This window comes from Idiomarina sp. MD25a (assembly GCF_001870515.1).
Lineage (GTDB): Bacteria > Pseudomonadota > Gammaproteobacteria > Enterobacterales > Alteromonadaceae > Idiomarina.
In genome coordinates this window covers 692,058-807,400 of sequence record NZ_MDGT01000003.1, presented here as the reverse complement: position 1 = coordinate 807,400, position 115,343 = coordinate 692,058, and the positions used below count along the sequence as shown (strand labels likewise).

Genomic DNA, 115,343 nt, shown 5'->3' with positions numbered 1-115,343 from the left:
TTTTTAAAGTTGTTCAAAAAAAAATCGAACAATAAGAAGCGCTTTAACTGAGTATAACAAGATGGCAAAACTAACCTCTTCCTCTATCGTAGATATTCTCGGTGCCATTATCGCCGATGAACTTGGACGTCTGCGCATGGGCGATGAACAGCTCTGGAAAGGTCGCCAGTGGCAACCTAACACCCAAATAGTCTTTGCCAGCAAAGCAACCGGTGATGCACAGGAAGTCATCGTAGACTCGTTTGAATGGATGTCCATTGCCAGCCGTGTGGTCGAATTTTTTCAGCTCGACAGCAGTGGGTTAGAAGATTATCTGTTGCGTTTTTCAACCTTGCAACAATGGGCAGAAGTGATAGAAACGAGTCGGGAAGATCATCGACTCGATATTACGTTTTGCTCCTCAGGTTCGGTAGCACAGGTGTCACATCACCGCCATGATTGGATGGCGCTGCTCGCCGAAGCACAATTTTTTATTGATTTTATTAAGCGTCATGATGTCGAAATTCAGCGCGTCGTTAGTTTTGTCCCACCTCACCATATCTACGGCTTTATTTTTTCAGTACTCGTACCCGAGCTACTCGAAATTCCGGTCGTGAGAGGCCTAAAGGCGTTCTCAATAACCCAAGCCCAGCAGCTAAAAAACAATGATCTGCTGATTGGATTTCCCGCCGCTTTTGAACAGTTTGTACAGATGGACACGGTCTTTCCTCAGGCCGCCAATGCCATCTGCTCAACAGGGCCCTGTGCACCTGCAGTACTGAACGCACTGACTCGTAATGGACTCAACAGTGTATTTGAGGTGTATGGTAGTACCGAAACCGCTGGCGTTGGTATTCGCAATGCTCCTAATCAGCCTTACCAACTATTGCCGCGTTGGATCAAGCAAGGCAAAGAACAATTAATGGATAATCTCTCGCGCGAACTCATTGACTTACCTGATAGCATCCAGTGGCATGGTCCTGGTCTATTTGAGCCGCTAAAACGCAATGACGATACGCTTTCAATCTGCGGTAAGTCAGTCCACCCGGAAACTATCGCTGGAGTAATCCGCCAACATCCCAATATCAGTGATGCACGCGTGCGCCTTAATCATGCTGAAGAAAGCCACTCCCTAAAAGCACTGCTGATAGCCGACCCAGAACAACGCTCAGGTCAGTCAGAAACCTTGATCGCACAAGTACGCACGTGGCTTGCCGATAAGCTTGAACCGCATGAGCTACCTAAACGTTTCGCTGTGCGTGACTCTATTCCAACCAACGAGCTCGGTAAGGAAATCGACTGGGACTCGCAGCCTGATTTAATGCGCCGTTAATAGGCACTGATGGCTTGTTGCGATTGACACAGTTCGACAAGCCAATCTCTCAAAACTTGAATAGAACTGCGATTGGAAAGCGTACTCGGCACCACGAAATAGAAGCTATCGCCCGTTTTAAGTCCATGCATCGGTAACCTGACTAACTCTTGCTCACGCTCCCGCTGGGTCGTCATAAACTCATTCAATAGCGCGATACCGTGGCTATGTTTAGCAGCTTCAGCTGCCAGTAATAAATGACTAAAATGATGCACCTTGGCATTGTTAGGTAAGCGCTTCCCGCCTTGTTTAAACCACATTTTCCAATCATAGCCAGGCGTTGCATGGGCAAACGTATAAGTGGCTGAGAGTAATGGAAAGGCGAGTAAAGCACTTGGATCGCGCAGTTCGTCTAGCCGCGCCCGAATGTCGTAAGAGCAATACGGATATAAATATTCGTCGTATAAATGGGTCACTTCAAAACCGCTCTTAGGGGGCTGGGTGGTTATAAAGCAATCCGCTAACGCGCGTTCGAATCCACCATCTTCGGTGAGCATGGTGAGTGTTAAATCAACATTTGGGTAGCGTTGCCGGAAACGATCAACCGCTGGGATTAACCACTTAACCGCTAATGAACCATAAGAAGCAAGACGCACAAATCCTGCATCACCGTGCTGAAGTTGCGAAAACTCACGCTCTATTTGCGCGAGCGGCTCCTCGATATTTTGGTAAAAAGCTTCACCCGCTGCGGTGAGCAATAATTGCCGCCCTTTACGAATAAACAAAGCTTGCCCTAACCGCTCCTCTAACAGTTTAATTTGGTGACTCACGGCGCTTTGCGATACGAATAACTCTTCAGCGGCTTTAGAAAAGCTGCCACGGCGAGCTACCATGGCAAAATAATGGATCGCTCTAAAAGGTACACTCATACATTAGTATCTAAATTACTCATAGTTATTAGATTTTAATATCATTTTTAATAATATCAAACAGGTTTTATCCTAACCCCATCTTCAACAAATCATCAGGGGGTTCATCATGGATAAAGCGTTAATTGCTGCAGTGTTATGGTTAGTGTTAGGCAATAATGTGGCGATTCTATCGGACTCACTGATTAAGATGTTGGACAGCTTCGATGCGCCATTTCAATTTGTCTTATTACGGCAAGTCAGTGCAGTGCTCATCCTTCTGCCATTTATCAAACTGCGTGGCGAAAGCTTGGCACCCAAAGGTTTGCGTTGGCATGCAGCGCGCGCGCACATTTGGCTGTTCGGCACCGCTTTGATGGTACTGTCACTCACCACTCTGCCGCTTGCTACTGCCAATGCGTTATTTTACGCAGCGCCCATGCTGACGGTCGTCATCGCACGCATGGCATTTAAAGAGCGCGTTACATGGCACAGTACAGTCACTGTCGGGCTGGGCATGCTAGGCGTGCTCATTATTGTGAACCCAACTGAATTTAACCCATTTGCCGTCGCGGCGTTACTGGTGGCGGGTAGCTTGGCCGTTAATAACCTACTGATCAAGAAGCTGCCGCGCGAGCACGGTATTTTACAGACCTTGTTCCTAACCAACCTGCTGGGACTTCCAGTTGGCATTGCGATGGCAATTTGGGAAGGTGCAGTGTTTGAATGGCAACGTATGTTATTTGCCACTGGCTCAACACTGTTTATTATGATTTATGCTGCTACCTGTATTTACGCTTATCGGGCGGTCGATAGCGCAAAAGTCACCAGCGCCGAATATACAGGTCTGATTGGCGCCGTTGCGATTGGTATGGTGTTTTTTGCTGAACAGCCGGGGCTTAACTTTTATATCGGCTCAGCGATGATTGTTGCGCCACTGATATGGCAAAGCTGGGCGTTACAGAAAAAACCAGCGACTTCTTAACCGAAGTCGCCGGTACACCTGCTATTCATAAAGCTTGGCGACCACCGTCATGTTCCATTCGCCCAACTGTTGCTCTTGCGCCTCATTAAACACCGTGCGTGCTGCTGAGGTCATGGGCGCGACTTGGTCGGCTGCTTGCAAACAGTAGCCCAGATCTTTTTCAATCAAATCAACTGGAAACTGAGGATCATACGCTTCGCTTACCATGGATTTGCGCACGATACCTGCGGTTTTGCTCCATACCGGTGTCGTCGAAACCGCCTCGAGGATCGCATCCGGGTCTTGCCCTTGGCGGTTGAGCATGCCAATCAACTCTGCAATCGTCGTTACCTGAATACCCATTAAGGTATTAGTCACTAATTTGGCAAGCGCGCCGGAGCCCATCTCACCGGTGTGGTTCACTTTTTTACCCATCAGTGATAACACCGGCTCGGCACGTTTTACCAAATGGACATCACCGCCCACTAAATAAACTAACTCTGCATTCTGTGCCTGCGGACGCGAGCCTGATACGGGCGCCTCAATTAGCTGTTTACCGCGTTGTTGAGCGTGCTGTGCCAGCTCTTTTACCCAATCCACTGACAAGGTCGAGCTCTCAATCGCAATCGCATCGTTGTCCATGCCCTTAAAAGCGCCGGTTTGCTCATCCAACCAAACCGCTGCCGATGCATCATCATCGCGCACCATCGCAATCACGAGTTCGGCACCTTGTGCTGCCTCAGCCGGTGTATTAGCCCATTGCGCGCCTTGTTCAAGCAACGGCTCAGCTCGGGATTCAGTGCGGTTCCAAACCGTCAGAGAATGTCCGGCATCAATGAGATGCTGCGCCATGCGAATACCCATCGCACCCAAACCTAAAAATGCAATCTGTGTCATATTTACACCTTAATATTTGCCAAAACGAGCTAAGTAGTGTCAGTGTACTACGTATAATGAACAATTTTGATTAGCCATTAGTATCGAATGGTCTACAAATTAAGGAAGTCACCCAGTTATGAAACGTATTTTCCAGTTCCTCCTCAAAGGGTTAGCCATTCTGCTACCGATTATCGTGACCATCATGTTAGCGCGTTGGTTGCTGGTCACAGTAGAGACCTGGTTGAGCCCGATTTGGAAAGCATTGTTAGGCGAGAGCTATTACTTTCCGGGGCTCGCGTTTGCTAGCTTTCTATTACTTGCAGTGCTCATTGGTTTCACCTCACAGTGGTCGTTTTTGCAGTCCATTTGGCAATTACCAGGTAAGTTGATGAACAAGTTGCCCCTCCTGCGCAACCTATACGGCACCATTAACGATGTGTTCGATATGATGCAGGGCAAAGACTTTGCCGATGAGTCCGTCGTGCTAGTGACGATGCCGGGCAGTAAAATGCAACTGATCGGTATCGTCACCAAACGCAGTGATAAAAAAGCAAAAGACAAAAACGATAAGTTAGTGAATATCATGCCAGACGACCATGTCGCCGTATTCCTGCCAATGGCCTACAACGTCGGTGGTTACATGATTATGGTGCCAAAAGATTGCGTTCAATCGATCGATATGAAGCCGGCTGATGCTCTGCAATTGACAATCAGCGCAGGACTTGGCAAGAGCCAAGGCAACTTCAAATCAGATGACAATGACTAAACGGGCCGTTGATTGGCTTTGTCTCGGTACATCGCCTGATCGGCGCGAATAAGGATATCCTTAACGCTACTTTCAGGCGCATTGAAGACCGCGACGCCAATACTGAGCGACGGACGGATACTTGCTTTGCCCCATATTAACGTGCGCTGTTCGATTTTCTGTCGTAACGACTCAGCTAACCGTTGCGCGCTTTCCTCGCTTTTAATGCGATGCATAATGACAACAAACTCATCGCCACCTAACCGTGCGACGATATCAGTCATTCGCACGCCGCTGAGGATTTCATTAGCGACCAATCTCAGTAATTGATCACCTGCCTCGTGCCCATAAGTATCATTGACTTCTTTAAAGCCATTGAGATCAATATTTACAACAGCAAAGGCTTGTCGCCCCTGATTAAGCTCCGTTAACTTATCTAAATGAGCCATAATAAAACGGCGGTTATATAAGCCAGTTAGCTCATCTTCATGAGCAAACCTACGCACCACACGATAAGATCGCCAGAGCGCGAAAACGGCCGCAAATATTAGAAAGCCAATCACTAGCAAACCAATACGCAGTGCCATTAATTGCCGAGACAAAGTGACCGGAATCTCTGTATCAAACTGAGCACCAACGACCCACTCACCATTGGGGATATTAATGACCGAAGTGAAGTCGGTGCCTTCAAAAATCTGCTGGTCACCGAAAAACACCGCGCCCTCCATCCCTTCGGCATCAACACCTCGAATGGCTACAGGTTCATCACTCAAGTCGGCAAACCCTGAAACCTCCATCAGCGAAGGATAATCGATAACTATACTGATACTCCCCCAGTAATCGTTGTTCACCGGATAGTCATTAAAAACAGGAAAACGCGCTATTACAGCCTTACCACCCTGAACAAGCTCGAGTGGACCAGATAAGAACACGTCTTGTAATTCACGTGCTTTTAAGACGGTGCGATATTGGTTGGGGGTTGACCTGAAATCAAGACCTATTGCACGCTCATTACCTTGTGGAGGGTAGTTCAGTAAAATAACATCATTAGGTGCAATACCCACGTTACGCACATGAGTTGACTTGCTCATCAACTTTTCACCTAACTCTGTCCAATTCTGTATGGCAAGTTGCGGGTCGATTGTGATCACAGTGGCTAAGCTGTCAGCCAAAAAGACGTCGCGAAATAACTCGGCCTCTAACTTTGACTTTGCCAAAGACACGACTTCGCGAAGTCGTTCGTTCTGCTTGGTAAGTTCGCGTTCTTTAAGCAAACCAACCACTGTACTCGTGGCTTGATAGATGACCACAGAGTAAATTAGAAAAACAATAACACCGATTACATACTGCTTTTTCTTCACATCGACACCCATCGCTGGATTTAAAACAATTTAATATTTTTGAATCATACGTTCAAAAATAGCGAAAGGTCACCGTTATAACAAAAATTATGGTGTGTAGTAAAATGTTGCTTTATTGTTAACAAAGTGGCATCTGTCAGTTTTTACGACTCACGCACGGTATTTTCCTTTGAACGTTATTGACTGACCGACTTGTTCTTAAACACGATATAGCCTATTAACGTCAGCAACTGCACAATGATATAGCCAGCCATTGTGGGAAACGAGCCATCTGCAAGCACCACCATGCCAAAAATGATTAGAGGGAAACAGACAATAAATAGTTCAAATAAAGCGCGTTTTACCCATGTGCTCTTTTCCTGTTCAGACATAAAACCTCCAGTACGCTAAGCGCTTCAATAACCTTTAAAAAAGCCCGCAATCTCTTTTCCTTTTGCGTGCTCACTTTGCGCTAAAAACAGTTGGTAGAGATTATGTTTGATGAGCTTGCGTCGAAGCAAGAATAAATTGACAGAAATATAAGCGGTCAGCGTGAATAAGGTGAGACCAACGAGCAACGTTGCTAATGTAAGCAGAGGAAGATGATAAGCGCTTAACAACAGCGTAAAAAACACCGCGCCGGATACTAAGCTAATTTCCCATTTAATGGCGCTGAGCGCTACTATTAAAACTTTTAAGTTCAACATACGACATTATTGTTGTTTTTATTTAACGATTTAAATTTGTAAGCACTGAGCAAATGTCTGAACGATCACTTCAAACAGTGTTTACATTAAAATAACAATCATCCATATTGTAGGAATCAGATTACAAAATCAAGGATGTCCAATGAATAAAATCATGTTTGTATTGGCACTGATCGCCAGTCTATCAGCGTGTGAGAATCATCAAGCTGAACCCTATCAAAAAGACCGCTCGGTCGAATCTCGGGATGAATACAACGGCCTTGAAGGTATGGAGCAGTATCAGAAAGATGAAATTGAGCGGATGAAAACCGATAAGTCCGAGGCCTGCCAACAAGCACAAATCGATCTCGCCAAAGCAGAAAGTGAAGGCGATACAAAACGCATCAAGCGTTTAAAAGCACTGGTAGAGGACGTGTGCAACTAACAATTGGCGCTTGCTTCGCGTTAATCCGGCTGATACAACAAGGCTCTACTCAGTCAATAGTGGAGCCATTGTGAATTTAACTCGTCTCGTCGCCCGATTAAAAGCTGACCGTCCGTATTCTCGCAATGCCGGAGATTGGATCATTGCCGCCGAAAGCGACCGTGGCCGGATTATAAATTCTGCGGCGGTAAGGCGTCTACAACAAAAAACACAAGTATTCCCACTTGAGCGCAATGCCGCGGTGCGGAGTCGTTTAACGCACTCTCTCGAAGTACAACAAAACGGCCGCTATATAACACGTGAGATCGGCGAGCGGCTTAAACAAGCGCGCCACTTTGAGACGTTAGAAGAACAAGGCACCTCTCCCCATGAACTGTTTCGGGTCATGGAGAGCTGTGTCGAAATGGCGTGCATCATGCATGACATTGGCAACCCACCTTTTGGTCATTTTGGCGAGGCGGCAATTAGTAGCTGGTTTGCGACGCATAATAATGAACTATTTGCCGGTTTCAATGAGCCGGATGCCGCCGATATTAAAAGTGAATTGCAGAGTTTCGAAGGCAACGCGCAAGCGATTCGTTTAATTCACTCATTGATGAGTCTCAACCTAACCTACACACAGGTCGCGGCGGTATTAAAATACACGCGATTAGCGAGTCGCCCTAAGCCCAGTAAAAGCGACCCATTAAGTTATTTGGGTAAAAAGCCAGGCTATTATCTGGCCGAGCAATCACTGATCAACGATCTCTATCAAGTACTGGATCTCCCACATGGGCACCGTCACTTCCTAAGCTACATTATGGAGGCGGCTGACGATATTTCTTACGGCATCGCGGATCTCGAAGATGCCGTCGAAAAACACGTTCTTAACCGCGAACAAGTTGCCGAAGGCATTCGAGAGCAGTTTAGCCGCTTAGGCGGCGACCCCGACAAAGCCGAACTTCTGTACAGCGGTAAAGCGATTTCAGTGAACGATATTTTAGCCAAAGCAAGCTACTACGCGGCAAAAGATAGCATTGATACAGACAATCAGTTTTTTATCTGGCTACGCGTCTATGTTCACCATATTTTGGTCAATCACGCTGCACAGCGCTTTATCGACAATTTTGATGCTGTGGTTGATGGTCACTTTAATGAAGCCTTACTCGAAGATGACAGCCCTGCCCACCGACTTAGCGAAGCGCTGCAAAACCTCGCCTTCAAACGAGTATTTAATCAACCCGAAGTCGAGCAACAGGAGCTGCGCGGTCACACCATTATTCTCGGCTTACTCGATATCTATGCCCCGTTACTCAAACTCTCTACTAAAGACTTTCGAGGACTGGTACGTGAAGAGGCTAAAATACAACGCGCTTATCCACTAGCAAGCCGTTTATGTCATAAACTATCAGGTAAACACGTGCGCGCTTATCTCAAAGCAACCGATGCCAACATTTCGCCACTTTGGGAACGCTACTATCGCTGTCGCTTAATTCAAGATTATATTAGCGGAATGACCGACCAGTTTGCTTATGATGAATATCGCTCACTGCGCGTTATCGATTAGATGGAGAAAGAAAATGAAACCCCTCATTAAGTCAGCACTTATCGCGCTACCATTATTCCTCGCCTCTGTTGCAGCACATGCAGATTACCGAGTCGATACCAAACTTTACCAAGCGGGCCAGCTTGTCGGAGCGCCCTCAATGGTGGTCAAGGCGAACCAGCCCGCTACCGTCAGCGTCAATTCCACTTACGATATTGAACTGATGCTCGAACCTTATGACAGCCAACAAGTCCGCGTGACAGCGACTGTTAACTTGCACGGTATTCCGATGCGCCCCACCCTGTTGGTCGAATTGGGTAAACCCAATACGCTCACTATTGGTGATAGACGCATGGAAGTAGTGGTCAACAAATCCCAGTAGCTGCAAACGTTGGCGTCGCGCATAACGCGCGACCTACCATGAGCCGTACATCGGATTAGGTAAAATAACGACATCCTTGCCAAAGCGAGGCAATAAGGCGCTCGGATCCGCAGACGCTTGTGTAGTTTTCGCAATATCTTCAATATTGTCGCCTACTTGCATCACGATGTTATGCGGCTGTGACCATTCGGTCGCAGGCGTCACAGAGGGGCTATAACAGTCGACATCGCCGCTAGATAGTTGCTGGCGACGTAAATCTTTGTCATTCACAATCGCTTGCCCATCAACCGCCTCTTTATCCGCTTGGCTGCGCCCCATCAAGCACGTATTGTCGGCATTAATGGGCAGGCCCACAGCCATTAAATTTTGCCAAGTGTAACTATCTAACTGCTTATCTCGGTTAGTCACTAGGGCTACTTTACCACCCGCACTCACCACTGACGTAATAAAGTCACTCGCTCCTGGCACCAGTTTCGCCTGTTTACTTTTGACCCACTGATTCCAGCTCGCTGTCGAATACGATTGTCCCGTTTGACTCAGCATGGCCTGATAACCGCTGTTATCCAATACTGTCTCATCGACATCCATCACCACAACCCAGTTTGTCGGTAGCTCACGCTGCATAAGCTGTAACGCTGCATCTCGGTATATAGCTTGAGTGATGAGTGGGTATTCTTTACTTTGCGTTTGCCACTTTACTGAAGGAGGCAAAACGGTCGATGCCGAGCTTTCCTCGTGGTTTGGTTTTGTACTACAGGCACCCAATAAAGTTAGACTTAAAGTGGTTACCAAGGCCGTTACAGTTAGTCGCACAACATTCTCCTTTTAGAAAAGCGAGGTCGCATTATCCACCGAGCAAAAATCTAGCGCAATACAACACGGTTACGTCCAGCCTTCTTGGCGCTGTAAAGATTTTCGTCAGCACGCTTTAATATCGCCTCAGCGGTATCGTTTTTCGCCCGCACTGTGGCACCCAAGCTGATGGTGACTTTAACGTGTTTATTCTGGACTTTACTTTGACCTCGTTGTTGCTTGCCTTCATTGCCACGCTTGGGGCGGCTGGCATCACGTATCGACAGCGGATAACTCGCCACTGCCTTGCGTACCTCTTCGAGCTGCGTCTTTAACCGCGCCTGCTCGTTATGGGCAAAGACTAAGGTGAACTCTTCCCCACCATAGCGATAAGCTTTTAGTCCTTTTTGCTCAGCAAGAATTCGCCCGAGCAGACGCAACACCTGGTCACCAACATCATGACCATACTTATCATTAAATTTTTTAAAATGATCAACATCGAGCATACATACTGCACTGCGTCGCTTAAGGTGTTGCAGTTGACTCATTAAGGCTCTTCTCTGCGGTAGGCCAGTTAATTCGTCAATATAAGCTAAACGCAACAGTTGGTCTGCTAAAGCGACAATCAATCCCGTCGCTGCCACAATCACAGTCCAACTCAACGCATCTGGCGCAGAGCCAGTTAACAACAGCGCCATCATGACCAACCACGCTGCCCATTGCGCCCACCGATAGGCGGCTGATACTTGATACATCAGGAACGTTGCCCAAGTTCCCGCAATCGCCAAGACAAACAACCCGTAGGCTAACTGCGGGTAGTCATCACGCAAAGTAGCGGTCATTAACCAATGCGAAGGATTCAAAGCAGCGATGCCCGCCCCTAACGGTGGCCATAACAGACCGAGTGGCAAACCAAGTAATAAAATGAATAGGCCTTTACCTGACCATGTTCTTAACGACGGTACCGGGGCGAAACTCAACCACAAGCTCGATAATACCCACCAAATGGGCAGAGCATTGACTGTGTCACTTTGCTCGGCTAGATAAAAAGCGCCGGCATTACCCGCCAGCCACGGTGCCCAGTGCGTCCATCGCCACTGTCGAAAAAACAAAGTAAGTAGTAAAAACACACCAATAGCACCGCTCACAACTTGAACGGTGGAGAGGGGCAACGCAGGTAACCAGTGCGGAAATAAACAACCAACAAATAACCAAACTAATGCGGGTAAAACGGCCAGCAACGCCAATGTGCACTCCCCTCAGCGGCTTGTTATGAGTTTTTCAATTATTGTACGTTTATTCAGGAGTTATTACCAACACACGCGACCCTGCTTAGTGGTGTAAACTTCTTTCAATATGGCGCATCACGCGCGAAATACGACTAGGCAGCTGCGGGCCTTTACGCGTCACACAGTAGATGGGTTCAGCCACAGGCTGTGGTAATCGATGAATATTGAAAGACTCGCCGCCTTGCGATTGCTCCACCGCAAACTCCGGTAACACAGTAAAACCCAAACCTCGTTTAACTGGCTCAAGAATTAAATTAATTTGATTTGAGAAACCGCGTTTTTTAAATTCACTCATATGAGAGAACTCATTAAAATTTTGGCTCAGTAACAAGTTTCCATGATGATAACCGTCGGGGTGATCAATAAAACCTAAACCTTGCAATGTTGAGAAATCAATATCGTGAGTGATTGGCGGCGTAATTAACAGCAATTGCTCTTGACTCAGTTGCGTAAATTGGAGTCCCTCAGTTACCGGAGCTTGGGTCATCAGTCCTATATCCACTTGTTTGTCAGTAACACGAGCCTCAATGTCCGCATTAGGCGCAAAGCGATAATCGATGACTAAATCTGGAACATCCATTTGTAACGTCAGCAAAGCATCGTATAACTTCAACCCCACACTCCCAGGCGACATAACCCTGACCTCTCCACGGTCATCGGGGTCCTCTGATATCCACTGTGGCAAAGATTCCAGTTGCTCTACCAAGTCCGACGCCGTCAGTAGTAAACGCTGCCCTGCCTCCGTTAACTCAAATGCGTGATGATGCCGCACAATAAGCGAGATCTCTAGCTGCTGCTCGAGCTTCTTGATGTGTTGGCTCACCCCCGACTGCGTCATAAACAATAGTTCAGCAGTGCGCGTGAAGTGTTGTGTATTCGCCAAGGTCACAAACGTACGTAACCAAATTGGATTAACCATAACAATATGTAATCAACTTAATGAAAAACAATAATTTCACATAATGACAGGTTGTTTTGTAACCTACAAGCGTCAAAAACACAGGAGGTAGCAATGAGCAACGTATTTCCCAGAACTTTCTCGCACATTGGATTATCTGTTCCGGATCTCGATAAAGCGGTAAAGTTTTACACTGAAGTACTCGGCTGGTATCTAATAATGAAGCCCACGGAAATTACCGAAGACCAGAGTCCGATTGGTGAAATGTGTACCGACGTATTTGGAAAAGGATGGCAGCGATTCCGTATTGCCCACCTATCAACGGGTGATCGTATAGGCGTAGAGATTTTTGAGTTTGATAACCAGCAAAACCCAGAGGACAACTTCGAGTACTGGAAAACCGGTATTTTTCACTTCTGCGTACAAGATCCCAATTTAGAGGAGCTTGCAGAACGTATCGTTGAGGCTGGCGGTAAAAAACGGATGGAGAAGCCCCGCTACTATTATCCAGGCGAAAAGCCTTACCGTATGATTTATATGGAAGACCCGTTTGGCAACATCTTAGAAATTTATAGTCACAGCTATGAATTAACCTACAGCGATGGCGCTTACTAAGGCGCCAAGCTGGCTAATTGACTGTCCGCGGATTTAAGTTGTGCCAGTTGTTGTTTAAACCCCTCGAGCGCAGCGCCTTGCAGCCGCGCTTGAGCGGGTGCTTTTATATCTAACGGATTAATCGCACGACCATTATGGTGTACTTCGTAATGCAAATGTCGACCTGCTGACAAACCCGTCTTACCCAAATAGCCGATGACATCGCCCTGCTTTACATGATTACCCGGCTTCAGATCATCAGCGAAATCATTCAGATGCGCGTATAAGGTCTCATAACCATCACCATGATCGATGACCACCGCATTACCAAAGCTACCATAGCGGTTCGCACGCTTAACCACACCGCGACCAGCTGCCATTATCGGGGTGCCTATCGGTGCGCTAAAATCAATTCCTTTATGCATGCGATCATAGCCCAGTACAGGATGATGACGGTTACCATAATAAGATGAAAGTCGCGCGCCATTGAGCGGCGTTTTCAACAAAAAGCTTTGTGCCAAACGCCCATCGGGAAAATAGAATGCACCTTTGTAGCGCACCAAGCGATAATCTTCGCCCGAGTTGGTAAAGCGTAAATAGGTTAACAGAAGCGGGTTTTGCAAATGACTGAACAATGACTTAAATGAAGTCACTTCAGTTCGCTCAAAGCGCACTTCCATCAGATCGCCGGGCTGCACCTGACGCTGAAAATCAACGAAATGCGAGAGTGCCATCACCGAACTATTGATCACTCCGTTAGGGATACCATTGTGCTCAGCATCTTGATAAAGACTATTGTGAATAACCAAGTCGTGTTCTTCGGCGAGTTGCTCGGTGGGCACATGCAATAGCTCAACGTGCCAATCACCCTCAACGTAAGTCGCTTGCACCAACTCACCATATTCCCGTGCTAAGCGAATGCGGTGCTGACCCGGTTTGGGATGACTGATCTCAATGTTCACTCCGGTTTGCAACTGACCCAGATCGATAATAGGTTCAGCGCTCATCGCTAATAAAGCAACCTGACGTTGAGAAAGACCTTGGCCACCCAGTAATGTGGTTAGGTTTTGTCCGTTCTGTAACTTTACGATACGCCCGGTGCGCGAAGAGCGAATATAACGGCGCTCTAAACCGCTCAGCTCACCGTGGTCGGCTTCAAGCTCTGCACTGAAAGGCGTGAGTGGTTGGGGCACCAATGCGGTATTCTGTGTTGGGCTATCGAGTAACCAAACGCCAATAATCGTAACGAGTAGTACCGTTAGAATCAGTCTAATATTCAACGGTCACCCTCTCCAAACGGCGCAAATCCACATTGTGGGTATAAAAATCAACCACGTGTTACAACTCTCATCAGCTTGATGGGCGCAACAAAATAGCATTATTAGTAGAGAGGTACAAGGCGCACACGCCTTGCCATACAACGCTTACATAGTTTTACACGGTTAGTTAACCACATCGATTTATTATATTTAATTTCATTAGCAGTACTATTTATGACGTTAACTGACACGACAATCACTTTCAGAACAGTTATTCATCATACTTTGTTGAGTTTTTGCTTATAGTAGTGGCTCATAATTAAACATGAGACTAGGACGACCATGCTAATTTTAAGTAGACGCGCCGGGGAAACACTTATTATTAACGAAAATGTTAAAATTACCGTTGTGAGTTCCACCGACACGCAAGTCAGTCTAGGTATCGAAGCGCCCCGTGAGATCGATATTCACCGCGAGGAAGTTTATCAACGGATTCAAGCTGAAAAGCAAAAAGAGTCATAGCTTGACTTGCTATTCGTGGCATCTAGTCGCTAGAGGAGCAATCACGTGATGAGCTCACCAACCTTGTCAACCTCTTCAGATCTAGAAAACATTCTTAACCACTTAGATGCTGTAGTTTATGTATCTGATATAGATACATACGAACTTCTCTACATGAACCGATATGCGATCGCGAGTATTGCGGGTGAGACGGACTTTACTGCGATCAAAGGTAAACGCTGTTATCAAGTATTGCAAAAAGACCAGTCTGGTCCTTGTAGCTTTTGCACCAGCGGGCAGTTGCCAAGCAATGGCGAAAGCTATGTTTGGGAGTTTAAAAACACCCGAAACAATCGTTGGTATCAATGCCATGATCGACTGATAAATTGGCATGATAATCGTCTAGTTCGGCTCGAAGTAGCAGCCGACATCACTGAAAGAAAAGAAGCCGAAGAAGCACTCCAACAAGCCCTGAAACAGCTCAAATGGCTAGCAGACACCGACGGGTTAACGCACCTATATAATCGTCGTGCCTTCTACAAAAATGCAGAAAAGCTGCGTTTAAGTCTACCTACCAACACGTTATTAAGCTTAGTATTACTGGATATCGATTACTTTAAACGAGTGAACGATACATACGGCCATGAAGCAGGTGATAAAGTCCTCAAGCATCATCGCTCATGCGTGATGCCGATCGCGCGTTATACCGGGCCAAAGCCTCTGGCCGCGACACCCTATGTGAAGGCTAACAAGGTCAATTAGTAAAATACGCGACCCACACAAAAATGTCTGTTATGTTGTTATCTGAATGTTAGATACAATTGGGCATATATGACTGAATACGAACTTTCACACGCGTTGCATCGCATCGCGCTGGGCGACAGCTCTGCGTTTGAGCGATTTTATCAAGCTACGTCTCCCAAGCTAATGAGCGTGAGCTACGCGATCCTTCGGGAACGCTCGCTCGCTGAAGAAGCGCTTCAAGATACTTACTTAAAAATCTGGCATGCCGCCTCGGATTATCGCAGTGATGCGGGTTCGGTCATGTGCTGGATAACCAGTATGGTGCGCTACCGCGCAATCGATATGCTGCGGCACGCACATCGTCAACCATTAACCAGCAAGGATATCGAGCAATTACTCGATCAGCGCGCTAGCGAGAACTTACCAACAGCAGCACCCGATGCCGATAAGCTGGAAAATTGCATGTCGGATCTAGACGGCTCACAGCGACAGTCTATTCACCTCGCCTTTTTATATGGCTTGAGCCACCGCGAAGTCAGCGATTATCTAGGTGAAGCCCTAGGCTCAATCAAAAGTTGGATACGCCGAGGCTTGGATAGTTTGAAGAGGTGTTTGCAATCATGAATTACCAAAACGATACACTTATCGATACCCTCGCTCACCGCTATGTTATCGGTCTCATGCGAGGCCAAGCACGGGTTCGCTTTCGTTATCTCATTAGCCAGCAACCACGTATTGCTCAGCAAGTGACGCTTTGGGAACAGCATCTTAACGGACTTACCGAGCAACTGAGCCCGATGAGACCCCGACCTCAAGTTTGGCGAAAAATACAGCAAACATTATTTAAGCCATCTCAAAATAGCGCTCCTTTTTGGCGTCTATTTGGCGGTTTAGCGGCAGTCACCGCCGCGGTATTGATGATCGTGGTTGTGCAACTGCAAACTCAAACGCCCGAGGCGCCTCCGAGTGAACGTATCGCGCTGATTCAAAGCGAACAGCAACGTACGTTGTGGGTACTCAATGTGAAGCCCGACAAAATTCAAGCCACTGCTCAAGCCAATGTTGAATCGCGTGATGATAGAGACTATGAACTTTGGATGTTGCCGAAGGATGGAAGCGCCCCTGTGTCACTCGGTTTGTTACCCGAGTCAACACAACCAACGGCATTGAATCCACCGGCTGAATTTCAGTTAGCTCGCGTCGGAGCGCTTGCAGTCAGCCTAGAGCCGACAGGCGGTTCCACGACCGGAGCGCCTACGGGGCCGGTACTCTACACAACAGATATTATAACTTTGTAAAAAAAATTTAGATTTTTTGCATCCAAAACCCGCTCTGGTTCGGATAGGTGATGAATACCTATAAAAACCAGAGAGGGTTGTTATGAAAAACACAGCATTTAAACACTCAGCGCTTGCCGGCGCTGTCGCTCTAACCGTATCGGCCGTAGGTGTGGTAACCACCCTAGATGCGAATGCGTCGAGCCACCGCGAGGCACCGAATATTTCGCGCTTTCCTGCGCTTGATTCCACTGACTTTTATCTGTTTAACAGTTATGAACCAGGGCGCGAAGATTACATCACTGCCATAGCCAACTATGTACCCTTACAGGATGCTTATGGCGGTCCAAACTACTTTGCCATGGATCCAGCCGCCGTCTACGCGATCCACTTTGATAGTGACGGTGATGCCCAAGAGGATCTGACCTTTGAGTTCCGCTTCGACCATACCCTGCCTAATGGGGGCGTTAAGCTGCCAGTGGGCGATAAAAATGTCAGCGTACCGCTTAAGTTCATCGGACAAGTTTCGGCAATGGACCAAAGCGCACTCAACTTTAACGAGCAGTACAGCGTTAATGTCGTTAGCGGTGGCCAAATGTCTGGGATGTCCTCGCCAGTAACCACGACGGGCGGCGCTGAAGCGTTCACCAAGCCCATCGCGTTTGTCGGTGAAAAAACCTTTGGCAGTACTTCTGGCTACGCTGATTATGCCAACCAATATGTTTACGAGATCAATATCCCCAATTGTTCTGCGCCCGGTCGTTTATTTGTTGGTCAACGTAAAGACCCATTCGTAGTCAACCTGGGCGAAACCTTTGACTTGGTCAACTATGTACCCATCGAAGCCGACGCCTTTCCGGGCGGTATCGAACAAAGTGATGCCAATGATGACCTCGCAGACAAAAATGTGAATACTATCGCACTTGAGCTACCGAAAAGTTGTGTGACTGGCGATGGTAACGGCGTTGTAGGAGCGTGGACAACCGCCCATGTACCCCAAGCGCGTCTACAGAACCCGAATGCGAACTTCGAAAAACCCGAAGTGAACGGCGGTGCGTTAGTGCAAGTCTCACGTTTAAGTGCACCTCTGGTAAATGAGCTCGTTATTGGGATAGACGATAAAGACACCTTTAACTCAGCGCACCCCAGTGAAGATGGTCAGTTTGCCGACTATGTGACACACCCGACGTTACCCGTCATTTTAGATGTATTGTTCAACGAGCCGGTGAACGCCACTTTAGGTACCAACATCGATTCACTTGCACCGAGCAATTATCCGCGTACCGATCTCGTGGCCGCGTTCTTGACTGGTTTTGAAGGGGTTAACCAACAGTCCACCGTCACCGCTTCCGAGATGTTGCGTTTGAATACTGCTATTCCAGCGACACCGGCCGACCAACAGTCCGCCTTTGGCGTAGCTGGTGATGATTTAGCAGGTTTCCCGAACGGACGTCGCCCAGGTGATGATGTAGTTGATATTGCTTTGCGTGTCGTCATGGGAGCGCTTTGCCACGACATCCCAGTCAACGGTGAGCCCACCAACCTCGGATTCTGTACGCCCGATCAGGCACCCGTGGGTAACGTACCGTTTACCGATGGCGCGCCAATCGACGCGAGCTACGTGGATACGCAATTCCCTTACTTGAAAACCCCCATTGCAGGTTCGCCGAACCAGTAAGCTAAGGAGGGATACATGATGAAAAAATTACATACACTCTCGATCGCAGCCGCAACGGTGCTTCTCGCCAGTTGCGGTGGCGACAGTGACGAAAACTTGCCGCCAGCAGCGCGTGACGCTAACTACATGGTCGAGGCGGATACCACTTTAATGGAGCAGTTAAAGGGCTTCGACGGCAACGGCGACGAATTGACCTATTCGTTGGCTTCAGAAGTCGACGTCGGTGAGCTTTCTGTCAGCCCAGATGGTTCTTTTAACTACACGCCGCCAATGGAGTATACCGGCACCGCGATGTTCAGTTACAGCGTCTCCGACGGTGAGTTCAGTGATACCGGTGATGTCATGATTACGGTTGAAGCACAAACCGTGTCGACTGCAGCGTATGTGCGCGATGCATTTAATCAAGATGAGCGCGCACAGCCACTATCGGTCAATGGCCGTGAGTTTACTGGCGATGTGGCAGACACAGCAGAGTTCGCCGATCTGGTATCGGAGGGACAACAATGATGTTAGGCGCATTGATTTTGATGTCGGGCCTTTTCAGCGCACCATCGGATCAAAGCGACGTACTGTGGCAGCCTCAGGCTGCCACAGTACCTACCGATATCACACAAGCTGAAACGGCTTACCAACAGCATCCTAATGAACTCCGTTTAGCTGCTGAATTATTAAGTAAATACCTAAGAGAAGCGCGTGTTGAACAGGGACACTATTATCTTAATCAGGCGAATGAATTTATCACTAAGGTAGGCGCTAATCACCGCCAGCGCGACTGGCTTATCGCGGTAGCGGATACGCTTCAATACCAACATGACTTTGCCCAAGCTCGTACGATCCTCAACCGAGTACTTGAGCAATCGCCTCGCGATGCGCAAGCTCAGCTGATGTTGGCGCGCATTGCACTCACCTTAAACGAAACAGACAATGCCAAACAGCATTGCACCGACTTAATGGGCAGCGCCGCGTTGGGCGTTGTTTCAACCTGCCTACTTGAAGTCCAAGGGCGAGCGGGAAACCTGCAAAGCGCTTACACACGGCTAAAACAATTACACGAACAACAACCCATGCAGGCACAATCTGCGATAGCGCATTGGCGGTTACAAATCTTAACCGAACAAGCTTTGTTGCTAGATGATTTTCAAGCGGCACAACGATGGACCGCAGCCATGCCAACGCCACTCAATGTGGTTGATAAGAAGAGGCGCTTAGACAGCTACTTATGGGATACCGATACGCAAGTGCCCGCAGCGCTCATGCTTGACTGTCAGCAAACTCCTGTCGACAGCATCACTATCCGCCTCGCTTGGGCCGAAAAGCGTAATCAACAAGGTCATTGCTGGCAAGACTACGCACGCGAGCGCATGCAGCTGCGCGTCATGCGTGGAGAAAAGCTGCACAGCGCCGACATTGCCTACTACTTTACCTATGTTGAGCCCGATGCCGAGCAAGCTATTTATTGGGCGCAACAAAACATTGAGGTTGCACAGGAGCCCTTCGATTACCGTTTACTCTCTGCAGCTAAAGCACTTCAACCTCATCAGGAGTCAGCACCATGAATACACTTCGCTTAGCTTTGTTTTGCCTTGTTCTATTAGTGGGTGTGACGCCAGCGAGTCAGGCACATACGTTTAGCACTTCATTTATTAATCTTAAAGCCCGAGCTGACGGCATACAGGTTCGATGGCAATTGACTTTCCATGATCTGCTCGCATTGAATCAGAGCTGGATGCCTGAAGACCGCATCAGTGGAGAGTTGCTTAATCAAAACCTAGACAAGCTTCAGCACTTCGCTCAGCGCATGGTGTTAGTCAGTAGTGGAGAAGCAACTTGTGAGTTGAAGCTAAATAATGGCTCGCCGTGGTCAACCATCACCTTTGCACGCGAACAATACATCGTGCTGTCGATGACCAGTGACTGCCAACCAGATAGTTTCTCGAAACTTGTCGTTGACGGTGTCTGGCAAGAGCTTCCTGATCACAAAATCATCGTTGAAGGTGACGTGCTCGGTAACGTCCCGCGCCACGTGCTCGACCAAAACACCCCACAATTCACACCGTAGCGTGCGCATTTTGCGCACGAACAGATCCATATGTCGCGCCCAAGGCGCGACCTACCACACGGGGTGATGCCCCCACGCGACGTAGCGTGCGCATTTTGCGCACGATCAGATCCATATGTCGCGCCCAAGGCGCGACCTACCACACGGGGGTGATGCCCCACACGCGACGTAGCGTGCGCATTTTGCGCACGACCAGATCCATATGTCGCGCCCAAGGCGCGACCTACCACACGGGGTGTGTACATGATTAACAATTGTATAGTCATATCAACTGAAATCGATTAGCATTTAGCTTTGACGTAAATTTAAAAGTGACTATGCAAATAAAACGGACGATTTCAGCTTCGGTCATTATCAACGTCGCGGTGGCAACGTTATTTGGCGCAATAGCAACGCTGGTACAGCCACACTTTCTGCCACCGAGCCAACTCCCACTACTGTCCGCTACATGTGTTATTGCCGGCTTCCTTGTCAGTGCGATCTACTTTGGTTACGTACTACAAAAGTATTGGATAACTCGAACAGCCGGTTTTGTGCTCTTCGGCTTCGGCATCATCTTATTATTCTCAGAATCAATTACACTGGCCCTGTCGAACGGCATGCCCCCCCTCACCATGCGGCTATTTATCCTAATGGCGGGGGCGACATTTTGTGTATTCAAAGTGGCTGGGCTTTATCGTATATTGGGTTTAGCCACCAGCCTGTTTGGGCTTGTGGTCGGCTTATTCGACCTCTATTGCTTGTTCACCATGAACGCCAGCTTAGCGAGCCAATCCAATGTATTCGAAATCTCTCTGTGTGCTTTTGTTATCACCGTCGTATCCGCAACCCTATTAGCCATGGAATGGTCTGACGAATACAACTACACGATGCTATCGCCAACCAGTTGGTTGACGCTTTCACTCACGCAGTTTTTCCTAGCCTGCTTATGGACCTATGTATCAACGCGTCAAATTAACAAAATTCTTGAGATGGGCGACTTTGTTACCATGAGCGACCCGATTCTCATTGCGGCGCAAACCAGTCTCATGGTGTACTTCGCAGGGTTTGTATTCGCAGTAGTTCTGACCTTCGCTTTCTTTACCAATACTCGCTTACGTGCAGAAAAAGACAAACTCAGTTATATCGCTCAACACGACGGTACCACTGACTTGTATAGGCGCTCGTACCTTGAATGTTACATCCAAAATCACCTAAACAATCACGGTCACTCTGGTTGGGTTATTTTTATCGACCTTGATGGCTTTAAGCCGATTAACGATAGTTTAGGTCAAAGCACGGGGAACCTCGTACTCAAAACCATTGCACGTCGATTACTCGATAACAAGCCCGAGTTTGTCAAAGTGGCGCGTTTTAGTAGTGACGAATTCATTGTGTTTATAAAGACAGTAAAAGACTTTGATATCGAAGATTATTGCCGCCAGATACTGGCAACGGTCCGTGAAAAGATCGGTGTCGACGAGTTCTCTCTGCATGTGACAGCCAGTTTAGGCGTTTACCGCATCGAAAATCGTCAAACCAATGCCGAGGATGCCATCCAACGAGCCGACGTCGCGATGAGCTTTGCCAAGCAGCTCGGTGGTAATCATTATGTGCTGTATCAAGAAGCGATGGCGCGACACTATCACGAGGCACTGTGCCTTCGTAATCGCTTACAAATTGCGCTCGATAATAATCAACTCGATGTTCATTATCAGCCGATTGTTGATGCTAAGACAGGTGCGATAAAAGGTGTTGAAGCGCTCGCTCGTTGGCCCCAGTCAGATGGTAGTTTTATTTCACCCGGCCAGTTTATTCCAGTGGCCGAGCAAACCGGGCAAATAACTCAACTCAGTCAGTTTGTTATGACAAAAGCGATTCGTGATATGGCACCACTATGCAAAAAGTATGAAATTAACTTGTCGCTCAACCTCTCGGTACAGCAGTTTCATCAAACCGATATCGCACAAGACCTTATTCAGCTTTGCCAAACGTATCACTTTGCTCCCGCTGACTTATGTGCAGAACTCACCGAGAGTGTCGTTGCAAAAGATATTAAGCTCGTAAAACAAAAACTCACCACGTTGAATGAGGCCGGCATCCAGGTCGCTATCGATGACTTTGGTACAGGCTATAGTAGCTTGTCTTACTTGAGCGATTTGCCTATCGACATTCTAAAAATCGATAAGTCCTTTACCGATCAAGTTTCGCAAGACAATACAGAGTACCCGTTGGTTGATTCAATTATCTTTATGGCGCAACAGCTTGATAAAACCATTGTGGTAGAAGGTATTGAAGACGAAATCCAACATCACTACTTCAGCACGCGTGGTTGTCATTACTTACAAGGTTTCAAGTTTTATAAACCGATGCCGTTGGTAAATTTAGCGTGCGCGCTTGGCGAACGGAGCGCGTGACTTGAAAGTCCTGATTATTGCTATCGCACAATTATTGGGTACGTCGCTGTGGTTTAGCGCCAACAGCGCCGCACCTGATTTAATGAGTGCCTGGCAGTTAACGCCGAGTGATATTGGTTGGTTGACCAATGCGGTTCAATTCGGGTTTATTATCGGCACCCTCATGCTCGCCTTTTCAGGTCTCGCCGATCGTTTTCATGCCAGTCACATATTTGTCGTCGGTGCACTCGCAGGTGCCTGTTTTAACGCCTTGTTTGCGTGGTCAAGCGATGGACTCGCTATTGCAATTATATTCCGGTTTTTCGTGGGATTATCACTCGCTTGTATTTACCCCATGGGAATGAAGCTAATCGTTGGCTGGGCGCCAGAGCGCACCGGCGCAGCCCTTGCTTTATTAGTTGCAATGCTAACCTTAGGTACCGCATTACCGCATGGGTTAAAGGCGCTGGGTGCAAGTTTTAACTGGCAATGGATAGTCAGTACCTCATCTCTACTTGCTGTAGTCGCAGCAATACTCATTGCGCTTTTAGGCGATGGGCCACACGCTATCTCCGGTAAGCCCGTGAGTAAAAAACGGCTGGCGATACTGGGCATTTTTGGGCGACCTCGGTTTAGGGCCGCGGCACTTGGCTACTTTGGGCACATGTGGGAGCTTTATGCGTTTTGGACGATAATTCCTTTGCTAGTGAGTGAAACGCTGTTAGGAGCGCAATCAACCTCGGCAACCATTTCATCTATCAGTTTTTTTATCATTGCTGCCGGTGCGGTCGGCTGTATAGTCGGCGGTTGGGCATCCAATAAAGTAGGTAGTCAGGCCGTGGCGCTTACTACGTTGGGCATATCAGGAATATCGATCGTTGCCTTTGTAGTGCTTGCCGAGCAGCTGGGCTCATACGCGCTGTGGGCTTTACTGCTTATCTGGGGCGCCAGCGTTATTGCCGATTCGCCACAATTTTCAGCATTATCTGCAAAAAGTTGCCCAGCGGATCAAGTGGGGGGCGCATTGGCTATTCAAAACGCCATTGGCTTTGCAATCACCATCGTATCGATTGCCTTTATTACTCGGCTATTTGAAAGCATTCAGCTCAACGCTGTCTGGCTTCTCCTGCCGGGCCCCATTCTCGGCATAATCGGCTATCTCTGGAGCATACGCCATGGGCGCACGGGACACACCTGATGTCGCGCCAAGGCGCGGTCTATGCCATAGCGTGGGAAATAGGACGGGACAGCTGTCGATAAAGGGCTGGGGCGCAGCTCAACAAAAGCAATACCGAAAAACCTAAAAGACTCCAACCCAGCGATTGAGCGGTCACCAAGGGGGCATAAAATTCGTCAGCGAACCAACTGTTCAAACTCATCAGCGCCGCACCGCCTAACAGCAGTCCCAATAGGGCTTTAGGCAGCAGCGATTGGACAATGCTAACAAGTACATCATTTATCTGCGCGCCGACCGCTTGCATAATCGCATAGCGACGGCTGCGCTCAATCAAATAAGCCATCAAATGCTGATACACCCCTGTTGCTGCTAAGCCACAGACTAGCACGGTCAACACAAGCACTAGCTTAGCCAGTTTAAACCACTGTTCATCTTGCATTTGCAATAACTCACCTACAGAAGCTTGTTGACTCACCTTAAAGACGCCCTCACTGGCGTCTGACTTGCCATCTAACCAAGCCCGTAACAGCGCAACATTATCACCACGCGCAATAAAACTAAGCTGATAAGGGGCAATAACGCTACTCACCGCCAAGTTGTAGACCACGGGTGAGGCTCTCTGATTCAAGCTTTCGTGGGGTAAATCTTCGATAACGCCCCGAATAATAATGGGTGCTCCTTCAGACAACCGAAAACTATGGGCGTTTTTAATATAAATACGCTGGCCAACGGCTTCGTTAGGGTTGTCGAACCCCAAAGCCAGCGCTGCCGATCGATTAATGACCACTCGGTTACCTTGCTCAGGATCCCGGTAGCCTGTTAAAACGTTCGCGCCTAGCAGCGACAAATAGCTTTTAGATACCGCCATGATTTGCATAGTGCTCGCACTCGGAGAGTTGGGGTTTTCTAAGTCAACTTTAATAGCACTCAAATCGGACTCAACCACCGACTTCATTGAAAATGCCGTTTCAAAATCTAAACTCGCTGTATCTTTAAGCCACTCATCAAGCACAATAACCTGAGACGACTCTGTCACCGCCTTAGCATAAGTAATTTGCTGTACTTCGCTATCCATTGGCACCGATGATAAACGCGCATCTTGAGTCAACCACAACGCGACCGTTGCTGTAATCGCAATGAACGAGAATCCGACCTGAACAACCATATTGCCGTTATCAAGCAACTGCTGAAAGCGGCTCTTGCCGTGACCTCTGGCGCGCGAGAATGCCGCCTTTTTATTCATAATCGCAAACGGCACACTACCCAACAACGTGACAACCAATATAATCAATACTGCACTGAGTGCTGCCGCAGCTATACTCATGGTCGCTGATACCTCGCCTACCAACGCCATTTGATCAGCTAACCACGCAATTAACCAGTGACTGCCAGCCACGCCCAATACGGCGGCAACACTGCCTAAAATAGAGTTCTCGACTAATATCAGTTTGAATAAATCCTGATGGCTTGCGCCAACCGCCTGACGCGTCTGAAACTCATTCAGGCGTTGCAAATAAAGCGAGAAATTAGAGGTCATCAGGTTAAACAGCGTGAGGACAAAAAATGCGATGGCCAAACCGAATAGCATCCACCATTGTCGTTGTACCTCATTGCGTTGATGAGGAAAAAACTGCACTCCTGCAACCACTTTAGGAAGCCAACTGCCCGAACTTGAGTGCGAAACAAACGAGTATTTGTCACTTTGTTCATCAGTTTCTGGACGAACAGGCTTCACTTGGTCAATCGTGTAACCAGGTTTCAGTTCCGCGATGCCGAACGAGCTATTTGCAGTTTTTATCAGTTCTTTAGTAAAAAATGCCCGCTGTTCATCACTTACTCGGTCGTCGTTACCAAATTTAACGACGAAAGTTTGCTTAATTTGAGGAATAAGCATGATCGCATCGAATTGACGTCCAGAGAACAACGAGAAGTCCTTGGGCAAAACACCCACCACGGGATAACTTACACCCGTATCGGGAAAGCTCATCACCAGATCATCAATCGCTCGAGATGAATTCTCGTCAGCCCAAAACTCATGTGAAATAATCATTTCCGAGCCTTGAAGCTTGGTAAAGGACGTTGGTAAATGGTCGGCAAAGGTGTCGATGAAATTACGCGAGACAAATAATAACCGAGGTGAGTCAAAGCGTTCACCCTCCGGGCTCACCATTACATGGTGAACACCGGTAGAAATGTGCATCAATTTCTCAATTGCCGGTGAGTGCTCAAATAACGCGAGCTGTTCAGACGTCATCGGTTTAAACGTTTGCGTCTGAGTTTCTAAACCGAGGGTTACTAAATTCGGCTCATCGGGCATCCACGGCTCACGGTCAGCGAATAAAGTGGGTGCGGTCGCAATCAAACCGATGAGAAAAGCGCAGCATAAGCTAAACCCGGTTATTAACACCGCACTTTGCATCAGGTGCAAACGCCATTGCCTTAGCGTGTATTTTATCAGAAATGGGGTCATAGGTATTCGATTCCGCAGGAGCGTGCGCCTTAGGCGCACGCGACACACCTGATGTCGCGCCCAAAGCGAGCTACAGTTGAATTATCGACGCGCGCTCCCAGTTGGCTGGATCGCTGAGCACAAATTCGGTACCCACAGCGACGCTGTCGGCGAGTTGAATATAGTCTTTGGAAGCCTCTAACACGGGCACCTCAACCACACTGTATTGGTCTCCCTGTTGGTGCTGATAAAGCATCAGCGGATCACCTTCTCGGTAGTGCGCAGGGCGAGGAAGCACGTGCGCGTTATCGCGTCGAACAATAGCAATATCGCCACGCACATCAATGTTACTGCGCGCTACTTTGGGAAGTTCATTTTGTAACGCAACATCCACTTGAACTTGATTTTGGCTCGCATTCGGCGCCACACGCATGACCTCACCAGTGACTCGGTGTCCACGCACACTCAGCGTCACCGGCATACCCAACTGCACGCTCGATGCATCTGCAGCGTTTACATTAAGTTCCGCAAATAAACTATCGTTACTCGAAACAATCCCCAGCGAGGTTCCTTGGGCAATCCACTGACCCAAAGCAAGACTACTCTCCTGACTTTCCAATACGCCTTGCATACCCGCACGCACGTTGAGTGCATCTTGCTTTTCACGACTAATCTCTAATAAATAACGTGCTTGTTGGACTTGTAACTCGCCAGACGAGAGTTTCGCTGCCAAGGCAGTCTCTGCGCTTTCAACTCGTTTAGTGGCTAATTCCAGTTTAATTTCGAGTTGCCGTAACTGCATTTGCGCCTTACGCAAATCTAACTTAGATACGATGGCGTTTCGGGCAAGCTCTTCTTGTGCTTCGAGCTCCGCGCGCTTAGTCGAGATCTCAGCCTCAAGTAGACGCCGCTCATTATCTAAAGATAAACGCTGGTCTAATAAATCCGAACGCAACGCGGCAAGTTCTGCTTCAGCCTTTTGTAAATCAAGCTGTGCTTTTTGCACCGCACTATCCACCTCTGGGTTAGACAATACCAGTACAATAGAATCAGTATTTACCTGCTCACCAGGACGCTTGCGAATCTCCATCACGGTACCCGCCGAACGACCAATCAATGTGCGTTGTTGTTGCGGTCGTAGTTCACCATAGGCTGAGATGACTTTACTAAAAGGTTGCGCCTTGACCTTTGCGATAGTTACACCAGAAGATTGCTGACGACTCGGCATCAACATGTCCGACATCGCAAACGCCGTAGCAGCGAGCACGCCAAATAACACGACAATTATTAATAGCCAACGATGTTTAACCCACAGCGATTGATCTTGAGGTATATCCACTATCTATCCAGTTTGTTGTTTTATTGTTATTCTACATTTTAATCTTTAATTAACAAGACACGGTATACCGATTTTGTTAGCCAGTTCATTGGAGAATAAAGTGAAGAAGCATTTTTACGTTGCACTCTTTGCCTTGCTACTTGGGACGCTCTCAAGCGCTAGCACTCACCTCAGTATCGATTCCGCATGGCATCCTTTTATCGCTGATTTCGCAACTAAAATGACGGGAAAAGTTCAACTTACAGTACCTACAGACTGGGAGCTTTTTAGCCCAGGTCAGCAGCGAAGACTTGCATCGGATAGCCGATGATGGTAGTCAGTGCCTGACTGCGCTTAATGCGAATATGAGTTCGGATAATCAACTTGCTCGAGCACACCTGATCTGATCGTTTTGGATCGAAGCGGTCCGAGTTTCGCTCGAGGTCATTATATTTCAATGAGTAAAACGAGTCTCTCAAGTCATCAGGCTGACTATCAGTATATCTGTCATGAGTTAGCACATCATTGGACACCCTTTGCCAATGCGATGTCTCACGACTATTGGATGATGGAATCCTTTGCTGAGTACATCTCGGCACAACAACTCAAACGCCGCTTTGGCGAGCAGCTCCTCAATAAAATAGGTGAGATCACGTCTGCTACCACACAAGCCTGGTTCACAAAGCAATTAGGTCAAGGGGAAAGAAAATAATGAATACCAAGTTCTGCGCGACTCCCTGCCACTAAATATTCCCCCCTAACCATTACAAAAATCAAAAAAAACTATTGAACAATCTTTACGGAATATTTACATTAGCAAAAAACTCAAATAACAACTTGTTAATAAATACCTATAGCTCGTTTCAATAACCCCGAGGGATGAACAATGAACAAATGGATCTTGGCGCCTACGCTCGCCGCAATTCTTGCTACTTCTGGTTGTATGTCTAACGGTTCTGGCGATGAGCAAGCCGCTACGATGAACCGTGTTGATGCCATTGCTGCTTTATCTACAAACATTGAAGAAGTTGGCTTTAATCGTGTCGAAATCAGCCCAGGCGTCGATGAAGTGTTAAATATCTGTGCGTCAATTTTAGAGCGCCAATACAGCGTCATGGATGAATACCGCACGCAAGCGGAAAATCATGCCGATGTGCAGGCCTTCTTATTTGCTCACCAAGGTAAAACGCCCGAACAATTACAATTGGCGATTACCGAGTTTGACGCGGGTGCAACCACCGAAGACGAGAAAATCGGTCCCAAAATCACCGCGTATCAAGCAGCGATTGATGAAGTTTCCGAGCAAAATACGCAACTCGGTATTGAACTCGCCGCACAACTTATTAAGTTAGGTTACCTGACAACCCAATACAGCGGAGAAATTGCCAAAGCTACAGCCGCTAATTGGTTAGGCGGTATGATGATGGCCGATGAGGAGCGCACCGCAGACAACGATGTTGCACTTGCATTGCTACGCGCCAAAGATCAGCTCAGTCTCGCATCCGATGCCAATGAATTGATTTCTCTTGAACAAGAGACCATCGAAGCCATCGATGGTTTGCAAGCAGAACTCGAAGCAAAAGGCTAGGCGTGCGTTTTTCTGCGCCAGCGCTAGCGGTCGTTTCACTGCTAGCGCTCAATCCGTCGGTTTACGCGCAAGAGCAACCGCAATGGGTCAATGAACTGCCCCACTCTGATAATCAAAATTATCGCGCGGTCGCAACAGCCGAGACACAAACAAAAGCGATGCAAGCCGCTTTAGCGGCTATTGCACAGCAAGTCGCGGTGTCCGTTCGTAGTGAATCGCTGAGTCTCTATAAGAAACAGTCAACCGAACAGTCCACACAAACCCAAACCCGTTTTACCCTTAACGTGGCCGGACAGTCGGTTCCTTTGCAGTTTAACGATATCAGTCCCGAGCAAAGCTATCGCCATGCCGATGGCTCAGTCAGCGTAAAAGTGGCTGTGAGCAAACAGGCCGTTAGTAACTTCTTACAAAACCAAATTGCACAGTATCGCTCGTTGCGTTTTCCTTCAGACGCCAGTGCATCTCAGCAATTGCTTTGGAGCCTGCGGTATAAAGAACCATTAAAAACGGCTAACGCATACGCGCTCGCACTTGAACAGATTGATCCGACACAATCGAATAACCCCTTCACGAATCAGTTGAGCTTGTTGACTCAAGCAGAACAATCTCTCGGACTCCGTATTGTTGCCAGTCGCAACTTAAACGCGTTGGTTGGCGTCATTCAACGACACACACCGACGCATAGTGAGCCTAACCTATGGTTGCAACTGGAACAAAAGTCGCAACAACGCGCTCAGGGCAGCCTTTATTTGCACCGCCAGCAACTTATCGCATCGGTGACCGAGCCGAGCTCGCCGTTTCGGCAATTGCACCAGCAAGTGATCGAAGTGATTGGCAAAGGCGCAACGCCAGATGCGGCGGCCGCGGATGCACAGAACCAACTTAAATCAAAAGTCGAACAGCCTGTTTCAAATTGGCTGTTTGACGCTAGCTCAGAATAGGAATAACCATGAAGAACACCTTTAAAATCGCTTTATCACTGGCTGCCGCCGCCGTACTATCAGCCTGCCAAACCACTCAACCGGCGCAGCAGACACAGTCAGGTCAAGTGAGCAATCGCGCCTCTAACGCAGTCATAGCTAAGAGTGCCTATCGCTTTGAAGATAAAGACATCAAAGTCCCTGCTTACTTTGATACGCAAGGACTCGCAAACTGCAGCTTCGACCGAAGCAATGAAAACGACAGTTGCCCACTGAAAAAGCCCATCGTGCGTATGTACTTTAGCGGTACCGACGTCGGTGGCGAGGGTCAAGGCGTCGACGCGCTACGCCAGTACGACGATAGCCAATTACTGAAAATGCTGGAGAACCAGTTTGCGGGGATTAATCGCTTCCGCATCGTTACCCGCGACGACAGTGTCATCGCCGAAGAGAAGCAGCTACAACTCGAACAACAAGGCGCCAGTACTGTGGCACGGACCGCCGCCAACCGCCGTGTTTTACAACCCGACTATGTCGTTAAACTCGATACACTGCGTACCGTTAAAAACGAAGGCAGTATCACAGGCTGGATGGACTACACCTTAGAGCTGACTGCCGCGACCATCGACCCCTATACCCGCGAGATGTTGTCATACCCTAACCTCGGCAAAATTCGAGTCAAATCCGAAGATGTGCGTGATCGCAGCGAGCTGAAATACGTCATGGCCAACAACCGTTATGTGAGTGGTTACCGCTACTTTGATAGTGCCCATGTCAACGCCGTGATCAACGATATGGCATCGCGTGGTATTGATATCTTACTTACACGCATGCTGTCGGAAATGCCCGCGACTGCGCAGGTGTTAGGCATTAAAGGTAACCAGATCAGCCTTGACCGCGGTCAGAACGCGGGCGTTTTACCAAATGAAACCATGGTTATTTTCCAATACAGCGCAGGCTTTGTCGAACCTATCGGGGTGGCGAATGTGAACCCATCGCGCAGTAGCGCCATGGGTGAAATGACGCTATGGAAAGATTCGTCATTAGCGGACACTATCTCAGCACAGGCGCAAGCAGGCATATACCGTCCAACCAATAGCGCTAAGATTTTTGCTGTATCGGTCGGTACCCCAGCTAACTTCTTGGAGAACCGTACATGATCAAAGCGTTTGGAGTTAAACCTGCGCTGCTCTCTGTCATGCTGGGGCTAACTTCTACGAGCGCCCTAGCGCAAGATCTAAACATCTTGTTAAGCGGTGAGATTCAAGCAGATCGCTGCGCATACGGGCGCGGCGCCAGCGCCATCGAACAAGCAAAAACTGAAGCACTATCAGACATCGCACGGGCACTGCAATCGGGCAAAGTACTGAGTATCGCCGATACCTATGAGGAAATGGACACCACCAGCACCACGTGGTTACAACAACTCAGTGATATGGCGCAATCGGGCTACGACCTGCGCGGCCTAAAAACCAACACGTCAAAGCCCCGCCTAGAAGGTACAGATACCTGTGTAACGGTCAGCGTCGCTCAACAAGCACTCGGCACAGCAACGACTGACGAAGGTAGCTGGAACGATGCGCAGACCACCGTATCGGTCACGGTCGTTGGTGAGGGCTGGCCTGATAGCCAACAAGGCTTGAGTGCTCGCGAAGCGGCTGAACTCGACGCCTTACGTCGTGCTATTTCTCAAGTCGTCGGCGTTTGGCTTACCGAACAACGCACGCAATACTCCAATACCGTAAGTCATACCAACGACACCAGCGATAACTTTGCGATCAACGACTTTGTGGCTCGCCAGTTGCAAACCAAATCCTCAGGCGTGGTCAAGCAATGGCAGCTGATCGACTCAAAAGCTATCGCCAATGAGGGGGTGGAAGTCACACTCCGTGCCGATGTTGAAAAGCAGAAACTAGAAATCGCTACGTCGCACATCATGCAACAAATCGGCTCGCCACGTGTTGCCGTCAATGCACCGGCCCCACTTGATAGTGAGTTAAAACGCTGGCTCTCAAGTCAGGGCGTTGAACTCAGCGATAATGCCAACCTTATCCTTAATGCTAAACCTCGCATGATAGAACGTGACGGTACAGCGCGCCTCGATTTGCGTGTGGAAGTCACAGATCAGGCAGGTAACATCTACGGCGAATGGCAAAACGATCCCACACTGATTGCATTGCCCAACGGCCAAGATGCTCTATACGACTTAATTGACGTGCACCTATCACTCGATGCTCAACAACAAGCATTACGCCAACAGCTGGGCGATGCATTCATGCGTGTCGTACAAGAAGGCGGGCTCGTGCATGATGTGTATATCAACAGCCGCTATCTAGCCAAACCCGAACGCCTATCAAGCGTCATTTCTACGCTGGGTGGCGCGCAAGATGTCAGCATCTCCAACGACGGCAAATTTTATAAAGCCCAACTGCGCTTTAGTGGCAAAACCGGCGACCTGGTTGCCGCGCTACAACAATCTTTGCAGCCTATTACGGCCGCTGAATTACCGAAGGCGGTTATCGCCAATGAATTTACCATTCGATTTAACTAGTAAGACGATAAAGGACAGATTATGAAACGCACCTTACTTGGCCTAGCTATTGTTGCAGGCATCAGCGGCGCCGCCCAAGCACAAGATTTTGACTTAACCGATATGACTCCTGCACGCCCAGGACAGGAAGTAGAGAGTACATCCACAGTCACTGAGGGCAATATCGTCGTCGGTAATAATGAGAAAGAAGCAGTCGCTGTTGCGCACCAACAACTGGTTGATAACAGCGAAGACGGCATTCGCTTAATTCAGGTCGGCAGTGGCACAGGCATTCTGTCGATTGGTAGCGCGTTCTACCAAACTTACGACAACATGAACGCCACCTTGCTATCGAAACGCGCGGCATACAACCAAGCTGCACTCATCGCTAAACGTCAGTTGGTTTCAAACGGCAAAGGTGTCGATGTTACCTGTAACAATCTCGCTGAACTGACAATTGATACCATCGATACAGGCACCGATTCAGTGGCTAACGAAACCTCAGGCATGAAAGAGCGCTGTATCGAATCAGTCAACGGTTCGCTCGCCGGCTACGTAACCTACGACGTTTACGACGACGTAGATAGTAACCAAGTCCGGATCAGCCTAATCTCAACACCTAAAACGCGCTCTCAAGTGCGTGAAAATGCCGGTGCAGCGATTGTTACCAGCGATCCTAACGCGCTTTTCAAACAAATCGTTACCGATATCAACACCGGTGTTTTACCACCGATGGGCGCTAAGATCCTCACTCATGCCGATACAGGCGAAGTCATTCTGATGGGTTATGGCTCAGCGATTGTTCGTGATAACGATAATCCTCGTGTCGCAAAACGTCTGAAAGATGTCGCTAAACGTCAGTCAGAAACACGTGCGCGAGCAGCATTATTGGGCACCATGAAAGGTGAGGAAGTATATTGGCAAGGCGGCTTTGACGAAGAGCAGTTAGAAAGCACACAACAGTTTGAGTACACCGATCCCAATCTACAAGATCCGACACGGGTGAAAAAGTTAGATAATGATCGCACTCAGTTCATGAATCAACTTAAAGCAAGCGATGAGTATCAGGCAATCGCACGCGGTACATTACCGGCAGGCGTGCAAACCCGTAACTTTGTTAGCGCTGATGGTCACTGGCAATATACCGTAGCCGTTCACTCGCCTACTTTCGAAGCTATCGCGAAAGAGGCACAACGTGAAATGCAGGGTCGCGGTAGCGCTCAAAAAGACAGTTCGGGTCGCGCGATTAACATCTACGGCGGTGACAACGACAAAGCAGCCAACCCACAAGGCGCATCAGGTAAGGTATCTGAGGACGATAACTTATAATGGCGCGCTGCTTGGTTAAAACCACACTATTCGCATTTTGCGGATGGGTTGCCTTGGGCAGCTCATCCGTGACTGCGAATGAGCTCACTTTGCTAAACCGTTATCAGCAGCAAACCACTGAACAAGGTGTCGCTGTCAAGGCGGAGTCTGACCTACCAGCACAAGTCGATCAGAAAGCCTGTCGTTTACTGTTGAGCAAACCGCAACGGTTGGCATTAAGAACGGAACTGAGCGATACACTCGGATTTGAGATTACCGACGGCGTGAGCTTTTTTGCCGGACGCATCGATAATGAAAAGCTCTGGACGGCAGAAGGCTGGCAGCACTGTAGTGGCGAAGTCATCATCGAAAATAAGTCACTTAATCTTGCAGCTCTGGCTGTACGCGCAGCTTGGCAAATGCGCGGCGAACTAGAGCAAGCACAGTTAAAACAGCTGCTGCAACTGAGCTTAAGTGAGCCCTATAGTAGTGCCGATGCGGTGACCCTTATCGCACACCTAGCGCCTGAGCCACGTCAATTTGCCTATTTACAACAAAACTTACAGGCTGACCAACTTACGCTTGATGTCGCTAAGCAATCCGCCGCACAACTGTATTTTAAGCAACAAGATTACGCACAAACCATTGCTATCGCATCCACATGTAAAAGTATCGACTGTCAGCGTTTGCGCTTACAAGCCGAGCAACAGAAGGAAAAGCAAGATGCCGAAAAGGCCTTTGACTTGGACAGCTACTTTAATCCTTAGTAGTTTTGCGTTTTCCGCATTGGCACAAGATGCAAACACTGAAGACGAAGCCTTCGCGCAGTTCGCTGCACAACAGCGAGCCGAATTTGAGCAGTTTGAGCGTGAGCATTGGCAAGCTTTTGAACAGTTTGCCAAACAATGGCGCGAAGCGGAGTCTGCTTACAAAAAACAATTGGCGCAGGTGTGGGAAGAACCACAACTCACCGACAAAACACGCTTTATTCAATACAATGAGGATGCCTCAGAGCGAACCGTCGTTGACTATGAGCGCAACACTGTCACCGTTGAAGTGCAAGGTCGTTTGACTAAGGCACAACTCCAGCAAAGACTACAACAGCGACTTAACCAACTCAGCACGACCACTGTAACTAACGCATTAAAATCGGATCCCGTTATCAAGCAGTTACCGCAGGCGGTGCAACAAACAATAGAAGTTGAGGACAGAACGCCCATTTTAGACGCTCAGCCAAACGTTGATAGCACCGCCCAAACCACTCAAGAAGCGACAGCCAAGACCAGTAAAATAACCGTTAAGTTACCGCCTAACAGTCAACAGTCACGTATCAAGCGCGTGTTACCAACAGTTGAGGTTTATGCACAAAAACATGGCTTATCGCCCGCTTTGATATTAGCGATCATTCACACAGAATCCAGCTTTAACCCAATGGCACGATCGCATATTCCGGCCTTTGGTTTGATGCAAATTGTGCCAACATCCGCGGGCAAGGATATCAGTGATTTTTTGTACGGTGAGCAGCAACTCTTCAGCCCCGCCTACCTATTCGATCCCGATAATAATATTCAGGCGGGCAGTGTCTACTATTACCTGCTTAATCGCCGCTATTTTAAAGCGGTTCGCAACAATGAAGTACGCGAGCTTTTATCAATCGCGGCCTATAACACCGGGCCGGGTAACGTAGCCCGCACCTTTGGTAACGACTACTCCCTAACCCAAGCCAGTGCAGCAGCAAATAAAATGAGCCGCGAGCAAGCTTATCAACACTTAATGACTTACTTGCCCGCACAAGAAACGAAAAACTACCTGCGCAAAATTACGCAGCGTCAAACTAATTACCAACAAATGATGGAAGCTTTCTAATGAAAAAAACTCTACTTGTACTTAGCTTATCAGCGCTATTGGCCGCCTGCTCATCACAGCCGCAACAACCCACTGCGCAACAAATGCAACAGCAAGCACAGCAACAAACAAATAGCGATATGCAAAAAGTGACCGGCAACCCAAACGATACCGCGCCCAGCTGGGTATTTAACCCGAAATCAGACAAGGGCTTGGCGGCTTCATCATGCGTCGATTGGTCAGGTAATATGGCGGTCGATAAACCACAAGCGATTGCAGCAGCACGCGCCGACCTGACCCAGCAGATCCAGGTTAAAGCCAGCGTATTGGATAAACTCTACAACCGCAAAGTACAGGCCGAGGGCGGCAGTTCAGTAGGCGCTACGTTTGAGCAAGTGTCTAAGCAGGTGGCGAGCGAAACGTTAGTGGGCAGCACGCCAGAAGAGATGGCAATGGCACGTATTGATGGCAAAAAATACCTGTGTGCTTTGGTTGTTCTGGACGAAACTCGCGACACCTTTGATGCGATTATCGACGCCTCAAAACGCACCATCGATCCACAATCAAAAGAAGCACTCTACGAAGAGTTCCGCGCCCAAAAAGCCATGAAAGAACTCGAAGCAGAACTGTAAGTCGCGCCTTTGGCGCGACAACCCATGCATCGCATCAACGACCGACGTAAGTCGCGCCTTTGGCGCGACAACCCGTCATCCGCGCGACAACCCATGCTTTCTTTTTTCGCAAAAAAATGCACAATACTGGGCATCTGCTCAAAATAACGGATGCCCATCATGGCAAAGCAACAAAGCATCGTGCTCGAAGCCCCCACCGAGTCCAATAAAGTACTACTGCACTCTTGCTGCGCCCCGTGCGCTGGAGACGTCATGCAGCGCATGGTTGATGCGGGCATCGACATCACAATCTTCTTTTACAACCCCAATATTCATCCCGAAAAAGAATATTTAATTCGTAAAGAAGAAAACATCCGCTTCGCCGAGAAATTGGGCATCCCGTTTATCGACGCCGACTACGACAGCCAAAATTGGTTCGAGCGCGTGCGAGGGTTAGAGTGGGAGCCCGAGCGTGGAGAGCGTTGCACTGTCTGCTTTGATATGCGGTTTGAACGCACCGCCCTGTATGCTCATGAGCATGGCTTTGACGTGATCACCAGTTGCTTAGGTATCTCACGCTGGAAAAATATGCAGCAAATTAATGATTGTGGCGAGCGCGCAGCGGCCCGTTATGATGATGTTACCTACTGGACTTTCAATTGGCGCAAACAAGGCGGCTCGAGTCGGATGGTAGAGCTGGCAAAGCGCGAGCGCTTTTACCAGCAAGAATACTGCGGCTGCATTTATTCACTTCGCGATACTAACCGCTGGCGAGTGAAAAACGACCGTAAACGCATCGAAATCGGCGTCCAGTATTACGGGTAGGTCGCGCCGCCCGTCGACGTAAGTCGCGCCTTTGGCGCGACAACAAATGTCACCCCGTGCGCAAAATGCGCACGCTACGTTACCGCTTCAACTCGCCCGAAGACGATTCGATGTGGGCACGTACAAACCATTGGAACTGCTCTAAATCACCCAACTGGCCTGTCAGCATATCTTCCGATACCGGATCAATCTCGCTCAGCTCATCGATTGCTTTACGATGGTCACCGTTGACGCCATTGTAGACTTTATCAAGCTCAGATAAATGCTCAGCGACTAAGCCCTTACCAATCGAATAATCTTTCCATGAGCGCTTTCTCACAACCGCTTCTGGCGTTCCTTCTGGCACACCGCCTAAGGTCGCGATTCGCTCTGCAATGGTGTCTGTCATTTCACGTACCGCATCAACCTGCGGATCAAGCATCTCATGCACACCGATGAAATTTGGACCCACCACGTTCCAATGAACATGCTTTAAAGTAAGCTGAAGGTCGATAAGCGCAACCAAGCGGTCATCGAGCAAAGCGATAGCCTTTTGAGCGGCATCCTCTTTTAAACCAGGTGCAGTAAATCCAGCGACTTTTGCATTCTCAGTATTGCTCATTATTCCTCCTTCCTTTAAATTCCATTCACCTATACCTACGACACCATCCGCTCATTGGATCGGTCGCGTAGCGTGCGCCTTTGGCGCACGGGCGATATCTGACTCGACGTTGCACACAATTATTGCTTTTAATTAATCTCACTTTAGATAATAATCACAGGGAAACGTTATAAATATATTAAAAAAATAAACAAGGTTTGGTAAAACATGAAGTATGCACTCATATGTCTATCGCTTTTTATAAGCTCCGCAATCAGCGCAAACGAACTAATTATTGTTAACTCAGTCCACCAAGCGTCAGCAAAGTACAAAGCCGTCGATCTCTATAACTATATAAAATCTGTTGAGCCCGATGCGTTGCTCACTGAGGGTAGTGAATCAATGTTTAATGACGATGGAAGTATTTCTGAAGATACATCGGGACTTGAAGTTGAGGCATACCGGCTTTTAGAAAATAACGGCAACACACCCATCATCAACGTATCAATGGAAAACCGCAACGAGAGAATGAGAGAAATAGACTACGGCAACACCTTAACCCAAACATTTCAGTTGCTACAAAAAAAATTTCAGGCTGATGAGTTAAAAAATCCGGCCTTGTTTAACGAGATAATGAATTCGTTTTTTGGTCGACGGAGCTGCATGATGGACTCATCATTGGCAGAGATAAATTCCGAAACCTGCGTCACTGCATTCGAAAAAAATAATGATGCAATCTTTAATAAAATGACATCGCTATTAGAACAAACACCGTCGCTATCAAGCGAATTAAACCAATGGAAAAAAATCGTCGACTTTCATAATGAAAGACACACAGCGCTTGTGAAAAATGTGAACGAACATGTGTGCAAAGATACGCAAAAGACATATGTACTCGTTTTAGGAGCCATGCATTTTTCCGAAGTGAAACGCATGTTGAGCGAATCAAGCTGTGATTTTTCAATTGCTACATATTCAGAAGCATAATGTAGCGTGCGCCTTTGGCGCACGGGGCGATATCGAACACCGGCGTAACGTGCGCATCTTGCGCACGGGCGGTATCGACCACCGGCGTAACGTGCGCCTTGGGCGCACGGGCGCATCTGACGTCGCGCCAAAGGCGCGACCTACTTCTTCTCCATTTCTTGGATCTTTTTCCACAGTTCATCGGCTTGTTGGCTAATATGCGAGCTATCTCGGATATTGCCATTACGCTGCATTTCCATCGCCTTTTGCTGTAACTGCTGGAGCTCTTTGCGCATTTTTTTAGTTGGATTTGATTTAAATAGACCGAACATCGCACACCTCGAATCAAGAACCTCACCTAACTACGTATGCCGATCATAAAAAGTTCGACACGCCGTGCGATATCGGTCGTCGCGCACAATGCGCGACCTACGGAATGACGAAGGTGTCAACCACCGGCGTAACGTGCGCCTTTGGCGCACGGGGCGATATCTAATGTCGCGCACAATGCGCGACCTACGGGGTGGCGGTGGTATCGACCACCGGCGTAACGTGCGCCTTTGGCGCACGGGCCAACCACATCGTCGCGCACAATGCGCGACCTTCGTACACGATTATAAAATGCTGTAATGCGGTTTTTGGTCTTAAATAGCCGGTATGAAAAATGTTCGCCGCTATTTCGAAGACGGTTATTATTTTTTTATTACCGTCGCTACTCAAGGTCGTAAGCCCCACCTGACGCGCCAGCCCGTCATTCAAGCGCTGCGTAATGCTGTGCGCACGACCATGGTATCCCACCCTTTTGATATTCAGGCGTGGGTTGTATTGCCCGATCATATGCATCTATTGATTGGTGTTGCCGACCAAAAAGTCGATCTGCGCGTTAGAAAGATTAAAGCGCTCACCACTCGCGCTCTACCCGAATTTTCTTATAAAAATTCACAAAAAAATTTTTCCAAACGACGCCGACGGCAAGGAAGCCTTTGGCACAATCGATTCTACGATCGCATCATTCGTAATGAACAAGAGCTCTACATGTATACGCTGTATTGCTGCTTTAATCCTGTCAAACATGGCTACGTTAACAATGCATTGGAATGGCCGTACTCCACCCTCAATGCCTATTTAAAACAAGGTCGCTACCCAGCATCATGGCGACACATCACCGATGCATGGGTAGACGACAATTTCGCCGATTACGACATGTGGTAGCGTGCGCCTTGGGCGCACGGCGCGGTACCCAGCGTCGCGCTAAAGGCGCGACCTACTTCACTGATTCGATGAAATCGATATTACCCGTAACAACGCCAACACCCTGTTTAATGATATTTGCCTGTTCTGGCGGAACAATGTCGTGCTTATTCCATAAGTAAATCTGTGTGTTATGTTGGGCCAGTCGAGCTGCAAGCCGATCGGGGTAACCCCAAATAAACTTAGCCATGTTAGGAGGCACCAATACAACCGTATTTTTACATGAATCAGGGATAACGCCCGCCCATCCAACCAGCAAGTAATCTGTGCCACAGTTTTTCACTGTATTCACTGAAAATGTTTGCAGCGACGGAGTCTCGTTAGCAAACCACTCATTACCCTTGGCAGACGTAATGACAACTGTTTTGTTATTTTTTTCGCTTATAAAACGACTTAACGCTAGAAACGCCTCCTCGTTATTAGTCTTTAGATTCAACCAAAACGTTTGGTTAGGAAACCGTTCATAAAACGCATCAAGCCGATCGATACGAAAACCTTTTCCACGAAAGGGAAATGTTCGACCATAATCCGCCGTATAGCCGTAACCCGCATCAATCGATTCTAATTGATCAACGTTTAAATCACTTACAAGACGATTCCCGTTCGTTGCACAACTAAGATTCCAATCGTGAAATACAACCAATTCATTATCATTTATCAGGTGAACGTTTAAATGAATAATATCCGCACCAGCAGCAACCGATGCCGACGCTGCTTGCAGAGTATTTTCCACCGTTGTCAGACCCGCTTCAGATAGCGACTTTGCTGTGCACAACGCGTCGCTTAATTTTTCGTAATCAACCTGACTACCACCGCCACGATATGCAACCACCTGACCGTCGCCGTTTACTTGGGGCGCTAAAAAATAGGCGTTACCAATACCTAACAACACAAGCGCAACGAGACTTAATAAAATTATTTTTAGTTTCAAACTATTATTTCCATTTGTTATTAGAATTTTTTAATAGTATCCCATGTCGCGCACAATGCGCGACCTACGGACGAAATAAAAACTTTTATTTAAATACGAATCGTTTTCATTTATTATTCGCTCATGAATACACATTCAGGAGTGGACAGGGATATGACGATTCAAAAAACAGTATTGGCATCAAGCATTCTCGTTGCATTAGCAAGCAACTATGCTGTAGCTGAAGAGCAGCAAACGAAAAAAGAAAAAGAAGACATGATGGAGACAATTGAAGTGAGCTCACGTGGGCTGATTTCATACGTCAGTGCGACCGGATCCAAGTCCGATACACCTATCATCGAAACTCCCCTCTCAGTTTCCGTATTGACGGAGGCGCGTATTGAAGACTTAGGCGCCGTCACCGTTCAGGACGCCATTGGTTATGTGGCAGGACTTTACAATGGCCCATACGGCGTTGATACGCGAGGCGACTGGGCACAAATACGTGGGGTCTCGCCGGTCCAGTACTTAGATGGCTTAAAGTCACTCTTTGGCTACTACAACAACGTCCGCATTAATCCTTATTCACTCAGCCAAATTGAAATTTTAAAAGGCCCGAGCTCTGTACTCTACGGTCAGGGCTCAACCGGTGGTATTATCAACCTGGTAAGTAAACGTCCCCAAGCCGAGACTCAAGGCGAGCTTTGGGGTCAACTCGGTAATTACTCTCGCAAGCAAGTCGCTGGAGACATTACAGGCGCACTTAATTCCGATGCCTCACTCACAGGCCGTTTAGTTGGACTTTATCGTGACAGCGACACACAAACCGATTATGTTCCGGATAATAGCCTCGTATTAAATCCATCCCTCACTTGGCACGCATCAGACGAAACTAAAGTCACTTTAATTGCCAATATTCAACGAAATGAATCAGGCTCAAGCACGCAGTTCTTCCCTTGGCAAGGCACCCTGTTTCCCAATGAGTTTGGTCAAATTGATAGCTCAACCTTTGTTTCAGAGCCGGGCTTCGATAAATACGACACCGAACAAGACGCATTGACTGCAATCATCGAACATGACATCAACTTGAACTGGCATATTCGATTAGCCAGTCGTTACAGCGAGAGCAACGCCGAATACAACACAATGTACGGCTGGCCCCCCAAATTTGCAGAAGATAACCGTACTGTCGACCGAGTCTCGTACCTCTCACGAGCCAATGCGCGTGCCTGGACATCGGATCTTCAACTTCACGGATCCATCACAACAGGCCTCATCGAGCACGATTTAGTGTTTGGTCTCGATTTCCAAGATGCCTACACCGATAACGACTACGCTTACGGTGCTAATAACACACTTGACGTGTACGACCCGGTCTACGGTGAAGCCACGGGCTTACCCACCGAGGCGGATATCACTGATTTTGCGTCAACTAAGAATTACCAACTTGGTTTATACGTACAAGATAACATGCGCATTGACGACAAATGGCTCGTTTCAGCCGCGTTACGTCGTGATCGCGCAACCACCAATCCTGAAAACAGCGCCGCCAATGAGCAATATGCTACGACGGGTCGTTTAGGATTAATGTACCTGTTTGACGGTGGTATTTCGCCTTACGTAAGCTACAGCGAATCGTTCCAACCAGTGTTCGGTCGCGATGCGTATAACAACCCATTCGTACCTATCGAAGGTAAGCAATGGGAGGCGGGAGTGAAATACCAGCCGCAAGGCACGGAGCATTTAATTACCGCATCGGTCTATCGTATCAAGCAAGAAAACCTACAGGTACAAGTCAACGATCCCGAGGCACCTAATCCAAGTGGTCAAGTGCAAATGGGTGAAGTGGAAATTGAAGGTGTCGAACTCGAAGCGCAGTTAGCCTGGGACTTTATGGATGTTTATGCGAGCTACGCCTACAACGATGCCGCCGATATTCTAACAGCCACACCCGATCATCAGGCATCTGTTTGGGCAACATACCGCCCAGATAGCTGGGGTGGCTTTAAAATCGGTGCAGGCGCACGATATGTGGGTCATACCTCGGGGGGTTTTGGCGTTTATAACGGCAACAACGTGTTGCTCGAAACCCCAACTTACACGCTTGTTGATGCGATGATCGGCTACGACTGGGACCAATACTCGGTCAGTGTCGATATCGACAACCTGACCGACAAAACGGTACTCACATCATGCCTAAGTCGTGGCGACTGTTTCTACGGTCAACAACGTACCATCATGGCCAATTTCCGGTATAAATTTTAACAATCGCGCGATGCCGTGCGCATTGTGCGCACGGTCCGGATCTGATGTCGCGCCAAAGGCGCGACCTACGAACAGCTAATCCCATCTAAAGGGAGTTTATAACCTCTGGTAACACTGCCATAGCGATAGACGGAACTCATAATCAGGTTGTGGTTTTGTACCTCTAGATTAAAGTCTTTCAACGGTTCAATTTCGCCTATCTTTTTTAACTCATAACGATTTAATGCAAGCGCGCACTTTAAGTAAATAACTTGTTTAGCGTCGGGGTCTGGTTTTCCATAAGGCGTAAATACGTAATAAGAGTGCTTATCTATGACTTTTTCGTAATGGTGGGGCTCATTATCAGTCGCCACTCCATAGTATAAATTACCACCAAAAAGCACTAAGAACAGCCCAATCGCCAGTATGTAAGCACTAACGATAAACTTAAAGCCGCGGTATCTAGCCGGCGAACACTGAAGAATTGTCTTACCTTTCGTGGCCAATATATAAATACCAAAGCCAACAATTATCAACTTAATGATGCGTACTACATCCCCTACATATGCCATGAACAGCGGCGAATCGTAATTCATCCCCCAAAGGGGTCCGCTGTCTTCGATGGTTTCGAAGAGGGGAAGAAAAATGCAGATCAAGACAATAATCATGTAAAGCAAAACAGAACCTTTTGAGTAGCGTGCGCCTTGCCCGCACGATCTTATCTACGTGTCGCACTCAAGGCGCGATCTACAGCTCTATAATGCCTTGTTCGATATAGACAACTGTTGCGGCCTTACTGCCTACATGAAAATTAGAGTAGCTAACCTGTCCAGTCTCCTGCATCAACGCATAATTTTCAGACTCATGAATAACTGAATAATTCTCTGTGTCGTCTTTAATCTTTTTAAATGCTTTTAGGGCAGCGTCCTTTTCGCCGTAGCGAATTTGCTTGGAAGTAACCAAAATTTGGTTCACCTGCTTGTCATACATAAAACTGATGATAAAAGTGCCTAAATCACTCGTGTTTACATATTGCTCAACAAATGACACGTTTGGACTTTTGATTTTAGATGAGGCTAAGTCATTGTAGCCTAACCAGTATGAATTCCAATTTTCGGTTTTAAAAATATAATCGATTCGACCATAAATCTTCTTCTCGACTTCTACACTCGGTTCAATTTCCAAGACTTTTACAATTTGCTTGATCAACTTTTTTTCCGCCTCAGATGCAGTCGAGTATTCATCAATAGCGAATGCACGAGGAGTGATAAGCAAGGCTGAAATAATTAAAAACCAACGAAACATGTCAGATCCCCCAAAATAAAAACCACAATCTTAACATAGTTTTAATATTTTTATCACCCCTTACACCGCAGTAGCGTGCGCATCTTGCGCACGGGCGATATCCATTATCGTGCAGAATGCGCGACCTACCGCAGCCTCTGGCGCAAGCTTCAAAACGCCGGTTTGTTTTTTAATACCAGAACAATTACCGTAATAAAAACAACTATAAAAAATAAGGACTTTCTCAGTGTCTTTTGTTAAAGAGTCGTACCTTCTTTTATTCGCTATTCTCGCCTCAATAGTTTGCTTGATAAATATTGTGGACATTACGCTTTTCTTGTTTTGGTCAAACACCGATTTTGACTGGGTCTATTTAGGTAAGAAACTAGTTTTCGCCCTCGTCACAGGTTATGCCGCATGGCAGCTTTTGGTCATGCGTAGCAAGCAAAAGAGGTAACGTGCGCATCTTGCGCACGGGGAAATCCATTGTCGCGCCAAAGGCGCGACCTACGTCGGGTTAAACGTTCAACATCACCGTAGCGTGCGCATTATGCGCACGGGCGGTATCGACCGTCGCGCCAAAGGCGCGACCTACCGGGGTAATCGGTCGAACACGGGGATTTCGAAGTTGGGCTTATCCCAATGCGCGCGGCTGGATGAGAAAATATGTGCGGTCGGACGGATATCGAGATCTGTGTCTAGGCTACCGGCTGGAACCACGAGCAAACCCGCGATTTGTGTGTTCGGCACGGCCGATCCGCAGTGCTTACAAAAGCTTTTATGATGCCGCGTACCGGTTAATGTGAAAGAGGTGACTGCGTCGGCGCCAGAATGCCAAAAAAGACGAGCCGATTGAGAGAACAAATTAGCAGCATGCGCCGAGCCACTATCTTTTTGGCAGTGCTGACAATGGCACAAGTAAAAGCTATCAAACGCGCCTTGGACCTCGAATTTCACGGCCCCACATAAACAAGAACCTTGATGTTTATCCATTTATATCTCCCACATCAACGTAACGTGCGCATTGTGCGCACGGGTGCATCCATCGTCGCGCAGAATGCGCGACCTACCGCACCGACGTAGCGTGCGCATCGTGCGCACGGACAGATCCATTGTCGCGCAGAATGCGCGACCTACCGCACCGACGTAGCGTGCGCATTGTGCGCACGGACAGATCCATTGTCGCGCAGAATGCGCGACCTACCGCACGGGCGATATCCCACGTCGCGCAGGATGCGCGACTTACCGCAGGATGCGCTACTTACCGCACGATGCGCCGCCTATTGGCAGTTTGTAAACTTGCTCGACGCCGTCAGGGGTGTCACTCGAACTGAGCACCACAGTGTTGTCGACGACCGTCAGATCAAAGTTTTTGAGCCACTCCACCGATCCTATTGGCTCTAATTTATAGCGGTTCAGTGCTAATGGGCACTTCAAATAAACATGTAACTCGCCGCCCAATGCGCCGGAGTCAGCGTTGTGAACGTAAAATGTTTGATCATCTATCGTTTTTTCGTAATGAAAAAAATCATTCGAGGGTGATATTAAAAATGACACTAGCCCCCAAAATAAAACCACTAATTGCAGCGCCGCGAGTATATAAAACGTACTAAAGAAGGTGACTTTAAAAGTGCTACGGTTAAACGCATCAGCAATAGCTCGCTGTTGATAAAACAACAAATAGGCGGCCGTAGCAACGCTCACAATTTTAAGAACGAGAATAATATTCCCGAGATTTGCCATCACCAACGGTGATTCGAACTTTAATCCCCAAAGCGTTGCTGGACTCAGGCTCTCTAAAAGGGGAATAACAACACATAAGACAACAATAATTATGTAGCGATTATTTTTTAACACAACAGCTCCCTTCCCATCACAGCATCGCGTGTCGCGCCAAAGGCGCGACCTACCCGACGTAGCGTGCGCAGTTTGCGCACGATGATCGAGCTTAACTTACCACAAAAGCCAAAAATATTAACCTATTGTAAATTAAACGTTAATTCGGTATAAATAGAGGGTTCACTCAAGCACTGATGCTAATTTTAGGTGCCAAAATAACTACAAAAGGAACTGACGATGAAAAATATATTCGTATTCAACTCGATGCTAACGCCCAAAATCATCACGTTTGTCTACTGGCTTATGCTTTTAGGCTGTTTGATTTCCGGTATAGGTTCAATGTTCACCCAATATGGCGGTGGCTTTTTCGCCGGATTAGGTATCATTATTTTCGGTGCTATTGGTGCGAGGATCTGGTGCGAATTGCTTATCGTGTTATTTAAAATCCACGAAAACCTTCAAAAAATGGCTAATAAATCAGAATAAGCACGGGCAAATCCATTGTCGCGCACGGACAGCTTCTCAGGTCGCGCCACCGGCGCGACCTACCCATCGCGTTAAAGCGCGGAGTTCGTTTTCGAGGGGACGGTCTTCCCCAAGCAAGGGATGCTCACTCACGATGTTGTCGACATAATCCTGCAGCGGTGGCTTAATCTCAGTATTGGGCGAAACCAAGCAGCGCAGCTTTACACCATGAGTGGCGGCTAACAGCGACGCGGCAACAACCTGCTGCGTTAAGTCCAAAACGCGACGGCAATCACGCGCAGCAATCGTCCCCATACTCACCTTATCTTGGTTATGACACTCCGTAGAACGCGAGAACACACTCGCCGGCATCGTTAACTTCAATGCCTCCGCAGTCCATGCCGAACAACCAATTTGCACCGCTTTAAATCCATGACTAATCTCCAAGTCATCCCCCTGAGCGGCGGATAAATTAGGCGGCAATCCATTATTCGACTTAGTATCCAACAAAAGCGCCATCTGCCGATCGTGCAGATCCGCTAAATTCGCCACCTGCGTCTTAAGCGTATCCATCGCCATGGCAATGTGGCCGCCGTAAAAGTGCCCACCATGATGAATACGCTGATTCTCAACATCCACAATCGGGTTATCGTTGGCACTGTTTAACTCATTATCGATAGTCTGCTTCAAAAAGGGTAGGCAATCTCTCACTACACCAATGATATGAGGAGCACAGCGCAGAGAGTATCTATCCTGAAGCCGTGTCTGCGTAGGTTTAAGAGCCTGTTCGACCCCCAAATCGTCGGCAATCCAACGTGCAACTTGCTGCTGGCCTTGATGAGGTTTAACCGCATGCAACGCCGCATCAAAGTGATACGGGTTACCCGCCACAGCCACCGTCATCAAGCTGGTAATGCGACTCGAAATAGACGTAAGATAATCCGCACGCGCGAACGTTAAACACGCTAACGCGGTCATCACAGCCGTACCATTCATCAGCGCAAGTGCCTCTTTCGGACGTAACTGATAAGTGTCCAGTCCCAACGCATCAAAGGCCTTTGCACTGTTCATGACCTCGCCGTTAAACAGCACATCACGCTCACCAATCAAGGCACCCGCAATATAAGACAATGGCGTGAGGTCGCCACTCGCACCCACGCTGCCCTCTTCAGGAATCATCGGTAACATGTTCTCGTTAAGCATCAGCGTGAGACGCTCAAGCAACGCATAGCTCACCCCCGAGTAGCCACGGCATAACGAACAGAGTCGAACGGCAAGTATCGCGCGGGTTTCTTCAGCCGAAAAGTGGGCGCCCAAACCACAGCCATGAAAACGTGTTAAATTAATCGGTAACTGGTTAACTTGATGCTCAGCCACCGAAGTCGTCACGCTATCGCCATAACCGGTTGTAATGCCATAAACCTCGCCTTCGTTACTTAAGACGCTATCAACAAGGCGTGCACCTCGCTCGATACGCTGCACAAAATCAGCATCACTGGATAATAACGCCTTCTTATTTTGCTGACTCAATTCAACAATATCAGTGAGCGATAAGTCAGAACCATCAAATACAACGCTATCCTTCATTAACTGGGTAACCTATTAAGTCAGCGTTCGGATCCCAGTCAGTCTCTTTGCCCATGTCGTTAAGTGGCACATGGCTGGCAACCGTAAACGTCCGTGGAACCTCAATACGCGCAAGTTGATTCATCAGCTCCTCACGCACCTGCGCAATAATCTCGTCTACCGGCATCGCGTCGGCATCTTGGCTAGGCACCATGAGCGCCTTCAAACTGGTGCCACTATCGTGCTCATGCAGCCTGACCCGCGCCGTTTTAACCAGACGATGTTCAGCAATAGCAGCGGCAACCCGCTTGGGATAAACATTGTAGCCATTTACCTGAACCGCATGATCGATACGCGCCAGCGGCCTAAAGTGACTTTCATCCAGCCAATCGACCTCATCGGGGAGCGCAACTGCAGCTTGCATTGCAATATCGGTGAGGTGCTCGGCATCTTCTTTCTGCCACCGCGGTAATAGTTCATACCAGCCACCGCGCTCCCCTCGAACGCCCAAGCCAGAAGTCTCACTGCTACCGTATACTTCAATCACCTCAGTTAACCCGTGTTGCTGCAAGCGTTGTAAAACCTCTACAGCGACGGGACCGCTTGAACACACCGCGTTAACGCCTTCAGCAAATTCAGTCTGAGCCTGCGCCAACTGTTGATACCAGCCTGGAAAGCCAACAATCAAATCGCCCCCAGACAACGCCTGACGCTGCGTTAGAGAGAATGCCTTTAGCCCTCTCATCACGGGCACGTCGAGTATCTCTGGCAATAAAACCGAAAAAATAAATCCATAAATATGGTGCGGAGGAACCGCACTAATCACTCGGGTGACGGGTACGTCGATATTGGCGAAGTAGTGGGCGAAATATTCAGCCTCAAGTACGAGATTATCCCAACGCTGAACACACTTTTTTGCCTTGCCCGTCGAGCCCGAAGTCGAGAATGTAATGTCTTTACTGCCCTGCGTTCGACTAGCGGTAACAACCTCGGCCCATTGTGCCAAACTGGAAACTCGCAGCAAATAATCCTCTACTCCGCTGCTATCGAGTTGGAAGAACTCAACCACGCGGCTGGCAATCGAAATCCATTCGAACGAATCGACTTCTACCTCATTGCTCTCGCCCCGCGCACGCGAGCGCGTAGTAATCATCGTATCGGGGTGCCATTGACGCCCTTTCCAAAGCTGTTCATCCGAAGGGCGTAACGTTGCCAACTCATCGGCGATCAACGCGCCGATGATGGCAATAATTGAGTCTTGTGATAAGCACTTCATTAAAGGCGCTTAACAAAAACCCAGTAAGTATCGCCGGTTAGTGCTTTTTTCATATGCACTTTCACTTTGGTCGGCTTCATTTCGTAGTCAAAGGTATACTCAAACATGGTGTTTAAATCACCGTTTTTAACACCTTCGTCAAACTTACCTTTGAATTCTTTACTGTTAGTGCAAGGTGCAACGTCAGTAAAAAAGTTCTTTCCAACAACCGCTTCAGGATCGCGACCCGTGATGTCACCTTCCGCTGCGTTGTATTTAATAATCTTGCCGTTCTCGTCCAGTTGTATAGCACCAAACGCCACATCATCAAACTGGTCTTTGTTCATCGAAGCCAGCTTATTTTCGATATCATTAGATCCAAACTGTACAATTTCCATCAAACCCTCCAAATTAAACGATTGTTCAAGAGGGGTTATCCGTTTTTAACAGTTTTGGATCAGGATTAATAAAAAAATAACACAAGTTGTATAGTAGCGTGCGTCTCTGGCGCACGGAAAATCCTCACAAGTAACCCTATTCGGTTACTTTGTCAAATGTAACCCAGTAAGGTTACTACGCTGAATAACCCATGCATTCGGGGTGACGATTGTTGCACAGCGCCTTCTATAGCCGCTGCATCAATGCCAACAGCTCGCTTATGACTAAGTCAGGCTCATCAAACTGCACAAAATGGCCACTTTTTTCGGTCAAAACCGACTTCCCCTGCGGGAAAGCATTCGCCCAGGCTTACCATAACTCACCCCACATTTTTCGACCTTGCTCGGTGAAAAACAAGTTGGGAGGGTTCTCCATTGTTCTCACCGAAGCAATCACCGTGACCGGAATATCCTTAATTTCGGGGTAATCGGGTAACGGACGCTTACTCCAAAAGTCCAAATATTGATTCGACATGCCGCCTTTCATATCGGCGAGCTTTATTTCAGCAATTTCTTGATTGCCCTTTTCTAAATCGATAGCGCGTAGAATATCCACATCATGCTCAGACGACGGGTCGAGCATCATCAACGCTTTTATCTGCTCGGGATAAGCCGCCGCAAAGTCTCGGGCAACACTCCCGCCGTACGAGTGCGCGATAAATATAACTGGCTGTTTAACATCGAGCTCGGTCAACAGAATACTCGCATGGTCGGCATAATCCCGAGAAGTAAAGTGCTGTTTAATGGCAGTTGATTGGCCATTACCCACCCGCGAATGGCGAATCACTTTGGCGTGCTCCGACATTTGCTTAAACACCGGCTCCCAATCCGACATACCCGCACTGCCACCCGCCTCCAGCAGAATAATCTCATTGCCCTTTCCGGCTATCTCATACTCGAGAGCGTACCCTTTAACCTTCACAAAATCGGGGCTAGCTAAAGCCGCTGCGGAAAATATCAGACCAAAACACAAGCCAACTAACTTCATGATGCTTCCTTAAAAACGTGTTTATTGTTGAGGGCGTTTATTGCAGTGTGTATTTACAGGGAAGAATATCAGGCTTGTGGTGTGGTGTCTGGTTTTGGGTGGGGGTATGAGGGCCGCTTTGTGCCACGAGCGGACCGTGGTATCACCTGACCTCGGCGCTTCAATTAACTTACGCGAGTACCGTAGTGGGAGTTATTTTGACGCGATAAATATCGCTAGTTTGTTCGATACTCACGCTCCAGTTCATAACTTTAGCGATGCGTTTAACTAAATACTGACCGTGACCCAAGCCCTGATAGTAAGGACGCTCTGAGGACTCCCCCAAACTATTTTCAAAAACAATCGCCCCACCATCACTTTGATGAATCTTGAGACCGCTAGCATCGCCATGGTAAAAACCGTTACTTATCAGGTTCTGACACAACAAGCTGATTAAATGTTGATTACCGTATACTCTAAGTTGGGGTGGAAGATCGACATGACAGTCAAAAACAAGGTCCGCGTGCACACGATGAACTCCTAAAATGGCCTCCTCAAGCAGCGGCACAAAAACCAATTCAGTAAAGTTGAGGTTTTCCTTGCGAGCCAGAGCAAGTAACACATTGATTGTTTGTTGGAGTTCACTCGTTGCCTGCTGCAAAAGCTTCATCGTGTCAGGTTGTAGGTCGTCATCACGAGTGAGTGTCAGAGTGTTTTTGATTAACGTAATCGGTGTACGCAATTCATGGCTAACGTCGCGCGTAAAGTCTTTTTCACGTTGCAAAGCGCTCTGCAATTCAGAGTAGGTGTGATAAAAAGCATCCGCTAATTGGCCAATTTCGTCCTCACGAGATAAACGTTTAATCGACGCGTCAGCATTGTCACGTTGCCGAAGAACCTGTTCCGTCAGGTTGCGAATAGGCTGAGCTATTCGGTTCGCGATAACCCAAGTAGCAAGCAAAGCCAATACGATAGCAACCAGCGCCAAACCCGTGTTAAATAAATTTAACACGTCATTAAACCTGGAAAAAGGTAAGGCCTCAGTTGCATCTAACAGTTTCCATACTGGGACACCTTGCGCGTCTTTGGTTGGATAGCTATAAACCGTCTGCTCTACGCATTCATAGACAGTTATCTTCGTATCATGGAGTAAAGACGTTGAGTTGCACGCTGGCAAGTCTACTTCGGAATACACTGTCGTTATCATTTCGGGTGGGTCAGTCTCTAACAAGACTGACGCTGTAACGGCTTCAGATGTGGTGATCGCGAGATAGCTCAGACGCATGTAGACGAAGCTAATGATGACAACCAAAACGCCAAATGAGATGAATAACTTGGCTCTTATGCTATTAGCTTTCATCTTAATCCAGTCCTTTGAGTTGGTAGCCCACATTACTGATGGTAAACAGAAGCTGTCGCCCGCTCACATGCTCTAACACCTTACGCAAAGAATAGATATGGGACTTCAATGCATTACTTTCAGGTGGATCTGCGCCCCAAATAGCACTTATCAGGTTGGAGCGACTCACTGGATAAGGATGGGCAACGAGCAACTCGCTCAAAAGCTTTAAGCCGATGCCCTTCAGTGGTATTGGTGTCTGCTGCCAGTGTGCGGTCATCGCACGCATATCGACTCGCAAACCACCTTCGATTAATAAGCTGTCCCGGTGGAGTTCGGGGCGTCGAGAGAGCGCCTCGCAGCGCAGTGCTAGTTCACGTAAATCATATGGTTTCGTCAGGTAATCATCGGCACCATGACCAAAGCCTTTGGCTTTATCTTCAAAGGCATCACGCGCAGTTACCATTAATATGGGCTGATTGCGTTGGGCTTGTTCTTTGATAGCCTGACAGACGGCTAGGCCATCTGTGTCAGGAAGATTCAAATCAAGTAAGATTACGTTAAATTGCGCGTTTAATGCTAGTTTTATTCCTAACTGTCCAGAGGAGGCAAAATCCACGTTCCAACCCAACCCTTCGAGAAACTCGACGACCTGTCTGGCAATCGCTAAGTTATCCTCGATAAGTAAAATTGAACGTTCTTTGGGCATGGTGTACTCCTCTTAAAGACTTTCTTATTATGAGCCTTCGGCGGCAAGATTCAAAATAGCATTCGCTATCTCTTCTGGATACTCACTATGAATCGAGTGACCCCATTTGTCGGAACGAATATGCTGACCAGCCCGAATTAAACTAAATAGCTCGTTATGCATTTGCATCCATAATTCTTTGCCAACTTCAGTCTCCTCAATAAACATTGGCTCAGGATGGAGCTGCGTTGAAGTATAAAGTGTCACACGCAGATCAGCAGGTAACGGTATCAAGTTATCATCAGTGCTATCGAGTTCTTGCATGAGCACCTTATAGTGCGGCAATAGATGTGAGGGCATGTATTTTGCCATCACCTTGTCATCGCGCGCGACGCGCTCAGAATCCAGTTTTCGATAACGCACGCGTTGAACTTTAACTGTTGGTTCAATAAGCACCACGCCAAGTACCTGCGAGCTAGCCTCGCGCATAGCTTCGGTCACAATTAAACCTCCGTAGGAGTGACCTACCACAATAACTTGACGCTGTTCACTCTCACGCTGAATCTTTTTTATTAATGAACTAACGTCTTGCTGAATAGTTGTCGGCTGAGTGTTTGCAGAGGCCCGGCTAAGGCGAGTTGGATTGATGACTTTGATATTGGCCGGTAGCTGTTCGATGACTGGGTTCCAAACTCCTCCGTCGATACCGAACCCAGATTCAAAAATAACAGTTACTTCTTCTGCCGCAACCGAGTAAGTCGGGATTAGTAAAAACAAACAATAAATAATTTTATGTAGACGCATGAATTGCTCCTTTGTGTAATTTCAAATGAAATTATCAGAGCAAAGGTGAAATAGCGGTCAAAAAAGGTCGCTACTATCTGATAAAGCCGGATATTAGTAGTCGCATTTTCTTGCTGAAAACACAGAGGTTAGAGCTATTATTTAGCATGCGGCAGGGCAGAGCAATCCAACGTCTGCTCATCGCTCACAGCGGACGTTTACATAAAGTTTCTAATAGTCTCAGGCTATTTAGCTTTTTTGACGATAAAAAATTGATAGCCAAACTCTGCCAAATAGTTTTTGTAGATAGCAATTTCAGCCGCTATATCAGTAAATGCTTCTGACTTTGGTCGTTCCGGCATTAACTCAGCTAGTCGCTGCTCCAGCGATTCATAATAGTTACGCCATCCCTTATCATCGAGAGTAAACGTATCGATGAGTTCGTAGCCTGCCTTTTCAATTTGCGATTTGCGAGTGTCAATTGTTTGCATGTCCGGATACTCGGTCGTCCAAAATTCAGTAGCAGCTTCACTGCGCTTGTCGGCAAGCCAAACTAAGTCATTAAATACCATGAACCCACCGGGCTTTAACAGACGCTTCCAGGATGCTAACGCTTTCTCAACTCCCATCACGTAAATCGATGTCTCACACCAAATCGCGTCGAAAGACTCATCGGGTAGTGCGATATCGGTCATGCTCATATTAAGTAACGACACTTGGTCCTTTAACCCGTTGACACTTAACTGTTCAGTTAACCTATCTAATGCCGATGGTTCATTATCAATTGCCGTGATTTGAGCATCTATTGCTTTCGCTAGCACTAATGTGGCAGCTCCTTTCCCGCAACCAATCTCTAGTAAATTATGTGGTTTGCTGGGTAGCATCTTAAGAGCATGCAACGTATCTTCATCAGTACCTGGCCCCCAACGCTCTAACCCGTCAAATACTTCAAAAAAATCTTGCATATATTGTTCGTGTGCATTCATATCTTTAGACAACCATTTGAGTCTGAGCGCCTCTTTTTCAGAGTAGCCCTGTGTTTGTAACCATTTTAAGTGGGCATCTGGCGCAATTCTCATTAACGACTGATGCCACGATTTTGAGCTGCTCTTTCCTAACAGAGCTGCCAATAAACTTTTTGCTTGTTGCTTTTGCTCGATGTCATCACTAAGCCGCTGGTAACGCTTCTCCAGCACGCAAGGGTCAAGTTTTTTATCGACGAACGCTTTGCACTCCTGCAAACTTAGTCCACCTGCCTGCAGGTTTTGAATAAGGCAAATGCGTTGAGCGTCTTCGTCGCTATAGACACGGTATCCATTTCGCTGACGCTGTCCCTTTATCAGACCGAGTTTTTCGTAATATAGAAGCGCTGAGCGAGAAAGCCTCACTATTTCGCCTAATTCTGAAATGCGATACATAAACCAACCAAAGTTTAAGCTAGATATTTGACTTTAAACTATGAAGCAATAGACAGGTCAAGTTAAAGAACTTGTGTATTGCATTAATGAGCAAGTGAAAGAAACGTTGCGTGCTTTGGTGATACTGTCCGTCATGAGCGATGAACGGATCCTTGGGCTTGTTAATATTTCTAATGGCGAACACTACACTTCTAGCCTTTCTGTTGTATTGTGTATTTAAGTCGTTTAATGTCGATTCCTTAATGAAAAAAGTTAAGTATTTTCCGTAGGTTGAGTGCAATAAAGGAAATTACAAACGTACTAAAGGTACACAAACATCTACATGGAGGGTTTTATGACAAAAACAGCTTTAGAAAAGCATAGTTATTTTTTAGCCCTTGTGTTCGCGCTTTTGGGGATAGTTGGCATAGTAGATTATTTATACAAATACTCATTCCACACTGAAGACTTATTAAAGGGACTTGGTTTCTTGCTCATGGCACCTTTTGCCTATTTTTATCCCAGCATTGATGGCGTCAAGAAAGCATCGACTAGCACTCATGCTGTACTCTGGTCAAAGTACCTTTCTTACGTTGGGATTGCACTTGCCACTGCTGGATTTATATTCCAGTGGCTGTAACCCCTAACAACTCACTCAAGCTAACCAGCCATGCAGCTTAGACTCAGTTCTGCCAAATAAGCGAGACTCTTCTGGGATCTCTTAAGGCATTAACGCCGGCTCCTGGCACCCAGCGGATTCTGGCTGTTACATCCTTGACTCAGCAAGTCGTCGCACATACAGCTCCCAACAGTCTCCGTCTGCCCTTCCTACCAAAACACGCGCACCCAAAGCACGCCAACTAGACTAGGCACTCCATCATTGACCGGGTTACCTTAACTGTTTAAGGTCAATATCATAGTAAAGTTGGATGCATTAAAAACACCATTAAAAGCAATAACTGAAAGGATCCCCTCTTATGTTCGAAATTGTATTACTAACGGCTCTAGCCATCGTCTCGGTGTTTGTGTCCTATTTTCTTTTGTTCGATAAAACACCTTTCAAACAAAAGAAAAAATCAGACTGAATGGTCTTGGAGGATTACTCACAGTACAGTAACTCCCTACTCCAAAAGGGAAAGTGACACCCAAATGAACATCACATATACCCAAGGCACTGTTGCCGATATTATTGAAATCGATGCTGCGATACCTGAGTTTGATAATAAAAACTCCAAGGAGAAAATTGAGCAGCGGTTGGCAGGCAAGGAGGCGCTGATTTTGGTGGCGTTAGAGGGCGCAAAAAAGGTGGGTTATAAGCTGGGGTATGCGCTTTCGGATACTGAGTTTTATAGCTGGCTGGGCGCGGTTCATCCGAGTTATCGCGGTYRTRGTATTGCCAAGCAGTTGCTTAAGCAGCAAGAGGCGTGGGTAAAGAATAGAGGGTTTAAATCGATTCGGGTGAAGTCGATGAATAGATTCCCGGCAATGCTGCAGTTATTAATTTCGCAGGGCTATATTATTTGTGGTTACGATGACAAAGGGAGTCCGGAGGAGAGCAAGATACATTTTATAAAAGGGTGATATCGATGTCGCGCCAAAGGCGCGACCTACCACGCCCCGAACCTACCACACCCGTGTAGCGTGCGCATTTTGCGCACGGGCAGATACCAACCGCCCCACCCGCGCATCCTGCGCACGGGCGAACAGCTCTCGCGCAACAAACCATTCAAAAATATACATGAAAATGAAATAAAGACCGTGTAGTTTCGATACCGGTCAACAATGCGATACATGGGGGTATGCTCGTGGCTGGCAAGTATTGGTCGTTAATGGGCGCCGAATCCTCAATCACGGTGGCTATTCTGGCACAACCTATATTAGAGATGTCGACACAGGACTATCGGTTATCGTACTGACTAACCGCGAAGATACATCAAATGCCCTGTATCCACTCTCGCTCGGTTGGGAAGCCGCACACGCCGTTGACACTTCCATCACAAGCGACGGCTACAGGTGCTGGGAGTAAGCTTAATAATCACATGGCGATTGTTGCAAAGCACCTTTTAAAGCCGCTACGGAAAGCAAAAGACCAAAAAACAAGCCGATTGACTTCATGTATTTAATCTTCAAGGTTTTATTTAACGCGTCTTGCAACTTGCAGGACGCGTGAATTACGGCTAGGTTTTTATTGTGGAGTTAGACTTTCACAATAAAAATTAAAAGGAATTTTTTATTAAGATGCTTAAATATATTCATCATTTTGTATTATCAATTAAAAACCATCGAGTACGTTTGAAGCTGTCAGGTGTTTTCAAGTTAGGTACTTATGTATCATTCTTTGTGGTTTCATCTATGCTCTTTTCCAGTTCTACTTTTGCAAAAACAGTTTGCAATACTCAAGTGGTAAAGGAAGAAGGCTCACCAACTCTTAGTCCTGGGCTGATTGATGCAATGTATGAAGCAATTAACACAAACGCGTTTGATCTTGACGAACCGTATACTTTGATAAGTAAGAAGCATTTCTGTACGGGAGGAGGTAAGTCTAGTATAGGAGCCGAAAATTCTTTTGAAACGTTTAACGATATTCCAAACCCTGACCCAACACCAAAAGAGGGTGACAAGCAAACAGTCACACAGACTAGAGCCGATGGGACCAGAACGTGGAGTTATACTTATATAAATGGAGGTTGGGTATTGACGGGATACAAATACACCCCTATGCCTGATGCTGATAGTTTGCCAGACGAGCCATAACCAGATTAGAATGTTTTAGGATCTTAAGATATTTCTGATGATTCTAGAATATATATGCTCAATTAACAGCTAAATAGCTGTAAGCTGGATTAGCGTGATGACTAAGGAATAATAATTTTTTGAGCGTTGCAGCTTTACGCTCTTCGGCATACATTTTTTTAAGACGTTTATTTTCGTCCTCAAGCTCTTCTAAACGCTTCATCATTGATGGTTCCATGCCGCCAAACTTAGCGCGCCATATATAAAATTAAGCTGAGCTAATGCTGTATTCACGGCATAGCTCTGGAACGGGTACACCGTTCTCGTTTTGTTTCAGAATCGCTAAGATCTGACTGTCTGTGTATCGTGATTTGCGCATAGAAAACTCCTTCGTTTTAGTTTAACGGAATTTTCTACTTATAACTGCTCCGATTTTTCGGGGGGATTACAGGGGGATTACAGGAGCTCTTAAGGCATTAACGTCCGCTATTGGCACAAACCGGAAGTCCCGCGAACAGCGGACACTTTAAGATTTATGGTTGATAACTATGATAGGAAGAAACTAGATAAGGTTTGCGAGTTGTCCCTGGTCGTTAAATCAATCACAGTCTAAATTTAGTATTGAAGTAATCTAAAAAGGCTTTGATTCTTGAAGACAGGCTGGTGTTGCGATAGTAAACGGCATTGACTCTTTCTCGTGGGTTGTTAAGTTGCTGTTCGTTCGTTAACACCCTAACCAAACGTCCTTCGCGAATATCGTCGGCCACCATAAAGTTAGATAGGCAGGCAATCCCATTTCCTTCAAGTGACAGCTGACGCATAAGCTCGCCGCTGGTTACTGCAATATCAGGTTTAAAAAACTGCCCCCCGTCGACAGGCCATACATTGAGCCGTTCGCTGTGCATGAAGCCAATTTTAGTATGTGAATTCAAAGCAATCTTATCACGCGGTATTCCATTGCGTTTTAAATAAGACGGACTCGCGACCATATGAAGCTTGGAATATCCCAACGGAGTTGCGTTTAACGAGGAGTCCTCTAGTGAACCAATGCGAATGGCTAAATCAACTTTCCGCTCGATGAGATCAATAAACCCTTCCGACGCCGTCAATTCAAGTTGAATATCTGGATACAATTCTCGAAAGCCTTTTACGTGAGGTGCAACTTGATGAATAAGGAAAGGAGTCGCTGCATCTACTCTAAGCTTGCCGTAAGGCTTAGTTTTTCCCTCGATAAGTTTTTGCTCAGCATATTCTAACTTTTCGACAGCTGGGCGCGCGTGCTCTATATATATTCTCCCCTCACTTGTTAGTTCTATTTTCCGGGTTGTTCTTGTGAATAAGTTCTCTCCCAAACTTCTTTCAAGCCGTTTCACTGCTCGAGAGCATTTGGCAACTTCAACACCGAGTACCCGCGCGGCCTCGCTGAAACTTCCCGAGTTAGCGACTGCAAGAAAAATTTCAATATCACTAGATTTAGCTTTCATAAGTCACTTTATTGCAAAAAGAACAAAAATATTTTTCAAATATTGCTGTTTTTACATTCAAAAGCAAGTCTCAAAATAGTCCTCATCAAAAACTGAGGAGGAAAACTAATGCCTATTGCATTACTTGCTTTAACTTTGAGTGCCTTTGCGATCGGCACCACTGAATTTGTGATTGTTGGGTTAGTCCCAACAATAGCAGAAAGTCTCGGAGTTTCTCTGCCATCAGCTGGCTTGCTGGTAAGTTTATATGCTGTTGGAGTTGCAGTCGGTGCGCCTGTACTCACTGCTTTAACGGGCAAACTGAACCGGAAGACTGTTTTACTCTGGTTGATGGCCTTATTCATCGGCGGAAATTTGCTTGCATGGCAAGCTCCGTCTTATGAGAGTTTAATAGCAGCACGGTTGCTAACGGGCTTAGCTCACGGCGTATTTTTCTCGATTGGCTCGACTATCGCAACAAGTCTTGTACCAAAAGAAAAGGAAGCAAGTGCAATAGCTATTATGTTTACAGGTCTTACAGTAGCGCTCGTCACAGGTGTTCCGCTTGGTACGTGGATCGGCCAGACATTTGGTTGGAGAGCGACGTTCTTGGTTGTTAGTTTGTTAGGAGTAATCGCGTGGATAGGAAGTGCAGCCCTTATCCCCAGAAATCTCAAACAAGCTAAACCCGCTAAACTTGGCGAGCAACTAAGGGTACTTACACATCCAAGACTTCTCTTGGTTTATAGTATTACTGCACTCGGGTATGGCGGTACCTTTACCGCGTTCACCTATTTAGCCTCAATTTTAGAAGACGTATCGGGCTTCAGCGCTGGGGCTGTTAGTTTGCTGATTCTTGCTTACGGCGCTTCTGTAGCTGTGGGTAACATTTACGGAGGAAAACTTGCAGACAAGTTAGGTCCTGTAAAGGCTCTGACATTAATATTTGGTGGCCTTGCCCTGATTCTCGGTGCCTTTTATTTCACCGCTCATGCCTCTTGGGCGGCATTGGTGACCATACTGGTATGGGGCGGTTTCGCTTTCGGCAATGTTCCTGGGTTACAAGTCTATGTGGTTCAGTTAGCAGAGAAGCACACACCGAATGCGGTAGATGTTGCATCAGGTCTTAATATCGCAGCGTTTAATGTCGGTATAGCTATCGGTGCATGGCTCGGCGGACACGTCGTTGCAGGCATGTCGCTAATGGATACATCTTGGATCGGTGCTTTGATTGTTTTAGTGGCACTCGTTCTTACCCGAATTTCTGGGCATCTAGATAATGCTCAAAGGGCGTAGCCGAATATAGCGATTAAACGTAATTGAGCCGGACATCGATTACAATTAAAGGTGGGCCCTCGGCCCGCCTACAAGGATAAAGATGTTTTATGGATATGCTGGAACTTAGTGAGTGCAGACATTGCTCCTACCGTTCGAGTGATTAACTCAACTACAAAACCTGCGCACAGAGAGTCATCTATCTCTTGTAAATGAAGTGCCCTCTGCTTGTTTGGGGGTATTCAAATAGTTTCCTACGTGCTCGCGTTCATACTCTGGGGAAGCATCAAAGAATAAGTTCAAAAGGTTCATATGCCCTGAACCAAAGATCACTAAAATTCTATCACCGGGCTTGGCCGGCAATCGTTGGATATTTCGGAAGATCCGAAGGTTTCTACTGAACCAGCGGCCAGTTTCAAAGTCGGCACCAAAGTAGTCATTTTCTTCAGCTTCAAACTTAAAGTGCCCAATCAAGTAGTTGCCAAGTGACTTTTTGATATTTTTTTCGCTATTCAGCCGAAGTAATTCGGCCGCAATACCTTGTGACTTGTACAATGGCTTTCCTGAGCTATATCTGAGCTCACTATCTGGGTTACTTTTGTAATACTTACCAAATTCAGCAACTTTAGCCTCATCATTGAGTACTTCGCTAACTGTGGAATACATTCGCCCCCATGTATCGGCAGCAAATATCGAATTATGTCCAAGCTTTTTGGCGAGCCTAAATCCGAGTTGATAAACCTCGTTTCGGGGAAATTGATTGAGTTCTGCATTTCTTATAGATAAGTAGGCCTCGTATTCCTCGGTGAGCTTTTTTTGCTCTGCAAACTTATGCTCGACAACAATATGTGTAGGATTAAAACCCTCAAGTTGCTCTGCGATAGCCTCGAGTTGTTTTTGGTATTCGCTCGATAAAACATCAATTTTCTCGTCGTCTTCCACTTTCACGACATCAAGGTTCGGAAACTGAAAATGAAAAGTACCTAAAGTTACTACTTTTATAGTTTCCTCGTTCTTATCAGGTGTTTGTCCAAAACTTAACGTAGAAGTTAGTAGCAACGAAACAGCTATAATAAATTTGTAAAACATGTGGGTTACAGCTTAATTAGTGATGACAGGATTCTATATATTGGGCTTACTCACGCAATACTAAAAATGTAACTAGTCATAACAGGCGCTGTTTTTTTTCAAAGAAAGAGCTGCCCAAATCCCCCTAAACGTCTGGTATTGGCACACAGCGGACTTTGGCTGTTTCAGCATTAACTCAACAAGTCTTTGCACCAACAGCTTGTAATAGCTGTCGCGCCAAAGGCGCGACCTACCGCTTGCAACAACCTGATCTCTCCCCAAGCCATGACATCGATGAGATTTCCATTAAAATAACAGACACCATTCGCGGTATGCACAAAGTAGCGGAGTAAGTGAAACCCAAATGAACATCACATATACCCAAGGCACTGTTGCCGATGTTATTGAAATCGATGCTGCGATACCTGAGTTTGATAATAAAAACTCCAAGGAGAAAATTGAGCAGCGGTTGGCAGGCAAGGAGGCGCTGATTTTGGTGGCGTCAGAGGGCGCAAAAAAGGTGGGTTATAAGCTGGGGTATGCGCTTTCGGATACTGAGTTTTATAGCTGGCTGGGCGCGGTTCATCCGAGTTATCGCGGTCGTAGTATTGCCAAGCAGTTGCTTAAGCAGCAAGAGGCGTGGGTAAAGAATAAAGGGTTTAAATCGATTCGGGTGAAGTCGATGAATAGATTCCCGGCAATGCTGCAGTTATTAATTTCGCAGGGCTATGTTATCTGTGGTTACGATGACAAAGGGAGCCCGGAAACAAGTAAGATACATTTTATAAAAGGGTGATATCGATGTCGCGCCAAAGGCGCGACCTACCACACCCGTGTAGCGTGCGCATCCTGCGCACGGGCAGACATCCTCCATGTAACGTGCGCATGTTGCGCACGGGCAGACAATCCCCGTGTAACGTGCGCATTTTGCGCACGCACCAGCATCCAATATCCCACAACACAACCCGCTATGTGCTTAACGACGAACAGCACACTATGGGTTTTAATAAACAGGCTTCGTGATAGCCGAAAGTCCTTCTCACAGCGAAGCCTTGAGCCCCTTTGTAATTTCGTAATCCCTGTATATCCTCAAGCAAAGGGGCTCTTTTTTTAACCTAATCCCAGTGCGAGTCGCGCAACAATCCCCACTAACAGCACAAGTCCAAAACTCGCGAGTGTTCCCAGTAACACGTATTCATTGAGCTGGGTATTTTTGCCACCATTCTCGCCGTATCGAAGCACCGATTTCGCCGCAATAATAAAGCCAATGGCGGTGTACTGGTTCACAAAAATCAACGTCAGCACCACAACCCGCTCAATATAACCAATCAGCTGTCCGGCTTTGGGGATCTGCGTATCTTCGTTCTTTAACGAGTAAGGTAAGAGCAGCTGACTAATTAAAATCGAGGTCGGCTTTATAGCCAACAGATAAGCGCCAGCGATAATAAAATAATCAACGGTCAGCAAGCCCGAGAAGTTACTCAGGCTATCAAATAGCCATACCCATACACACACAATCACAGCAAGATGCGCCAACTGATCAACGATGAGTACCTTAACGGCTTGAGCGTGCTGGTGACTCTTACGACGCAGCCAAGATTTTGCCAGATCAACAAGCAGGTGCCCTACTGCGATCGAGCCCACCGCTAACCACAAGCGCTCATAAGTGAGCTGTATCACATCTATCGCTAGCAAAATCAGTAGCGCAACAGCCATCAATCCAGCATGAATCAGCATGTGCTTAATGTGTGCTTTAATTACAGTCGCCTTAGGATAGGCTACAACACCCGATTCACCACGTTCGCCAAAACGCTTACCGCGAACCATCGCCCTGCTCTGTAAGTAAAAGTCACCCAAAATATGGCAAAGGAGTAAGGTCGCTAAGATGAGATAATCATTCATTACTGCCTCCTGCGTGTTGCTTAATCAACGTTTCGGCATAGTTCAGGTAAGCAGTGATAGCCACGTAGCCACTGGCATTAAGTAACTTGGTCGTATTCACTCGGCCTTTGCCCAACCGATCACCCAGTGACTGGTGGGATTCACCCGGATGGGATAAATAACAAGCCAGCACCAATGCCTCGGTCTTGGTGAGCGACGACAGATGCGCATCCAGTACCATAATGGTTGTGCCCAAGTGGAAAGCTAATTCGTCGTGCGAGGAGTCAAACCGAAGCAACTCCGACTTCATTTCTTCTAACTGATGTCCAGAGCGAACAAAAGCATCGCCCGTCGAGCTCTTCACGTTATTACGCAGCGTATCAATCTCACCCACCGCGATACTCTGACGCACATCCACCTGCTCCGCCAATAGATTCAAACGAATCAAGGTAGCAACATGAAAGGCATATTCGGGTTGCTGCAATACGACCTGAAACTCGTCACCCCGAAAAATATCAAACCTCAGGTCATAACGACCCGCAAGCTCATTGAGTACCTTATTCAGTTGCGCTAACAGCTGCTCGTATTTTGCTTTCTCGAACTTCTGTGACCCAACCACATCGCCCGTGATCACTGCCGCAAGAGGCGTAGCCATACCCCACCTACTGGTTAAAATTTAACACATGCTTTAAAAGTAACCCTATTTGGTTACTTTTGCAAATGTAACTGGATAGGGTTACTAAGAAGCGTGATTAAGTTGGAGTATCAGTGTAGTGAAAAAGTGCGACCTACCCCACCAAACTCGCATAGGGTACGCATTCAAATACATTCGCGATGGCATGCTCTTTGGCAAGGGTCAGTGAAGGCGCGTGGCGTTCAAATGAAATTTCTATATGTTGATTATCGAGGATACAGATAAGCGTATCGTGGCAGGTAGTGTGGTACAAGTGCTGCACCACACTTTTGGGATCGCTGACATTGGCCAAGCGAAAGGTAAGCGTAAATTCATAGGTGGGTAAATTTTGCATGGTTAAGACTTGTAGCCTTGCGGGTTTTGTTGCTGCCACCGCCAGGTGTCTTGCATCATGCGTTCGAGTCCATGCTCGGCAGCCCAGTTTAAGCTGTGCTTAGCTAGGCTCGGTTCGGCAAAACAAGCCGCGATATCGCCGGGACGCCGGTGTACAATTTTGTAAGGCACCGATTGCCCAGAAGCCTGTTCAAATGCCTTAATTACCTCGAGCACCGTTGAGCCTGTTCCGGTACCTAAGTTAAAAGTATGGTAACCGCGTGCGCAATCCAGATAGTCGAGTGCCGAGAGATGACCTCTCGCCAAGTCACAGACATGAATATAGTCGCGGACACCGGTGCCGTCGCGTGTAGGATAATCATCGCCATAAACACTCAGCTGTTCTAGCCGTCCGACGGCAACTTGAGCAATGTACGGCACAAGATTATTAGGGATCCCGTTCGGATCTTCACCAATCAGGCCACTCTCGTGAGCACCAACTGGATTAAAATAGCGCAGTGTCGCAATTCGCCAACGCTCATCCGACGCCGCCACATCCTTTAAAATACGCTCCACCAAATACTTCGATGTTCCGTAGGGATTGGTTGTCGCGCCAATAGGCGCACTCTCGGTAATCGGCGTATGCGCTGGATCACCATATACCGTCGCTGACGACGAAAAAACCAGCCTGCGAACATCATACTTCGCCATCGTTTTGAGCAACGTGTGCGTACCCACAACGTTGGTATCGTAGTACTCAACGGGCTTAGCAACGCTCTCGCCCACTGCTTTTAAACCGGCAAAGTGGATCACGCTAGTAATGGGATAGAAACGAAACACATCGTCCATTGCCTTGGCATCACAGACATCCGCCTCAACAAACATGACATTGCGCTGAGTAATGCGCTCGACGCGCTTAAGCGCCTCGTGTGAACTATTAGAAAGGTTATCAACAACGACAACATCCCTGTCGTTATTTAATAACTCAACCAATGTATGGGAGCCGATATAACCGGCGCCCCCAGTGATGAGTATCATTTGTAAGTCCTTTTACAAATTGGGGTTGGTTTTATCTTACTCGGTCACCACTGCCGCTTCCGGTAACAGTCATCAGAATGTATTTAAAGTAAGAAGCAATATCTAACGATGCCAGCATCTTTTGATCAGTCTTAGCCAAAAGCCGAGGCGTAGACATATCAATCTCATTAACCTGTGCCAGCCCAGTAATACCAGGGCGCGCTTTAAGCACACCACGAGTTCGGCGTTCTTCTATAAGCTCTTCTTGATTAAATAAACATGGCCGCGGTCCTACCAAACTCATCTCGCCCTTTAGAACATTCCACAACTGAGGCAGCTCATCGAGTTTGGTTCGGCGTAAGAAGTGACCAAACTTGGTAATTGAGGATGCACTCGCAAGATGACTCGCAACAGACGCAGTATCTTTTCGCATCGTGCGGAATTTAACTAAAGTGAACGGGCGACTGTTTCGGCCAACACGTTCTTGCATAAACAAAGGCGAACCGGTATCAAAAAGTCCGACAACGTATAGCACGACAAGTATGGGGAAACCGACCGTAAGACCGAGAAATGAAAAAATAAAATCAAACAACCGAGTCACGCGCCATCTCCTTTAGAACGGTCTCTAGATTCACCTTGGGCTTCCAACCCAAGGTATTTTTTGTATGTTCTATATCCACCTGTAACGAGCCTAGTAAACGGTCAGCTATTGCTCGTTTACCCAACAGACGGGCTCCCAATGAGAGTATCGAGGGTGGAAAAGGCAATAACCGCGGCTTTTTACCATAAGCTCGGGTCATCGCCGATAACAGTTCAGAGGTAGATACGTCAGCGTCATCGCTGACCATAAACGTCTGGTTCGCCGCTTCCGGCATTTTTATGCACGTTACAATTAAATCGACTAAATTATTGATTGCAACAAAACTCCGCCGATTTCTTAGCGACCCCAAGGGGAGAGGTAAGTTGCGATTTGCTAATCCCATTAATGACGCAAAATTAGCTTTGACGCCAGGCCCATAAACCAGTGGTGGACGGATAATAACGACCTCCACCCCCGTCCTTTCGGCTATTTCCCTCAAACCAATTTCAGCGTTAGCTTTTGAGACACCATATGCGTCCTCGGGCTGTAAGGGGGAATCATGTTTTAAAGCCTCACGACGTGTTGTTGACTCGCCTAACGCTTTAATCGAGCTGATATAAATGAATCTTTTTACACCACTATGGGCAGCTTGCTCCGCGAGTCGCAACGTTGGATAGGTATTAGACGTTAAGTATGCGTCTAACGGGTCTACTTCATCCTCGTTCATTACATGCGCTCTTGCCGCGCAATGCACTAAGGTATGAACTCGGGTAAGCGGATTAGAAACATCAAACGAGGAGTCGTTTAGATCTAGAAAATACTCCGCTACGGCTGACTCCTCGTTATGATGCCGAGTAAAACTCAGTACCGACTGATTTTTCTCCATCAAACCATGTACCAGTGCACGACCAACGAAACCGCTTGCTCCGGTTATGCCAACGTATTTACGTGAATCATCCATGATTCTTTTCCCCGACAAATGCGATGATGTCGTTAGCCATATCTTCCATAATATGTTTACGCGAATATTTTTTAACAAACTCAGCACGAGGTTGCTCAATCAACGAAAGTCTATCGAGTGCCTTAAATGCGCCGACTGAGTCTCCCGGTTCGAAGACTTCAGCATTCGAAACATTTTGGTTAATAAAATCTTTTGCAAAACCTCCAACCCCCGCCAAAATTGGTTTTCCTAACGCAGCGTACTCGAATATTTTAGACGGCAGCACCTTTTTAAATGCTTCATAATCATTGAGGTGAAGGAATAAAACGTCTGCACTTTTATAAGCATCTATGAGCTCATCTCTCGAAACGGGCGGTAATAGCTGAACATTACTTAATCCCTCACAATCTTCTCGCAGTTGCTCCGCTCGCCCGCCGGCACCAATAATACTAATCCGTGCTTTTTCACTAACGCGCTTCGAGAACTCTGGAATGATTTTATGCAACCCCTGCCCCTCACCAATATTTCCTGCATATAAAATATGAAGAGGTTTACTTGTTAGCGGACGCTCAGATAGCGGAGCCGCATCTATAAATTCACGATCAATGCCGTTAGTAAACCATCGGTAAGCAGTATGGGGATACCGGCTCGAAAAATAGTCTGCAAAGCCACCAGAAACTAAGTTAATCCTGTTTGCTGCTTTAAATGTGTAGTTTTCTATTACTCTAAGAGCGGGAAAAGTAGCTAATTTGAGTGGACCAGACAGAACTTCATTCAACGTATCAACAAATATATCTCGAATATCAAGATACAGAGGCACTCCCTTTTTTCGAGCTATACGAGCGCCCAGAAAGGCGGTAAGAAGTCTTGATGATGTTGCAAATACAGCAACGTATTGCTCATTTTTCACAATTTTTGAGGCTTGAGTATAGAATGAAAAAAACGCTTTCGCTTGATCGACCATCCCACTTTCGTGTCCAGGTAACGCGACTCTGTGCACAGTGACGTTATCATCTTGCTCGTGCTCTGGAGCTGAAGCATTGAATCCTGCGTAGCGATTTGGGAGCGTAGTAATCACCTCCAGTTCAAGATCGTGCTGCCGTAATTTATCAATTAACGCAGTGCACCTAAAAGACCCAGCACATAAGTCGGGCTGAAAATAAAAAGATAAAACAAGTAACTTCAATTTTTTATCCAACACTGATTTTAGTTGTGAGAAAACTGGACTGAATCGGTATAACTAGACGTTTATTGGGTGTGGATTTGCCAAATTCGGGGTGCCAAGTCGAAGCTTCAACAAGTACGCTCGATCTGGACTCGAATGTCACTTTTTCTTGAGCTGGACCTATAAGTTCAACAGTATAACTATCGATGAGTCTTACATTGATATCTGGGTGTAGATGAAAATGAACTCGTGCGCTTGAAAAGTTCGCGGTAAGCTCATCCTCAATAAGAACTTGGCTATCGCTAACGGTGCACCGCCTTAGGTGCTTAAGGCCTTTTACTATTCGGCAGTAACCATCATGCTCTGCTTCAGCAGATACCTCAGCATCTTCTTCCCACGAGTGATAACCGTATACATTTGCACGACGAGCCACACGGAATCCGCCCCAAACCTCCGAGGAGTTTTCTTTATTGACCACAATCGTATTGTGCGCATCAGTTCCTCGTTGCCGTGCACGTTCTCTGCTAGAACCATATTCGGATGTACCAGAGTTGACGATAAAACGTTGGTTACCAACGGATAGTTCAATACTCAAAGTATCAGCATGGGCATGACCGGGTAGATAATCTGGACCAACCTGCGCATGATCAAAAAACAGCGTGAAAGGTCCCTTCACCAATCGACTATAGCCAGAATCATGCAAGCACTTCGAAGATCGCCTTAAAACGTTGTTACTGTTAAAGCCAAGTAAAGCTGCATAGTTAAAGATTTGCTTTGGAGCCGCGCTGATCCCAAATGCAGAATCGTTGAAGAAGCAAATATCGCCGTCGGGGTGCACCATGGTTTTCAGCCATTCCAACGCGTTCTCAATGGTCGAACGCCACTCATCTTTGTGATGAGTTACCAGTGCATTTTTACAGCTATAGGCAAGGTTGAATAAGTCGAGTAGATCCCACAGCAATATGCAGTGATACATCGGGCTAAGTTCGAAATGTCCTCCGTCTGAGAGGAACTGCTCTTCTATCTGGCTATTTAATAAATCTAACCCTTTAACAAGCAACCTTTCGGCTCTTTTGTCACTAAAAAAAGCACCGACAAAGCAAAGTGCTTTTGCATTAGCAAATAAATGATTGCCAAGAATATGGAATTCTAACTGTCGATTAAGTGCTTGTGCCTGCTCTAAGATACTGAATAGGATGACATCGTCATAAATCTCATTTCTTTGACACCATTTAATCCAGTTAACTAGTCTGAGCGAGGTTGGATAAGGCTCCCATCCATTTCCATGCATTGCCGGATTTTCTTCAATCCATTGAAGTATCAATGACTTTTGAATATCAACGCGTTCTTCTGAACCGCCTGCATTTAAGTCATCAAAGTAGTGAAGGTTATATAACCAAAGCTTATCGGCTGCGGGGTCGTTCCAATCATGTGCAGAGTTAACAACACCTGTCTTATTAAGAAACTCGACACGTCGACCTGGCCACAGACTTTGTTTCAAAACCTTGGGAGCATCAAACGGCCACTTTGAAACGACTAGCGGTTGGAGCCTCCTTAGACGCCCTTTTCTAATAGGTAAGAAACGGTACCGCAACCGATAGCTGACTTGGCACCAACGCAAATACTTCAACGTATTGAAGTATAAAGACACTTTTTTTAACAGCATGCGATCTATCTACAAACGCATACTGATAAAATCACAAATTCGCTTACACGCATGCCCATCGCCATACGGGTTATTGGCTTTGGACATTTGCTCATAGAACGCGGGCTCGCCAATTAAACGAGAGACGTTCTCGACAATAGCACTTTTCACCGTACCAACGAGCTTTACGGTTCCGGCATCAACCGCCTCGGGGCGTTCCGTGGTGTCTCGCATTACCAGTACTGGCTTGCCAAGCCCGGGAGCTTCCTCTTGCACGCCGCCACTGTCGGTTAGCACTACGTGAGAGTGCATCATTAAATAGACAAAAGGTTCATAACCGAGTGGCTTAATGAGGTGTACGTTTTTAAGGCCTTTAAGTAACCGATTAACAGGTTCTTGCACATTCGGATTAAGGTGCACGGGGTAAATAAAGTGTGAGTCAGGGTGCTTGTTAGCCAGTTCACGTAGTGCTTCGCAGATTTGCTCAAAGCCGTCGCCAAAGTTTTCACGGCGATGCCCTGTAACGAGCACATAGCGCTCAGATTCTAAATCAACGGTTAAGCCTGCATCACTGAGCTGAGACAACACCGACTGTTTGAGCGTACTCGATTGCGTGAGCTTTTCAGTCACCCAATGGAGTGCATCAATAACAGTATTGCCGGTCACTATAATATTGTTTTCGTCAACGAGTTCGCTGAGCAGTGCGTTTTGGTTTCTGACGGTCGGTGCAAAATGCCATTGGGCAAGTCGCCCCGTGAGCTGACGGTTCGCTTCCTCTGGCCAAGGCGAATATAAATTATTGGTTCGCAGACCGGCTTCAACGTGCCCGACAGGTATTTTCGAGTAAAAAGCCGCCAAAGAAGCGGCTAACGTGGTTGCAGTATCGCCGTGAACAAGCACCACATCAGGTTGCGCTCGCTCTAATACTCCGCGCATACCCAGTAATACTCTAGAGGTTACATCATATAAATCTTGTCCTTGTTTCATAATATCAAGATCAAAATCGGGCGTGATTTCAAATAACGATAGCACCTGATCAAGCATCTCTCGATGTTGAGCCGTCACTGCAACAGAGACCTTGTAACGGTCATCTGCCTGAAATGCCTTGACCAATGGCGCCATTTTTATAGCTTCAGGACGCGTGCCAAAGACCAACATGACATGCTTCATTGGGTCACCCCACAAAAGTCTAATGTTGGCGCAGCCACCTCAAGTGATTTGAACTCGTTATGTGCAACAAGATAAACGACCAAGTCAGCACACTTAACGGCGTCTTGATAATGAGTCAGACGAATTAAACTGTGCTCAGTTAAGTTAGGCTCAACGGCTATGGCATCATATCCAGAGAGGATAAGAGACTGGTATACCTCAAGCGCAGGTGATTCGCGTAAATCGTCAATGTTCGGTTTAAAAGCTAGCCCCATACATGCAACTGAGGGTTTGCGATTCAGCTTACTTTCGAGTTTGTCTAAGCTGGCTTTGATTCGTTGACTAACCCACTCAGTTTTATAGTCATTAATTTCACGAGCGGCGCGAATAATGCGAGCATCCTCTCCGCCTTCGTGCACGATAAACCAAGGGTCAACCGCAATGCAGTGACCACCCACACCCGTACCCGGCTGGAGAATATAAACGCGAGGGTGACGGTTGGCTAAACGAATCAGCTCCCACACATCAATCTCGAATTTGTCACACAGAATAGAAAGCTCGTTGGCGAAAGCAATGTTGACATCACGAAAGCTGTTTTCGGTAAGCTTCGCCATTTCTGCTGTGCGCGCATCGGTTTCAAGCACATCACCAGTAACAAAGCTACGATAAAAATCAGCAACTACTTTACCTGCTTCTGGCGTAATGCCACCCACGATGCGATCGTTTTCGACCAACTCGCGCATAATATGCCCGGGCAACACACGCTCAGGGCAATGAGCAATATAGATCTGGTCCACATCAATGCCCGACTCTTTCAGCACGTCAGCAACTTTTTCTGTGGTGCCAACAGGTGACGTTGACTCCAAGATAACCATATCGCCCTTTTTAACCACGGGCGCAATCGCTTTAGAAGCGGCTACAACGTAATCAATATTAGGAACAAAGCCTTCATGAAATGGCGTGGGCACAGCCAAGACAAATACATCAGCCATAGCAGGTTGAGTAGAAGCTTTGAGATTACCGTCTGATACGGCACGCTTTACATAAGAATCAAGATCCGGTTCGACAATATGAATTTTGCCTTGATTAACCGTATCCACCACATCCTGTGATACATCAACACCTTGTACGTTGTAGCCACAGTGCGCCAACAACGCAGCAGTTGGCAAACCAATGTAGCCAAGGCCAACGACGCAAATATCCTTTTGCATGTCTTTTTATAATCCTTTAATTTTTTGAACCCAAAAACTTTATTATTTAAGTTAATTAAAGCGTTTTTAACTACTTCAAGTGATTACAACCAATGAAAAATACTTTTTCAGGGGCAGTATCTATCTTAATTTTTAACTTACCAGAGTTTGTTAAAATTGGTCGTTCTACGGCATAGAGAGAATAGTTCAAATCGACATTAGAGAAGTCAATCTTTTTAATTAAATGACTACAATCTTGCTGGGTTTTAGGCACTACATACAAAAAAATTGAACCAGGCATATCTTGCATGACTTGTATCGAGTGTACATCTTCAAATATCCTATGATGGCGGCCAAAGATAAGTGCAGTTAATTGTATTTTATTATTATCTTTGTCGAGCACATACTCTGAAGCACGACCTTCGTCAAACATAAAGGAATCGATAAGCGTTGACTGAGACTCAGACACTCTCCTAATTCGATCACCTGTGCAATATCTTATGAATGGAAATGCGTAATTGTGGAAAGATGTAGCTACCAACTCGTTTTCAACACACTCAGTCAGCCCATAGCTTGAGCTCGCTTTGTACTCGTATGAATTCTTTTCAACCTCTTGTGCGATACAAGCTCTTTCACTGTGGCCATAAAAACAAAAACACCTACTTCCAAGAGTAGATTCAATCTCGTAACGGATATGTGGTGGTGCGAATTCAGAACACAGCAGCACTCCGCTAACCCGATTCCTCAGTATATCGATGTATTGATGAGCATTTCTTATCTCGGTAACAACTTCATGAATTAAGCTTGGGTAACCGTGTAATATAAACATCTGGTTAGGATTAAGCTTAAATATTTCTAATAAGCATTCAACTTGCTGGCCAATACTCTTATAAGTATTTATGAAATAAGCATCTCGAATGACGTCGTACTCCACATCATTACTCAGGTTGACCTGACCGACAAAGCAAATACGCGTCGTGTTCCATTTCAACCCCCAACGTTTGAAAAAATAATGAAGATTCGCCCATTCAACACCTAACTGATTACTACTAATCGAAAATGAGAGTGGGGTACCTGATGTCCCTCCAGTATTTACGCTCAATGCCGACCTTACATTCTTACATCCAACTCGATTAAGAGAAGCATCTTGCAGCATGGACTTTGTTACAACTGGCAATCCTCGAATATCCTTAAGCCTTTCAATTGTATCTAGGGATAAACCTTTCGATTTATATAACTCGCCATAAAACTTAGAGTGTTGTAACGCATACGATGCTATCTTTTTTGCTTCCGATAACTGCCAATGACCCACCTCATTGGCTGTTAGCTTATCCAAAAAATAAATTCGCCTGACTTCCTCTCGATAGCTTTTAGCTATTCCTGGCCGTAACGAATAAGGGACCCTTTTTAAAATATTTCCAAGTAATGGAGAACGAAGAACCCTACGACTATTATTCTTAAGATAAAAAGCGAGTTTACTCACTTTGCTCCAATCCTTACCATTAGATTAATCAATAACGTACGAAAACGATTCCAAATATCTTTGACTGCGATATAGTATCGCGAGTCCTTGGTTCGATAAATCGGAAGCAACTTGGTTTTCACCCGATGTATTTTGAAAAAAGCATCGTAATCATCTATTTTTATCTTTTCAAAATCACTAAAGCCGATTGCTTTGTTAAACTCTTCAAAAGAGTACCTACCCAAATATTCAGTCTTAGAATCCTGCTTCTCGTACAAGTGCAATACTGGCCCAAGCTCAGATGTAAGCTCAAACATAAGCTGCAGACTACAATACCGAGGAAATCGAAGCTTACTTGAAAAGAAATAATTCTCTTTAAAATACCAGTTCCCTAAACTGTAGATGATTATCCCGTGTTTGTATCTTTCGACTGGCTGAACACAGTGAGGGTGGCAGCCAACGATATAATCACACCCTAAGTCGACAAGAGAATGAGCGAGAGAACGTTGAAATGGTAGTGGTATTACTTCTAGCTCATAACACCAGTGCATTAGAACAATGAACTTTGAGTGTGGATATTGCTTTTTCTTTTCCGTAAACTCTTTCAAAACCCAAGAGTGGCTGAGAGGATTTACACCTGGTCGGTTACAACTTGCGTTAGTACATTCAATGACATTCCAACCGAATGAAATTAAAATATAATCATCGTTAAACACTGACAAACGCCTAACTTGGGAGGCCTCCGACAGGTTGTCACCTGCCCCTACCGTTATATGTCCCTTTTCTTCGATTGCACTCTTAGTTCTATTTATTGTGCCAACATCGTCAATATGGTTATTAGCCAAATTAAATATCAAAAATGAATCATTAAATATGCTGTCCAATAATTCAAAACTATTGAATACCAACTTACGATTTTTATACAAATCAAACTCGTCTGACTCAGCTAGTCCGCCTTCGAAATTTAAAATTATAAGTTGTTCTTTAAAATCAGTGTGATGATGATCGTAATTATATTTATCGATACTAGCCACGTCACCGACAAAAAAAATAGAGTTTGTTCCTTTAGAGGGAACAACGAGATCCGCTTCCATCGAATTCAATCAAAAATCTCCGAAATTTTACGTAAAAATAAATCACGCACACGACAGGATTCATAACTAGATAAAAAGTAGTCCCTTGCTGCATGACCCATTCTACGTCGCTCAGTAATATCCATTAATTCAAACTTTCGTATAGTTTCAGCCAATTGTTCTAGGTCATCGACTTCCACAAGAAAACCAGTTGTTCCATCGACTATAATCTCCGGAACACTTCTCCATTTAGTAGCGATAACAGGTAAACCAACAGAATACGCTTCTAAGATGACACCCGGGTGCCCTTCTCCAAAATGTCTAGTCGGAAGGATAAGACAGGACATTTCAACTAGAAACTCATGAATTGAGTCAGGTCCAATAATCCCCAAATACTTACAGTTGGGCCGCTCATTAATTTCCTCAATTAAATCATTTTCAACAACAGGTCCGGCAAAAAAAAACTCCGTTTCGCGATATCGTTTTGCAACTTCAATTATCTCTCCAACACCTTTTGAACGTTTTATTGCTCCGACGAAAGCAAACTTATTTTTATTAGTATGCTGACAGGTATAAGAGCTAATAGGTCTAGAGTTAGGCAATCTCACAATCTTTCGATCAGGATACATACTTTCAAAGAAGCTTGACACCAAATCCGTCTCAAAAAAAGTAATACCTGAGTTACTAATTGTTAGCCTGACTAGAAAACGCTTTACAAAACCATAAGACAAATAAGTCTGATTGAATACACCACCAAACATTCGCAATGCGAACTTTTTTCGGAATAACTTACAAATAAATAAAAATAATGGACCAAAATAAAGTGCACCATTGGCGCTAACGTTAAGAACAGTAATCTCGCTATTCATACAGTACGTAATACTTCTAAATAAATATCGAAATTTATCCAATACACTAACCTTTTTTATTTTAGAAGTGTCTGTGACATAGAGTTGAATATGTGGATTTGACTCTAACCCGATAACTAATTGTTCGAACAATACAGTGGTACCACCAATCGGACCTGGTCTTGCTCCTATTAAATGCAACTTCAACTGTTATTTCCTTATCAGACTTAAAACTTCAAATAATTAAAAATTCTCGAGCTATCACTACACCAGCATAGGTAGCCAACAAAACCCGGCTACTCCTCTTCTAGATTCATCGGTTATGACGGGTCTTGGCAGATTGTAAAGTTAACATGAAGGTTCTAGGGGGAGCCGATTATCAAAGGCAAAATCAAAAGGCATCTTAGTTCCCTCACTCAACATAAAGCAGTTGTTAAACTACTTAAACTCCACTCGCTAAATTCGAAAAGGGATGAGCTACTTTAGTCGAAGCTCGAAGCAATAGTTAAAAGACTCTTAAATTAACACAACTAAATTAATCAGTGCTATATCACAACCAACTTTTCGTAAATATTATAAAATGCACAAGTTGGGAAAACGTTCTTACTAAAATAGCACAATTTACTTACCATCCAATTTAAAATATCAACATGAAAAATATAATTTATAATAAGTTATTTTATTTTTATCCGCTTAAGCGATTCAAAAATCGAGTGTTAATTCACACATATAATTTAATTAAATTTTAGGAAGCTACCAAACTAAACTTTTCCCTAAACTATACAACTCACTATATAATTTTTTTTCTTCTAATTTACTCTTCAGCCTATCCACAGTTAACGACCAGTCGTTAGTAATAACAACTAAATCTTTATATCTCGAACTATAATCGCCAACGAATTCAGTCATTATTGGAATAACACCTGAGCAAACGTATTCGGCAAATTTAATTGGTGATGCGGTTTGATTAACTATGTTATCGTCTCGCAAAAGAAATCCAAAGTCTGCTTCTCTCAAGCGACTCGGAACCTCAGCTCGAGATAAAGACGCTACGAAAAAATTCGATAACGAATATTTTTCGAGTATACTTAGAGCCTTATGTTGATCTCCAGTGAAAACTCTAAACTCAGTGTTAGACGACTCAACTTGTTTGTACATTAAGCAGGCTTTCTCAAAGCATTGCCACTTCGAAATAGACCCTAAGTAACAAAAAATAATTTTATTTTTAGCATTCTCTTTAGGTTTTAAATATAAAAAGGACTTATCGCATTTGCAGGCCTCTACATATATGCTTCGAACGTAAAATCGATTATTCAAGTAGTTCTTCATATTTTCGGAAACACAAAGTACCTTATCCGCCTTATTAAACGCAAAACGCTCTAGGATACTCAAAAATTTTCTACGAACTCTTGATCTATTTCTTAAAAAACTCTCTTCCGAGACGATTCCTCTAAAGTCATAATAAATTCTAAATTTTTTTCTTGTTATCAAGCGCCAAATGTAAACTTTTACGAAGTCTAAAAGCTCTCTACAATACACCGATGAACCCGACTTAACTGTTCGAAATTTACTCAATTTTTCGTCTTCCAGACTATTTACTTGACGCTTTCTAATTATCATCTTGCTATTAATAAAACGCCTAACGACTTGTGAATCGATAACTGCTGGAGATAGATTTTTAGGGACTATGACATAGTCAATCTTCAACTTCATAACACAAATGCCTCAACTTGTTAGCTGAAATTCCTTTTAATCCAAAAGGGCTCTAAATCTTGATTATAACTAAATATCTTATTGAACTCAGCACCATCAACTGAAGGCTTGTTAATCGGCTAAAGAACTAAAATCGGCTAATCTTAATTTAAAGTGCAATACACTGTATGGCTACATAAAGACAAGGAGTGAATATTAACGAACACGAATAGTTAAAATTTTAAAGCAGTAAAGGTTAAACTAGATATCTAATCTCTATTTCTCAACTCCGCAACATCATAACCATGAATTAACAACGACGAGGAGCCTTTATTTGATATTATTCTAGCCGGAACACCGCCTAGGGTATAAGAACCTTCGCTAAAATTTTTGCTAACCACAGCGTTAGCACCAATAGCGACATTATCGCCCAGCTGAATATCTCCATAAACCTTTGCCCCAGGCCCTATATAACAATTATTCCCTATTATTGGAGCTTTCGACCTTTCCCCTCCTTCAGTCCCTATATTAACTCAGACATGTATCCAAGAATTAGCACCTATTCTTGCGCCGCCATTTACAACTATCGTTCCTCCATGAGCTATGGATAGCCCAGGACCAAAAACGTTAGGAGGAATTGAAAACCCAAGCTTTCGACTTAACCTTTGATACTTTAACTTGACAAACGCTGTATAAAACATGTTCTTTTTACAATTTATGCAATATTCCATACGTCTAAGATATCGTTGAAAACGCCAGACGTCGTTGAATTAACAGGATTTAGCAGAATTATCTACATTAAGTGATTTCTTGTCTGCACAAAGAAACGCTTTATAATCTTTTTTTGAAGTTATCATGTCATTATTAACCACATCAGATTAGCACTTGGCTAGTGTTACACCCTAGCCACTTACAGAAATACTATATGCTGCACAAACAAGTACCGCATTCACGTATCCCTTCGTTCACTCTGTAAGAGCACCAATTTAAGCCTGTCAGGCTGAGAATAACAGGCTGAGAATAACAGGTTGAATATAAATGTGGTTTAATCCTAATTAAATCCCCCCCCAATTTATACCTATAAACTTGCCTGATTAGGGAATAAGAAATTACTTGCTGGAAAACATCGAGGATACCTTTTTATCGAATTATACGGTATAGTCTGACTCGAAGTTTATAAAGAATAGACATCGGGTAAACATAGACTTAAGAAAAAGGAGAAGTTCGCTCTCTTACATTTAAACTTAGCTTTGTAATTTTTCATTTATATACTAGCCAATCAACAAGCTGTTGTATGGCTCAAGCCAACATTAAAAGCTCTTACTTTTTTCTTCATTAGAATTATAATATTAAACAGACGTGCACTATACTCGATATAGGTTAAGAATTGACTTTGCAATATCATCCCACGTTTCTAAATTCACTGGAGCATTTGGAGTCGGCGCATTCAAAGATTTTATAATTGCCATTCTAATACTCCTTAAATTGTCTGGACGTACCAAGTGAACTCTCTCTTTCACTTTAGAGTTAATAGGGTATGTTCGAGAACAAACTAAATTACACCCAAATGCAGCTGCCTCCAATACAGTAAGCGGTTCAACTTCACTGATGCTAGGTAAACAGAAAACTTTAGACTCCTGATATAATCTTATTAAATCGATCGAGTTGAAAGGACGTTCGCCAACGATGTGAACGTTCGCTAGTTGCGACGCCATATCCAAGCTCTTTTTCACATAGCTCGAATTCTTATGGGGTCCAACCAAGAATAGTTCCGCATTAATCCCCTTCATCGCCCTTATTAACTTAAGCTGGTTTTTACGCTCACAAATCTCTCCAACACACAATACTTGTTTCTTTTTTTCTACTTTGATGGAGCTATTGTTATCGACATTATTTAGCAAGTCATCGAAGCCATTTCCAATAACTCGAAGTCTCTCCTTGGGAACTCTAAAGTAGGATTGAATTAAATTTTTTTCCATTGTGTTAAGACATATAACAGAGTCAAATTTAACCATCTGAATATTAATCTTCGCTAGTTGAGGCTTAATTGATGGGACTCGACGCATCATAAGCTGCTCTACTTTATATCTGAATTTAGAAAGTCCAAATCTATTAAAGACAGGTGACACAACCAGTTTTATACCAGCTTCTCGAGCCTGCTGTATCAGGACGGGATTAAGCGAATCAAGCCCGAAAAAATGCAGAACGTCATAGCCTGATAATGATTCCTGAGCAAAGGAATGATAGTCAACCGCAACACCCAGCCTCTCTAATGATTCCTTTGTTTTCTGTATTTGCTTTAATAATCCGCCTTTTCCTATACCTACATGCGGATATGAAACGAAAAGAACTTTCATTTTAAAAATGTTACCTATAAATTAAGATAAGAAATAAAGATATTCAATCAAGCAACTAATTAAAACATCGACCACTGTAAATAAAAAAACGTTAATTAACATAAATAATTCAATTTTTTTTACTCTTATCGTATCCCTTAATCGATAGCTTCCGTATTCTATTCGAATATTCAGGAGAGCAGAATGGAAGAGAGAGGATAACGACGACAAAAACGGCTAGGGGCCTGAAATCCGAAACCGGTATAGTGTTCATATAGACTGTGAACATGATAATGCAAAACAGTGCAAACCGAATAAAACGACGATTAAATCCGTAGAACGAAGCTTTTAACAAGGGCATAATCAACAATGCAAAACTGCAGAAATATATTGTTGCAAGAGGGATACTCAGCTCGATCATAAATTGGATAAATGTATTATGAGAATTCGGAAGATAAGAACTTTCAGAAAAAACACCACTCGCAGAGCCAAGTGGGTTAATTGAAAGAATTCTCAACCCCTCTTCAATTCGTTCAAATCGACCAGTTCCACCTGATTCCGCTATATTATCTCCTATAGATAGCACTCGTTCATAGAGTTCCTCAAAAGCAAAAATAGTCGATATCGTTCCAGTCATAATAAGAGCTTTTATAAAGTTACTTTGCCTCGAACTAAATAGGTACCAAACTAGTATGAGAGTAGAAATAATAAAAGCAGTACGTGAGAATGTCGCAACGATCAAAACGTAACCCAACACAACAATTATGAACTGGAACTTGCTCGGCCGAGTAGCTATTGTTAAGAGTAAATATGTTGACCAAAAAATTAAAACATGAAATGCATGGAAGTTAGGATCAACACCAGACCATATAAAACGCTCGATACCAAAATACACTTGCGTAACATTCTTAAATTCTAAATCTGTTCCTACAACGCGACTGTCGAGGAAAGTAGTTCCATCGTATAAGTAGTGAAAAGCCGTGAACAAAAATAGCATCACCAATGTAATTCCCAATATATTCTTAAAATACAATGTAAATGGACTATATTTCGAAGAGCGCAGTAGTATATAAGAAAAAATAAAATGAACACCCGTAAAGATAAAAATTTCAACATCGTTGATAGAATGATTATAGATAAGCGCGATTATTATACCGCAAGCCACATTCACTCCAGCGAACAAAATAATCTGTTTGCTCATTCGTACTGACTTTATAGAATATTTAGAAAAATATGCGAGTGCAATTGAACAAAAAATAAAAATATAAGGACTAGTGCTAGAGAGACCTGATAATGGCGTTAGTAAAGAGAAATTCAACACAATGAACGCAATTGTGCTATCTATTCTAGATAGAAAAAACGTTACCGCCATAGTAGAAATTAGCACTAAAGCGCTAGGGCCAACTAACGAAGAAAGCAAAATTAATGCGACCCAAACAATCAAAAGTAAGTCTATTGTAATATCTTTATTAATTAACATAGCCTTACCTTTCCCTTTTTAAGAAAACTGAATCTACATAGATACCATATACAAAAAAAATTAAAATAAGCTCTTCGCTGAGACATAACATTTCGACATGAAGACCTAACACATTATTATTCTATATATCGATAAAAAATTAAATTTGTACTAATTACAACTCAAAATAACTAAAAAATTCGTCGACTAATATAAAAGAATACTTTGTTAAAAATATTCTTAAGCCCTTTTAAAATATATTCATAGTAAATTAATTTGATTTTTTAAGAGCTGTCTCCAAAAGCTCATTTAACCTGACATTAAACTGATCCAACAAAATTCTTCGGCGTTCGGTATTATATTCGGACAAAGTACTACTTAAGTTTAAAGCACTATCGCCCCACAGTATGTTAAATAAATATTCCGCACCTAGTGATTCGAATTCAGAAAATGACATAGACAAATTAGTTAGACCTATTTGTCTGTAAAATCGCTCAGTTTTGGGATGAGCATAAAGAGATACCACAGGAACCGAGTAGCAATACGCAACAATACCTGTATGTAACTTAGTAGTAATTAATAGAGCGCTTTCTTTTATTTTGTTAACGAATTCATCTAAATCATTGTCATAATAACAAACATTAATATTACGCATTTCTGACATTAGACGATGCTTAAACCTTTTTTGTGCGGGCGACCGAGAGTCAATTAATAGCTGAAAACGACATTTACAATAGAAGCGACCTAGCAATGCTGCCAGTTCGATAATAGCATCTTCTTGAGATGTGCTTGATAACTGCCCAACGTGAAGCGATATTACTGAAGCATCACGTTTTGGAATAGAAAACTCGCTTTCCAAAGAAATATCACTTAAAACGATATCAGGGCAAAGTTTTGCGGTTACTCCAGACAATTTTTTACAATAATCTATGGACTCTTGATCCCTAACCCATATTGATTGCGCATTTCGTAAGATATTTCTTACCAAATACATTCCTGCACTTGAATTAAAAGGTCCAACTCCAGTAGCAAATATGTAATAAGGAATCTTATTCAATCTGCAAAATCTAGCAATTGAATTATATCGCAACAACTTCTTTAAGTTATCCCGGTTAGGCCTATTACATCCGATAAACCTACCAAATGGTAGTTTATAAAGAAACGAATTCTCTTCGACTCGATCAAACCACCAACGACTACCTTCTTTATAATCGATCAACCTTGGTGGCTCGCTTAAATAGCCGCCCCCGCCAAAGACAACGAAATCAACATTAGATAAGCCACTTAACTTGTCTATTACGCGCACTGTACTTTTAGAGTCAAGCTTGATCTTATCCGTTAAATTTTTTGCTCCAAATGGAACAACGTAATCGGCATATGAAAAATAGCCTTCGATATTTTGGTTTATACGTTTAATCAGCGTGTTTAATAGGAGCTCATCACCAAAGTTAGCTACATGAAATGAACCAACGATTCCTATTTTAACTCTTTTCATTTTTATTACCCTAGTAAAATAGAAAATAAGTTTGTTATTGTAAAAGCAAGAATTAGCATTAGGGCTTTCACTTTTTTAAACACCGTATTAAAGCAATATAAAGCGATAGCGGCAAAAATTGCTGAACTTATATATAGGTGCATTAATATATCTATATCAAAAGTAACTAAACTTATTTCATAACCTAAAGCTATAAATGCACAGCCTGGAGCGGATAACAAACTTAGTGAATTATGTTTAGAAATTGAAGATAGAAAAGTGTAACAAAAATATATCAATATTAAATTGAATGAAAATGAGAGTAAGTGATAGAAACTCTTCATATCCAAGACGTATTGAGGCCCGATCCATAATTTAATAATATAAGGATATAAAACAGGGGATAAAACGTTCGATATGAAGATAAAAGATATCAAGATCAATGTAATTCTCAATGCTAATTTTGAAATTTGGTCATTTGAATTTGAACTATACATTTTAGATAACTGGGGTTTAATGCTTGCTAGCATTAACATTGAAAGCATCACAACAATACTAATCAGCTGATGTGTAACAATAATGCTAGTGGATCTAATGCTATCGAAGCTATTTACAAAAACAACCACCACATAAGAGGTACATAATGAAAATGAAAATGTAAAAAGAACAACGCGACTACTATACTGGATGCCTTCTCTTAGATAACTAAACGAAAAGGAAGCGTTTTTAACATCAGCTTTACTAGAGTTAAGGATTCTACGGATTAATATAACGGGGAGCAATTTTAACACAGCAAACCATAAGTATAGCCATAATGTTAAGTCACTACTATCGACAGCAATTAGCGTAATTATCAGACCCAAAGCGTAGACTATATAGCTTACTAGATCGACAATAGCCAAGGTTGAATATTTCTGTCTTGATGTCAGGATTGCTCGCTGATAGCTATATCTCGTGAAAATAACGCAGGTAAGTAATACAATTATATAGTGGCTCAATTTTATTTGATTGCTATCAAATATGATATAATACAGTCCGCCGAAAAGCATCAATAGCAATGCTAGGAATCCATAAGACACAGAACATGTTTTAATTATTATATTCGCTATCTCTGCTCTTTCACCTAATGAAGGCATCTTACGATTTATGTATGAATTCAGGCCTAGTTGAAATATCCAAGTGAGACTTGCCAAAGATAAAAGAGCTTTCCATTCTGTGAATATGTCCTCACCCGCACTGTTTATAATCATAGGCGTAAGTAACAAACCTACTAAGATACGAAATAAAGGTGCAACTGTAGTGAATATAGCGTTACGTATAAGCATGTTACTTTAACATTTCAGTTTTAAAAAGTTTAAATTAGTTATTAACATTTTTTGTGAACTTTGATAGCTTATTTTTTTCCACACTTGACCTTTTTCTTTAATTTTGACGCGAGAAAAAATGTTATTAACAACACGAGCAATTTCATGTTATAACTTTATTTTTATTATTGTGATTAATACTCGTTAAACATGGTAGTTTATCAAATAGCCGTCCGAAAATTTATACTCTTATCGCTTGGGACATATACTTATTCTTTCTTCCAGTAATGTAATTTGGCCGCTATTGTTAGTAACCATTTTTCTGTAACGCGGAACACGCAAGTTTAAGTGCACTTTTATTATTGAGATTTTCCCAGACAAATGCTTCTGTTTGAACGATTCGATTTGTAGTGGTCAACAGGACCCGAACACCTTTTTAGTCAGTTTTCTGGATTTTTCTGGAGGCTATCCATCGTTAAATTGATGCGATCGTTCCAAGTTGCAATAGTTCATAAGGAAATAACTAAAAACGCGTTTTGCGTCTATTGCTTAACGGTAGCCAGTCTTTAGGATGTATTCAGGATTTAAACTTCTAAAAACACGCTCTAATGTACTGTTGTCCAAACAATTACCTCGACGGTTCATACGCTGTACAATTTGATAGCGCTACAACCACTCATGGAACTTACGCGCATTATATTAGGAGCTTTGCTCGATATTGAATGTCACGCCTTTTGGCTTTTTACTCATCTCGTAGGCCATATCAAGGGTCCGTGCGGCAACCTCAGCTTCCAGCCGTAGCTAAATTGACTAGCCAATGTTTAGGCGTGCAAACAAATCGATGACAACCGAGCAATAATGCCAACTAAGCCCTGTCTAAATGGGGGTGATTTCGTCGCACCAAACTTTATTCTGTGCTCAAACATCAATCTCACGAGCTAACTGTTTTGGAATGTCGGGGCGTTCGACATTCGCTGACTTATAAGCATGAGAGCCTAGCTGTTTAGTTGTTATCCCACCTGCTTTTTCAAAAGAAGGCGCCTTTTCACGATTAACCGTTGCCGGTTTACCCGTGTTTGCAATCCTGTTGAAGTTAACAACTTGGGCAGCTGTGAACTCTGGTTTTATTTGGTTGTCGGGGCACCAGACCAATTATTCGGATACGTTACGCACCAGCTTATAATCGGTCACATCACTTTGATTTATACTCGTACCCATAACCATACCCGTAGCCATAGCCGTAGTAGCTGCTGCGGGTGCGACGTACTTTGTTGAGCAAGGTACCTTTAATAGTCACACCGTTTTGGGCAAAGCGCTTAATGGTTTGCTCGACTTCTTTTACTGAGTTTTGTTCAAAGCCGGTGACCAACAAGTTAGTGCCCGCGTAGCGGCCGATAATGGCGGCATCGGTTACGGCTAGGATGGGTGGTGTGTCACACAGAACGTAGTCATACTTCTCGGTAACAAAGTCAAACAGCTCCTCTAGGCGTGCTTGCATAAGCAACTCCGATGGGTTTGGCGGGGCTACACCCCGGTTCACCATATCCACGCCTTTGTAAGGTGTTTGTTTTATCAGGGTATCGCGATCAACTTTGCCAGCTAGGTAATCAGAGAGACCCTCTTTGTTGTTGAGGTCCATCATGTTGTGTAGATAACCTCGACGTAAATCGACATCAATGATCAGTACTCGTTTGCCCGCTTGTGCCAATACCATGGCGAGGTTCGCGGTAATAAAGGATTTACCTACCGCGGGGCTCGGGCCCGATATCATCAGTATATTGTTTTTAGCTTCGAGCATGGCAAAGTGCAGACTGGTGCGTAGCCCACGCAGCGCCTCGATACTCAAGTCAGTGGGTTCAGATTGCGCCAGTAAAGGTAAATGTTCCTCGTCTTTGCCCTTTTTACGGCGTTTAAGGTGCTTTTCCAGTTTGGCTTCGAGTTTTTCTTGTGTTTCGGAGCGCGGAACGCTCGCGTATACAGGAATCCCTACATCTTCGAGCTGCTCGGGCGATTCAATCCCGCGATTAAAGGCGGCACGCACAAACACTAAGCCGACAGCGAACATTCCACCCAGCATGGTCGCTAAAACTACGATCAGTGGCTTCTTCGGTGCAACTGGCTGCGGCTGGATCACGGCTTCGTCGAGTATGCGCACGTTACCCACGGTGCCCGCTTTCATCACGTTGAGCTCTTGCATGCGGTTCAGCAGTTGCAGATAAATTTCTTGGTTAACCTCTACATCGCGGGTTAAACGCAGGACTTCCTGTTGAGTTTCGGGCAGTTCTTCGATGTCTGCCATAAGCTCAGCTTGTTCGCTTTGTAAGCGTTGCTTTTGTTCGAGTAGTGCTTGGTACTGCGGGTGCTGTTGGGTATACAGGCGCGCCAGCTCAGCCTCTTTAAAACTGAGTTCATTTAAGCGCTTTTCGTATTCTACTACCTGCTCTAATAGCCCCTGAGTTTCTAGGCTGAGATCCACCGACTGGCTTTTAAGACGGTATTGGTTGAGCTTTTCTTCTGCTGCGGTGAGTTCGGCTTTTAAGTTGGGTAGTTGCTTCTCGATAAAATCAAGGCTGTTTTGTGCCTCTGCCGCGTTACGGCGGATGTTTTGCAGCATGTATTCTTTAGCAATGGCGTCTAATACCTGCTGTGCCAATGGTGCGTTGGTGTGTTGAATACTGGCTGAAAGAATGCCTGACTGTTTGCCTTGTTCACTCACGGATAGCTGTGTTGTCCAGTTGTTGATAGCGCTTAGGCGGCTGGTTTTGACGAGCGTAAAGCTGTTGGTGTTTGGGGTGGCGACATCGGTGATGTTTAACAGCCAATCACCGGATTGTGCGGTTTGACCGACTTTGCCCGAAAGAACAACATTGTCGTCGTAGATGAGCTCAAATGTCGCGCCAAAGGCGCGACCTACGTCATTGGAACCCATGCCGTCAACAACCAAGGTCAACGCTTTGCCGGTGGCGTGGGCGGGTACGCGCAGCTCGGCGATTTTAATTTGGTCTTTTTGCTCGGCGCGGCGGGCAAGAAAGTTACCAATGACCGGCGCGTAGTCTGGCTTAGCGATAGTCGTTAGGTCGAGCTGGTCGACCACAGCGCCGATGACCATGCGCGATTTCATAATTTGAATTTCGGTTTCTGCCTCGCTCTCCTGCGCAAACATTTCGGCCATGTCACCGCCCAGTGCGGGCATGCCGCTGGACTTTTTCTCTACTTGCAGTAAGGCATCGGCTTTGTACACCGGGGTAGCAAGTAAGGCGTAGGCGACGCCACAGAGCATTGCCACCACGGTGATGCCGATGATGGTCCATTTAGCATCCAGTAGGAGTCCAAACAAGCGACCGAGATCGATCTCGTCTTCGTTGCTGTCTGGTGTCTGGGCTTGTGGTTGTGGTTTGTTGTTTACGTCAGTCATGGTTTGTCGGGTTGTCCAATCTTGGTTGCTCGTGCCAAAGGCACGAGGTACGGGTCATAGTCTCTCTGCCCACAGGGTGGTGGCTTGCTCAAGCTCGCCCAGTACCTGTTGATGAAAGTCTTTTGACTTTTTATACGGGTCGGCGATGTCCTTGCCGCCGGCTTGCCATTGTCCAAGTAGCATGATTTTGCCACGGGCTTCGGGGTAGCGTTGGCTGAGTATCTCTTTTTGTTTTTGCTCAAGTACGAGCACCAGATCGTGATCGGCTATCAGGTGACGATCTGCCTGCCGAGCGCTGTGTGATTGTAAGTTCACGCCAGTGGCTTCGGCGACTTCGCGCGCGGTTTTATCTATGTCGTGGCCGCTGAGTTTGGCAGCATCGGTGGCGATCCCGGCGCTGCTGATATGTTTGTCGGGTCGCGCTTGCTGCAGCAGCTGTTCTGCTATGGGGCTGCGGCAGATGTTGCCGGTGCAAATGATTAGTATCTTGTCGAACATCGTTTTTTTTCCTTGCGCCAAAGGCGCAAGTTACGTCGGTGTCTGGTTTTTGCTACGTCGGTGTTTTGGCGGTACGCATGTGCTTAGTTTTGGATGTCGTCGCGGGCGCGGGCGATGCTATATAGGCCCGTTACTGACGGCAGTATTTGGCTGATTACGCGGTTCCAGCGTGCTACTGGAGCGGCGGTGACATACACAATATCGCGTGGTTGCAGTTCAAATTGCTCGGCGAGCACGAGTGCGGTGGCGTTGCTCGCATCGAGTTGGAATACCTGTGCGAGGTAACCTGAATCCGGCTGCGACTGGCGGATCACGAAAATGCCTGACGCATCCGCCGTGTTGTTATATAAGCCGCCGGCATCACTCAGTGCCTCGGCGAGGGTTTTGCCGTAGCGCCCTACCGGGTAGCTCTGTGGCTTGGTGACTTCACCTAATACAAACACTTTACGATGGTCGTTACGCGCCACGTTAATAATGTCGCCGGCTTTTAAAATAATGTTTTCCTGGGTATCACCGCGTTGGTATAGGTCGCGCAATGAGTAAACCTGCTCCTTGCTACCACGGGTAAGTGTCACTTCGGTCCAGTCCGCTGCTGGGGTGAGTCCGCCACTTTGCGAGACCGCCTCGATTAATGTCATGGGCACATTGCTAATGGGCAAGGTGCCTGGCTTTTTCACTTCGCCCGTGACGTAAACACGTTGACTTCTAAACGCCGCTACGGTGACATCCACTTGTGGTTTTTCGATATAGGTTGCCAAGCGTTCGGTGATTAAATCGCGGATCTCGGTGACACGCTTGCCCGCTACGTGAATTTTACCCACGTAAGGGTAAAAAATAGTGCCGTCGTTATGCACCCAGTTGCCTGCCTCGGCGGGTGCACGCATCGAGCCCGCCGGAATAGTGAGTTCGGGATGATCCCACACGGTGATATTGAGAATGTCGCCGCGCCCAACGACATAATCGTATTGGTTTCGCGCTTGTTCGAGTGAGGGGTTTGCTTTGGGCTCGGGGAGCGCTTGATGCGCATCCAACTGAGTAATCAACATCGGGCTAATAGCATGGATCTCGACCAAATCACTCCAGTCTGCTTCTTTAAAAGCCTCGCCGCTGGCGTAATCGCTATCCCCGAGCAGGCTACTGCCGGAAGGGTCAGGGATGTGAGCCCCGGGTGACCAAGCACAGCTACTTATCAACAGGCTGGCTACTGCAACTGTTAAAAAACGTTTCATAATTAATATTGTTGACTCAAATAACTAGTTAAAATGGGATTATTGCTCGTTATAAAACGGGTTTCGGCTATCGGTCATGCCATACAAACTGACAGGACGGCCAAGCATTTGCCCGCCATCACGGCTAATGGGCTGCCAGCCTACCGCGGCACGACTTTGACTCGGCTTCACCGAGAACAGGTCGAATGGGATACTGATATACACGCCTTTGGTAAACGAACCCTCACCATATTCTTGGCTCGAGACATTGGTCACCGCGGCGTAAGCACCTACAATGGTGCCGGAATCAAACTTATGCTCGTAAGACAGTTGTGCACCTTCATCGCCCGCCAAAAAGCGGCCAACGGCGAGTTTGAACAATTCGTTAGGGAACCGGCTCGGCTGGTAATAGGCAGTGATATGCCCTGTCCATACGCGATAGTCGGCTAAGCCCAAGGCACTATCCGGGCTGCGCTGTTGTACTCGGTTAATATCAACGCCCCAAGCAAAGTCACTGGCAAAGTCGCGGTTTAATACGCTCACCCCGACACCTGCGAACATGCGTTCTAAATACCCCGCATAAGCAGCGCCATACCAGTTTTGAGTGAGCTTTGCGGTGTAGCGACTGTATAAACGCTCCACCCAGATGTCTTGCGCGTCATAGTACTTTCGCACTTCGGTTCTTACGCGCGGTAAATCACTTTCATAGGCATCAACGAAGTAGTTAAATTCATCGTAGTTATTGACGATGTTGATGCCCCACTCCGATTTAAATTGCCACCGCGGTGTAAGATTAAAGGTAAGCGCTGGATTCACCGAGAGCTGATAAAAATAGAGCTTTTCGGCACTGCCAATGGACTGTTTAAGTCGTGGCGCGACATCTAAATCCCAGTTTGGAAACGCCTGTTGCTTGCGCCAAAGCCACTCGCCTTGCTGTATTGCATCGCTGCTGTTGTGGCTTTTAACCGTGCGACTTAGCGGCTGATTAAAACGTTCTCCGAGCAGAGTAGCTTTAAATTCATCGGCGTTCACGGTATCGGTTCTCACCGCCATGCCATGGTTCACACTGACCCATTCATAACTTTTTATTTCGTTGGGCGCGATGTTTGCCAAAATGCGTGTGCTACGCTCGATACGTTCCTGATGCGAGCGAAAATCACTGTGATCGTTGTGAAATAATGTGAGCCGATGTTGGTTCTGCTGCACCGCGTTTAACTCAACGCCCACTTCGTTTTGCAAGCGCTCACTTAATAACGAAAGCTCATTGGCTTTATCCGTACCGATTGTCTGCTGATGCTTATCATCAGGTACGTGATACGCGCGTGGTTTTGGGCTTTGTTGCGGCATCGGGTTATGGGATAAATCCGCCTTCACCGAGATGTTAAACATCAGGGTGTTACCCCGCTGATAGCTCAGCCCTAAGGTCAGGTTTTCTCTCACCGCGTATTTGGCGCCCCAGTTCCACGGGCTATCGGCTTTTACTGGCGGCTTGGTGAGCGTCGAGTCTATCGGGTTCTCAAAACGCTCATTGGTATAATCGTTGCCGTCATATTCAAGCTGTAAGCTCAGCGGTGCGTGCGGTGTTTGATACTCCAGGCCTATAAACACTGCGGTTTTCCCACTAAACCAGTCATCGATCTCGAACTGGCCGCCGGTTCCCTTTGTGGTGTCGGTACGTTGGCAAAATCTATCGGCAACATGGCACAGCGGATTATTGATATTGCCGCGTTGTGCCAAATAGCCCCAACCGATTCCGCCGGTGATATCGAGGTGTCCCCAGTTGTTGTGATCACCCAGTGCAAACTGCTTACTTGCCACCAGATACTCACCCGCGAACAATCCCGTGCCCCCCATATCGCGCCAACCTAGCGCAATTTCTGGACGCCACTGGGTTTCTTGTAGCAATCGCAGTTTCACGTCTACGCCTTTATCCTTTAGGCTCTGACTACTGAAATTGGGGTCGAGGCTGTATTTCTCGTAACGAATATCGGTGTACCGAGCGGTTGCCTCGAGCCACGGAAACACTTGTAAGTTAACGGACATGCGTCGAAACGCATCGTTATCAGCATAGGTTAGACTGAGCGTTCCTTGCGGCTGCATGCGCGCTGTCGGCATTTGCATCAGCCCCACGCCACCATAATCCGACTGGCTTTGCGCATGCGCGGTTAAGCTCGCGCTCAAGGTGATTAACGCGATGGCGATCTTGTTTAAACCTGACATGGACTACTAGTTTGGTTCAACTCTTTTCCAGGTTGCCAATAACGCAATAGCTCTACAGCTTTATTATTTATATCCGAAAAGCCAGAGGGTAATTCAGACTGTGGAATTCCCCTAAAAAACAAACTGCCCGGCTGCTGGCGAATCTTCCATGCATTCGCTGGCGTAATTGCAATAACACGCCCTTGCAGATCAATTTCGAAAAGGTTGCCATCAGTAAAACTCACGGTATTCTCTAGCGCATCAGCCAATAACTTATATCGGTAAGGCTTTCGCCCAGCGTTGTTAAATAGCCCTACGTAAGTTACGTACTTAGGCACGCTCAACAGTGCCAATGTATAATGGCTGTACTTATTTGTGAGCGCCCAATTCTGCCTGGCGTTTCCGAGCAAATTATCTGGCTCTATTCCATGTTGAATCGTTGCGAAAAGGGGCCAATGGCTAATACGCTCTTTTAGTTTAAGCGCCTGATCTAGCGATTCATTTGCACCTTGTCGCTCGTAAATACCAGCTATTAGCTCTAACTGAACGAGTAGCGCCTTGCGCTTTAGCAATAGCTTTTTTTGCAACCGAGGCACACATACACGTGCACTCGGCCAGTAAAATTGGTGAGACCCCGGAATTTGCGCAACCAAATTATGGAGCCGAGGCTCACCTGAAAAAGTTATGTGGTTTAAAGGTTCGTGCTGTTTACCGTCTATAAAAACACTTGCTGTTATGGTACTTATTTCTTGCCCACTGCCGGGTGAACTACATACAGCGACGCACAGTAAACCAACGTGTATCAGACGTTTAAAAGACGACGGCATTTAGTAGCGAGCCTCACTTATAAGGATGCGATTATCAGTACTGGGGGTCAATTGCTGTTCACTACGCACCACAACGCCGTCGTTTAAACTTATCCAATAGAAGTTGTTCCAAGTTGAGAGCGATTCGTTGGTCATCTCATCCGACTGAAAAGGACTCAGTACACTTACTTGCTCTTCTAACAGTCGGGTTCTAATGTCGCCTCTTAAAGGCGTTTGCACACGCTCTTCACCTCTCCAGTTGAGTTCATGTCGGCTATGCACCCGACTCACTCGCGCATTTGACGTCTCTATATCCTGATAGGAGCGCCACATGGTGGGGCATGTGTTGGTAGCCGCAGCCACGTTTTGTATCCAGCAGCCAAGAGGATCGGTTGTTTGCTTAGCTGTGTAGATTAAGTTTTGCCCGAGCCCTTGAGTCCGGATGATTCGACCGTACCGGGTGGTCAATGCCTCTGACTGCGTGACCCAACGCTTGACCGTGTAGGTCGGTGTTTCATCAAGTTCGGATAACACCATAGTGGCGGTGGCATTTTCTCCCAACTTTGCATAAATCGCTGCGCCGGGTAGCTGCTTCAGCTGCTCTGGTTCAAGACGGTGCTGCTCTGCTGAGTTTAGCCAGTACGCAACTGTCGCATTCGCGCCTTGAAAACCCGAGGACAACCAGTCGTCACCCACTGACTGACAGGCAGACATAGCTAGTAGCGCGATAATGGCTACCGCGCTATTCTTTAGTTTGTTCACGATTTAATTGTTAGTCGAGGTTGCCGTGCTTGTAGAGGTTGTTGAACCGTCGTCTTGATTATTCTCAACAGCGACAGCCGCCGCCGCTACCGCTGCAGTTGCGGCGGCTACAGTACCCACGGTTAAACCACCCGCTGCGGCACCGGTTGCTGCAGAACCCGCTGCACCAGCCGATGTAGCGCCTGCAGACCCCGATGCAGTTCCGGAGGCAGAACCCGAAGCTGTAGAACCCGATGATGTTGAAGATGTGGTGCTTTCTTTATCCTGCGCTAATGCTGGAGCGCACACCAGTAAAGAAGTTAATGCGAGTGAGATGAACGTTTTCATAGGTGATTCCTTCACACTGTGTGTCATTGGATTAAGCCTCGACAAGGCTTAACGTGTAATTCCGTGACTAAAAAGTAAACGTTTTTAAAGAATAGATTAGATTATCATGAAATGCAATTTGGGCACGCTACCGCCCTTGGGTTGAGGTTCCCAATAACCTGAGCGAGTTGAATTCCGTTTTTCGCTACGACTTAAAAGTTTTATTTTCATCATCCATGAATTGCGCGCTATTACACCAAATCGATGTCAGTTAAGCAACAACAAATTTGTTACAAAACAGCTAACCGATTAGAAAATAAACAGCTGAACTAGCACTCCACTACGGCTGCGCCAGCCCCTCTTTATAACTCGGGTATAACAGACTGTATCCGGTACTGCGGAGTAAGCGGTTACTACAGCGTTTAGAACCGCGCGGCCCTGGGCCTGGCTCCACTGGACCGTTGAGTTCAACGCCCTCTTGCTCGGCAAGGTACTGATACACTTGGTATTGTTTGGTAGGCTGATCGTCCGACACCAAAAATAGGCGGTGACGATGTTGCGGAAAGCGCACTAAATGAAAGATAAAGCTCGCGACATCATCCTGGTGAATACGGTTGGTCCAGCTGTCGCGTAAGGTGGCTTTACCCTGCTGCAATTGTTTACGCATAAAGTCGCGCCCTTCGCCGTAAATGCCGCTGCAACGCAAAATCGTCGACGGCACGGGTAAGTCGCGGATCAGGTGTTCGGCTTGCAACAGCATTTGTCCGGAGTCGGAATCGGGCGCGGTGGGCGAGGACTCATCTACCCACTCACCTTCACTCTGGCCATATACACCCGAGCTGGAGACGTAAATCACATAGGGCGAGTAACTGAGCTCACTGATGACTTGTTGCAAGTGGCGGCACGGCACCACATAGCCCTGCCGATAGCCTTCTTTAGAGTACTCGCTGGGCGTTAGGGTAACCACCACCAGATCGATTTTGCGGTCGCTAAACAAGGCGCGCAGATCTTGTTCATTGCTGGCATCGGCGGCCACCGTCTCAACACCGTTGATGAGTGGTTTGTTGTCGGGATTACGACACGCACCCACCACCCGATGGTTGTCGGCAACCATCAGTCGGGCGGTGCGTTGGGCGATATCGCCATAACCTAATAAGAGTATATTCATAGTGCTTATGTTACTGATTATCGGCTTGGCTGTCCAAATAATCGAGGATGCCCTCTGCGGCGGTACGGCCCTCGGCTATCGCTGTGACAACGAGGTCCGCACCGCGTACCATGTCCCCCCCGGAAAAAATCTTTGGATTACTGGTTTGCATCGCGAATAGGCCCATTTGATCGGGCTCCGCTGTGGCCAGTACCGTGCCCCACTCACTCAGGTTTACTTGGTGCGCGTTTAACCACTCCGGTGGATTCGGTTGATAGCCAAAGGCAATCAGCACGGCGGTTGCTGGCATTACGAACTCAGAGTCTGGCACCGGTTGTGGTCGGCGACGACCTTCTTCATCAGCAGGACCTAACTCAGTTCTGACCATTTTGACGCCGTTGACGCGGCCATCATCCCCCGCCACCACGGCGAGCGGTTGTACGTTAAATTCAAACTCGACCCCTTCCTCGCGAGCGTTTTGTACTTCGCGGCGCGAGCCGGGCATGTTTTGTTCATCGCGGCGATAGGCACACACCACCGATTCGGCGCCTTGACGAATGGAGGTGCGCACGCAGTCCATCGCGGTATCACCGCCGCCGAGCACGACGACTTTTTCGCCTTCGAGGTTAATCAACGGGTAATCAGGCATTTCGGTATCCAGTAAGCGCTGGGTGTTACCAATTAAAAACGGCAGTGCAGGATACACGCCAGGCGTGTTCAGCCCTTCTAACCGTCCATCGAGCGCCTTGTAGGTGCCTAATCCTAAAAACACCGCGTCGTTGTCTGCCATTAAGGTATCAAAGTCGACATCTTTGCCCACTTCTACGCCGAGTTTGAACTCAATACCCATGTCGCTGAAGATCTCACGACGTAACTTCAGTACCTGTTTATCGAGCTTAAATGGCGGAATGCCGTAGGTCAGGAGCCCACCGATTTCGGGGTAACGGTCATACACCACGGGCTTAACACCGTTACGTACCAGCACATCGGCACAGGCAAGCCCAGCGGGGCCGGCACCAATAATGGCGACTTTTTCGGGGCGTGCTTCGACATCACTTAAGTCGGGGCGCCAGCCTTGTGCAAATGCCTGATCGACCATTTGCTTTTCGATACTGCCAATGGTGACGGCACCAAAGTCATCGTTGAGGGTACATGCGCCCTCACACAATCGGTCTTGCGGACACACACGACCGCAGACTTCGGGCAGGCTGTTGGTTTTGTGCATCAGCTCTGCGGCTTCAAACACGCGACCTTGGTTAGCCAGCTCCAACCACTGTGGAATATAGTTGTGTACTGGGCACTTCCACTCACAATAGGGGTTACCACAGTCGAGGCAGCGGTCGGCTTGACCTTGCAGTTGCACATCCGACATCGGTTCATAGATTTCTTTAAATTCGATACGGCGCGATTCCACCGGATGTTTAGGTGGGTCGATGCGCTGTACGTCTAAAAATTGATATACATTCTTGTTCATTACATCACCTGCACACGGAGTTCGGCAGTCGAGCGGGCACGATGGCCGAGCAACGACGCAATATCGGCGGACTTAGGTTTCACGATGACAAACTGCTGTACGATGTCATCAAACTCGGTCAGTAGCTGTCTGGAGTACTGACTGCCAGTGGCTTCGTGATGTTCATTAATCAGACCGCGCAGATGTTCCTTGATAATGGGTTTATCCACTGCAACCGCCTCGACCAGTTCGCCGTTCAGGCGTCGATGCAGGTCACCGTCGATGTTACGTAAGTAGGCAAACCCACCGGTCATACCAGCACCAAAGTTAATGCCGCACTGACCGAGTACCACCACGATACCGCCGGTCATGTATTCACAGCCGTGGTCGCCGATGCCTTCTACCACTGCGGTGGCACCTGAGTTACGAACGCCAAAGCGCTCACCCGCGCAGCCTGCCGCATAGAGTTTACCGCCCGTAGCACCGTACAAACAGGTGTTACCCATAATGGTGGATACCTCACTGGCATAGCTCACGCCGGTACGCGGCTTAATCACGATACTGCCGCCCGCCATGCCTTTACCGACGTAGTCGTTGGCATCGCCGGTGAGGTGCAGTTTAAGTCCGCCGGCATTAAAGGCACCAAAGCTTTGACCTGCGGTGCCCATAAAGCCGAGCTGGATAGGTGCTACCGCCATGCCTTGGTTGCCGTGCTTCTGTGCGATATAGCCACTGACCATAGCGCCCACCGAACGATCATCGTTGCGAATAGTGAGTGACCAACTGCCACCTTGGCGGTTATCAATCGCCTCACGCGTGAGTTCGAGTAAACGCTGATTGAGTCGACCCGGGTCATAGGGCGGGTTCTTCTCGACGCAATACTTGGCATGCTCCGAAGGTGTACCCGCTGCCGCGAGCAAGGGTCCAAGATCCATCGTGTGCTGGCGTTGGGTTTCGCCGGGTAAGCGCTCTAGTAAGTCAACCCGTCCAATGGCGTCGGTAATGCTGTTTAAGCCCAGTTTTGCGAGCCACTCACGAACTTCTTCGGCGATAAATTCGAACAACGTAATAACCCGCTCAGGTAAGCCTCGGAAGAACTCTTTACGCAAGGTTTCGTCTTGAGTGGCAACGCCGGTGGCGCAGTTGTTCAGGTGGCAGATACGTAAGTACTTACAACCTAATGCCACCATCGGCGCGGTACCAAAACCAAAACTTTCAGCACCGAAGATCGCGGCTTTCACCACATCAAGTCCGGTTTTGAGTCCACCATCCACTTGTAAGCGGATTTTATGGCGCAGGTTGTTCTCGACCAAGGCTTGATGTACTTCGGCAAGGCCTAGCTCCCACGGTGAGCCGGCATACTTAACCGAGGTCAGTGGACTGGCACCGGTCCCGCCATCGTAGCCCGACACCGTGATTAAATCTGCGTAGGCTTTGGCCACACCGGTGGCGATGGTGCCAATACCTGGGGTGGAGACCAGTTTCACAGACACTAAGGCGTTTGGATTCACTTGTTTGAGATCGAAGATCAGCTGCGCGAGATCTTCAATCGAGTAAATATCATGATGCGGTGGCGGTGATATCAAGGTGGTGCCCGGTACCGCAAAGCGCAGTTGGGCAATTTCTGCGGTGACTTTTTCGCCGGGCAATTGCCCGCCTTCACCGGGCTTCGCGCCCTGCGCCACTTTAATTTGTATGACATCGGCATTCACTAGGTAATGCGGTGTCACCCCAAAGCGACCCGATGCCACCTGCTTGATGCGTGAGTTTTTAATGCTGTTAAAGCGTTTCGGGTCTTCGCCGCCTTCGCCCGAGTTAGAATGCCCGCCAATGCGGTTCATTGCCTCGGCGAGGGCTTCATGCGCTTCGGCACTGAGTGCGCCAATAGACATGGCGGCCGTATCAAAGCGCGGGAATAAGGCTTCCTTCGGCTCGACATCGTTGATATCAATCGGTGTCGCAGCGCTTGGATTGAGCTTCAGTAAATCGCGAATATGCGCCACTGGACGCTCATTTACATAGCGCTGGTACACGGCGTAGTCGGCTTGCTTACCGCTTGCCACTGCGCCTTGCAATGAGGTGACCACATCGGGGTTGTAGGCGTGGTATTCGCCGCCGTGTACGTATTTGAGCAAGCCGCCATGAGGCAATGGCTTACGTTTGAGCCAGCATTGCTGGAAGATACGTTGTAGATCGGTTTGTACATCGGCAAAGCTCGTGCCGTTAATGCGTGCCGGTGCGTTGGCAAAACAGGCATCGAGAATATCTTGATTAAGCCCCACTGCCTCAAACAGTGAAGATCCACGATAACCAGCGATACTGGCAATACCCATTTTAGAGAGGATTTTAAGCAGACCTTTATTCAAACCTTGGCGGTAATTCATTACCGCCTGTTTGACATCCATTGCCAACTTGCCTTGATGTACCAATTGCTCCACGCTCTCATAGGCAAGGAACGGGTACACCGCGGTCGCACCTAGACCGAGTAGCACCGCCATATGGTGCGGATCACGCGCTGATCCAGTCTCGACAATAATATTGGAGTCACAGCGTAACTGTGCCTTCACTAACGCCTGTTGCACCGCGCCCACCGCCATTGGTGCGGGGATCACCACCTCGCCTTTGCTAAATTCACGGTCGCTGAGGATCACCATGACTCGGTGCTTATTCTTCACCACATCAATCGCGGCCTCGACCAAGTCGGCAAGCGCCTGTTCGAGGCTTTTTTCGGTTGGGGTAAATGCCAGACTCAGGGTGGCATGACCATAGTGATGTTCATCGAGCTCGCGCAGTTGCTTGAGGTCGGTGTACATTAAAATCGGTGACTCAAACACCACACGATCGGCATCACCGGACGCCTCGCTAAACACGTTGTGCTCGCGGCCGATGATGGTTTCTAGCGACATCACATGACGTTCGCGAATCGGGTCAATGGCGGGGTTGGTCACTTGCGCGAATTGCTGGCGGAAGTAGTCGTATAGCAAGCGCGGTTGTTTTGATAAAACCGCCGTTGGCGTGTCGTCACCCATCGAGCCCACCGCTTCTTGCGCGTCTTTGGCAAGCACGGCAACCACTTGTTGCAGTTCCTCGCGGGTATATAAAAAGGCTTTGTGCAACACCCGCATTTGGTTGTCGTCGTACAAGCGCTGACCGATTTTATCGGCACTGCAGCGGTCAAAGGGCACCAAGCGACGGCGGTGCTCGGTCAGCCATTGGCGATATGGCTGACGGCTTTTTAGATCATCCTCTATCTCGACATTATGCCAAATACGTCCAGTGTAGGTATCCACCGCCATCATTTGACCAGGACCGAGGCGACCTTTTTCTTGTACGTCGTGTTCTTCGTAATCCCAAATACCGACTTCTGAGGCAATGGTGAGAATGCCACTTTTGGTCAGGACATAACGGGCTGGACGCAAACCGTTGCGATCGAGACTACAGGCAACGTGGCGGCCATTGCTCATGACCACACCAGCCGGTCCGTCCCACGGCTCCATGTGCAATGCGTTGAACTCATAGAAGGCACGCATCTCATCGCTCATAGTACTGTCGCCCTGCCATGCAGGCGGGATCAGCAAGCGCATGGCGCGGAACAGATCCATGCCACCCGCGAGCAATAGCTCAAGCATGTTGTCAAGTGAGGCACTGTCGGAGCCTTCTTGACCCACCAAAGGGGCCGCTTGCTGTAAATCGGGTAGCAACGGGCTATGGAATTTGTAGATACGCGCTTGCGCCCACTGGCGGTTACCCCGAATGGTGTTGATCTCGCCGTTATGAGCGAGAAAACGAAACGGTTGTGCTAAGCGCCAACGTGGTTGGGTATTGGTCGAAAAGCGTTGATGAAACACGCAGATTGAGGTTTTCAGTGCTTTGTTTGCCAAGTCGGGGTAGTAGCGTGGTAAATCCCCCGCCATCATTAAGCCTTTGTAGACTAACAATAGGCTCGACATCGAACAGATATAGAGTTCATCGGCACTGAATACGCCTTGCTCGACTTTTTGCTCGACCCGACGCCGCGCCATGTACAGGCGACGTTCAATATCTTTTTTGCGCCATCCGGTCGGTGCGCTGATTAACACTTGTTCGATCTTAGGTTCGGCGGCTTTTGCGCCTTCGCCTAATACGGAATCATCGACTGGGACTTTACGCCAGCCCACCACACTAAGGGTTTCTTTTTGTAGTTCTTGCTCTATGAGGTGGCGTGCGGATTCGCGTTTATCGGAGTTACGGGCAAAAAACACCATGCCGACGGCAAATTTTTTGCCGAGGTTCCAACCTTGTTGCTCTGCGTATTCACGAAAAAATTGTTCTGGAATTTGTAGCAACAAGCCGCAGCCGTCACCGGTCTTACCGTCGGCACCGATACCGCCTCGGTGCTGCATACGGTCGAGACCTTGTACAGCGGTGCTGATGAGATCATGGCGAGCATCACCTTCGATGCTCGCAATTAGGCCGAACCCGCAATTATCACGGACGTCATCGGCATGATACAGGCGCATGACATCTCCACGAATAGTTATTCAGTGGAACTACATTATCATGCAGAAATTAACTTGTATATTTGCTTTTTATGCTACTTTTTGAATGCCAGCATACGGTCAAGCGGTATCATCGCCTCTTTCGCCAGCTGCGGATCGACATGAATTTCATGTTGTTCTCCGCCGTGCTCAAGGGCTTCAGCAATCGCCACCAAGCCGTTCATTGCCATCCACGGACAGTGGGCACAACTACGACAGGTCGCTCCGTTACCGGCTGTAGGCGCCTCTAAGAACGTCTTGTTAGGTTGCAACTGCTGCATCTTATAAAAGATGCCGCGGTCAGTTGCCACGATAAAGGTATCGTTCGGCAAGGTTTGGCTGGCTTTAATTAACTGTGAGGTTGAACCCACGGCGTCGGCCATGTCGACAATGTTTTGCGGTGACTCTGGGTGTACCAAAATCGCAGCTTCAGGATGCAGCTTTTTCATGTCGCGCAAAGCTTTGGCTTTAAACTCGTCGTGTACCACGCACGCGCCCTGCCACATCACCATGTCGGCACCGGTTTGTTTTTGAATGTAGCCACCGAGGTGACGATCCGGTCCCCAGACGATTTTCTCGCCTTGGCTATCGAGGTGTTCGACTAATTCGAGTGCCATGCTTGAGGTCACGACCCAATCGGCACGCGCTTTAACCGCGGCTGAAGTGTTGGCATAGACCACCACGGTGCGGTCTGGATACTGGTCGCAAAACTCGGCAAACTTATCGGGTGGGCAACCTAAGTCGAGCGAGCACTCGGCTTTGAGCGTTGGCATCAACACCGTTTTTTCTGGCGTTAAGATCTTCGCGGTTTCGCCCATAAAGCGCACACCGGCAACAATCAGAGTGTCGGCATCATGGTCACGACCAAAACGCGCCATCTCTAATGAGTCGGCAACACACCCGCCTGTCTCCTCGGCAAGCGCCTGGATTTCGGGATCAGTGTAATAATGCGCCACCAACACTGCGTTTTTCTCCTGCAGTAATTGCTTAATGCGCGCTTTGTACTCCGCCTTTTGCTCATCCGTTAAGGGTTTGGGCTTAGGAGGAAATGCGTAATCTAAATTATCGACCGTTTGAATAGCTGACATGGTGTTACTTCGTTTGGATGTTCGTTTAATCTACGTATGTGTGATTATATCGGATTTCAAGGGTGGCGGCTAATATGTTGGGTGCGCTCGCTAGTTAACAGCAAGCGGCGCATCACTTTCAAGTAGCTTAATAAAATCATCAGTCGTTCTTACCTTAAGGTCAATTTTCAACCAGTCAGCCATATTTAAGACAGGGCGATTTAAATCGCTGCCTTGCTCTATCGCATCGCTCATATCTTGAGCAAGTTTGCGCTGCGCGAGGCGTTGTTTAGCTATCTGCTCAAGCGATGTTGTCTCGAACGCATCCGTATTTTCCTTGATCTGCCGAACTCGTAAGTCAAAAACCTCTTTTACCCGCTGAGTACGTCTTTCGAGCTTAGTCGAAAAAAGATCCAACTGATCAAGCAACCAAACAACAACTGAAGACGAAATTCCTGTAACAACAACCATCATTGCTTCCGACAAAATATCGCCCATCGGCATTTTGCTGACGAAGCCAAGTATCGTCTCTTCAAAAGAGTAGCCAACATAGGTTGTGATAGTTGTAGCTAACAGCTTGGTAATAGCATCACCTTTTTGTGCTGGGCTCGAGTCGCTGCACAAGATCTTGATAGACTGCATGATGGCTGAGAAGCCTTCCATCACGATCTTAAGTCCTTTCTTCAAAACACCGACAAACATATCTACGATGGCATTCACAATATTACGGCAAAAATTTAACAGTGCGTCTTTTATAACGTCGAACCCCATGGCAGCTACATTACGCTTAACGTAATCAAAAGCTCGGTTTAGTCGATATTTAAGAGAAGATAACGCCGAATGACTGTCTGTTCCAGACTCGATACCATTGGTAAAGATGTCCTTAAACTCAAACATTATCGGTTTGATTATCAAAAGTACGACTTCACCAATGCCGCGGTTTTCTAATTCCTTTTTTCCTTGCTCAGTTGCACTTCCCAAGACTCCCTTTGCAAGTTTGCTGTCTTTAGTTAAATTTCCCAGGACGGCTTTATTAGCTTCTGCATCTGAAGCTTTACGAGCCACTTTCTCCCGCCGCTTGGCATTTTCCAATGTTTGTTTAGTCGGCAAATCTGCTAACTCTTGTTGCTGCTTTTTGCTTAGCTTACCTTTGTTTTGTTTGCTGAGTAACTCGGCGCGTTTAACCTCTACATCAGCAGAAAACTCTGTCCACGTTTTTGCGCCTTTTTGAGTATTCAGTTGAGCCGAAATTTCATCATAGTTAGTATCGAGGTTAGCAACACGTTTAATATCTTCTTTTGTTAGCGCCTTGCTAGCCCCGTATTCATCAAAAAGATATTTTAACGGGAGGTTATGGTCAGTATTTGAAATATATCTGGATGTTTTCTTATCGGCTGAACGAAGCTCTTCGACCCGCTTACTATTGGCTCGATGAAGCCTTCTTTGTTGACCCTTTTCGTTTACTTCTAATTCACTATGAGTTTGACTACTACCGCTATAACGTTCCTGTTTATGAGCACTCAATGCCGTTTTGTCTTCTAGACCCGAGCGCTCATAAGCGCCCTTATCATCCCTATTGGCCTGTGTCGATGCGTTTAGGTTTTCTTTATCGAGCCTGTGGTCTTGTTCAACTTTGCTTTCTTCATGATAATCAAACTGCTCCACTTCACTAACCAGTCGACTTGCAGTAATGCCCTTTTCTTTTAAGCCAAGCTTTTTTATCCCTACAAGTCCATCACAAATACTTAGAAAAACGGGCTTTATTATGCTGGATGCGCCACTCTGCTCTTGCTCTATCTGCTGATGAATTTGCTCCATCACGTCCAGTGAGTTGCGCTGTTCGAAAATCTCTGTTTTTAATAGTAGTCGACTCGCTTCAAGCGGAGACGCTTCGCTCAACTGATCCAACAACGTATCTGAATCAAATTGCGTTTGTTTTAGTGAAGCACCTGTATCCATACTCTTTAACTCGCTTGGTTAAACTTATCATTGAGCACTTTGTATAGTTTTTCAGCGCGTTCCGTGTCAGCTTCTAGCACATCGCCTTGTTCAGTTAAGTAACCTAGGTTAGCCATTTGTTTGAGCACTACCGAAAGGTTAAATAGTGCCAAGAACTCTTCGATATGAATGGTGGGTAGCAACCTAAAGTCTAACCTTAAACTAAACAAATTATTCTGCTCACTCATTTGATAAACGCGTTGCGATTGAACACCCCATTCAAAACGCTGTAATAGTTTTTCGTAATTGAGTATCAGCGAATCGAAATAACCAACCACAGCATCTATCGATTTTAGGACAACACCGAGCTGGGTCAGCTGGGTATTCATCTTTTCGATTTCTTCGTCTATTCGTGCCGCTTCCTCTCTAACTTTAGCCAATGATTCTTTTGCTTTCTTACGCGAAAAAATTCCAAGCGTTAAAATCATCCCAACTGTTTCAAGAAAGCTCATATTATCAAAATCGATCAGCATCAATTCATGCTGTTCACGCAGCTCCACATGCTGCTTTATCTCAAGAATACTATCGTCGAACAACTCTTCGAATGGTTGACCTTGTATTATCACATTCTTCAGTCGTCTCGCGATATTCTTAAAGCGCTCGAAATGCACTTCGTATATATCTAATTTATACTGGTTAATTCTGCTTACGCGTTGTTCAATAGATTTCCCGATTTGCTCAACCTGTTTCTGATAGTGTTCGCAAGCCGTTTCGTATTTTTCTGTCGTCTTGCGATACAGCTCTTCAGCTTCTATCGCGTACTTCTTTCCAGTAACGGCGTTCCACGCTTTACTACAAGCTCGTCTGACAAAACTCATAAGCAATTCCTTTATGCTTTAGTTAAGTAATTCGTAGCCTTTTTCGACTAAGCTGTTCATTTGCTCTACCCAACTTTGCAACTCATCAACCTCTGATTGCCCAAAGCCGAAGGCATTGGCTAAATATTGCATGAATTCAGATTCACTCATGCAGACTTCACCGTCCGCCAATAAAATGCCGTAGAGCTCAATTAGTAAAATCTTCTTGTGCTTGTCAGAGGACTTGCTCAACACTTTTACTATCGAATCGATTTTGTCCTGCTTTTGGAGTGTATAGCCAGTCAAATCACACTCATGCACAAAGGAGTTAAACACCATGGACTCGACATCTTTGTGTTCACCGTTTAGCCCCATTGAATAATGCGCTAACTCAAGAAAATTTTTTCTTTCTCCAATGTTTAGTTCTGACAGGAACATCGCTTTCCTCCCTAATAGCTCGTATGCTGTTTGCTAACCTGTTTTCCCGCATCGTCATACTCAAACTCAGTTTGCGATTCAACTTCGCCAGTTTCATCGTAGAGATACTCAAAAATGGGCTGCCCTGCTGAATTCAACTCTAGGCCACGTTGTGGTTTACCAGATGCACTGTAGAACATTTGGTACTTCAGCAAATCACCAGCATAAGTATCACTGCTTCGCTTGATATTATTCTCATAGTAAATCTGTGTGATTTGACCTGAATACTTGTCTTCAACACGAGTGACTTTACAGTCACCTAAGCATTTAACGAACTCTTCGTTCTCAATAGTCAGATCTTGATGACGTGCGAGTTCATTACTCAGTTCAACTAAGTTACTTACTCGCAAAGTTTGAATGAGACTTGTGAGCTGTTCGAGGTTTGCTAGGTTCTCTTGCTTATTTTTAAACAAGTAGGCTGCTTGACGTTTATTCAAAGACGCAAATGATTCATTGATTGCATCGATAGCAGTTTGAGAATATTGCTCAGTGGTAGTTTGAAGCTGAGTGGCAGTTGACTTTAGACTCTTATCAAAGTCGTTCAACTGGTTCTTAAGCGTAACGTCAAGCTCAATTACTTTTTTAGTAATATTTTCTTCGAATCGCTCCAAAGATTCTTCAAAGTCTCTTATTCGCGCTGCTTCGCTGCTTAATTGTACTTCTAAACTTGAGCTCTTTCTAAGTAAAAGAATGTTTATAACCAGAGATATAAATCCAAATAGCAGAACCGCTATAATCACGTGGCTAGGGGTGATGTCCATATGACCTCGATTTCATTTGAGTTATTATTATATTTGAGCGGTATTTTCGTAAATAATAAAACTACGAAAGCCTAAATAGATTAGAGCGCATTCAAAAAGTAAGGTCAAATAAACCGAGACAAATAAGGGGGATAATAAAAGAAGTGGTGGGTTGTGCAGGATTCGAACCTGCGACCAATTGATTAAAAGTCAACTGCTCTACCAACTGAGCTAACAACCCATTTTCGGATATCTTTCCTTGCGCTGAAAGCGCAAGCTACGGACAACCCATCATGTGCTTGCGCAAAATGCGCAAGTTACAATCAAGCGAAGCGTACGTAGGAAAGAAGTGGTGGGTTGTGCAGGATTCGAACCTGCGACCAATTGATTAAAAGTCAACTGCTCTACCAACTGAGCTAACAACCCACTTTCTAGTACTGCCTTCCGTTGCCATTTGTCCTTGGCAACGGCGGCATAGTTTACTTAAATAACGCTGTGATGCAACTGATAATTTCAGTTTTTTGTCTGACTGCTTACTATTCGATCAGTTGTTGGACCGATGTTACAGGTTTGACAGGCGTTGCTTCGCCAAATTCGCTTCAGTACTGTCCGAGTATTCGGTCAATACTTGCTGATAAAACGTCTTGGCGTCGGCAGTTTTGCCTTGCTCTGCAGCGATAACACCCAACTTCAATAAGCAATCTGCTCGCTTGTTGCTGTCTGGGTAGTTGTCTACCACTTGCTTAAAGTGGTCATGCGCTTTCTGATATTCTTGCTGGGCATACAATAACTGACCTAACCAGTAATGGGCGTTCGGCACATAGGTTGAGTTAGGAAAGTTCTGCAAGAACGATTCAAACGCCGGAATCGCGGCATCGTAGCGCTTATCTTCAAGCACTAAGGCGATAGCTTTATCGTACGCGTCGTTTTCGCTCATATTGGCACTGTAGCCGCTATTACTGCTATTTGATGCGGTACTGCTACCTGAGTTGCTTGACGTCGGGACCGTCTGCATGTCATCCATGCTGTACGATGACCCACCGCCTTGTTGTTTAAACTGACTAAAGCGACGGTCAATTTCTTGGTAGATCTCGCGCTGACGTTCCAACAGCTGCTCCAGACGATATTCGTGCTCTTCGGTGATACCCCGAAGCTCAGCGACGTCTTGTTGCAGTGAAGATAACGTATTAAGCATTTCGAGCTGAGCGCCCTGGCGCGCATCAAGCATACGCTCGATAGTGGCTAGACGTTGCTCAAGTGAACTGGCTGATTGGTTTAGGCTGGACACTGGTGCCTGCGCCATAGCGGCAGCAGGCATCAGTAGACAGATAGCCAATAATGATTTTTTCATGAACTATCCGTTTTATTTAGTTAAACGTCGAAATGGCTATTAGTACACCAATACTGCGCGACGGTTTTTCGCGTACGCACGTTCGTTCGAAGCGTTCACTAATGGCTTCTCTTCGCCATAAGAAACGGTTGAGATTTGTGAATCTTGTACACCTAAGTTAACTAGGTAATCTTCAACCGCTTTAGCACGACGCTCGCCCAATGCGATGTTGTACTCTGGCGTACCACGTTCGTCGGCATGACCTTCGATAACGATGGTAACGTTAGGGTTTTTAACTAAGTAATCAGCGTGTGCTGCTAGCAACTCCGCATACTCAGATTGAACTGAAGAACGGTCAAATGCAAAGTAGATGATGTGCTCTTTGCGCAGCGCTTCCATCTGTTCTTCGCGAACTTCTTCAGGCGTCTTAGCACGGTCAGCTGAACCGACTTGTACACCTGACTGATCGCCAGACTCAGAAGTTTGGTTCGTTTCTTGACCTGCACCCATACCTGAATCAGTGCTTGAGTTAGAGCTACACGCGGCTAAAGTTGCCATTGGAACGGCAATCGCCAGAGCTTTTAATAATTTGTTGAGCTGCATCCTAATGATCCTTATCGTTATCCAGTTGATCAAACCGTTCGGTTTACTAAATTAATTTTGATTAAAACTCGCGCAATTCTGCACAAGCTTACACTACTTTTATAGCACTTTTACAAGCACTTACATAAATGGCGACCACGATGGTGACTTCACTTCGCCGCTACTAGCCGGCAAACGCGCTTTAAAACGACCGTCTGTCGACACTAACGCTAACACTTGTTTATTGTTATGCGTAGTGCTGTAGATCACCATACTGCCATTAGGTGCCACACTTGGTGATTCGTCCAACGCCGTGCGAGTGAGTACTTGCATCGTACCCCGCGGGAATTCCTGCCGCGCGATGTGATAGTTACCGTTAGTGCGGTTAACTAAAATCATCGATTCGCCCGAAGGCATGACCGTGCCACCTAAGTTTTGCTCGCCTTCAAAAGTTAAGCGACGCACCTCACCTGAAGATAAATTTACGCTATATAATTGCGGTCTTCCACCTCTTTCTGAAGTGAAGACGATCGATTTACCATCAGGCGTCCAACTTGGCTCAGTATCAATCGTACGATTCCGCGTTAAGCGTTGCAAGTTTTTAGTCTTAAGATCCATAACATACAACTCAGGATTGCCATCTTTTGACAATACCATCGCCATTTTCTCGCCGTTCGGAGAGAACACTGGGCTGCCGTTAATGCCAGGGAACGAGGTCACCTTCTCACGTCGAGTGGTGTAAATATCTTGTACGAAAATTTCTGGCTTTTTGTTCTCAAAGCTTACATACGCCAATTTATTACCATCAGGCGACCATGAAGGCGACATTAAAGGTTCAGGGCTACGCAGCAAGACCTTTTCATTTGCACCGTCATAATCCGCGACCAACAATTTGTAGGGATACTGGTCTTCTTGATTAACGGTGACATAAGCGATGCGAGTCATGAACGCACCCGGCTCACCGGTCAATGCTTCGTAAACGACATCAGAAATGCGATGCGAGTATTGACGGAACTGATTGCCATCAATCACTGAACTACGGGCATCTAAAATATGGTCGTTGCTTTGCACCAACTGGCCATTCTTTAGCATCTGCGCGTTGCCGCCGGTGATTTGCCCGCGTAGCACATCCACCAGCTGAAACTTAACCATGTAACGGTCAACGGAGTAAGGTTCTACGGTGCCCATTAGTACCGCTTCAACCCCCATCTTCGCCCATGCCGAGTAATCCAACTCTTCATCATTCACCGGATACTGTGGCATTGCCGATTGTGGGATCGGATTAAACTTACCGCTGCGGGTTAAATCCGCTGCGATAACGTCTGTAAGGTTACCCGGCGCTTCACCGTCACCTAACCATTTAAATGGAACGACCGCAATCGGACGCGCACTGTCGATACCTTCGGTGATGACAATTTCTAACACCCCGGCTCGAGCGGTCGACGTGACTGCCATAACTAAGATACATAAATTCAAAAACAGCTTTTTCATGGTTCACCTTACGTTTATAACTGCGGTTTAACCGTTAGTTTAATGGTACTCATCTGTTGGTAGACTTCGGGATCTTCTGACACCGGTAGCGTGGTGGCTTTTAATACCGCATTCTCGGCTGAACGACATACCGCAGGATCACCCGCCCCGGTGGTCACCGACTTGACGAAGCCACTCGGCGCCAAGCTAATCGTCAGCTCACAAGATTTCCCAGACATCGAATCATCTACGTTCCAGTTGCGCTGAATGGTCTGTTGGATCAGCGCTTGGTATTTTTCAAGTTCGCTCAACACCTGGCGGCGACGTGCGGCCGAGCGGCGTTGACGCTCTTCTTCCATTTCTTTTTGCAACTGAGCTTCACGTTCTGCTGCCAAACGACGCTGACGCTCTTCTTCTTCGCGTCTTTTTCGCTCGGCCTCGCGCTGCTTACGCTCTTCCTCAGCTTTGCGTGCCGCTTCTTCGGCTTCACGCTCAGCTTTAGCACGACGCTCTGCAGCCTGTTTTGCTGCTTGTTCTTCTTTGCGACGTTGCTCAGCCAGTTGTTCAGCTTCTTTTTTAGCTTGTTGAGCACGCTTACGTGCCTCGGCCGCTTCTTGCTCTTCTTGCTTTTGCTGCTCAGCAATCTGCTCTAAGCGCTGTTGCTCACGTTCACGTGCTTGACGTGCTTCTGCCGCTTTGCGCTCAAGTTCTTGAATGCGCTGTTGCTCGGCGCGGCGTTCAGCTGCCTTCTGGTCTTTAATGCGTTGCACTTGGCGCTCGACAGCGGCTTTATCCACCGACACTGCGTTGACGATTTCTTCTGGCTGCGGATTCATCTCGCTTTGATCGAGATTCACTTGCATAGGCGTAGGCTCAGGCGAAGTGAATTCAAAGCTCACCAACAATACCGCCGCTATCGCCGCGTGAATGCCTATCGAGTAGACTAAGGGTAACTTAAAACTCTCTGCTGACTTTGCCACAACTAATTATCCGCTGAATCTGTCATAAGCCCAACTGACGGCACCCCTGCGCGTTGCAGTAACACCATCAATTGCACAATTTGATTATACGAAACCGCCCCGTCACCGTTCACCATCACCGGTGTCTCTGGCTCAACTTGTAAATGCGCCGCTACTAGCGTCGCAACTTCGTCGGCGCTAATCGGCACATCGGGATCGGTCCCCTGATTCAGGTAGTAATTACCTTCAGCATCAACCGAGGCAACCAACGGTGGATTAGTATCTTTAGCCAACGGCTCTGCGGTGGCCTTCGGCAGCTCGACCTTGACCCCTTGGGTGATCAGTGGTGCGGTAACCATAAAGATAATAAGTAACACCAACATAACGTCGATGTATGGCACCACGTTGATTTCCGCGACCGGCTTACGGCGCTTACGTGGCATCACCATCATAGCGCGTCACCTTTTACATTCTTGCCATTAGACAACGTTTGACGTTGTAAAATTGCAACGAACTCGTCAATAAAGTTCATGTATTGGTTATCGACTTTCTCGACACGGTTGGTAAAGCGGTTGTACGCAATAACTGCTGGAATTGCAGCAAAAAGACCCATCGCTGTTGCAATCAATGCTTCTGCGATACCCGGCGCGACCATCGCTAGGGTCGCCTGTTTAACAGCACCGAGCGCGATGAATGCGTTCATGATACCCCATACGGTACCGAACAAACCGATATAGGGGCTGATAGACCCGATGGTTGCGAGAATACCGAGGTTGGAATCGAGTTTTTCCAGTTCGCGGGCGTGTGCCACGCGCATGGCCCGGAAGGCACCTTCTACACGGGTTTGTGCATCGGCGTTATCGTGGTTACTGAGCCGAGCGAATTCTTTAAAGCCGGCGTGGAACAGTAGCTCCATACCGCGACTGTTTTTCGCCCGTGCTGAAATTTCTTGATATAAGCGAGCGAGGTCAACCCCTGACCAAAAGCGGTCTTCGAATTTGAGTGCATCGCTGTGGGCTTGTCCAATGACCTTTTTACGTTGGAATATGAGTACCCAGCCCCACACGGACATTGCCAATAGCATGAGCATCACCAATTTAACCAGTAAACTGGCCTGCAAAAACAAATCAATAAAGGACAATTCTGCTTCCACGCTAACTAACCTCTGCTTTTATCGCTTGTAAGATACTATCGGGTATTGCGACCGCTTTCATCGCATCTTTGTCGACACATGCGGCTTTCACCCGTGCCTGACAATGTAAGGTGCCATCGGCGCCCACAACTTGCTGAGTAAACACTAAGGATGCTTTCTTGACCTGTTCGACCACGACGGTCACCGTCAGTTCAGCATTAAACCTTGCCGCTGCTTGCAAGTCGAGATCGACATGACGCACCACGAAGGCTCTATTGTGATCTAACCAGCTATCCTGTTCAATCCCTAAAGACCTTAACCATTCTGTCCTAGCTCGCTCAATAAACTTGAGATAATTCGCATAATAAACGATACCACCTGCATCGGTATCCTCGTAATAGACCCGTATGGGCCAGCTAAAGACCGCCTCTTGCATAAAAATTCCTTGAGAAATAACTCTTTCGTCCCAATACTATGTAAAAGATTGAAAAAGTCACGCTGATTAAATTATCAACAGACTTTTATTTATGACAAATTTGAAACAATCAATTTTCAACGCACTGTTTTGTATACAATTTTTTGTTTTGTTGCTTTTTTGTTGCGCTATTTTCGAACAATCTACAATTTCTTCATATTAGTTTTTCTAATCTGAAGATGTAATTTTTCTAGCTTGATGATGCCTCATTCGGGCGTATAATAGCCCCTAAATCGAGATGAGGAGATTGGTTGTCACTTCTTCTTAGATTGTTACTTACTTTTTTTGATTACTTAAAGTAGGTTCCCTGGATTTTTAACTTCCTTCTTGTTGTTCTGTTTGCCCGTTCCATTTGGTTCGGGCTTTTTTTTACTCAATTTTTACCCTTTCAATGCCTTTTTACTCTTCTGCGTTGGGATTTAAACCAAAGTGGCGGTATGCCCGCGGTGTGGCGATACGACCGCGTGGAGTACGCTGTAAGAAACCTTGTTGAATCAAATAAGGTTCGAGCACATCCTCGATGGTGTCCTTTTCTTCACCGATGGCTGCGGCCAGGTTGTCTAAACCCACAGGGCCGCCTAAAAACTTCTCCATAATCGCGAGCAGCAGTTTTCTATCCATGTAGTCAAAACCGGCTTGGTCGACATCCACCATGGTCAGTGCGGCACTGGCTATATCTTGATTCACTTTACCATCGGCTTTTACTTCGGCGTAGTCTCGTACTCGCCGTAACAGTCGATTGGCAATCCGTGGCGTACCCCGTGAGCGACGCGCGATTTCTTGTGCGCCACCCACGTCCATATTCACATTCATGTAATGCGCCGAGCGCTTTATGATCTCGGTCAGTTCTTCGACTTGGTAGAATTCTAAGCGCTGTACGATGCCAAAGCGGTCGCGCAGTGGCGACGTCAGCGCGCCTGCCCGCGTCGTCGCGCCAATCAGCGTAAACGGCGGTAAGTCGAGTTTTATAGAACGCGCGGCGGGTCCCTCACCTATCATAATATCGAGTTGGTAGTCTTCCATCGCGGGATAGAGGATTTCTTCAACCACGGGACTCAATCGATGTATTTCATCGATAAACAGCACATCATGGGCATCGAGATTCGTCAGCAACGCCGCGAGATCGCCGGCTTTTTCGAGCACCGGTCCCGAGGTGGTTTTGATGTTCACATCCAGCTCGTTCGCAACAATATTGGCTAAGGTCGTTTTACCCAAACCAGGCGGTCCAAAAATCAATAAGTGGTCGAGCGCTTCCTCGCGCTTGCGAGCCGCCTCAATAAAGATTTCCATCTGCTCGACGACATGCTTCTGACCCGTATAGTCGGCGAGCTTTTTAGGACGAATGGCACGGTCAATGGCTTCATCATCGCCTTGTACATCGGCTTCGATAATGCGGTGACTGGGGATGTGATCTGCTTCAATCATAACCTATTCCAAAGGCTGTTCGGCCTATTAAGACAATTGTTTTAGCGCACTGCGAATAAGCGTTTCGCTACTTTCACCTTGCTGATATACCGCTTTTAATGCTTTTTCGGCTTGTACCGGTTTGTAACCGAGCGCCAATAACGCGCTTAACGCATCGTTGCGCGCATCGGCTGGATGCACCAAAGCATCACCACTGGCATTATCAAGCGGCGCAGCATCGGTCGCTGGCGTGCTCGAGCCTTGCCAATCTTTCAAACGGTCACGCATTTCAATGACCAGGCGCTCAGCGGTTTTCTTTCCAACACCGGGTAGCTTGACCAAGCGGCTGACATCATTCTGATTCACTGCCCAGACAAATTCGTCAGCACTCATGCCTGACAATATGGCCAGCGCCAGCTTGGGTCCAACACCTTGCGTTTTAATCAACAGTCTAAACAAACTGCGCTCAGCGAGCGAGTTAAAGCCATATAATAATTGCGCATCCTCGCGTACGACAAAGTGAGTCACTAAGGTCACGGATTCTCCAGTGGCAGGCAGCTGATAAAAGCACGTCATCGGCAATTGAATTTCATAGCCGACCCCTTGCACATCGACTAACACTTCTGGGGGTTGCTTGCTGACTAATGTGCCACGAATTTGTCCGATCACAGGATGTCCTCTTTATTATTCTAATGAATGCCCGTGCTAGCGGCGTAATCGCCCGCGCACGATTTTACGTGCTGCACCCGACATTTTGATTAAACTCTGCGCGCTGTGCGCATGGCAAAGCGCGACAGCTAATGCGTCCGCGGCGTCGGCTTGGGGTGATTTACTCAAATTGAGTAATGCCATCACCATGTGCTGTACTTGTGTTTTATCGGCTCCACCATTGCCCACCACTGCCTGCTTGATCTGTCGGGCACTATACTCAGCCACGGGTAAATCGGCACATGCAGCGGCCACGATAGCGGCACCGCGCGCTTGTCCTAACTTTAACGCAGAATCTGGGTTGCGTGCCATGAATACTTGCTCAATCGCAAATTCATCAGGCTGGTATTGTGTGATGAGCTCGACCACGCTGTTATGAATGCGTTTGAGTTTCTCGGCGAGACTCAGCGGCTGGGCGGTAGTGCCTGTGGCACGGATGCAACCGCTGGCAATATACGATAAATGGCGCCCTTGCTGCTGAATTACACCAAAGCCCGTTAAGCGTGAGCCTGGATCGATACCGAGGATCACGCTCATCGGTAGTTACTCATCCAGCTTTGCCAATACGTCGTCCGAAATATCCGCATTGTGGTAGGCGTTTTGCACATCATCTAAATCCTCAAGTGCGTCGAGTAGTTTGAGGAAGGTGCGCGCGCCGTCTTCATCTAAGTCGACTTTAGTCTCGGGCACCATGGTCACTTCGGCGTTGGTTGCTTCAGCACCGGTGGCATCTAACGCGTCCTTTACTGCGCCAAACACCTCTGGGCTAGTGAAGACATCAATGTGACCGTCACCGTGATTCAACACATCATCAGCACCCGCTTCAATCGCTGGTTCGAGAATGATTTCTTCACTGGTTTCACTACCATAACTGATGACGCCGCGTTTATTAAACAAGTACGCCACCGAGCCGTCGGTGCCTAAGTTACCGTTGAACTTATTAAAGGCGTGGCGCACTTCAGATACCGTACGATTACGGTTATCGGTCATGCACTCGAGTAAGATGGCGACACCACTGGGGCCGTAGCCTTCGTAGGTCAACTCTTCAACGTTTTCACCTTCAAGTTCGCCAGAGCCACGCTTGACTGCGGTATCGATGGTATCGCGCTTCATGTTATTAGAAAGCGCTTTATCAATCGCCGCCCGTAAGCGCGGATTCGTCTCGGGATCACCGCCGCCCTGACGCGCCGACACGGTGATTTCTCGAATCAATTTGGTAAAGATTTTGCCGCGCTTTGCGTCTTGCGCGGCTTTACGATGTTTTATGTTGGCCCATTTGGAATGACCTGCCATGTCTCACTCCATTTGTTGCTATTCGTCTTTGTCTTCCACCGTACTCTTAACGCCCAGTTCTTGCAATGCATCAGGGTTCGCCAGCCCTGGTGCATCGGTCAATACACACGCGGCGGTGGTGGTTTTTGGGAACGCGATAACGTCACGGATTGAGCTTGCACCGACCATCAACATGACTAGGCGGTCCAAACCAAAGGCTAAACCGGCGTGTGGTGGCGTACCGTATTTTAACGCTTCGAGTAGGAAACCAAATTTTTCTTTGGCTTCTTCTGCACCAATGCCCAGTACTTCGAACGCAGCTTGTTGCATGGCGTTATCGTGAATACGAACTGAACCACCACCCACTTCAACGCCATTAAGTACCATATCGTACGCATTTGACAGCGCTTGTGCTGGATTCGCTTTAAGCTCGTCTGGCGTGACATTAACCGGCGCGGTAAACGGATGGTGCATCGCGGCTAAACGGCCTTCGTCGTCTTCTTCGAACATTGGGAAGTCAACCACCCACAGCGGACGCCATTCGTCGCTAACCAGTTCAAAGGTTTCACCTAACTTAAGGCGTAACGCGCCCATCGCTTCGGCAACCACGTTGGCTTTGTCTGAACCAAAGAACAGGATATCGCCCGTGGCCGCTTCGGTGCGCTCGAGAATTGCGTTAAGTGCTTCA

General features: G+C 46.5%; 110 protein-coding genes, 2 tRNA genes and 3 pseudogenes (1 of these 115 only partly in view). 38 read left to right on the top strand and 77 right to left on the bottom strand.

Annotated features, from left to right (window positions below; genetic code table 11):
- The first annotated feature begins 61 nt into the window (after positions 1-61).
- Positions 62-1,312 (top strand): AMP-binding protein, encoded by a 1,251-nt coding sequence (locus BFR57_RS07870; protein ID WP_071463444.1) that lies wholly within the window; start codon positions 62-64, stop codon positions 1,310-1,312.
- On the opposite strand, the gene BFR57_RS07865 is transcribed toward BFR57_RS07870, so the two are convergent.
- Complete coding sequence (locus BFR57_RS07865) at positions 1,309-2,220, bottom strand: LysR substrate-binding domain-containing protein (RefSeq protein WP_071463443.1); 912 nt, start codon at positions 2,218-2,220, stop codon at positions 1,309-1,311. The genes BFR57_RS07870 and BFR57_RS07865 overlap by 4 nt on opposite strands.
- Before the next feature lie 109 nt (positions 2,221-2,329).
- On the opposite strand from BFR57_RS07865, the gene BFR57_RS07860 reads away from it, so the two are divergent.
- On the top strand, positions 2,330-3,184 hold the full coding sequence (locus tag BFR57_RS07860) for a DMT family transporter (RefSeq protein WP_071463442.1): 855 nt from the start codon (positions 2,330-2,332) through the stop codon (positions 3,182-3,184).
- 21 nt (positions 3,185-3,205) lie between these two features.
- On the opposite strand, the gene BFR57_RS07855 is transcribed toward BFR57_RS07860, so the two are convergent.
- A complete protein-coding gene (locus tag BFR57_RS07855) occupies positions 3,206-4,060 on the bottom strand; it encodes an NAD(P)-dependent oxidoreductase (protein ID WP_071463441.1) in 855 nt (284 codons plus the stop codon).
- Positions 4,061-4,178: 118 nt separating this feature from the next.
- On the opposite strand from BFR57_RS07855, the gene BFR57_RS07850 reads away from it, so the two are divergent.
- Positions 4,179-4,808, top strand: a complete 630-nt coding sequence (locus BFR57_RS07850; RefSeq protein ID WP_071463440.1) for a DUF502 domain-containing protein — start codon at positions 4,179-4,181, stop codon at positions 4,806-4,808.
- Here the strand turns inward: BFR57_RS07850 and BFR57_RS07845 are convergent.
- The 3 genes from BFR57_RS07845 to BFR57_RS07835 form a co-directional block, all read right to left on the bottom strand.
- Entirely contained in the window at positions 4,805-6,148 is a 1,344-nt protein-coding gene (locus tag BFR57_RS07845; protein WP_171903948.1) for a diguanylate cyclase, read from the bottom strand. The genes BFR57_RS07850 and BFR57_RS07845 overlap by 4 nt on opposite strands.
- A gap of 176 nt (positions 6,149-6,324) precedes the next feature.
- Positions 6,325-6,519, bottom strand: coding sequence for a hypothetical protein (locus BFR57_RS07840; protein WP_071463438.1), 195 nt, complete (start codon positions 6,517-6,519; stop codon positions 6,325-6,327).
- Positions 6,520-6,543: 24 nt separating this feature from the next.
- Positions 6,544-6,834 (bottom strand): hypothetical protein, encoded by a 291-nt coding sequence (locus BFR57_RS07835; protein WP_071463437.1) that lies wholly within the window; start codon positions 6,832-6,834, stop codon positions 6,544-6,546.
- Positions 6,835-6,976: 142 nt separating this feature from the next.
- On the opposite strand from BFR57_RS07835, the gene BFR57_RS07830 reads away from it, so the two are divergent.
- The 3 genes from BFR57_RS07830 (at position 6,977) to BFR57_RS07820 (ending at position 9,165) form a co-directional block, all read left to right on the top strand.
- Complete coding sequence (locus BFR57_RS07830; protein WP_071463436.1) at positions 6,977-7,258, top strand: hypothetical protein; 282 nt, start codon at positions 6,977-6,979, stop codon at positions 7,256-7,258.
- Between the two features lie 70 nt (positions 7,259-7,328).
- A complete protein-coding gene (gene dgt / locus BFR57_RS07825; protein WP_143441061.1) occupies positions 7,329-8,804 on the top strand; it encodes a dGTPase in 1,476 nt (491 codons plus the stop codon).
- A 13-nt stretch (positions 8,805-8,817) separates the two neighbouring features.
- Positions 8,818-9,165 (top strand): hypothetical protein, encoded by a 348-nt coding sequence (locus BFR57_RS07820; protein ID WP_071463435.1) that lies wholly within the window; start codon positions 8,818-8,820, stop codon positions 9,163-9,165.
- 33 nt (positions 9,166-9,198) lie between these two features.
- Here BFR57_RS07820 and BFR57_RS07815 read toward each other — a convergent pair whose 3' ends face one another.
- From BFR57_RS07815 to BFR57_RS07805, 3 genes are all read right to left on the bottom strand, one after another.
- Entirely contained in the window at positions 9,199-9,978 is a 780-nt protein-coding gene (locus BFR57_RS07815; protein ID WP_071463434.1) for an HAD family acid phosphatase, read from the bottom strand.
- 50 nt (positions 9,979-10,028) lie between these two features.
- Entirely contained in the window at positions 10,029-11,204 is a 1,176-nt protein-coding gene (locus tag BFR57_RS07810; RefSeq protein WP_071463433.1) for a diguanylate cyclase, read from the bottom strand.
- Positions 11,205-11,289: 85 nt separating this feature from the next.
- Complete coding sequence (locus tag BFR57_RS07805) at positions 11,290-12,165, bottom strand: LysR family transcriptional regulator (protein ID WP_071463432.1); 876 nt, start codon at positions 12,163-12,165, stop codon at positions 11,290-11,292.
- A 93-nt stretch (positions 12,166-12,258) separates the two neighbouring features.
- On the opposite strand from BFR57_RS07805, the gene BFR57_RS07800 reads away from it, so the two are divergent.
- On the top strand, positions 12,259-12,759 hold the full coding sequence (locus BFR57_RS07800) for a lactoylglutathione lyase family protein (RefSeq protein WP_071463431.1): 501 nt from the start codon (positions 12,259-12,261) through the stop codon (positions 12,757-12,759).
- On the opposite strand, the gene BFR57_RS07795 is transcribed toward BFR57_RS07800, so the two are convergent.
- Positions 12,756-14,018 carry a M23 family metallopeptidase gene (locus BFR57_RS07795; protein ID WP_071463430.1) on the bottom strand — a complete coding sequence of 421 codons (1,263 nt, stop codon included), beginning with the start codon at positions 14,016-14,018 and terminating at the stop codon, positions 12,756-12,758. The genes BFR57_RS07800 and BFR57_RS07795 overlap by 4 nt on opposite strands.
- Positions 14,019-14,339: 321 nt before the next feature.
- On the opposite strand from BFR57_RS07795, the gene csrA reads away from it, so the two are divergent.
- The 10 genes from csrA to BFR57_RS07745 all read left to right on the top strand — a co-directional run bounded on the left by csrA (position 14,340) and on the right by BFR57_RS07745 (position 23,829).
- Positions 14,340-14,519, top strand: a complete 180-nt coding sequence (gene csrA, locus BFR57_RS07790) for a carbon storage regulator CsrA (protein ID WP_071463429.1) — start codon at positions 14,340-14,342, stop codon at positions 14,517-14,519.
- Positions 14,520-14,567: 48 nt separating this feature from the next.
- Positions 14,568-15,260: a sensor domain-containing diguanylate cyclase gene (locus BFR57_RS07785; protein ID WP_071463428.1), complete on the top strand. Its 693-nt coding sequence runs from the start codon at positions 14,568-14,570 to the stop codon at positions 15,258-15,260.
- Positions 15,261-15,329: 69 nt separating this feature from the next.
- Positions 15,330-15,866, top strand: coding sequence for a sigma-70 family RNA polymerase sigma factor (locus tag BFR57_RS07780; protein ID WP_071463427.1), 537 nt, complete (start codon positions 15,330-15,332; stop codon positions 15,864-15,866).
- On the top strand, positions 15,863-16,540 hold the full coding sequence (locus BFR57_RS07775) for an anti-sigma factor (RefSeq protein WP_071463426.1): 678 nt from the start codon (positions 15,863-15,865) through the stop codon (positions 16,538-16,540). Before BFR57_RS07780 ends, BFR57_RS07775 begins: the two co-directional genes overlap by 4 nt.
- A gap of 82 nt (positions 16,541-16,622) precedes the next feature.
- Positions 16,623-18,197 carry a DUF4331 domain-containing protein gene (locus BFR57_RS07770; RefSeq protein WP_071463425.1) on the top strand — a complete coding sequence of 525 codons (1,575 nt, stop codon included), beginning with the start codon at positions 16,623-16,625 and terminating at the stop codon, positions 18,195-18,197.
- Between the two features lie 15 nt (positions 18,198-18,212).
- Positions 18,213-18,704 carry an Ig-like domain-containing protein gene (locus BFR57_RS07765; RefSeq protein WP_083405084.1) on the top strand — a complete coding sequence of 164 codons (492 nt, stop codon included), beginning with the start codon at positions 18,213-18,215 and terminating at the stop codon, positions 18,702-18,704.
- A complete protein-coding gene (locus tag BFR57_RS07760; protein WP_071463424.1) occupies positions 18,701-19,753 on the top strand; it encodes a lipopolysaccharide assembly protein LapB in 1,053 nt (350 codons plus the stop codon). Before BFR57_RS07765 ends, BFR57_RS07760 begins: the two co-directional genes overlap by 4 nt.
- Positions 19,750-20,256, top strand: a complete 507-nt coding sequence (locus BFR57_RS07755; RefSeq protein ID WP_071463423.1) for a hypothetical protein — start codon at positions 19,750-19,752, stop codon at positions 20,254-20,256. Before BFR57_RS07760 ends, BFR57_RS07755 begins: the two co-directional genes overlap by 4 nt.
- 317 nt (positions 20,257-20,573) lie before the next feature.
- Positions 20,574-22,652 (top strand): bifunctional diguanylate cyclase/phosphodiesterase, encoded by a 2,079-nt coding sequence (locus tag BFR57_RS07750; RefSeq protein WP_071463422.1) that lies wholly within the window; start codon positions 20,574-20,576, stop codon positions 22,650-22,652.
- Position 22,653: 1 nt separating this feature from the next.
- Positions 22,654-23,829: an MFS transporter gene (locus BFR57_RS07745; RefSeq protein ID WP_253183613.1), complete on the top strand. Its 1,176-nt coding sequence runs from the start codon at positions 22,654-22,656 to the stop codon at positions 23,827-23,829.
- Positions 23,830-23,848: 19 nt separating this feature from the next.
- Here BFR57_RS07745 and BFR57_RS07740 read toward each other — a convergent pair whose 3' ends face one another.
- Both BFR57_RS07740 and BFR57_RS07735 read right to left on the bottom strand, forming a co-directional pair.
- Positions 23,849-26,278, bottom strand: coding sequence for an FtsX-like permease family protein (locus tag BFR57_RS07740; protein ID WP_083405083.1), 2,430 nt, complete (start codon positions 26,276-26,278; stop codon positions 23,849-23,851).
- A gap of 70 nt (positions 26,279-26,348) precedes the next feature.
- Positions 26,349-27,596, bottom strand: a complete 1,248-nt coding sequence (locus BFR57_RS07735) for an HlyD family efflux transporter periplasmic adaptor subunit (RefSeq protein WP_071463419.1) — start codon at positions 27,594-27,596, stop codon at positions 26,349-26,351.
- A gap of 436 nt (positions 27,597-28,032) precedes the next feature.
- On the opposite strand from BFR57_RS07735, the gene BFR57_RS07725 reads away from it, so the two are divergent.
- The 10 genes from BFR57_RS07725 to BFR57_RS07680 all read left to right on the top strand — a co-directional run bounded on the left by BFR57_RS07725 (position 28,033) and on the right by BFR57_RS07680 (position 37,202).
- Positions 28,033-28,287, top strand: coding sequence for a hypothetical protein (locus BFR57_RS07725; RefSeq protein ID WP_071463417.1), 255 nt, complete (start codon positions 28,033-28,035; stop codon positions 28,285-28,287).
- A 174-nt stretch (positions 28,288-28,461) separates the two neighbouring features.
- Entirely contained in the window at positions 28,462-29,163 is a 702-nt protein-coding gene (locus BFR57_RS07720) for a hypothetical protein (RefSeq protein ID WP_071463416.1), read from the top strand.
- A gap of 2 nt (positions 29,164-29,165) precedes the next feature.
- Positions 29,166-30,104, top strand: coding sequence for an LPP20 family lipoprotein (locus BFR57_RS07715; RefSeq protein ID WP_071463415.1), 939 nt, complete (start codon positions 29,166-29,168; stop codon positions 30,102-30,104).
- An 8-nt stretch (positions 30,105-30,112) separates the two neighbouring features.
- Positions 30,113-31,243 (top strand): hypothetical protein, encoded by a 1,131-nt coding sequence (locus tag BFR57_RS07710; protein ID WP_071463414.1) that lies wholly within the window; start codon positions 30,113-30,115, stop codon positions 31,241-31,243.
- A complete protein-coding gene (locus BFR57_RS07705; RefSeq protein WP_071463413.1) occupies positions 31,240-32,634 on the top strand; it encodes a hypothetical protein in 1,395 nt (464 codons plus the stop codon). Before BFR57_RS07710 ends, BFR57_RS07705 begins: the two co-directional genes overlap by 4 nt.
- A gap of 21 nt (positions 32,635-32,655) precedes the next feature.
- Positions 32,656-33,942 (top strand): hypothetical protein, encoded by a 1,287-nt coding sequence (locus BFR57_RS07700; protein ID WP_071463412.1) that lies wholly within the window; start codon positions 32,656-32,658, stop codon positions 33,940-33,942.
- Complete coding sequence (locus BFR57_RS12860; protein WP_071463411.1) at positions 33,942-34,688, top strand: hypothetical protein; 747 nt, start codon at positions 33,942-33,944, stop codon at positions 34,686-34,688. The genes BFR57_RS07700 and BFR57_RS12860 overlap by 1 nt, the downstream gene beginning before the upstream one ends.
- A complete protein-coding gene (locus tag BFR57_RS07690; protein ID WP_071463410.1) occupies positions 34,645-35,787 on the top strand; it encodes a transglycosylase SLT domain-containing protein in 1,143 nt (380 codons plus the stop codon). Before BFR57_RS12860 ends, BFR57_RS07690 begins: the two co-directional genes overlap by 44 nt.
- Positions 35,787-36,398, top strand: a complete 612-nt coding sequence (locus BFR57_RS07685) for an LPP20 family lipoprotein (RefSeq protein ID WP_071463409.1) — start codon at positions 35,787-35,789, stop codon at positions 36,396-36,398. The genes BFR57_RS07690 and BFR57_RS07685 overlap by 1 nt, the downstream gene beginning before the upstream one ends.
- 159 nt (positions 36,399-36,557) lie before the next feature.
- Complete coding sequence (locus tag BFR57_RS07680) at positions 36,558-37,202, top strand: epoxyqueuosine reductase QueH (protein WP_006955007.1); 645 nt, start codon at positions 36,558-36,560, stop codon at positions 37,200-37,202.
- Between the two features lie 79 nt (positions 37,203-37,281).
- Here BFR57_RS07680 and dps read toward each other — a convergent pair whose 3' ends face one another.
- Positions 37,282-37,803 carry a DNA starvation/stationary phase protection protein Dps gene (gene dps, locus BFR57_RS07675; protein WP_040487759.1) on the bottom strand — a complete coding sequence of 174 codons (522 nt, stop codon included), beginning with the start codon at positions 37,801-37,803 and terminating at the stop codon, positions 37,282-37,284.
- Between the two features lie 207 nt (positions 37,804-38,010).
- Between dps and BFR57_RS07670 the strand changes: the two genes are divergently transcribed.
- Positions 38,011-38,769 (top strand): hypothetical protein, encoded by a 759-nt coding sequence (locus BFR57_RS07670; RefSeq protein ID WP_071463407.1) that lies wholly within the window; start codon positions 38,011-38,013, stop codon positions 38,767-38,769.
- Positions 38,770-38,909: 140 nt separating this feature from the next.
- Here the strand turns inward: BFR57_RS07670 and BFR57_RS12810 are convergent, their stop codons facing one another.
- A complete protein-coding gene (locus BFR57_RS12810; protein ID WP_110571970.1) occupies positions 38,910-39,080 on the bottom strand; it encodes a DUF6435 family protein in 171 nt (56 codons plus the stop codon).
- A gap of 163 nt (positions 39,081-39,243) precedes the next feature.
- Between BFR57_RS12810 and BFR57_RS12960 the strand changes: the two genes are divergently transcribed.
- Entirely contained in the window at positions 39,244-39,378 is a 135-nt protein-coding gene (locus BFR57_RS12960; protein ID WP_290439325.1) for a hypothetical protein, read from the top strand.
- 27 nt (positions 39,379-39,405) lie between these two features.
- On the top strand, positions 39,406-39,960 hold the full coding sequence (locus BFR57_RS07665; RefSeq protein WP_083405081.1) for a transposase: 555 nt from the start codon (positions 39,406-39,408) through the stop codon (positions 39,958-39,960).
- Between the two features lie 52 nt (positions 39,961-40,012).
- Here BFR57_RS07665 and BFR57_RS07660 read toward each other — a convergent pair whose 3' ends face one another.
- Positions 40,013-40,930 carry a glycerophosphodiester phosphodiesterase family protein gene (locus BFR57_RS07660; RefSeq protein WP_071463406.1) on the bottom strand — a complete coding sequence of 306 codons (918 nt, stop codon included), beginning with the start codon at positions 40,928-40,930 and terminating at the stop codon, positions 40,013-40,015.
- Positions 40,931-41,083: 153 nt separating this feature from the next.
- Here BFR57_RS07660 and BFR57_RS07655 point away from each other — a divergent pair, with 153 nt between their 5' ends.
- Complete coding sequence (locus BFR57_RS07655) at positions 41,084-43,174, top strand: TonB-dependent siderophore receptor (RefSeq protein WP_071463405.1); 2,091 nt, start codon at positions 41,084-41,086, stop codon at positions 43,172-43,174.
- A gap of 65 nt (positions 43,175-43,239) precedes the next feature.
- Here the strand turns inward: BFR57_RS07655 and BFR57_RS07650 are convergent, their stop codons facing one another.
- The 5 genes from BFR57_RS07650 to BFR57_RS07630 all read right to left on the bottom strand — a co-directional run bounded on the left by BFR57_RS07650 (position 43,240) and on the right by BFR57_RS07630 (position 46,294).
- Positions 43,240-43,821, bottom strand: a complete 582-nt coding sequence (locus tag BFR57_RS07650; RefSeq protein WP_071463404.1) for a hypothetical protein — start codon at positions 43,819-43,821, stop codon at positions 43,240-43,242.
- 79 nt (positions 43,822-43,900) lie between these two features.
- Entirely contained in the window at positions 43,901-44,458 is a 558-nt protein-coding gene (locus BFR57_RS07645; protein ID WP_071463403.1) for a hypothetical protein, read from the bottom strand.
- Positions 44,459-44,518: 60 nt separating this feature from the next.
- Positions 44,519-44,764 carry a hypothetical protein gene (locus tag BFR57_RS07640; RefSeq protein ID WP_071463402.1) on the bottom strand — a complete coding sequence of 82 codons (246 nt, stop codon included), beginning with the start codon at positions 44,762-44,764 and terminating at the stop codon, positions 44,519-44,521.
- A gap of 264 nt (positions 44,765-45,028) precedes the next feature.
- A complete protein-coding gene (locus BFR57_RS07635) occupies positions 45,029-45,430 on the bottom strand; it encodes a GFA family protein (RefSeq protein WP_071463401.1) in 402 nt (133 codons plus the stop codon).
- A 264-nt stretch (positions 45,431-45,694) separates the two neighbouring features.
- The gene (locus BFR57_RS07630) at positions 45,695-46,294 is read right to left on the bottom strand and encodes a hypothetical protein (RefSeq protein WP_071463400.1); all 600 of its coding nucleotides are present in this window, start codon (positions 46,292-46,294) and stop codon (positions 45,695-45,697) included.
- Positions 46,295-46,513: 219 nt separating this feature from the next.
- Here BFR57_RS07630 and BFR57_RS07625 point away from each other — a divergent pair, with 219 nt between their 5' ends.
- A complete protein-coding gene (locus BFR57_RS07625) occupies positions 46,514-46,762 on the top strand; it encodes a DUF4282 domain-containing protein (protein ID WP_071463399.1) in 249 nt (82 codons plus the stop codon).
- A gap of 36 nt (positions 46,763-46,798) precedes the next feature.
- Here the strand turns inward: BFR57_RS07625 and hutH are convergent, their stop codons facing one another.
- From hutH to BFR57_RS07585, 8 genes and pseudogenes are all read right to left on the bottom strand, one after another.
- Complete coding sequence (hutH, locus tag BFR57_RS07620) at positions 46,799-48,328, bottom strand: histidine ammonia-lyase (protein WP_071463398.1); 1,530 nt, start codon at positions 48,326-48,328, stop codon at positions 46,799-46,801.
- On the bottom strand, positions 48,318-49,583 hold the full coding sequence (locus BFR57_RS07615; protein ID WP_071463397.1) for an AMP-binding protein: 1,266 nt from the start codon (positions 49,581-49,583) through the stop codon (positions 48,318-48,320). Before BFR57_RS07615 ends, hutH begins: the two co-directional genes overlap by 11 nt.
- Entirely contained in the window at positions 49,583-49,960 is a 378-nt protein-coding gene (pyp, locus tag BFR57_RS07610) for a photoactive yellow protein (protein ID WP_071463396.1), read from the bottom strand. Before pyp ends, BFR57_RS07615 begins: the two co-directional genes overlap by 1 nt.
- A gap of 226 nt (positions 49,961-50,186) precedes the next feature.
- Positions 50,187-50,987: pseudogene (locus BFR57_RS07605) on the bottom strand (alpha/beta fold hydrolase).
- A gap of 169 nt (positions 50,988-51,156) precedes the next feature.
- Positions 51,157-52,326 carry a HAMP domain-containing sensor histidine kinase gene (locus BFR57_RS07600; protein WP_071463395.1) on the bottom strand — a complete coding sequence of 390 codons (1,170 nt, stop codon included), beginning with the start codon at positions 52,324-52,326 and terminating at the stop codon, positions 51,157-51,159.
- Position 52,327: 1 nt separating this feature from the next.
- On the bottom strand, positions 52,328-53,014 hold the full coding sequence (locus BFR57_RS07595; RefSeq protein WP_071463394.1) for a response regulator transcription factor: 687 nt from the start codon (positions 53,012-53,014) through the stop codon (positions 52,328-52,330).
- Positions 53,015-53,041: 27 nt separating this feature from the next.
- Complete coding sequence (locus tag BFR57_RS07590) at positions 53,042-53,797, bottom strand: alpha/beta hydrolase (protein ID WP_071463393.1); 756 nt, start codon at positions 53,795-53,797, stop codon at positions 53,042-53,044.
- Between the two features lie 224 nt (positions 53,798-54,021).
- Positions 54,022-55,194, bottom strand: coding sequence for a methyltransferase domain-containing protein (locus BFR57_RS07585; RefSeq protein ID WP_071463392.1), 1,173 nt, complete (start codon positions 55,192-55,194; stop codon positions 54,022-54,024).
- A 334-nt stretch (positions 55,195-55,528) separates the two neighbouring features.
- On the opposite strand from BFR57_RS07585, the gene BFR57_RS07580 reads away from it, so the two are divergent.
- From BFR57_RS07580 to BFR57_RS07570, 4 genes and pseudogenes are all read left to right on the top strand, one after another.
- Positions 55,529-55,813, top strand: a complete 285-nt coding sequence (locus BFR57_RS07580) for a hypothetical protein (protein ID WP_071463391.1) — start codon at positions 55,529-55,531, stop codon at positions 55,811-55,813.
- A 509-nt stretch (positions 55,814-56,322) separates the two neighbouring features.
- Positions 56,323-56,754: a GNAT family N-acetyltransferase gene (locus BFR57_RS07575; protein ID WP_071463390.1), complete on the top strand. Its 432-nt coding sequence runs from the start codon at positions 56,323-56,325 to the stop codon at positions 56,752-56,754.
- A 214-nt stretch (positions 56,755-56,968) separates the two neighbouring features.
- Positions 56,969-57,199 (top strand): annotated as a pseudogene (locus tag BFR57_RS12980) (hypothetical protein); the annotation flags it as partial.
- A 212-nt stretch (positions 57,200-57,411) separates the two neighbouring features.
- Positions 57,412-57,927, top strand: coding sequence for a hypothetical protein (locus BFR57_RS07570; protein WP_071463389.1), 516 nt, complete (start codon positions 57,412-57,414; stop codon positions 57,925-57,927).
- A 136-nt stretch (positions 57,928-58,063) separates the two neighbouring features.
- On the opposite strand, the pseudogene BFR57_RS07565 reads toward BFR57_RS07570, so the two are convergent.
- Positions 58,064-58,285, bottom strand: a pseudogene (locus tag BFR57_RS07565) (transposase); the annotation flags it as partial.
- Positions 58,286-58,508: 223 nt separating this feature from the next.
- Positions 58,509-59,390, bottom strand: coding sequence for a LysR substrate-binding domain-containing protein (locus BFR57_RS07560; RefSeq protein WP_071463388.1), 882 nt, complete (start codon positions 59,388-59,390; stop codon positions 58,509-58,511).
- A 108-nt stretch (positions 59,391-59,498) separates the two neighbouring features.
- Between BFR57_RS07560 and BFR57_RS07555 the strand changes: the two genes are divergently transcribed.
- Positions 59,499-60,665, top strand: a complete 1,167-nt coding sequence (locus BFR57_RS07555) for an MFS transporter (protein WP_071463387.1) — start codon at positions 59,499-59,501, stop codon at positions 60,663-60,665.
- A gap of 174 nt (positions 60,666-60,839) precedes the next feature.
- Here the strand turns inward: BFR57_RS07555 and BFR57_RS07550 are convergent, their stop codons facing one another.
- A complete protein-coding gene (locus BFR57_RS07550) occupies positions 60,840-61,733 on the bottom strand; it encodes a DUF5694 domain-containing protein (protein WP_071463386.1) in 894 nt (297 codons plus the stop codon).
- A gap of 343 nt (positions 61,734-62,076) precedes the next feature.
- Between BFR57_RS07550 and BFR57_RS07545 the strand changes: the two genes are divergently transcribed.
- Positions 62,077-62,508: a GNAT family N-acetyltransferase gene (locus BFR57_RS07545; RefSeq protein ID WP_071463385.1), complete on the top strand. Its 432-nt coding sequence runs from the start codon at positions 62,077-62,079 to the stop codon at positions 62,506-62,508.
- Positions 62,509-62,822: 314 nt separating this feature from the next.
- Here the strand turns inward: BFR57_RS07545 and BFR57_RS07540 are convergent, their stop codons facing one another.
- The 47 genes from BFR57_RS07540 to aspS form a co-directional block, all read right to left on the bottom strand.
- Positions 62,823-63,614, bottom strand: coding sequence for a DUF3307 domain-containing protein (locus tag BFR57_RS07540; protein WP_071463384.1), 792 nt, complete (start codon positions 63,612-63,614; stop codon positions 62,823-62,825).
- Entirely contained in the window at positions 63,607-64,248 is a 642-nt protein-coding gene (locus BFR57_RS07535; protein WP_071463383.1) for a SatD family protein, read from the bottom strand. Before BFR57_RS07535 ends, BFR57_RS07540 begins: the two co-directional genes overlap by 8 nt.
- A 133-nt stretch (positions 64,249-64,381) precedes the next feature.
- The gene (locus BFR57_RS12800) at positions 64,382-64,621 is read right to left on the bottom strand and encodes a hypothetical protein (protein WP_143441058.1); all 240 of its coding nucleotides are present in this window, start codon (positions 64,619-64,621) and stop codon (positions 64,382-64,384) included.
- A gap of 2 nt (positions 64,622-64,623) precedes the next feature.
- Positions 64,624-65,637, bottom strand: a complete 1,014-nt coding sequence (gene galE, locus BFR57_RS07530; protein ID WP_071463382.1) for a UDP-glucose 4-epimerase GalE — start codon at positions 65,635-65,637, stop codon at positions 64,624-64,626.
- A 31-nt stretch (positions 65,638-65,668) separates the two neighbouring features.
- Complete coding sequence (locus BFR57_RS07525; RefSeq protein ID WP_071463381.1) at positions 65,669-66,217, bottom strand: sugar transferase; 549 nt, start codon at positions 66,215-66,217, stop codon at positions 65,669-65,671.
- Entirely contained in the window at positions 66,201-67,157 is a 957-nt protein-coding gene (locus tag BFR57_RS07520; RefSeq protein ID WP_071463380.1) for an SDR family oxidoreductase, read from the bottom strand. Before BFR57_RS07520 ends, BFR57_RS07525 begins: the two co-directional genes overlap by 17 nt.
- Positions 67,150-68,322 (bottom strand): glycosyltransferase family 4 protein, encoded by a 1,173-nt coding sequence (locus BFR57_RS07515; RefSeq protein WP_071463379.1) that lies wholly within the window; start codon positions 68,320-68,322, stop codon positions 67,150-67,152. Before BFR57_RS07515 ends, BFR57_RS07520 begins: the two co-directional genes overlap by 8 nt.
- Positions 68,323-68,326: 4 nt before the next feature.
- Positions 68,327-69,967, bottom strand: a complete 1,641-nt coding sequence (locus BFR57_RS07510) for a heparinase II/III family protein (protein ID WP_071463378.1) — start codon at positions 69,965-69,967, stop codon at positions 68,327-68,329.
- Positions 69,968-69,976: 9 nt separating this feature from the next.
- Positions 69,977-71,116: a non-hydrolyzing UDP-N-acetylglucosamine 2-epimerase gene (wecB, locus tag BFR57_RS07505; protein ID WP_071463377.1), complete on the bottom strand. Its 1,140-nt coding sequence runs from the start codon at positions 71,114-71,116 to the stop codon at positions 69,977-69,979.
- Complete coding sequence (gene wecC / locus BFR57_RS07500) at positions 71,113-72,306, bottom strand: UDP-N-acetyl-D-mannosamine dehydrogenase (RefSeq protein ID WP_071463376.1); 1,194 nt, start codon at positions 72,304-72,306, stop codon at positions 71,113-71,115. The genes wecB and wecC overlap by 4 nt, the downstream gene beginning before the upstream one ends.
- A gap of 70 nt (positions 72,307-72,376) precedes the next feature.
- Positions 72,377-73,768: a hypothetical protein gene (locus BFR57_RS07495; protein ID WP_071463375.1), complete on the bottom strand. Its 1,392-nt coding sequence runs from the start codon at positions 73,766-73,768 to the stop codon at positions 72,377-72,379.
- On the bottom strand, positions 73,765-74,841 hold the full coding sequence (locus BFR57_RS07490; RefSeq protein WP_253183636.1) for a CapA family protein: 1,077 nt from the start codon (positions 74,839-74,841) through the stop codon (positions 73,765-73,767). Before BFR57_RS07490 ends, BFR57_RS07495 begins: the two co-directional genes overlap by 4 nt.
- 5 nt (positions 74,842-74,846) lie before the next feature.
- Positions 74,847-75,875 (bottom strand): glycosyltransferase, encoded by a 1,029-nt coding sequence (locus BFR57_RS07485; RefSeq protein ID WP_071463373.1) that lies wholly within the window; start codon positions 75,873-75,875, stop codon positions 74,847-74,849.
- 546 nt (positions 75,876-76,421) lie between these two features.
- Positions 76,422-77,381, bottom strand: a complete 960-nt coding sequence (locus tag BFR57_RS07480; RefSeq protein ID WP_071463372.1) for a hypothetical protein — start codon at positions 77,379-77,381, stop codon at positions 76,422-76,424.
- Between the two features lie 248 nt (positions 77,382-77,629).
- Positions 77,630-77,848 (bottom strand): hypothetical protein, encoded by a 219-nt coding sequence (locus BFR57_RS12915; RefSeq protein WP_290439328.1) that lies wholly within the window; start codon positions 77,846-77,848, stop codon positions 77,630-77,632.
- A gap of 876 nt (positions 77,849-78,724) precedes the next feature.
- Entirely contained in the window at positions 78,725-79,717 is a 993-nt protein-coding gene (locus BFR57_RS07475) for a glycosyltransferase family 4 protein (protein ID WP_071463371.1), read from the bottom strand.
- A gap of 109 nt (positions 79,718-79,826) precedes the next feature.
- Positions 79,827-81,176, bottom strand: a complete 1,350-nt coding sequence (locus tag BFR57_RS07470) for a hypothetical protein (protein ID WP_071463370.1) — start codon at positions 81,174-81,176, stop codon at positions 79,827-79,829.
- 250 nt (positions 81,177-81,426) lie between these two features.
- Complete coding sequence (locus tag BFR57_RS07465) at positions 81,427-82,650, bottom strand: polysaccharide pyruvyl transferase family protein (RefSeq protein ID WP_071463369.1); 1,224 nt, start codon at positions 82,648-82,650, stop codon at positions 81,427-81,429.
- Positions 82,651-85,125: 2,475 nt separating this feature from the next.
- Complete coding sequence (locus BFR57_RS07450) at positions 85,126-87,348, bottom strand: polysaccharide biosynthesis tyrosine autokinase (RefSeq protein ID WP_071463366.1); 2,223 nt, start codon at positions 87,346-87,348, stop codon at positions 85,126-85,128.
- 54 nt (positions 87,349-87,402) lie between these two features.
- Complete coding sequence (locus tag BFR57_RS07445) at positions 87,403-87,846, bottom strand: low molecular weight protein-tyrosine-phosphatase (RefSeq protein ID WP_071463365.1); 444 nt, start codon at positions 87,844-87,846, stop codon at positions 87,403-87,405.
- Positions 87,847-87,929: 83 nt separating this feature from the next.
- A complete protein-coding gene (locus tag BFR57_RS07440) occupies positions 87,930-89,075 on the bottom strand; it encodes a polysaccharide export protein (protein ID WP_083405079.1) in 1,146 nt (381 codons plus the stop codon).
- A gap of 39 nt (positions 89,076-89,114) precedes the next feature.
- Positions 89,115-91,274, bottom strand: coding sequence for a YjbH domain-containing protein (locus tag BFR57_RS07435; RefSeq protein ID WP_083405078.1), 2,160 nt, complete (start codon positions 91,272-91,274; stop codon positions 89,115-89,117).
- Complete coding sequence (locus BFR57_RS07430; protein ID WP_071463363.1) at positions 91,262-92,080, bottom strand: capsule biosynthesis GfcC D2 domain-containing protein; 819 nt, start codon at positions 92,078-92,080, stop codon at positions 91,262-91,264. Before BFR57_RS07430 ends, BFR57_RS07435 begins: the two co-directional genes overlap by 13 nt.
- The gene (locus BFR57_RS07425; RefSeq protein ID WP_143441057.1) at positions 92,081-92,821 is read right to left on the bottom strand and encodes a YjbF family lipoprotein; all 741 of its coding nucleotides are present in this window, start codon (positions 92,819-92,821) and stop codon (positions 92,081-92,083) included. It abuts the gene before it with no gap.
- Between the two features lie 3 nt (positions 92,822-92,824).
- Entirely contained in the window at positions 92,825-93,148 is a 324-nt protein-coding gene (locus BFR57_RS07420) for a hypothetical protein (RefSeq protein ID WP_071463361.1), read from the bottom strand.
- Between the two features lie 319 nt (positions 93,149-93,467).
- On the bottom strand, positions 93,468-94,295 hold the full coding sequence (locus BFR57_RS07415; RefSeq protein WP_071463360.1) for an SDR family oxidoreductase: 828 nt from the start codon (positions 94,293-94,295) through the stop codon (positions 93,468-93,470).
- A gap of 10 nt (positions 94,296-94,305) precedes the next feature.
- Positions 94,306-95,748: an FAD-dependent oxidoreductase gene (locus BFR57_RS07410; protein WP_071463359.1), complete on the bottom strand. Its 1,443-nt coding sequence runs from the start codon at positions 95,746-95,748 to the stop codon at positions 94,306-94,308.
- Complete coding sequence (gene gltB, locus BFR57_RS07405; protein ID WP_071463358.1) at positions 95,748-100,226, bottom strand: glutamate synthase large subunit; 4,479 nt, start codon at positions 100,224-100,226, stop codon at positions 95,748-95,750. The genes BFR57_RS07410 and gltB overlap by 1 nt, the downstream gene beginning before the upstream one ends.
- A 74-nt stretch (positions 100,227-100,300) precedes the next feature.
- A complete protein-coding gene (gene nadA, locus BFR57_RS07400; RefSeq protein WP_071463357.1) occupies positions 100,301-101,332 on the bottom strand; it encodes a quinolinate synthase NadA in 1,032 nt (343 codons plus the stop codon).
- Between the two features lie 90 nt (positions 101,333-101,422).
- Positions 101,423-103,132: a DNA repair protein gene (locus BFR57_RS07395; RefSeq protein WP_143441056.1), complete on the bottom strand. Its 1,710-nt coding sequence runs from the start codon at positions 103,130-103,132 to the stop codon at positions 101,423-101,425.
- Between the two features lie 143 nt (positions 103,133-103,275).
- Positions 103,276-104,127, bottom strand: coding sequence for a DNA repair protein (locus BFR57_RS07390; RefSeq protein WP_071463355.1), 852 nt, complete (start codon positions 104,125-104,127; stop codon positions 103,276-103,278).
- Positions 104,128-104,145: 18 nt separating this feature from the next.
- Complete coding sequence (locus BFR57_RS07385) at positions 104,146-104,544, bottom strand: hypothetical protein (RefSeq protein WP_071463354.1); 399 nt, start codon at positions 104,542-104,544, stop codon at positions 104,146-104,148.
- A gap of 11 nt (positions 104,545-104,555) precedes the next feature.
- Positions 104,556-105,344, bottom strand: coding sequence for a hypothetical protein (locus BFR57_RS07380; protein ID WP_071463353.1), 789 nt, complete (start codon positions 105,342-105,344; stop codon positions 104,556-104,558).
- 144 nt (positions 105,345-105,488) lie between these two features.
- A tRNA-Lys gene (locus tag BFR57_RS07375) sits at positions 105,489-105,564 on the bottom strand.
- Positions 105,565-105,673: 109 nt separating this feature from the next.
- A tRNA-Lys gene (locus BFR57_RS07370) sits at positions 105,674-105,749 on the bottom strand.
- Positions 105,750-105,885: 136 nt separating this feature from the next.
- Entirely contained in the window at positions 105,886-106,674 is a 789-nt protein-coding gene (gene ybgF / locus BFR57_RS07365; RefSeq protein ID WP_071463352.1) for a tol-pal system protein YbgF, read from the bottom strand.
- A 39-nt stretch (positions 106,675-106,713) separates the two neighbouring features.
- Entirely contained in the window at positions 106,714-107,256 is a 543-nt protein-coding gene (gene pal, locus BFR57_RS07360; protein WP_071463351.1) for a peptidoglycan-associated lipoprotein Pal, read from the bottom strand.
- A 120-nt stretch (positions 107,257-107,376) separates the two neighbouring features.
- The gene (tolB, locus tag BFR57_RS07355; protein WP_071463350.1) at positions 107,377-108,726 is read right to left on the bottom strand and encodes a Tol-Pal system beta propeller repeat protein TolB; all 1,350 of its coding nucleotides are present in this window, start codon (positions 108,724-108,726) and stop codon (positions 107,377-107,379) included.
- 14 nt (positions 108,727-108,740) lie between these two features.
- Positions 108,741-109,685, bottom strand: coding sequence for a cell envelope integrity protein TolA (gene tolA, locus BFR57_RS07350; RefSeq protein WP_253183612.1), 945 nt, complete (start codon positions 109,683-109,685; stop codon positions 108,741-108,743).
- Positions 109,686-109,687: 2 nt separating this feature from the next.
- A complete protein-coding gene (gene tolR, locus BFR57_RS07345; protein ID WP_171903962.1) occupies positions 109,688-110,110 on the bottom strand; it encodes a protein TolR in 423 nt (140 codons plus the stop codon).
- 2 nt (positions 110,111-110,112) lie between these two features.
- Positions 110,113-110,817 (bottom strand): protein TolQ, encoded by a 705-nt coding sequence (tolQ, locus tag BFR57_RS07340; protein ID WP_071463348.1) that lies wholly within the window; start codon positions 110,815-110,817, stop codon positions 110,113-110,115.
- Between the two features lies 1 nt (position 110,818).
- Entirely contained in the window at positions 110,819-111,232 is a 414-nt protein-coding gene (gene ybgC, locus BFR57_RS07335) for a tol-pal system-associated acyl-CoA thioesterase (RefSeq protein WP_071463347.1), read from the bottom strand.
- Between the two features lie 438 nt (positions 111,233-111,670).
- Positions 111,671-112,696, bottom strand: a complete 1,026-nt coding sequence (gene ruvB / locus BFR57_RS07330) for a Holliday junction branch migration DNA helicase RuvB (protein ID WP_071463346.1) — start codon at positions 112,694-112,696, stop codon at positions 111,671-111,673.
- 27 nt (positions 112,697-112,723) lie between these two features.
- Entirely contained in the window at positions 112,724-113,344 is a 621-nt protein-coding gene (ruvA, locus tag BFR57_RS07325) for a Holliday junction branch migration protein RuvA (RefSeq protein ID WP_071463345.1), read from the bottom strand.
- A 36-nt stretch (positions 113,345-113,380) separates the two neighbouring features.
- On the bottom strand, positions 113,381-113,920 hold the full coding sequence (ruvC, locus tag BFR57_RS07320; RefSeq protein ID WP_071463344.1) for a crossover junction endodeoxyribonuclease RuvC: 540 nt from the start codon (positions 113,918-113,920) through the stop codon (positions 113,381-113,383).
- A 6-nt stretch (positions 113,921-113,926) separates the two neighbouring features.
- On the bottom strand, positions 113,927-114,676 hold the full coding sequence (locus tag BFR57_RS07315; protein ID WP_071463343.1) for a YebC/PmpR family DNA-binding transcriptional regulator: 750 nt from the start codon (positions 114,674-114,676) through the stop codon (positions 113,927-113,929).
- A gap of 18 nt (positions 114,677-114,694) precedes the next feature.
- Positions 114,695-115,343: the 3' end of an aspartate--tRNA ligase gene (aspS, locus tag BFR57_RS07310; RefSeq protein WP_071463342.1), read on the bottom strand. 1,124 nt of this gene lie beyond the right edge of the window; 649 of the gene's 1,773 nt are visible here — the last part of the coding sequence; its start codon lies beyond the right edge, outside the window; the stop codon is at positions 114,695-114,697.

Excerpts from the sequence above, each read along its gene's own strand:
- BFR57_RS07870 (WP_071463444.1), top strand. The coding sequence starts at position 62 with ATGGCAAAACTAACCTCTTCCTCTATCGTAGATATTCTCGGTGCCATT.
- BFR57_RS07865 (WP_071463443.1), bottom strand. The coding sequence starts at position 2,220 with ATGAGTGTACCTTTTAGAGCGATCCATTATTTTGCCATGGTAGCTCGC.
- BFR57_RS07860 (WP_071463442.1), top strand. The coding sequence starts at position 2,330 with ATGGATAAAGCGTTAATTGCTGCAGTGTTATGGTTAGTGTTAGGCAAT.
- BFR57_RS07855 (WP_071463441.1), bottom strand. The coding sequence starts at position 4,060 with ATGACACAGATTGCATTTTTAGGTTTGGGTGCGATGGGTATTCGCATG.
- BFR57_RS07850 (WP_071463440.1), top strand. The coding sequence starts at position 4,179 with ATGAAACGTATTTTCCAGTTCCTCCTCAAAGGGTTAGCCATTCTGCTA.
- BFR57_RS07840 (WP_071463438.1), bottom strand. The coding sequence starts at position 6,519 with ATGTCTGAACAGGAAAAGAGCACATGGGTAAAACGCGCTTTATTTGAA.
- BFR57_RS07835 (WP_071463437.1), bottom strand. The coding sequence starts at position 6,834 with ATGTTGAACTTAAAAGTTTTAATAGTAGCGCTCAGCGCCATTAAATGG.
- BFR57_RS07830 (WP_071463436.1), top strand. The coding sequence starts at position 6,977 with ATGAATAAAATCATGTTTGTATTGGCACTGATCGCCAGTCTATCAGCG.
- BFR57_RS07820 (WP_071463435.1), top strand. The coding sequence starts at position 8,818 with ATGAAACCCCTCATTAAGTCAGCACTTATCGCGCTACCATTATTCCTC.
- BFR57_RS07805 (WP_071463432.1), bottom strand. The coding sequence starts at position 12,165 with ATGGTTAATCCAATTTGGTTACGTACGTTTGTGACCTTGGCGAATACA.
- BFR57_RS07800 (WP_071463431.1), top strand. The coding sequence starts at position 12,259 with ATGAGCAACGTATTTCCCAGAACTTTCTCGCACATTGGATTATCTGTT.
- csrA (WP_071463429.1), top strand. The coding sequence starts at position 14,340 with ATGCTAATTTTAAGTAGACGCGCCGGGGAAACACTTATTATTAACGAA.
- BFR57_RS07785 (WP_071463428.1), top strand. The coding sequence starts at position 14,568 with ATGAGCTCACCAACCTTGTCAACCTCTTCAGATCTAGAAAACATTCTT.
- BFR57_RS07780 (WP_071463427.1), top strand. The coding sequence starts at position 15,330 with ATGACTGAATACGAACTTTCACACGCGTTGCATCGCATCGCGCTGGGC.
- BFR57_RS07775 (WP_071463426.1), top strand. The coding sequence starts at position 15,863 with ATGAATTACCAAAACGATACACTTATCGATACCCTCGCTCACCGCTAT.
- BFR57_RS07770 (WP_071463425.1), top strand. The coding sequence starts at position 16,623 with ATGAAAAACACAGCATTTAAACACTCAGCGCTTGCCGGCGCTGTCGCT.
- BFR57_RS07765 (WP_083405084.1), top strand. The coding sequence starts at position 18,213 with ATGATGAAAAAATTACATACACTCTCGATCGCAGCCGCAACGGTGCTT.
- BFR57_RS07760 (WP_071463424.1), top strand. The coding sequence starts at position 18,701 with ATGATGTTAGGCGCATTGATTTTGATGTCGGGCCTTTTCAGCGCACCA.
- BFR57_RS07755 (WP_071463423.1), top strand. The coding sequence starts at position 19,750 with ATGAATACACTTCGCTTAGCTTTGTTTTGCCTTGTTCTATTAGTGGGT.
- BFR57_RS07750 (WP_071463422.1), top strand. The coding sequence starts at position 20,574 with ATGCAAATAAAACGGACGATTTCAGCTTCGGTCATTATCAACGTCGCG.
- BFR57_RS07740 (WP_083405083.1), bottom strand. The coding sequence starts at position 26,278 with ATGACCCCATTTCTGATAAAATACACGCTAAGGCAATGGCGTTTGCAC.
- BFR57_RS07725 (WP_071463417.1), top strand. The coding sequence starts at position 28,033 with ATGAGTAAAACGAGTCTCTCAAGTCATCAGGCTGACTATCAGTATATC.
- BFR57_RS07720 (WP_071463416.1), top strand. The coding sequence starts at position 28,462 with ATGAACAAATGGATCTTGGCGCCTACGCTCGCCGCAATTCTTGCTACT.
- BFR57_RS07710 (WP_071463414.1), top strand. The coding sequence starts at position 30,113 with ATGAAGAACACCTTTAAAATCGCTTTATCACTGGCTGCCGCCGCCGTA.
- BFR57_RS07705 (WP_071463413.1), top strand. The coding sequence starts at position 31,240 with ATGATCAAAGCGTTTGGAGTTAAACCTGCGCTGCTCTCTGTCATGCTG.
- BFR57_RS07700 (WP_071463412.1), top strand. The coding sequence starts at position 32,656 with ATGAAACGCACCTTACTTGGCCTAGCTATTGTTGCAGGCATCAGCGGC.
- BFR57_RS12860 (WP_071463411.1), top strand. The coding sequence starts at position 33,942 with ATGGCGCGCTGCTTGGTTAAAACCACACTATTCGCATTTTGCGGATGG.
- BFR57_RS07690 (WP_071463410.1), top strand. The coding sequence starts at position 34,645 with ATGCCGAAAAGGCCTTTGACTTGGACAGCTACTTTAATCCTTAGTAGT.
- BFR57_RS07685 (WP_071463409.1), top strand. The coding sequence starts at position 35,787 with ATGAAAAAAACTCTACTTGTACTTAGCTTATCAGCGCTATTGGCCGCC.
- BFR57_RS07680 (WP_006955007.1), top strand. The coding sequence starts at position 36,558 with ATGGCAAAGCAACAAAGCATCGTGCTCGAAGCCCCCACCGAGTCCAAT.
- dps (WP_040487759.1), bottom strand. The coding sequence starts at position 37,803 with ATGAGCAATACTGAGAATGCAAAAGTCGCTGGATTTACTGCACCTGGT.
- BFR57_RS07670 (WP_071463407.1), top strand. The coding sequence starts at position 38,011 with ATGAAGTATGCACTCATATGTCTATCGCTTTTTATAAGCTCCGCAATC.
- BFR57_RS12810 (WP_110571970.1), bottom strand. The coding sequence starts at position 39,080 with ATGTTCGGTCTATTTAAATCAAATCCAACTAAAAAAATGCGCAAAGAG.
- BFR57_RS12960 (WP_290439325.1), top strand. The coding sequence starts at position 39,244 with ATGTCGCGCACAATGCGCGACCTACGGGGTGGCGGTGGTATCGACCAC.
- BFR57_RS07665 (WP_083405081.1), top strand. The coding sequence starts at position 39,406 with ATGAAAAATGTTCGCCGCTATTTCGAAGACGGTTATTATTTTTTTATT.
- BFR57_RS07655 (WP_071463405.1), top strand. The coding sequence starts at position 41,084 with ATGACGATTCAAAAAACAGTATTGGCATCAAGCATTCTCGTTGCATTA.
- BFR57_RS07650 (WP_071463404.1), bottom strand. The coding sequence starts at position 43,821 with ATGATTATTGTCTTGATCTGCATTTTTCTTCCCCTCTTCGAAACCATC.
- BFR57_RS07645 (WP_071463403.1), bottom strand. The coding sequence starts at position 44,458 with ATGTTTCGTTGGTTTTTAATTATTTCAGCCTTGCTTATCACTCCTCGT.
- BFR57_RS07640 (WP_071463402.1), bottom strand. The coding sequence starts at position 44,764 with ATGTCCACAATATTTATCAAGCAAACTATTGAGGCGAGAATAGCGAAT.
- BFR57_RS07635 (WP_071463401.1), bottom strand. The coding sequence starts at position 45,430 with ATGGATAAACATCAAGGTTCTTGTTTATGTGGGGCCGTGAAATTCGAG.
- BFR57_RS07625 (WP_071463399.1), top strand. The coding sequence starts at position 46,514 with ATGAAAAATATATTCGTATTCAACTCGATGCTAACGCCCAAAATCATC.
- hutH (WP_071463398.1), bottom strand. The coding sequence starts at position 48,328 with ATGAAGGATAGCGTTGTATTTGATGGTTCTGACTTATCGCTCACTGAT.
- BFR57_RS07615 (WP_071463397.1), bottom strand. The coding sequence starts at position 49,583 with ATGAAGTGCTTATCACAAGACTCAATTATTGCCATCATCGGCGCGTTG.
- pyp (WP_071463396.1), bottom strand. The coding sequence starts at position 49,960 with ATGGAAATTGTACAGTTTGGATCTAATGATATCGAAAATAAGCTGGCT.
- BFR57_RS07600 (WP_071463395.1), bottom strand. The coding sequence starts at position 52,326 with ATGAAAGCTAATAGCATAAGAGCCAAGTTATTCATCTCATTTGGCGTT.
- BFR57_RS07595 (WP_071463394.1), bottom strand. The coding sequence starts at position 53,014 with ATGCCCAAAGAACGTTCAATTTTACTTATCGAGGATAACTTAGCGATT.
- BFR57_RS07590 (WP_071463393.1), bottom strand. The coding sequence starts at position 53,797 with ATGCGTCTACATAAAATTATTTATTGTTTGTTTTTACTAATCCCGACT.
- BFR57_RS07585 (WP_071463392.1), bottom strand. The coding sequence starts at position 55,194 with ATGTATCGCATTTCAGAATTAGGCGAAATAGTGAGGCTTTCTCGCTCA.
- BFR57_RS07580 (WP_071463391.1), top strand. The coding sequence starts at position 55,529 with ATGACAAAAACAGCTTTAGAAAAGCATAGTTATTTTTTAGCCCTTGTG.
- BFR57_RS07570 (WP_071463389.1), top strand. The coding sequence starts at position 57,412 with ATGCTTAAATATATTCATCATTTTGTATTATCAATTAAAAACCATCGA.
- BFR57_RS07560 (WP_071463388.1), bottom strand. The coding sequence starts at position 59,390 with ATGAAAGCTAAATCTAGTGATATTGAAATTTTTCTTGCAGTCGCTAAC.
- BFR57_RS07555 (WP_071463387.1), top strand. The coding sequence starts at position 59,499 with ATGCCTATTGCATTACTTGCTTTAACTTTGAGTGCCTTTGCGATCGGC.
- BFR57_RS07550 (WP_071463386.1), bottom strand. The coding sequence starts at position 61,733 with ATGTTTTACAAATTTATTATAGCTGTTTCGTTGCTACTAACTTCTACG.
- BFR57_RS07545 (WP_071463385.1), top strand. The coding sequence starts at position 62,077 with ATGAACATCACATATACCCAAGGCACTGTTGCCGATGTTATTGAAATC.
- BFR57_RS07540 (WP_071463384.1), bottom strand. The coding sequence starts at position 63,614 with ATGAATGATTATCTCATCTTAGCGACCTTACTCCTTTGCCATATTTTG.
- BFR57_RS07535 (WP_071463383.1), bottom strand. The coding sequence starts at position 64,248 with ATGGCTACGCCTCTTGCGGCAGTGATCACGGGCGATGTGGTTGGGTCA.
- BFR57_RS12800 (WP_143441058.1), bottom strand. The coding sequence starts at position 64,621 with ATGCAAAATTTACCCACCTATGAATTTACGCTTACCTTTCGCTTGGCC.
- galE (WP_071463382.1), bottom strand. The coding sequence starts at position 65,637 with ATGATACTCATCACTGGGGGCGCCGGTTATATCGGCTCCCATACATTG.
- BFR57_RS07520 (WP_071463380.1), bottom strand. The coding sequence starts at position 67,157 with ATGGATGATTCACGTAAATACGTTGGCATAACCGGAGCAAGCGGTTTC.
- BFR57_RS07510 (WP_071463378.1), bottom strand. The coding sequence starts at position 69,967 with ATGCTGTTAAAAAAAGTGTCTTTATACTTCAATACGTTGAAGTATTTG.
- wecB (WP_071463377.1), bottom strand. The coding sequence starts at position 71,116 with ATGAAGCATGTCATGTTGGTCTTTGGCACGCGTCCTGAAGCTATAAAA.
- wecC (WP_071463376.1), bottom strand. The coding sequence starts at position 72,306 with ATGCAAAAGGATATTTGCGTCGTTGGCCTTGGCTACATTGGTTTGCCA.
- BFR57_RS07490 (WP_253183636.1), bottom strand. The coding sequence starts at position 74,841 with ATGGAAGCGGATCTCGTTGTTCCCTCTAAAGGAACAAACTCTATTTTT.
- BFR57_RS07480 (WP_071463372.1), bottom strand. The coding sequence starts at position 77,381 with ATGAAGTTGAAGATTGACTATGTCATAGTCCCTAAAAATCTATCTCCA.
- BFR57_RS07475 (WP_071463371.1), bottom strand. The coding sequence starts at position 79,717 with ATGAAAGTTCTTTTCGTTTCATATCCGCATGTAGGTATAGGAAAAGGC.
- BFR57_RS07470 (WP_071463370.1), bottom strand. The coding sequence starts at position 81,176 with ATGTTAATTAATAAAGATATTACAATAGACTTACTTTTGATTGTTTGG.
- BFR57_RS07465 (WP_071463369.1), bottom strand. The coding sequence starts at position 82,650 with ATGAAAAGAGTTAAAATAGGAATCGTTGGTTCATTTCATGTAGCTAAC.
- BFR57_RS07450 (WP_071463366.1), bottom strand. The coding sequence starts at position 87,348 with ATGACTGACGTAAACAACAAACCACAACCACAAGCCCAGACACCAGAC.
- BFR57_RS07445 (WP_071463365.1), bottom strand. The coding sequence starts at position 87,846 with ATGTTCGACAAGATACTAATCATTTGCACCGGCAACATCTGCCGCAGC.
- BFR57_RS07440 (WP_083405079.1), bottom strand. The coding sequence starts at position 89,075 with ATGAAACGTTTTTTAACAGTTGCAGTAGCCAGCCTGTTGATAAGTAGC.
- BFR57_RS07435 (WP_083405078.1), bottom strand. The coding sequence starts at position 91,274 with ATGTCAGGTTTAAACAAGATCGCCATCGCGTTAATCACCTTGAGCGCG.
- BFR57_RS07430 (WP_071463363.1), bottom strand. The coding sequence starts at position 92,080 with ATGCCGTCGTCTTTTAAACGTCTGATACACGTTGGTTTACTGTGCGTC.
- BFR57_RS07420 (WP_071463361.1), bottom strand. The coding sequence starts at position 93,148 with ATGAAAACGTTCATCTCACTCGCATTAACTTCTTTACTGGTGTGCGCT.
- BFR57_RS07415 (WP_071463360.1), bottom strand. The coding sequence starts at position 94,295 with ATGAATATACTCTTATTAGGTTATGGCGATATCGCCCAACGCACCGCC.
- BFR57_RS07410 (WP_071463359.1), bottom strand. The coding sequence starts at position 95,748 with ATGAACAAGAATGTATATCAATTTTTAGACGTACAGCGCATCGACCCA.
- gltB (WP_071463358.1), bottom strand. The coding sequence starts at position 100,226 with ATGCGCCTGTATCATGCCGATGACGTCCGTGATAATTGCGGGTTCGGC.
- nadA (WP_071463357.1), bottom strand. The coding sequence starts at position 101,332 with ATGTCAGCTATTCAAACGGTCGATAATTTAGATTACGCATTTCCTCCT.
- BFR57_RS07390 (WP_071463355.1), bottom strand. The coding sequence starts at position 104,127 with ATGAGTTTTGTCAGACGAGCTTGTAGTAAAGCGTGGAACGCCGTTACT.
- BFR57_RS07385 (WP_071463354.1), bottom strand. The coding sequence starts at position 104,544 with ATGTTCCTGTCAGAACTAAACATTGGAGAAAGAAAAAATTTTCTTGAG.
- BFR57_RS07380 (WP_071463353.1), bottom strand. The coding sequence starts at position 105,344 with ATGGACATCACCCCTAGCCACGTGATTATAGCGGTTCTGCTATTTGGA.
- ybgF (WP_071463352.1), bottom strand. The coding sequence starts at position 106,674 with ATGAAAAAATCATTATTGGCTATCTGTCTACTGATGCCTGCTGCCGCT.
- pal (WP_071463351.1), bottom strand. The coding sequence starts at position 107,256 with ATGCAGCTCAACAAATTATTAAAAGCTCTGGCGATTGCCGTTCCAATG.
- tolB (WP_071463350.1), bottom strand. The coding sequence starts at position 108,726 with ATGAAAAAGCTGTTTTTGAATTTATGTATCTTAGTTATGGCAGTCACG.
- ybgC (WP_071463347.1), bottom strand. The coding sequence starts at position 111,232 with ATGCAAGAGGCGGTCTTTAGCTGGCCCATACGGGTCTATTACGAGGAT.
- ruvB (WP_071463346.1), bottom strand. The coding sequence starts at position 112,696 with ATGATTGAAGCAGATCACATCCCCAGTCACCGCATTATCGAAGCCGAT.
- ruvC (WP_071463344.1), bottom strand. The coding sequence starts at position 113,920 with ATGAGCGTGATCCTCGGTATCGATCCAGGCTCACGCTTAACGGGCTTT.
- BFR57_RS07315 (WP_071463343.1), bottom strand. The coding sequence starts at position 114,676 with ATGGCAGGTCATTCCAAATGGGCCAACATAAAACATCGTAAAGCCGCG.